This is a genomic window from Azospira sp. MPR-LB4, from assembly GCF_058809525.1.
The window spans coordinates 173,015-282,007 of record NZ_CM179521.1 but is presented as its reverse complement, the minus strand read 5'-3'; the positions used below and the strand labels follow the sequence as shown (position 1 = coordinate 282,007).

The window sequence follows — 108,993 nt, the reverse complement described above, 5'->3', positions numbered from 1 at the left end:
CAGGCGAAATAAGAAAAACCATGGAAAACAACTTCCTCACCGAAACCGGGCTGGAATTCGCCCAAGCCTTTCTCCTCAGTCTGGGGGTGGGCCTGCTCATGGGCCTGGAGCGGGAACGGCATTCCTCCTCCCGGGCCGGCCTGCGCACCTTCGCCCTGACCGCCCTGCTCGGCACCATCGCCGGCCTGCTGGGGGAAAAGAGCGGTTCCGAGTGGGTGCTGGCCGCCGGCCTCCTGATGGTGGGCCTGATGATGGTGGCCGCCTACCATTCCCGCCCCGACGCCCAGGACCCGGGCACCACCTCGGTGGTAGCCCTGCTCCTGGCCTACACCTTCGGCGCCATGATCTGGTACCAGGAGCAGACCCTGGCGGTGATGCTGGCCATCCTCACCACCGTGCTGCTCTACTTCAAGACCGAGCTGCACCTGCTGAGCGAGAAGCTGACGCGCAAGGACCTCATCTCCATGCTGCAGTTCGGCGTCCTCTCCCTGGTCATCCTGCCCATCCTGCCGGACCAGGGCTTCGGCCCCTACCTGGCCCTCAACCCCTACCAGGTGTGGTGGATGGTGGTGCTCATCTCCGGCATGAGCCTGGCCGGCTATGCCGCCCTGCGCCTCTTCGGCCAGCAGCACGGCGCCCCCCTGATCGGCCTCATGGGCGGCCTCGCCTCCTCCACCGCCATCACCCTGGTGTACTCCCGCCACGTCAAGGCCACGCCCAACCTGCTGCGCCTGTCCATGGTGGTGATCCTCACCGCCAACGTGGTGGTGCTGGTGCGTCTCTCCCTCCTGGCCGCCATGCTGCAACCCGAGCTGCTGCCGCAACTGCTGCCGGCCCTGGGCGGCGGTCTGCTGCTGGGCCTGGTGGTGATCGGCTGGCTGTGGCGCATCCTCGGCGACCAGAGCGGCCAGCCGGAAACGCCCCTCAACCTGCACAACCCGGCGGAAATCCGCACCGCCCTCACCTTCGGCTGCATCTACGCCGTGGTGCTGCTGCTGGCCGCCTGGCTCTCCGATGTGGCCGGTTCCGAGGGCCTCTACGCCATTTCCCTGATTTCCGGCTTCACCGACGTGGATGCCATCGCCCTGTCCTCCCTGCGCCTGTTCGGCATGGGCAAGCTGCCCATGCATGAGGCGGTGAACTCCATCGTCATCGCCTTCCTCGCCAACCTGGTGTTCAAGCTGGGCATCGTCTTCTCCGTCGCCGGACCCAGCCTGGGTCGCCGTATCGGCCTGGGCTTCCTGGCCCTGGCCGCGGGCACCATCGGCGGCTGGATATTCATGCACCTGTAGCGTTACCTTCCAGGGAGCGAGCCATGCCCAGCCTTCGTCCCGCCGCCGTCGCCGGCCTCTTCTACCCGGCCGACCCCGCCCAGTTGGGCGCCGACATCGACGCCTACCTGGCCCAGGCCCGGCCGCCCGCTGCCGCAGGGCCGATCAAGGCCCTCATCGTGCCCCACGCCGGCTACCTCTATTCCGCCCCCATCGCGGCGACCGCCTATGCCGCCCTGGCGCCCCAGGCCGGGCGCATCCGCCGCGTCATCCTGCTCGGTCCCACCCACCGGGTGGCGGTGCGGGGACTGGCCGTGCCCACCGTGGACAGTTTCGCCACGCCCCTGGGCCCGCTGCCCATCGACGCCGAGGCCCGGCAGCGCATCGCCGACCTGCCCCAGGTGGTGGCCGACGACGGGGCCCACGCCCTGGAGCATTCCCTGGAAGTGCAACTGCCTTTCCTGCAACGCCTGCTGGGCCCCTTCACCCTGCTGCCCCTGGCCGTGGGCGCCGCCTCCGGCGAGGCCGTGGCCCAGGTGCTGGAGCGCCTGTGGGGCGGCGAGGAAACCCTGATCCTGGTCAGTTCCGACCTTTCCCACTACCAGCCCTACGCCGAGGCCGAACGCCTGGACCAGGCCACCTGCGCCCGCATCGCCGCCGCCCGGGCCGACCTGGCGCCCCAGGAAGCCTGCGGCGCCATTCCCATCAACGGCCTGCTGCTGGCGGCAGCCCGCCACGGCCTGCGGCCCCGCCTCCTGGACCGGCGCAATTCCGGCGATACCGCCGGCGACCGGGAACGGGTGGTGGGCTACGCCGCCTTCGCCCTGGAGCCGGACCATGGTCCCCACTGAGCCCATCGCCAGCGCGCCGCCCGATGCCGCCCTGGGCCGCCTGCTGCTGGCCCTGGCCCGCCACGCCATCGCCCGGGAACTGGGCCTGGCCGACCCGCCGCCCAATCTGGGAACGCCGCCGCCCCGGGCCCTGGAAAAGCCCGCCGCCACCTTCGTCACCCTGACCCGGGACGGCCGCCTGCGGGGCTGCATCGGCACCCTGGAAGCCCGCCGCCCCCTGGGCGAGGACGTGGCCGCCAATGCCCGGGCCGCCGCCTTCCGCGATCCCCGCTTCGCCCCGGTGAGCGTCGAAGAATGGCCCCTGCTGGACCTGGAAGTGTCCCTGCTGCAGACGCCCCGCCCCCTGGCCGCCGCCAGCGAGGCCGACGCCCTGGCGGCCCTGGTGCCCGGCGAGGACGGCCTGATCCTGCGCTACGGCGCCCACTGCGCCACCTTTCTGCCCCAGGTCTGGGAAGCCCTGCCCGAGCCGTCACGCTTTCTCGCCGAACTCAAGGCCAAGGCCGGCCTGCCCCGGGATTTCTGGTCGCCCCAGGTGGAGCTGGCCACCTACCGGGTGCGCAAGTGGCACCAGAACAGAGGAGAACGGCCATGAATCCCGACCACACCCCCGCCGTGGCCGAGAGCGCCCACCCGGGCCGCTGGTGGCACGCCCTGGAAGACGGCCGCCTGCAGTGCGACCTCTGTCCCCGGGACTGCCGTCTGCACGAAGGCCAGCGCGGCGCCTGCTTCGTGCGCCAGGCCCGGGACGGGGCCATGATCCTCACCACCTACGGCCGCTCCTCCGGCTTCTGCCTGGACCCGGTGGAAAAGAAGCCCCTCAACCACTTCCACCCGGGCACCCCCATCCTTTCCTTCGGCACCGCCGGCTGCAACCTGGCCTGCAAGTTCTGCCAGAACTGGGACATCTCCAAGTCCCGGGACATGGACCGGCTGATGGACGCCGCCAGCCCGGCCGCCATCGCCGCCGCTGCCCGCCGCCTGGAGGCCCCGGCCGTGGCCTTCACCTACAACGACCCGGTGATCTTCGCCGAATACGCCATGGACACGGCCCTGGCCTGCCGCGAGGCCGGCATCCGCAGCGTCGCCGTCACCGCCGGCTACATCCACGCCGAACCGCGGAAGGAGTTCTTCGCCCTGATGGACGCCGCCAACGTGGACCTCAAGGCCTTCACCGAGGACTTCTACGTCAAGCTGTGCGGCGGCCACCTACAGCCGGTGCTCGACACCCTGGCCCACATCCACCACCTCACCGACTGCTGGCTGGAAATCACCACCCTGCTCATTCCCGGCCACAACGACAGCGACCGGGAAATCGCCCAGCTGGCCGGCTGGATCGAACGGGAACTGGGGCCCGAAGTGCCCCTGCACTTCAGCGCCTACCACCCGGACTGGAAATTCCTCGAGGCGCCGGAGACGCCGCCGGCCACCCTCAGCCGGGCCCGCCGCATCGCCCGGGACGCCGGCCTGCACTTCGTCTACACCGGCAACGTGCACGACACCGCGGGCGGCACCACCGACTGCCCCCGCTGCCACGCGCCCCTGATCGTGCGCGACTGGTACACCCTCAAGCAGTACCGCCTCACCGCCAGCGGCGCCTGCCCCGACTGCGGCCACCAGCTGGCCGGCCGCTTCGGCCCGGGGCCCGGCGACTTCGGCGCCCGCCGCCAGCCGGTGCGGCTCGGCACCTGACGAGCGGGAACACCGAAAAGCGGCATGGCCTGCAGGCCAAGAAGGACGGGAATCTTCGGCATGGCCAGGCCACAAGCCGCATCCAGCAAGGCGCTGCGGCCATGCCCCTGAATGAATCTTCCCCGGCTGCACTGCGGCGCCAGCCCGGCCCCGGCGTCGGCAAACGGCAGCGCCCCGGCCGGGCCAGCGCCCCTGGGCTATAATCCTGCCTCCCCCGCCTGCCTGATTTACCTCCTCGTGTCCGCCTCCACCTCGCCCGCCCTGCCCGAACTGCCTCCCGAAATTTCCCGCGCCCTGGCCCAGCTGCCGCGCAGCGGCGAACGCCTGCACCTACCGCCCCTGGCCGGTTCCGCCGACGCCCTGGCCCTGGCCCGGCTGGGCAGCCAGGCCCGCAGCCAGAAGCGCCTGCTGGCCGTGCTCACCGCCAGCCCGGCGGACGCCCAGCGCCTGCTGGAGGAAATTCCCTGGTTCGCGCCGGACCTGAAGGTGCGCCTGCTGCCGGACTGGGAAACCCTGCCCTACGACAATTTCTCGCCCCACCACGACCTGGTCTCCGAGCGCCTGGCCACCCTCTACGCCGTCAGCCGGGGCGAGTGCGAAGTGCTGCTGGTGCCGGCCACCACCGCCGTCTACCGCCTGACTCCACCCAGCTACCTGGCGGCCTACACCTTCTTCCTGAAAAAGGGCGAGAAGCTGGACGCCGAGCAGTTCCGCAGCCAGCTCACCCTGGCCGGCTACACCCACGTCACCCAGGTGGTGTCGCCGGGGGAATACTCCATCCGCGGCGGCCTGGTGGACCTGTTCCCCATGGGCTCGGCCCTGCCCTACCGCATCGACCTCTTCGACGAAGAGATCGAGACCCTGCGCACCTTCGACGCCGACACCCAGCGCAGCCTCTACCCGGTGCCGGAAATCCGCCTGCTGCCGGCCCGGGAATTCCCCCTGGACGACGGCGGCCGCACCCGCTTCCGCCAGCGCTTCCGCGAAGTCTTCGAAGGTGATCCGGCCAAGTCCGGCATCTACAAGGACGTCTCCAACGGCGTCCCTTCCGCCGGCATCGAATACTGGCTGCCCCTCTTCTTCGAGGAAACCGCCACCCTCTTCGACTACCTGCCCAAGGACGCCGTGCTCTGCCAGCACCGGGACGTGGCGCTTGCCCTGCAGGACTTCTGGCGCGACACCCAGTCCCGCTACAACATGCTGGCCGGCGACAAGGCCCGGCCCCTGCTGCCCCCGGCCGAGCTGTTCCTCTCCGAGGAGCAGTTCTTCGTCGCCGCCAAGGACTACGCCAAGCTGATCCTGGGCACCCCGGCGGAAGGCATGCCGCCTCTGGCCACCGCCGTCCCCACCGTGGCGGTGGAACGGCGGGCCGAGGACCCGCTGACCGCCCTCAAGCAGTTCATCGCCGGCCGCCAGGGGCGCCGCACCCTGCTCCTGGCCGAATCCGCCGGCCGCCGCGAAACCCTGCAGCAACTGCTGCTGGAACACGGCCTCAAGCCCGCCGCCAGCGCCGACTTTGCCGCCTTCCTCGGCGGCGACGCGCCCCTGGCCCTGGGCGTGGCCCCCCTGCAAAGCGGCTTCTGCCTCGACGGCCTGGCCATCATCACCGAGACCGAGCTGTACGCCGGCAGCCCCAACCGCCGCAGCCGCCAGAACGCCCAGCGCCGGGCATCCATGGACAACTGGCTGCGGGACCTGACCGAGCTCAAGGTGGGCGACCCGGTGGTGCACGAATCCCACGGCATCGGCCGCTACATGGGCCTGCTGCACCTGGACCTGGGCGAAGGCGACACCGAATTCCTGGAGCTGCACTACGCCAACGAGGCCAAGCTGTACGTGCCCGTCTCCCAGCTCCACGTCATCTCCCGCTACTCCGGCAACGAGCCCGATGCGGCGCCCCTCCACAGCCTGGGCTCGGGCCAGTGGGAAAAGGCCAAGAAGAAGGCCGCCGAACAGGCCCGGGACACCGCCGCCGAACTGCTGGCCCTCTACGCCGCCCGGGCGGCGCGCCAGGGCCATGCCTTCGCCTTCACCGAAAACGACTACGAGGCTTTCGCCGACGGCTTCGGCTTCGAGGAGACGGAAGACCAGGCCACCGCCATCGCCGCGGTGATCGAGGACATGAAGTCGGGCAAGCCCATGGACCGCCTGGTGTGCGGCGACGTGGGCTTCGGCAAGACCGAAGTGGCCCTGCGCGCCGCCTTCGTCGCCGTGGCCGGCGGCAAGCAGGTGGCGGTGCTGTGCCCCACCACCCTGCTCTGCGAACAGCACTACCAGACCTTCAAGGACCGCTTCGCCGACTGGCCGGTGCAGATCGCCGAACTGTCCCGCTTCAAGACCGCCAAGGAAACCGCCCAGGCCATGAAGGACCTGGAGGCGGGCAAGATCGACATCGTCATCGGCACCCACAAGCTGCTCTCCAAGGAGATGAAGTTCGACCGCCTGGGCCTGGTCATGATCGACGAGGAACACCGCTTCGGCGTGCGCCAGAAGGAGGCCCTGAAGGCCCTGCGGGCCGAGGTGGATGTGCTGACCCTGACCGCCACCCCCATCCCCCGCACCCTGGCCATGAGCCTGGAAGGCCTGCGGGACTTTTCGGTGATCGCCACGGCGCCCCAGAAGCGGCTGGCCATCAAGACCTTCGTCGCCAAGTTCTCCGACGGCATCATCCGCGAGGCGGTGCTGCGGGAACTGAAGCGGGGCGGCCAAGTGTACTTCCTGCACAACGAGGTGGACACCATTGACAACATGCGGGAGAAGCTCCAGTCCCTGGTGCCCGAGGCCCGCATCGTGGTCGGCCACGGCCAGATGAACGAGCGGGAGCTGGAACGGGTGATGCGGGACTTCACCCAGCAGCGGGCCAACCTGCTGCTATGCACCACCATCATCGAGACCGGCATCGACAATCCCCACGCCAACACCATCCTCATCAACCGGGCCGAAAAATTCGGCCTGGCCCAGCTGCACCAGCTGCGGGGACGGGTCGGCCGCTCCCACCACCAGGCCTACTCCTACCTCCTGGTGCAGGATGAAAAGGCCCTGACCAAGCAGGCCAAGCAGCGCCTGGAGGCCATCCAGCATATGGAAGAGCTGGGGGCCGGCTTCTACCTGGCCATGCACGACCTGGAAATCCGCGGCGCCGGCGAGGTACTGGGGGAAAACCAGTCCGGCGAAATGCAGGAGGTGGGCTTCAACCTGTACACCGAGATGCTCAACCGGGCGGTGGCCGCCCTCAAGCAGGGCAGGGAGCCGGACCTGACCCAGCCCCTGGGCGTCACCACGGAAATCAACCTGCACGCCCCGGCCCTGCTGCCCGACGCCTACGCCCCCGACGTGCACGAGCGCCTGACCCTCTACAAGCGCCTCTCCAACTGCGAAACGGAGGAGGACATCAACGCACTGCAGGAAGAGCTGATCGACCGCTTCGGAGAGCTGCCGCCCCAGGGCCAGTGTCTGCTGGCCACCCACCGCCTGCGCCTGCTGGCCAGGCCCCTGGGCATCGTCAAGCTGGACGCCACTGCCAGCCAGCTGACCGTGCAGTTCTGCCCCAATCCGCCCATCGAGCCCATCCGCATCATCGAACTGATTCAGAAAAACCGTCACTTCAAGCTGGCCGGGCAGGATAAACTGGCAGTCGTTCGTCATATGCCGACCCTCAAGGAACGGGTCGATGCAGTGAAGGATCTGTTCCGGCAACTGGGCGCCTGACCACCCCGGGCCTGCGTTGCCGGAAAACCCAATTCCGGAGGACAACGCAATGGCAAAGACTGCACTGATCATCGGGGGCGGCGCCCCCAACGCCACCCTCATGGCCGGGGCCCTGGTGGCCTTCGAGGAGGCCGGCGTCGAATTCGACGTAGTTTCCACCGCCGGGGCCGGCGCCCTCATCGGCCTGCTCTACCTGGCGCCCCAGGGCGGCGATTCCCTGAAGGCCCTGCGCAGCACCGTGGACATGGGCATCGCCGACGCCCTCTACCAGCGCTATCCGGTCAATTTCAAGGTATTCCAGAAATCCGGCTCCATCGCCGAGGCCTACCGGGCCCTGCTGCAGGCCAATCCCCTGGTCCAGGCCATGGAGCAGCAGCTGGGCGGCCACGAGGCGACGCGGCTGCAGGCCGACCTGATCAAGCTGATGTTCGCCGTGGCCTGCCCCACCGACCTCAATGCCGACAGCCTGGGTCTCTGCGCGCCGGTGCCCTTCCTCGAGCAGGTGGTGGATTTTTCCGCCCTGCAGCAGCGCCACGAGCGTTTCTACGTGAACGCCTACAACATCAACGACCGGCGCATGCAGAATTTCAGCAGCGCCAAGGGACAGATCAGCGGCGACGCCCTGCGCGCCGCCCTGGCCTTCCCCTTCCTCTACCCGCCGCACCAGATGGTGGACCCGGAGGACGGCCAGCCCAAGTACTACTACGAAGGCGCCGCCCACGACTGCCTCAACTACGAGGCCCTGGTCAGCCACGAACCGGAGGTGAAGGACATCGTGGTCTTCGACGTGCTGGGTGCCGAGAAGCTGATGCGCACGCCGCGGGACCTCTACGACGCCTGGCTGCTCTCCATCATCGTGCCCCTGGTGGAAATTGCCCGGGACGACACCAAGATCTTCGAAGCCAAGTACAACCGGGACGGCAAGTGGAACCTGCTCAAGGTGCCCTTCGACATCCCGGCGGACAAATGGGAAACCTCCCTCGACTGGTCCCGTTCCAACCTGGAGACCCTGTTCCAGGTGGGCTACGACTCCGGCCGCCAGTTCCTCGCCGGGGCCGGCAGCCACCTGCCCCGCCGCGGCCAGGCCGCCAAGCCTAGCGCGCCAGCAAAGGGCAAGCGCTCGCCGAAAGGGGGCTGAAGGCCTGCTCCCCGGGGATGGTGCGCAACACCCGCAGGTAGTCCCAGGGTTCCCGGATGTCCCCGGGCTTCTTCACTTCCAGCAGGTAGATGTCGTGCACCATGCGCCCGTCTTCCCGCAGGCGGGCGTTGCGCACGATGGGGTCACGGATGGGGATTTCCCGCATCCTGGCCACCACGGTAGTGCCCTTGTCGCTGTCGCTGGCGGCCACCGCCTTGAAGTAGTGGATGAGGGAGGAATAGACGCCGGCCTGCAGGTCGCTGGGCATGGCGCCGGTGCGCTCGAAGAAGCGCTGGGACCAGGCCCGGGCCTCCGGGTCCTGGTTCCAGTAGAAGGAATGGGAAAGCTTGAGGCCCTGGGCCAGCTGGGGCTTCATCACATGGACGTCGTTGAGGGCGGTGGCCACCGCCGCCAGCACCGTCTTGCCCTTGCTCACCCGCAGCAGGTCGAAACTCTGCCGCACCGCCCGGATCATGTCCTGGCCCGCATCCACCAGGGCGATCACCTGGGCGCCGGACTCCGCCGCCTGGCGCAGCTTGACGAACAGCTGCCGCTCCCCCAGGCCGTGGTAGGTGCGCCCCAGCACCTGGCCGCCGTTGGCCTCGATCACCGCCGCCAGCTCCTTTTCCGTATTACGGCCGAAGGCATTGTCCAGGGTGATGAAATACCAGGTCCTGGCGCCGCTCCGGGTCAGTTCCCGGCCCAGGGCGGTGGTGTAGGCCTGGCTGTCGTACATCCAGTGCACCCCGGTGGCGGCACAGCGGCTGCCGGTGATTTCCGTGCTCATGACGCCGTTGTAGAAGACCACCGCCCCCTTGGGCCGGTTGATTTCCTGCACCGCCAGGGCGATGGGGGAACTGGCCACGTCGGCGATGACGTCCACCCCCTCCTCGAACAGCCAGCGCTTGGCCACTGCCGAGCCCTGGGCGACGCTGTTGCCGTGGTCGGCGAAGAAGAGGCGGATGGGTTTGCCGTTGATCTTGCCGCCCACGTCCTCGATGGCCATGCGCGCCGCCGCCACGGAACCGCTGCCGGTGATGTGGGCATAGGTCGATTGCATATCCACGAGCAGGCCGACGCGGATTTCCCCGTCGGAAAAATCGGCCCGGGCGGCCAGGCTGAAAATTGCCAGAGACAAGGCCAGCATTGCCTTTCCGGCCCACGACCGGAGACCGGCGGAGCTGCCGGCGGCAATCTGCAAAGACCGGGGAGCGGGGAACAGCTTGTCCATTGGCGGCTTCTCAGTGGAAAATGCCAAACATCATAAAAGCGACAAGCGGCGGTCACAACCGCTGATTTCCATTCGGGGACCCAATCCGTGCCGCCACGATCCAGAGCCTCCCAGCGACTCCCCTTCGTCATCTACGGCTTTGCCATCCTGGCGGGACTCATCCTGGTGCTCGGCTTCGCCCGTTTCAACACCCTGCACGAAGTTTTCCTCGACGCCAATTTCGACAGCGTCCACGGCGCCCGCACCCTGCTCAAGGCACGCTACTTCATCGGCCAGAGCCAGGAGTTGCTGGAGCGGGCCGCCGATTCCCCCGATGCTCGGCGCAAGCACGTGGCTGCCGCCTGGGAAGCCCTGGCCCTGGCCGAGAACTACAGCGCCGAAGGCCGGGACAGCAATCCGGAAATGCGCGCCCGGCTCTCCGAGCGCATCCGCAACCTGAAGCTGAAGACCAACCAGTACCTGGAAGGCAGCGGTACGCCCGCCGCCGACCTGCCCCATCTGGTGCAGGAGTCCCGCCTCCTGGCCGACGACCTGGAAGCGGCGGAACTGGACCGCTGGGGCATGCTCTCTTCCATGAACGCGGCCCTGGCCGAGCGCATGGAGCAGATGCGCCTGTTCATCGCCGCCATCGTGGTCGGTTTCATCGCCCTCATGTCCATGCTGGGCTGGGCCCTGACCCGGGCCAGCCGGGCCGAGAGCGCCCTGCTGCGGGCCAAGGAGGAAGTGGAGGCGATCCAGCAGACCACCCTGGACGCCTCGGCCATCGGCATCGCCTACCTGGACACCAGCAACCACGAAGACCGGCACGTGGTCCTGGCCAACCGGCAGATGGCTGCCATGTTCGGCTACGGCTCCCAGGAGGTGATCGGCCTGCGGGCCGAGGAGCTGTACCCGAGCCGGGAAAGCTTCGTCAGCGCCACCCAGGACATCATGCCCATACTGGAACAGGGCCAGGTGATGCGCCAGGAGCTGATCATGCGGCGGCGCAACGGCGAGTGCTTCTGGTGCGCCGTGTCGGGCAAGGCCATCAATCCGGACGACCTCAGCCGCGGCGTGGTGTGGACCTTCGAGGACGTCACCGAACGCAAGGCGGCGGAAAGCGAACTGCGCCACGCCCGGGAAAAGGCGGAGGCGGCAAACCGGGCCAAGAGCGAATTCCTGGCCAACATGAGCCACGAAATCCGCACCCCCTTCACCGGCATCCTGGGGGTGCTGGACCTGCTCCTGCACACGCCCCTCAACGAAAAGCAGGAGCGCTACATCCGCCTGGCCTACGGCAGCACCAAGCAGCTGCTGGCCATCCTCAACGACATCCTGGACATTTCCAAGATCGAAGCCGGCAAGCTGGTGATCCATCCGGAGGAGGTGGACCTGGTGCTGCTGCTGGGCGAACTGACCGAGGTCCAGGCCGCCGCCGCGGCCCAGAAGGGGCTGGAGTTCCGCTACCACATCAAGGGCATCATCCCGCCCAAGATCCATGGCGATCCGGTACGCCTGCGCCAGATCATGGCCAACCTGCTCAACAACGCCATCAAATTCACCAACAGCGGCTGGGTCGAGCTGGACATCGAATGCACCCGCATCGCCCCCGGCCGCCAGCACCTGCGGGTCGAGGTGCGGGACTCGGGCATCGGCGTGCCGCCGGAACTGCAGGAAACCATCTTCGACAAATTCACCCAGGCCGATTCCTCCACCACCCGCCTCTTCGGCGGCACCGGACTGGGCCTGACCATCTGCAAGCAGCTGGTGGAACTGATGCACGGCAGCATCGGCGTCAGCAGCAACAGCGGCGAAGGCAGCTGCTTCTGGTTCGACATCGAACTGCCGGAAAGCGACCCCACGGTGAGCCCGGTGCCCGTGCTGCCGGCGGGCAGCCCCATCACCGCCCTGCCCCGGGACACCCGCATCCTGCTGGTGGACGACACCGAGGCCAACCGGGAAGTGCTGGCCGAATACCTGGCCCAGGCCCACTGCCAGGTGCGCCAGGCGGCCAACGGCCTAGAGGCGGTAACCCTGGCGGAAAGCTGGCAGCCGGACGCCATCCTCATGGACTGCCAGATGGCCGGCATGGACGGCTACGAGGCCACCCGTCAGATCCGCATCCAGGAAGGCCAGCGGCGGCGCACGCCGATCATCGCCCTAACCGCCTTCGTCATGCGCGGCGACCGGGAAAAATGCCTGGCCGCCGGCATGGACGACTACCTGCCCAAGCCGGTGGACGCCCAGACCCTCATCGCCACCATCGGCAAATGGCTGGAAGGCCGCGAGACCAATCCGGCCCGGACGCCCCGCTTCAGCGGCCGCATCCTGCTGGTGGACGACAACCCGGAAATCCGGGAGGCCAGCACCTGCCTGCTGGAAGCCCTGGGCTGCCAGGTACAGAGCGCGTCTTCCGGCGAAGAGGCCCTGCAACTGGGCCCCGAGGCCGACTTCGACCTGGTACTGATGGACTGCCGCATGCCCGGGCTCGACGGCTGCGCCACCACCCGGGCCTGGCGGGCCCGGGAACGGGGCACGCCGACGGCCATCATCGCCCTCACCGCCGGCGACCCGGACGAGAGCCGGGCCCAGTGCCGGGAGGCGGGCATGAACGACTTCCTCGCCAAGCCCTTCTCGGAGCAGGAACTGGTCACCCTGCTGCGCCGCTGGCTGGCTCCGCAATAAGCGCCGGCTATCGCGGCATTAGGGTGCGCAAGGGACGGCGGAAGGGTTAAACTCCCATCCTCGGCTTGGCGGCGTCCGTTCCGGTGGGCGCCGGCTCCTCCCGATTGCAACCGGAACCAGTGCTGCCCATAACGACCATGACCACCCCCGACATCGACAACATCAATATCGCCGCCTTCGACCCCATGCCGACCCCGGCGGCAATGCTGGCCAGCCAGCCCCTCTCCGAGAAGGCCGCCACTGTGGTGCGCCAGGGCCGGCAGGACCTGAAGAACATCCTGGACCGCAAGGACCACCGCCTCTTCGTGGTGGTGGGCCCCTGCTCCATCCACGACCCCGTCGCCGGCCTGGACTACGCCCGCCGCCTCAAGGCCCTGGCCGACGAGGTCTCCGACACCCTGCTGCTGGTGATGCGCGTCTACTTCGAGAAGCCCCGCACCACCGTGGGCTGGAAGGGCTATATCAACGACCCCTTCATGGACGACTCCTTCCGCGTGGACGTGGGCATGGCCAAGGCCCGGGAGTTCCTCCTGCAGGTCAATGAAATCGGCCTGCCCGCCGGCACCGAGGCCCTGGACCCGAATTCGCCCCAGTACTACGGCGACCTCATTTCCTGGACCGCCATCGGCGCCCGCACCACCGAATCCCAGACCCACCGGGAAATGTCTTCCGGCCTGTCCACCCCGGTGGGCTTCAAGAACGGCACCGACGGCAACACCGAGATCGCCATCAACGCCATTCTCTCCGCCTCCAAGCCCCACAGCTTCCTCGGTCTCAACGACCAAGGCCAGGTGGCCATCGTGCGCACCACCGGCAATGCCTACGGCCACATCGTGCTGCGCGGCGGCGGCGGCCGGCCCAACTACGACACGGTCTCCGTCTCCGTAGCCGAGCAGGCCATGGTCAAGGCCAAGCTGATCCCCAACGTGGTGGTGGACTGTTCCCACGCCAACAGCCTGAAGAAGCCCGAACTGCAGCCCCTGGTGATGTCCGACGTGGTGAACCAGATCCGTCTGGGCAACCAGTCCATGGTGGGGGTGATGATCGAATCCAACATCGAGGCCGGCAACCAGTCCATCCCCGCCGACCTGTCCCAGCTCAAGTACGGCTGCTCCGTCACCGACGGCTGCGTGGACTGGGCCACCACGGAAAAGATGATCCGCGACGCCGCCACCCTGCTGCGCGACGTGCTGCCGGAACGGCAGGCCGGTTAAGCCTTTCCCGGCCCTGCCTATGCTCCTCAGTCCCTACCTGGACACTTATCCGTCCGTCGGCGAGTCCTGCTACCTTCACCCCTCGGCCCAGCTCATCGGCGACGTGCGGCTGGGGCGGGATTCGTCGGTGTGGTGCAACGCCGTCCTGCGGGGCGACGTGAACCGCATCGAGATCGGCGCCTGCAGCAACATCCAGGATTTTTCCATGGGCCACGTCTCCCACAAGAATGCCGCCAAGCCGGAGGGCTCGCCCCTGCTGATCGGCGACTACGTCACCGTGGGCCATGGCGCCATCCTGCACGGCTGCCGCATCGGCGACGAATGCCTGATCGGCATGGGTTCCATGGTCATGGACGATGCGGTGATCCAGCCCCGGGTCATGCTCGGCGCCGGCAGCCTGGTGTCCCCGGGCAAGACCCTGGAGAGCGGCTACCTCTACGTGGGCCGCCCCGCCGTCCGGGTGCGGCCCCTCACGCCTGACGAAATCGCCTACCTGCGCTATTCCGCCGAACACTACGTGCGGGTGAAAAACAATTACCTGTCGTCGCCCCAGACGACCTGAGTTCCACCCCGATCACCGCTCACCACCATGAACCTCATCATTCAGAACGGCGCCCTGCCGACCTTTCTCCTCGACCGCATTGCCGCCGCCACCCAGGCCGCTGCCGTGGAACCCCGGCCGCCCCGGGTGGTGTGCTTCCGCAACGCCAGCCGCACAACCGAATTCGACGCCCTGCTGCCCCTGATCGAAGCCGAAAAGCTGGACTGGGCCTTCGTCCCCGCCGACCGCAAGCTGGCCGACTACGGCCTCATCTGCTTCGACATGGACTCGACCCTCATCACCATCGAGTGCATCGACGAACTGGCCGACTTCGCCGGCAAGAAGGCGGAAGTCTCCGCCGTCACCGAATCGGCCATGCGCGGCGAAATCGACTACCGGGAAAGCCTGCGCCGCCGCCTGGCCCTGCTGGCCGGGCTGGACGCCCGGGTCCTGGCCCGGGTCTATGGCGAACGCCTGCTGCTCTCCGAGGGCGCCCGGGAACTGCTGGAAGCGGCCCAGACGGCCGGCCTGCGCACCGCCATCCTCTCCGGCGGCTTCACCTATTTCACCGAACGCCTGCGCATCGAACTGGGCTTCGACTTCGCCACCTCCAACGAACTGGAAATCTCCGGCGGCAAGCTCACCGGCAAGGTGGTGGGCGACATCGTGGACGCCCAGGCCAAGGCCCACCACCTCAACCGGCTGCGGGACGAACTGGGCCTGGAACGGGAGCAGGTGATCGCCGTCGGCGACGGCGCCAACGACCTCTTGATGATGGCCGAAGCCGGCCTTTCCGTGGCCTTCCACGCCAAGCCGGCAACCCGGGCCAAGGCCTCGGTGGCCATCAGCCACGGCGGCCTGGACAGCCTGCTCAACCTGTTCGAAGCCTGAAGCGCCCCGGCTCCGACAGCAAAACAAAAGCCCCGCAGTGCGGGGCTTTGTCTTTGGGCGGAAAATGCTTTCCCGGGGCTACAAGCCGGCCAGGGATTCCTCCCGCTTGCGGCGCAGGCCTTCGGGCATGCGCAGGGTCTGGCGGTCCCAGCCCTCCAGGTCGAGCACCCGGTCCAGGCACTCTTCCAGTTCCGCATGGGCGGTGTTGGTGGAGGCGGCGATGAGCTGGTGCACCGGCCGCTCGCTGCTCGGCGCCTCCAGACAGTCCTGCTGGTAGCGATAGAGCCCGCGCAGGTCGCGGATGGCCGCCGCCACCTGGGCCGGACAGGCACACATGTAGATGGTTGCCTCGTCGATGATCCGTTCCAGTTGCTGGTCGCTGAAGCGCTGTTCCATGGTCGTGCCTTCCCTGTCCTGATTGCTTCGTTCCACCTCGGCTGCGGGCGGGGTCAATTCGCCCGCATCACCCGAATTACTCGGCCTCTTCGATCCAGGCGCCCTGGATGGCTTCCAGGATTTTCTCGCCGCAGTGCTTGGGATCGTCGTTGAATCCGGGCAGGGCCATGACCCAGTTCATCAGGTCCACGAAATTGATCTTGGTGGGATCCACGTCCGGATGGGCGTCGGCGAGTTCGATGGCAATATCGTTGATGTCGGTCCATTTCATGGCGCTCTCCTCAGTGCTTGCCTTCCTTGGCCATGTTGATGGTGTACTTGGGGATTTCCACCACCAGGGGCGTGGCCTTGACGATGGCCTGGCAGGACAGGCGGGAATTGGGCTCCAGGCCCCAGGCCTTGTCCAGCATGTCTTCTTCCAGATCCTCGGCCGGTTCCAGGGAATTGAAGCCTTCCCGGATCACCACGTGGCAGGTGGTGCAGGCACAGGACTTCTCGCAGGCATGCTCGATTTCGATATCGTGCTGCAACAGGGCATCGCAGACGCTGGTGCCCGGTTCGGCCTCGATCACGGCGCCCTCGGGGCACAGCTCCTCATGGGGCAGGACGATGATCTGGGTCATTCTTCTTCTCCGATTTTCACGTCGTCCACCCGCTTCCCGGCCAGGGCTCGCTTGATGCTCTGGTCCATGCGGCGGGCGGCAAATTCATTGGTTTCCAGGGCCAGCAGGTCCATGCCGTGGTTGATGGCATGGCGGTCCTCGCCCTGAATGACGGTGCGCAGCTTTTCCAGGGCCACATCGACCCGGGCCCGTTCGCCCGCATCCAGCAGGTGGGGGTCTTCCTTGAGAGCCGCTTCGGTGGCTTCGAGCAGGCGGTCGGCCTCTACCCGGGCTTCCTGCAGGGCGCGGCGGAAGGCGTCGTCCTTGGCGTGCTCCAGAGAGGATTGCAGCATGCCGGTGATTTCGTCGTCGGTGAGGCCGTAGGACGGCTTCACGGCCACGGAGGCCTCCACGCCGGAGGTCTGCTCCCGGGCGGTGACGGAGAGCAGGCCGTCCGCATCCACCTGGAAGGTGACGCGGATGCGCGGCGCCCCGGCCACCATGGGGGGAATGCCCCGCAACTCGAAGCGGGCCAGGGAACGGCAGTCGGACACCAACTCCCGCTCGCCCTGGACCACGTGGATGGCCATGGCGGTCTGGCCGTCCTTGAAGGTGGTGAATTCCTGGGCCCGGGCCACGGGGATGGTGGAATTGCGGGGGATGACCTTCTCGGTCAGGCCGCCCATGGTCTCCAGGCCGAGGGACAGGGGAATCACGTCCAGCAGCAGCCAGTCGTCGCCGGGATTGCGGTTGCCGGCCAGCAGGTTGGCCTGGGTGGCGGCGCCGATGGCCACCACCTTGTCCGGGTCCAGGTTGGTCAGGGGCTCCTGGCGGAAGAACTCGCCCACGGCCTTCTGGATGGCGGGAATGCGGGTGGCGCCGCCCACCATGACCACGCCCTTGACGTCGGTGGGACGCAGGCCCGCATCCCGCAGGGCCTTCTTGCAGGGCTGCAGGGTCTTGGCCACCAGGGTCTGGGTGATGTCGTTGAAGACTTCGGCGGAAAGCTTGAGGTTCACCAGTTCGCCGCTGGTGAGCTTGGCGGTAATCGGCGCCTCGTTGTGCCCGGTCAGGTATTCCTTGGCTTCCCGGGCCTTGGTCAGCAGCAGGCGGGCGTCCATGGCGGCCAGGGGTGCCAGCTTGGCGGTCTCGCTGATCCAGCAGAGGATGCGCTGGTCGAAATCGTCGCCGCCCAGGGCCGAATCGCCGCCGGTGGACATGACTTCGAAAACGCCCTTGGAGAGGCGCAGGATGGAAATGTCGAAGGTGCCGCCGCCCAGGTCGTAGACGGCGTAGATGCCCTCGGAGCCGTTGTCCAGGCCGTAGGCGATGGCGGCGGCAGTGGGTTCGTTGAGCAGGCGCAGGACGTTGAGGCCGGCCAGGCGGGCCGCATCCTTGGTGGCCTGGCGCTGGGCGTCGTCGAAGTAGGCAGGCACGGTGATGACGGCGCCCACCAGTTCGCCGCCCAGGGCGGCTTCAGCGCGGGTGCGCAGCACCTTGAGGATGTCGGCGGAGACCTCCACCGGGCTCTTCACCCCGGCCCGGGTCTTCAGCCGCACCATGCCCGGCGCCACCTGGAAATCGTAGGGGGCGGATTCCACGTGGCCGATGTCTTCCAGGCCCCGGCCCATGAAACGCTTGACGGAGACGATGGTGTTCTTCGGGTCCCGGGCCTGCTCGGCCTGGGCCTCGATGCCCACCACCACCTCCCCTTCCGGGGTGTAGCGCACCACGGAAGGCAGCAGGGCGCGGCCGTCCTCGTCGTTGAGGACCACGGCCATGCCGCTGCGCACGGTGGCGACCAGGGAATTGGTGGTACCCAGGTCGATGCCCACCGCCAGCTTGTGTTCGTGGGGCAGTTCGGACTGGCCGGGTTCGGCGATTTGCAGTAGGGCCATTATTGGTCTTCCAGGGCCACCAGGGCCTCGTCAATATCGTGTTGCAGCTTTTCCAGGAACATCAGGCGGCGGGTCAGGTCGGCCGCTGCCGGGTAGTCGGCCTGCTGGTCGAACAGGGCGCCCAGTTCCGCATAGCGTTCGGCAATCTGGTCCCGCAGGCGGAAATGCAGATCTTCCAGTTCATCCACCTGGCCGGCCTGCCGCGCCTCTTGCACGGCTTCGCGCCATTCCATCTGCTCCATGAGGAAATCCACGGGCATGGCGGTGTTGTTTTCGGCGCCCACGTCCTGGCCCGCCAGATGCAGCAGGTACTGGGCCCGCGGCAGGGGTTTCTTCAGGGCCTGGTAGGCCTCGTTGACCCGGGTCGCCCATTGCATGGACAGGCGCCGGTCCGCTTCGGAAGCGTCGGCGAACTTGTCCGGATGCACCTGGGCCTGGGCCTCGCGGAAGCGGGCATCGAGCACGCCCAGGTCCACATTGAAGACCCGGGGCAGCCCGAAAAGGGTGAAATGATCAGCGTTGAAATCCATGGCGGCCCCGATTGTATTGTTTTTTGGGCGGATCAGGCTCCACCCGCGGGCAAAGCGCAGCCAGGGCTAGGCGCGCCCCAAGAAGATGCCCCCCAGGGAACCCCTGCGGGACAGTGCAAGCAGCACGGCAAGCCCGGGCAATGACGCCAAGGCAAGCCGCCTCAGACCTTGAAGCTTTCGCCGCAGCCGCACTGATCCTTGACATTGGGGTTGTTGAACTTGAACCCCTCGTTCAGGCCTTCACGGGCATAGTCCAGCTCGGTGCCGTCCAGGTAGGGCAGGCTCTTCGGATCCACCAGCACCTTGACGCCGTGGCACTCGAAAATCTGATCGTCTTCGGCCAGTTCGTCAGCAAACTCGAGCTTGTAGGCCATGCCGGAGCAGCCGCTGGTGCGGACGCCCAGGCGCAGGCCGATGCCCTTGCCGCGTTTGGTGATGTAGTTGGCCACGTGCTTGGCCGCCTGCTCGGTCAGTGTAACCGCCATGATGTGTTCCCCTTGGAAAACTGGACAATAAAGCTCAGTTGTCTCCGTGCTTCTTCTTATAGTCGGCCACCGCCGCCTTGATGGCATCTTCCGCCAGGATGGAGCAGTGAATCTTCACCGGCGGCAGGGCCAGTTCTTCGGCGATGTCCGTGTTCTTGATCTCCAGGGCCTGATCCAGGCTCTTGCCCTTGACCCACTCGGTCACCAGGCTGGAGGAGGCAATGGCGGAACCGCAGCCGTAGGTCTTGAACTTGGCGTCCTCGATGACGCCTTCCTTGTTGACCTTGATCTGCAGCTTCATGACGTCGCCGCAGGCGGGGGCGCCCACCATGCCGGTGCCGACGCCGCCCTCTTCCTCCTTGGTGAAGGAACCGACGTTGCGGGGATTTTCGTAGTGGTCCAGGACCTTGACGCTGTATGCCATGATGATTGCTCCTTAATTCAGGTTCAGTGGGCAGCCCACTGGACGGTATTCAGATCGATGCCTTCCTTGAACATGTCCCACAGGGGGGACAGTTCGCGCAGCTTGCCCACCTTGCTGTGCAGCAGCTTGACCACGAAATCCACCTCTTCCTCGGTGGTGAAGCGGCCGATGGAGAAGCGGATGGAACTGTGGGCCAGTTCGTCTTCCCGCCCTAAGGCACGCAGAACGTAGGAAGGTTCCAGGCTGGCGGAGGTGCAGGCGGAACCGGAGGAAACGGCCACGTCCTTGATCGCCATCAGCAGGGACTCGCCTTCCACGTAGGCAAAGCTCATGTTCAGGTTGTGGGCGACGCGGTGCTCCAGATCCCCGTTTACGTAGACCGCTTCCATGTCGGAAAGTCCCTTCAGCAGCTTGTCGCGCAGGGCGGCGATGCGCTTATTTTCCTCGACCATTTCTTCCTTGGCCAGACGGAAGGCTTCGCCCATGCCGACGATCTGGTGGGTGGCCAGGGTGCCGGAGCGGAAACCGCGCTCGTGGCCGCCGCCGTGCATCTGAGCTTCCAGGCGGACGCGGGGCTTGCGGCGGATGTAGAGGGCGCCGATGCCCTTGGGGCCGTAGGTCTTGTGGGCGGAGAAGCTCATCAGGTCCACCTTGAGCTTCTCCAGGTCGATATCCACCTTGCCGGTGGCCTGGGCCGCATCGACGTGGAAGATGATGCCCTTCTCGCGGCAGATCTCGCCGATCTCGGCGATGGGCTGGACCACGCCGATTTCGTTATTCACGAACATCACCGATACCAGCACGGTGTCGGGACGGATGGCGGCCTTCAGCACTTCCAGGTCGATCAGGCCGTTTTCCTGCACGTCCAGGTAGGTGGCGGAGAAGCCCTGGCGCTCCATTTCGCGCACGGTGTCGAGCACGGCCTTGTGCTCGGTCTTGACGGTGATGATGTGCTTGCCTTTGCCGGCGTAGAAATTGGCGGCACCCTTGATGGCCAGGTTGTTGGATTCGGTGGCGCCGGAGGTCCACACGATTTCCTTGGGGTCCGCATTCACCAGGGCGGCGACCTGCTCCCGGGCCTCTTCCACGGCGGCCTCGGCTTCCCAGCCGTAGCTGTGGGAGCGGGAGGCGGGGTTGCCGAACTTCTCCACCAGGAAGGGGATCATCTTTTCCGCCACGCGCGGATCCACGGGCGTGGTGGCCGAGTAGTCGAGGTAGATGGGCAGTTTCATGTTCTCGTCGCTCCAAAAAGGTTTTGCACGTTCTTGTTGTCCGTTACGACGCCATGGCCGTGAGGCTGGTCAGGCGTTCCAGGGTGCCCTTCAGCACCCCGAGAAATTCTTCAATCTGGGCCGCCGTACTGGTGGCCCCCAGGCTCACCCGCACCGCGCCCCGGGCCAGTTCCGGCGCCACGCCCATGGCCATGAGGACCCGGGAAGGCTCCGGATTGGCCGAGGAACAGGCCGCACCGCTGGCCACCGCAAAACCGGCCCGGTCCAGGTAGCCCACCAGGGTTTCGCCATCCACACCGGGAAAGGCGAAGTAGCTGGTGTTGGGCAGGCGCTCGGCGCCGGCACCGAAAATCCTGGCACCCTGGTGATGCAGACCGGCTTCCAGTTGCTGTCGCAAATCCGCCAGCCGGCGTCGGTTTTCCTTCACGTTACGGGCCGCCAGGGCACAGGCTGCACCGAACCCGACAATGGCGGGGACGTTTTCCGTACCGGAACGCAAGTTCCGTTCCTGTCCGCCGCCGGCGATCAGGGGCTGCAGCTCGACCCGCTTGTCCAGGACCAGGGCCGCGGCACCCTTGGGGCCGCCGATCTTGTGGCTGGAAACGCTGAGGGCGTGGACGCCGGCCCCGTTGAGGGCGCGAAAATCCAGCTCCAGCTTGCCCAGCACCTGCACCGCATCGCTGTGGAACCAGGCGCCGGTGGGCCGGGCCGCCTGGGCCAGGGCGGCCACATCCTGCAGCACGCCGGTTTCGTTGTTGGCCAGCATCACCGACACCAGAGCCGGACGCCGGGCCAGAAGTTCAGCATAGGCGCCCTGCTCCACCCTGCCCTCGCCATCAACGGCCAGGGTAGCCACTTCCCAGCCCTGCCGGGCCAGCTGCTCCGCCGGACGGGCGATGCAGGGATGCTCCACGGCGGAGACCGCCAGCAGGCCGGGCCGCAGGCTGACCGCCGCGCCCTTGAGGAACAGATTGTTGCTTTCGGAACCGCCGCTGGTGAACACCACCTCGGTGGCATGGGCGCCGGTGGCCGCCGCCACCTGCTGCCGGGCCTCGTCCACCGCCCGCCGCGCCGCCCGGCCGTACTCGTGGCGGCTCGAGGCATTGCCGTACTGCTCGCGCAGATAGGGCAGCATGGCCTCCAGCACCTCGGGATGCAGCGGGGTGGTGGCGTTATGGTCCAGATAGACCGGGGCGAACATGGCGGCGATCCAGCTTTCAGGCGCGGACCAGGACTTCCTTGACCCGGGGCCGGGGACCAAGGCGCTGCCCCGTGAGCAGGGCCACCTTGTCCTGCTGCTTGCTCACCAGGTCGTGCAGGCTCACCGAGGCCAGATATTCGTACATCTTGGCATTGAGGGTGGACCACAGGTCGTGGGTCATGCAGCGGTGTTCTTCGTGGCAGTTTTCCTTGCCGCCGCACTGGGTGGCGTCCAGGGGCTCATCCACGGCACGGATGATGTCGGCCACCGTCACCTGCTCCAGGGGCCGGGCGATACAGTAGCCGCCGCCGGGGCCGCGCACGCTTTCCACCAGGTTGTGGCGGCGCAGCTTGCCGAACAGCTGTTCCAAGTAAGACAGGGAAATCTTTTGCCGTTCGCTGATGCCGGCCAGGGTCACCGGACCCTCACCGCCACGGATGGCGAGGTCGATCATGGCGGTAACGGCGAAACGTCCTTTGGTGGTCAAGCGCATTTTTAGGCCCTCCAGGAAATACCTGAGAATTTAAGTCAACTATACTGATACCCGGATTTATTAGTCAACTATTTTGCTCAGGTATTTCGGATCGAAACGGTCGGCCACCGCCAGCTCGTCCTCCACCCGCACGCCGGCCTGTTCCAGCTTGTGCAGCAGGGTTTCGATGCGCCGGTCGGTTTCCACCGCGTGATCGAGCAGGCCGTGGATGGCCTTGGCCAGGGGATCGTCCTGGTTCTGCTGGGCCACGGCGTAGGCGGAAAAGCCCATTTTCACGGCCTTCTCCTCCCGCTTCTGCTCCTGCTCGCCCTGGATGATGCGGGCCGGATTGCCGACGGCGGTGGCGCCGCCGGGCACATCCCGCACCACCACGGCGTTGGAACCCACCTTGGCCCCGGCACCCATGGTGATGGGCCCCAGCACCTTGGCCCCGGCGCCAATGACGACGCCGTTCTCCAGGGTGGGATGGCGCTTTCCCTTGTTCCAGGATGTGCCCCCTAGGGTGACGCCGTGATAGAGGGTGACGTCGTCGCCGATGACGGCCGTCTCGCCGATCACCACGCCCATGCCGTGGTCGATGAAGAATCGGCGGCCGATGGTGGCCCCCGGATGAATCTCGATGCCGGTCAGGAAGCGGGCGATGTGGGCGACGAAACGGGCCAGCCAGCGCAGGCGATGCCCCCACAGCCAATGGGCCAGCCGGTGCAGGGTGATGGCATGAATGCCCGGATAACAGGTGAGCACCTCCAGCACGGACCGGGCCGCGGGATCGCGGTCGAAAACCGAGTGGATGTCTTCACGCAGGCGGGCAAACATGGATCAATACTCCTTGGATTTGTGGGGTTATCTTAAAATATCCCACTATTTTTATCAACTATTGTCCCGATTAATCTTGGCCCCGGGCAGGGGCTTCTCCGCCGCCGCCAGGATGCCGCGCAGGATGTTGATCTCGTCCTTCTCCAGGGCCGCCCGCCCGAACAGGCGGCGCAGCTTGGGCATGAGGCGGCGCGGGCTGTTGGGATTGAGGAAGCCGGTGGCCGTCATCAGGCGCTCCAGGTGGGCGTAGAAACCTTCCACCTCCTCATGGCTGGCCGGCGGCGTGGCAAAGGGCGTGGCCAGGGAACTGACCGGGGGCGCCCCGTCAAAGGCCGCCTGGCGCACCTCGTAGCACAGCACCTGGACGGCGGCCCCCAGGTTGAGGGAGCCGTAATCCGGGTTCACCGGCACCGTCACCAGCCGCTGGCACTGTTCCACCTCCGCATTGGTGAGGCCGGAAGTCTCGCCGCCGAAGACCAGGGCAATGTCGCCCTGGGCCGTCCACTGCAGCAGCTCTGGCACGGCCTGGCGCGCCGGCCGGGGAATGGGCCCCAGGTCCCGCTGCCGGGCCGACAGGGCCGCTGCCAGGACGGTGCCCTGCAAGGCCTCTTTCAGACTGGTGCAGATGCGGGCGTGCTCCAGCACGTCGGCAGCGCCGGAGGCCCGGGCGGTGGCTTCGTCGTCGGGAAACTGTTTCGGATTGACCAGGGTCAGGCGGGACAGGCCCATGGTTTTCATGGCCCGGGCGGCGGCGCCGATGTTGCCGGGATGGCTGGTGTTGCACAGCACGACGCGGATGCGTCCGAGCATCTCAATGGGGCTAATGGGGTTCATGGTGTAAAATGCCGGTTTATCCAAATGCTTAGGGCAGTCGCCGGCCGGGTCTACAAGACCGGAAGCCCGGAAACTGCCCCTTCGAGTTCTTTACAAAAGCCATGCATCCAACCCTGAACATCGCCGTCAAGGCCGCCCGTCGCGCCGGCCAGATCATCAACCGCGCCTCCAACGACATCGACCTGCTCAAGGTCGTTGCCAAGCAGCAGAGCGACTTTGTCACCGAAGTGGATCGGGCTGCCGAAGCCGCCATTATCGAAACCCTGCGCGAGGCTTACCCGAATCACGGGATTCTAGCAGAGGAGAGCGGCGCCTCCGTCGGACGGGATGAGGAATACCAGTGGATCATCGATCCCCTGGACGGCACCACCAACTTCATCCATGGCTTTCCCCAGTACGCCATTTCCATCGCCCTGGCCCACCGCGGCCAGGTGACCCAGGCCGTGGTCTACGACCCCATCCGCAACGAGATGTTCACCGCCACCAAGGGTGCCGGCGCCTTCCTCGACGACCGCCGCATCCGCGTCGGCAAGCGGGCCAAGCTGCAGGACGCCCTGATCGGCACCGGTTTCCCCTACCGCAGCTTCGACCACGTGGATGCCTACCTCAACATCTTCAAGGAACTGACCCAGACCTGCGCCGGCATCCGCCGCCCGGGCGCCGCCGCCCTGGACCTGGCCTGGGTGGCCTGCGGCCGCCTGGACGGTTTCTGGGAATTCGGCCTTTCCCCCTGGGACATGGCTGCCGGCACCCTGCTCATCACCGAGGCCGGCGGCCTGGCTACTGACCTGGCCGGCGAACCCGGCTACCTGGACAGCGGCAACGTGGTGGCGGGCAGCCCGAAAATTTTCGCCCAGCTGCTGCAGACCGTGCAGTCCAACCGGGGCAGCAACCTGCCGCGCTGAGGCGCCAAGGCACACCTCGCCCGCTACGGGTATGAAAAAACGGCGCCTGCGGGCGCCGTTTCTCTTTTCCGCGATCGTTTTGCCTCAGCTTTCCGGCATGGGGACGCCGCCCCGTAGCGGCACCGGCACATAGGCGGCAACCCAGGCCTGGAATTCCTCCGCCGGCACCGGCCGGCAGAAGTGGTAACCCTGGGCGATGTCGCAGCCCATGGCGTTGAGGATCAGCAGTTCGGCCTCGTGCTCCACCCCTTCGGCCACCACCTTCAGCCCCAGGCTGTGGCCCAGGGAGACGACGGCGTGCACGATGGCCAGATCGGCCGAATCGTTGACGATGTCCCGGACGAAGGAGGCATCGATCTTCAGCTTGTCCAGGGGGAAGCGTTTCAGGTAGGACAGGCTGGAATAGCCGGTGCCGAAGTCGTCGATGGACAGGCGCAGGCCGGCCTGTTTCAGTTCGGCCAGGACGGCGCCCACCTGCTCCGGCTCCTCCATGACGATGCTTTCCGTCAGTTCCAGTTCGATGCGCCCGGCGGGTAGCGGATAGTCGCCGACGATGTCGAGCAGGTTTTCCTTGAAGTGCTTCTGGCGGAACTGCAGGGACGACAGATTCACCGCCACCGGCACCGGTTTCAGGCCCATGGCCGGCCACTGCTGGTCCCACTGCACCTGCTGGCGGCAGGCTTCGGCCAGGACCCAGTCGCCGATTTCCAGGATGGTGCCGGTCTCCTCGGCCAGGGGGATGAAGTCGGCCGGCGAAACGAAGCCCGAGTCGCCCCGCCGCCAGCGGATCAGGGCCTCGGCCCCCACCAGGCGGCCGCTGCGGATCTCCACCTGGGGCTGGTAGAAAAGCACGAATTCCTTGCGCTGCACCGCCCCCCGCAGGGAGTTCTCCAGGGCCAGGCGCTCCCCGGCCCGGGCGTTCATTTCCGGGCGGAAGAACTGGTAGTTGTTGCGCCCCCGTTCCTTGGCATGGAACATGGCCGTGTCCGCATTCTTGATCAGCCCCTCCTCGTCCTCGCCGTCGGCAGGGAAGACGCTGATGCCGATGGAGGCCGTCACCCGCAGCTCCTTGCCGGCGATGTTGAAGGGCGCCGTCAGCTGGGCCAGGACGGCGTCGGCCACATGGGCCGCGTCCTCGGAGCGGCGGATGCGGTGCAGGACGACGATGAACTCGTCGCCCCCCAGGCGGGACACCGTATCCGATTCCCGCACCGCATCCTGCAGGCGCTTGGTGACGCCCTTGATCAGCTCGTCGCCGACGGAATGGCCGAGGGAATCGTTGATGGTCTTGAAGCGGTCCAGGTCGATGAACAGCACCCCCACCTCGTGCCCCTCCCGGGCGGCGGCGGCAATGGCCACGGTGAGCCGGTCCTGCAGCAGCATGCGGTTGGGCAGGCCGGTGAGAGGATCATGCTGGGCCAGGAACTGGATACGGTCCTGGGCCGCCTTGTGCTCGGTAAGGTCGGAGTAGATGGCGATGTAGTTGCTGACCGTCCCGGCGGCATCAGCCACAGCGCTGATGGCGGCCCACTGGGGATGGATGCGGCCATCCTTGGCCCGGTCCCAGATTTCCCCCTGCCAGTGTCCGGTTTCCCGCAGGCTGCGCCACAGATTGACGTAGAACGCCTCATCGTGGCGGCCTGACTGGAGAAAACGGGGTGTCCGCCCTCTCACCTCTTCCAGGGTGTAGCCGGTGACGGCGACGAAGGCCCGGTTCACCAGCAGGATGCGATTTTCCGCATCGGTGACGAAGACCGCTTCCCGGCTCTGTTCCAGCACGCTGGCCCACAGGCGCAGCTGGTCCTCCCGGCTGCGGATGGTGTGGGCCATGTCCTGCAGGGAATCGAAAAGGCTGGCGAACTCGACGCTGCCCGGCGCCTGCCCGGCGATACCGTCATACTGGCCGGCCTTGACCCGCTCCACGCTGGCCAGCAGGTTCAGCACCGGCCGGGAAATACCCCGGTTGGCCAGGGCCTGGCTGAGGGGCACCACCAGGGCCCCGGCCAGCAGCAGCACCAGCAGCAACACCCCCAGGGTTTCCCGCACCTGCTTGTTTACGCCCTCCTTTTCCAGGACCAGGAGCGGATAGGCCAGTTCGTTGCCCAGCAGGGGCAGGGAAAACAGCATGAGAAAGTGCCGGGGCGTCTCCTGCCAGCCGCTCAAGGGATTGCCGGCATTTTTCAGGAGCGGCGCCGCCCGGCTCAGATCGACCTCGGAAGCCAGGGCCTGGATGTCCCCCACCACCTGCCCCTGGGCGAAGAGCAGGCCAAAGTGCAGCGGCGTGTAGCGGGTCACCTGTTCCAGGAAGCCCTGGCCCAGGGTCTGGGTCACCACCACCCGCCCGACCGTGAGAGGCTCGCCCCGGGGAAAGTGGCGGATCACCGGAGCGCTGGCCAGCAGCATCAGCCCGTCGGGCGAGCGGACCATGGCCTGGGTCGGCGGCGCATTGCGGGCCAGGCCGGCGAGGAACTCCACCTCCACCGGCGTACGTCCGGCGTGCCACTGGTTGGGCGAGAGGGAGTCCTGTTGCCAGGCCAGAGGCGCGCCCGCATTGTCGAAGGACAGAAAACCCGCCTCCTGGCCGTTTTTCTCCACCCGGCCGAAGGCCACCCATTGGCCCCGGCTGTCCACCACCACCAGGGACAGGTGATCGGTGGCGCTGGAAAGGCGAACCAGATCCCCGGCCAGGCGCTTTTTCTCCCCATCGAACACCAGGGGATCGTAGTGCAGGGGATCGGAGTAACGGGATACCAGATTGAGGCTGGCCACCAGGGCTTCATCTGCCGCCAGGCGCCCGGCCATCTGCAGCAGGAAGGCCTGGCGGGTCTGAATCTCGGCACTGAGGGCCCGCTGGGCGGTGGCAAAGACCTCCCGGGTTTCCTCCCGGTGAAAACGCTCCACCCCGACGGACAGCAGGGTGCCCACCACCGTCAGCACCAGAAAGATGCTGAGCAGGAGCAGGGCCAGCAGCTTGGCCTTGATGCTGGGGAGCCAGTTGGGGGCGGTCATCTAGAAAACCGGCTCCTGGCGGGCGCTGCCCTGCCGCGTCACCAGCTGGCTGGGCACCACCACCCGCCGCGGCACCGGGCGTCCGGCGAGGATGTCCCGCACCACCCGGGCCGTCGCTTCGGTACTCAGGGGATAGGTGAAGGAGGCCCGCTGCTCGCCGTCAGCAATGGCCTGGCGCGCCTCCCGGATGTAGTCGATGCCGACGATGACCAGCCGGCCCGGATCGATGCCGTGCTTGCGCAGGGCCAGGCGGGCGCCGCTGGCCATGCTGTCCGACTGGGCGTAGATGGCATCGAAAGGACGCCCTTCCTCCAGCGCCTCCTCCACCGCCTTGACCGCATCGGCCCGCAGGTAATTGGCCGGGCGAATGCTGTGCAGGCGCAGGCCGGGGTGGCGGCGCAAGGCTTCGACAAAGGCGGCGGTGCGCATCTGGGAGGTGCTGGCGCCGGGAATGCCCTGCAGCACCAGCACCGTGCCCCGGCCCTGCAGTTCGGCGGCGATGAAGGCGGCGGCAGCGGCACCGATCTGCCCGTCGTCGGGCCCCACCCAGGTGGTATAGGCGTCCCCCTCCACCCGGCGCATCAGCAGCACCACCGGGATACCCTGGCGGTAAGCCTTGGCCAGCACGGGCGCCAGGGCCCGGGAATCCCGGGGACTGACGATCAGCACATCGACGCCGCGGGCGACGAAATCCTCCACGTCGGCCACCTGCCGGGCCGTCTCGCCCTGGGCATCGGAAAAGACGAAATTGACGCCGGGCTGGCGATTGAATGCCTCCACCAGGGCCCGTACCTGGGCCAGGCGGTAGTCGTTGGCCAGAGTGTCCTGGGCGAAGGCCACCAGGCGGGGGCGCTCGCCCCCCTGGGCTCCCCCTGCGGCAGCCAGGCACCAAAGCAGCAGGGCCGGGAACAACCAGGCCCTCATTTTGTGATTCGGAAACATCCCACTCGCTCCCTGCCGACGGGCATTGCCGATGGTATTTTTTTCTATGACAAAAATACTAGCATGACCCGGGGCCGGCTGCGGCGGTGCACCAAAAAAAGAGCCGATGGTAGGCGCCCCCGCCTACCACCGGCTTACACAAGCACCCGGAAACCGGGCGCGGCTCAAAGGGATTCGGCTCGGCGTCAGCGACGCTTGGACAGCTCGTTGCCCACCAGGCCGCCGGCAGCGGCGCCGGCCACGGTACCCGCCGTGCTGCCGCCAGTCAGGGCGGAGCCGACGACACCGCCGACGACGGCGCCGGTGGCCACCCCGACCTGCTGCCGGGTGGGATTGCCGCTACAGGCGGACAGGGTCATGGCCAGGACGGCAGCGGCGACGAGGGCTAAGGATTTTGCGGTTTTCATGTTGTTCTCCACGGGGTTGGGATGGGTTCAGGGAATGGCGCTGACGTTGCCGTTCACCACCTTCACCTTGTCGCCGGCGGCCACGGCGGGCACGTGGGACTGGGAAATGGTGCGGTAGGCGCCGTCATCCATGCGCACGGTGATGCGGTAGGCGGTCTGGCGATTCATGTTCTTTTCGATGCTGTTGCCGGCATAGGCCCCGCCGGCAGCGCCGATCAGGGTCATGGCCGTATTGCCGCCGCCCCGGCCGAACTGGTTGCCCACCAGGGCGCCGGTGACGCCGCCGGCCACGGCCCCCAGGCCGCTGGCATTGCCTTCCAGCTGCACCATGCGCACCGTTTCCACCACGCCGCAGTTGGCGCAAGTGGACTTGGCGCTGGCGGCCCCCTTGGCGGCGGGCTTGCCGCCCTCCTCCGCCTTGGCGGCGTCCTTATCGGCCCCCTTCTCCTGCAGCTGGGAAGACGCCGAGGGAATGAGGCCGGTGATGGCACCGATGCCCAGCAGGCTGAAGACGGTGAGAGAGACAGCGGCGGCCGTCAGCAGGGGATGCAGGCGACGGGCCCGCACCGGGGCCGGGGTCGGGGAATGGCCGATTTCGAAAGTGGAATCCATGGTCGCTCCTTGGCAGGGGGAACTGGCTTACCAGTCGTGGCGGTCGTGGTGGTGACGGTGACGATGCTTGTAGTGGCCGCGGTGGTAACCCCGGTCGTGGCGGTCGTCGTAATAGCCGCGTCGGCGGCCATCGTCGTAACGGGAACGGGTATTCAGGGAAACGCCGGCAGCCGCGCCGAGGGCGCCGCCGACCATGGCCATGTCGCGGCCGCCGATGGCCGAACCGACGGCGGCGCCGGCCGCACCGCCAAGGGCGCCGCCAACCACGGCATCGCCGTCGATGCCACCGTGGGCATGGGCCGCATTGAACAGACCGGTGCTACCGATCAGCAGGGCCAGCATGACAACTTTCCTGAACTTCATTTTTATTCTCCTGGGCAAAAAGCGCCGCCTTGGGAGCGCGGCTTGCAACCGTTATTGCAACGGCCGTGCCAGGAAAAAAACTTCCTTGAAGATCAGTAGGTTAAGAGAAAACAAAAAGAACGGGCCGGCCCCGGAATTTCGGGGCGGCCCGACAGGGGCTGCCATCCTTGATTACAGCCAATTGATTTAAAAAGGATTTATTTTGTCGGGCCAGCCCGACGCCCCTCAGGCGCTGTCGCCGGCCCCGGGCTTGAACTGCTTGGCATCCAGCTGATGCCGTTCCAGCAGCTTGTAGAACTCGGTGCGGTTGCGCTGGGCCAGACGGGCCGCCTGGGTGACGCTGCCTTCGGTGAGGCGCAGCAGGCGCACCAGGTAATCCCGCTCGAACACCTTCTTCGCCTCATCCAGGGAAGTGAAGGCGCTGTCACCGGAGCGCAGCGCCCCCTGGATCAGGGCCGCCGGCACCAGGCCGCCGCTCACCGGGGAGAGGGCCACCGCCTGCTCCACCACATTCTGCAACTGCCGCACATTGCCCGGCCAGGGCGCCGTCACCAGGGCCTCCATGGCATCCGGGGCGAAGGCGGTGACGGGTTTGCCGTAGCGGCTGGCCGTGCGCTGCAGAAAATGGTTGGCCAGCAGGGGAATGTCCTCCCGCCGCTCCGCCAATAGGGGCAGAGCCAGGGAGACCACGTTGAGGCGGTAGTAGAGGTCTTCGCGGAACTGGCCGCTTTTCAGGAGTTCGTCCAGGTCCCGGTGGGTGGCCGAAACCACCCGCACATCAACCGGCACCGCCTGGGTGGCGCCCACGGGGCGCACCTGGCGCTCCTGCAGCACCCGCAGCAGCTTGGCCTGGAGGGACAGGGGCATGTCGCCGATCTCGTCGAGGAAGACCGTGCCGCCGTCCGCCTCCAGGAACAGGCCCTTGTGGTTGTAGGTGGCGCCGGTGAAGGCACCCTTGCGGTGGCCGAAGAGTTCGGACTCCAGCAGGTTTTCCGGAATGGCGGCGCAGTTGATGGCGACGAAAGGCTTATCCGCCCGGGGGCTGGCCAGGTGGATGGCCCGGGCCAGCAGTTCCTTGCCGGTGCCGCTGGCGCCGGCGATGAAGACGCTGGCATCGGAGGCCGCCACCAGGCGGGCCCGCTCCAGCAATTCCTGCATGGCCGGGCTGCCGCCCACCAGATCGGCGCGCCAGGGCTCGTTCTCGCCGCCGCCCTGGCCGGCGGGGGACGCCAGGCGCAGGGCCTGCTCCACCTGCTCCAGCAGGGCCTTGCCGTCGAAGGGTTTGGTGAGGAAGCCGAAGACGCCGCGGCGGGTGGCATCCACCGCCTCGGGAATGGTGCCGTGGGCGGTGAGCACGATCACCGGCAGGGTCGGGGCCCGGCGCTGGATCTCGTCGAACAGGGCGAGGCCGTCCATGCCGCCCATCTTCAGGTCGGTGATGACCAGCTGGGGCCGCTGGGCCTGGAACATGACCAGGGCCTGCTCGCCGCTGTCGGCGGTGCGCACCCGGTGGCCGGCGGTGGCCAGGCGCAGGGCCAGCAGTTTGAGGATGTCGGCGTCGTCATCCACCAGCAGCAGTTCGGCCATGGCTATTGCCTCCCCTTGCGGCTGCGTTCGATAAGCTGGCGCTCGATGGACTTGAGTTCGTCCAGCTGTTCCTTCAGTTGCTGGGCCCGGCGCCCTTCCTTCAGGCGCTCGTTGAGCTGGCCCTGGACCAGGGTCGCCAGCTGGCCGGCGGGACCGGCATGGCCGGCCAGGGGTTCGAGCAGGGCCAGGGCCCGGGACTTGTCCTCCAGGGCCGGCTGGGGCAAGGCCAGCAGCACTCCCAGGCGCAGGCGGTTGCCCAGGCTGCGTTCCCGGTTGTAGGCCTGCTGGGCGGATGCCAGCTCCCGCTTCTGTTCCTCGGCGTTGGCGGCGGCAGTCTTCTGGGCCAGGGCCAGGGTATCGAGCACCAGGCGGTTTTCATCCACCGGCGCCGGCGGCACATGGCTGCAGGCCCCCAGGAAGAGGCAGAGGCTCAGCAGCAGGGATGGGAATTTCATGGGTATGCGGTAAGACAAGGCAGTTCGGCTAGGGAGGGTTCAGCGCCCGGCGGCAGCGAGGGGCAGGCTGAGACGGAAACAGGCCCCGGGAGGGCCTTCGGGCAGCATTTCGAGCCGGCCCCGGTGGGCCTGGGCCAGTTCCCGGGCGATGGCGAGGCCGAGGCCGCTGCCGGGGACGCTGGCGGCGGCGGGGCGGCTGCCGCCCAGGTAGAACCAGTCGAAAATGCGTTCCCGGTCGTTGGGGGCGACGCCGGGGCCCTGGTCGCGCACGTCCAGGCAGGCAAGGCCGTCTTCGGACTTCAGGGCGACGGCGATCATACCACCCTCGGGAGAGTACTTGACCGCGTTGGAGAGCAGGTTGTCGAGGACCGTGGCCAGCTTGTCCCGGTCGCCCCACACCATCAGGGGCTGGCATTCGGCCTGGAAAAGCAGGCCCCGGGCCTGGGCTGCCAGACGGTGGTCGTCCAGCCCCCGGCCCACCAGCCGGGCCAGGTCCACCGGCACGAATTCGAGGCGTCCCAGTTCATCCAGGGCCCGCTGGGCATTGAGCAGGCGCTCGATCATGGTCTGCAGCTGGCGGCTCTTGCCCTGGAGGATGGCGACGATCTCCCGCTGGCCTTCGGAGAGGGAACCGGCGGCGCCGTCGGCCAGCAGCTCCGCCCCTTCGCGCAGGGCGGTCAGGGGCGTCTTCAGCTCGTGGGAGACATGGCGCAGGAAGCGCACCTTCTGGGCCTCCAGCTCGTTCAGCTGCTGGCGCAGCCATTCCAGGCGCTGGCCCAGGCGCTCCAGGTCGGCCGGGCCGTGCACCGCCACCGGCGCCTGCAGGTCGCCGCCGCCGAGGCGGGAGACGGCGGCCTCCAGTTCCCGCACCGGCCGGGCGATGAGGGCGGCGGCCAGGGCCGAGACCACCAGGCCCAGCACCAGCATGGCCAGCAGCTGCTTCCACAGGCGCTGTTCCGCCTCCCCGGCCAGTTCGCCGAGGCGGCTCATTTCCCGGTCGGTGAGGGCGTCGCTGATGCGCTGCACGCCCCGGGCCAGGTCGGAAAGGGCGGCATAGTCTTCGGCCAGGCGGGCCTTGCCGCCCTGGATCTTCTCCAGGCGCTCGCGCAGGGCGGCCTCGGTGTCGATGGTACGGTTCAGCTCCAGCAACTGGGCTTCATCCAGGGGCAGCAGGGACAGCTCGCTGAAGGTGGTGCGAAAGCCCGCCCGCAGGGTGTCGTAGTCCGCCAGCAGGGACGGCTCTCCCAGCACCAGGTACTGGCGGGCGGAGCGTTCCAGGGCCACGGTCTGTTCCAGCAGCTGGCGGCTGGCCCGGGCCGCCTGGGCGGTCTGGCCCACGGCCTGGCGGCTCTGCTGCACCAGCAGGTTCACCTCCATGGCCGTCTGCACCAGGGCCACCACCAGAGGCAGGGCCGCGGCGAGAAAGGCCAGGGAGAGCAGCTTGAGAAAGGACTTGGGATAGAAGCGGGGAGACACGACGGGCCGGCGCGATATCTGGGGAGGCCCATTCTAAAGGCAAAAAGGCCCGCCGATGCGCCTTGCATCGGCGGGCCCGGAGGCAGCCTCGGGGAGGCTTATTCCTTGATGGCTTCGACGGCGATGGTCAGGATGACATCGTCGCCCACATAGGGAGCGTACTTGCCGGCGTTGAATTCGCTGCGCTTGATGACGGCGGTGGCGTTGGCGCCGCAGGCGTCCTTCTTCAGCATGGGATGGGGCATGCACTGGAAGGAGGTGACGCTGAGGGTGACCGGCTTGGTGATGCCCTTGATGGTCAGGTTGCCATCCACGGACACCACCTTGTCGCCGTCAAAGTTCACCTTGGTGGACTTGTAGGTGGCGGTGGGGAACTTGGCGGTGTCGAGGAAATCCTCGCCCTGGATGTGGCCGTTGAACAGGGCGGAGCCGGTATTGACGGACTTCATGTCGATGGTCACGTCCACACTGCCGCTCTTGGCGGCCTTGTCGATGACGATCTTGCCGCTGGTCTTGTCGAAATGGGAGAGCTGGGTGGAATAGCCGAAGTGGCTGTAGGAGAAGCGGGGGAAGGTGTGGCTGCCGTCCATCACATAGGTTTCGGGAGCGGCCACGGCGGCGAAGGAGGAAGCGGCGATGGCGACGGCGACGAGTTGCTTGATCATGGTGAATCTCCTGTATGGGTTTTCTCTAGGGTTGCTCTGGGTACGGCTTGGGGTTGGGGTGATGCGGCGATACGGCTTACTTCTTGGCCGCAGCGGCAGCCGCCGCCACGACGTGGAACTTGATCTGGATTTCGTTGGCTACGGTGCCGAAGTCGGCCCACATGCCTTCGCCGATGGCGTAGTCCGCCCGCTTCAGTACAAAGGCGCCGTCGAAGACGCCGTTGGTGCCCTCCTGCTTGAAGGTGAAGGGGGCGGTGGCATCCAGGGTCTTGCCCTTGATGCTCAGCTTGCCGGTGACCTCGAAGCGGTTGTTGCCAAGAGCCTTGACGCTGCTGGAGACAAAGATGGCCTTGGGGAAGGCCTTGGTGTTGAACCACAGCTTGCTTGCCACTTCGTCATTGGCCTCCTGGGAGCCGGCATCGATGCTGGCCAGGTCGATCTCCAGGCTGGCCCTGGCGGCCTGGGGCTTGGCCGGATCGAAGGCGATGCTGGCGGCGCTCTTCCTGAACTTGCCATCCACGGGCACGTTCATCTGCTTGTAGGTGAAGGCGATCTGGGTCTTGTCGGCCTGCACGGCGTTGAACTCGACGGCCTGGGCCGGCAGGGCGAAGACGGCGGCGGCCAGGGCGGCGGCGCCGAGGGTTTGTTTGATCATGGTGTTATCTCCGTGACGTTGGGGTTGGCGTACGCTTTTCTTGGTGCAGCTCAGGAGCGGCCCGGCAGCATGCGGCGCAGGGTGGCGTCCCGGTCCAGGAAGTGGTGCTTCAGGGCGGCGCCGGCATGGGCGGCCACCAGGGCCAGCAACAGGAAGTTGAGGCTCACATGCACGGTCTTCAGCAGGTTGCCCAGGTCCGGGTCCTTGCCGATCAGGTCGGGGATGGGCAGCACGCCGAAATAGACGGTCTGGAAGCCCTTGGCCGAACTCATCAGCCAGCCCGTGAGGGGGATGGCGAACATCAGCAGGTACAGCAGGTGATGCACGCCCTCGGCGGCGAGGCGCTGCCAGGCCGGCATGGGCACGGGGGCCGGCGGCCGGTGGCCGAGGCGCCAGGCAAAGCGCAGCAGCACCAGCAGGAACAGGCTGACGCCGGCCCACTTGTGCCAGGAGTAGATCTGCAGCTTCTGCGGCGACAGGGGCAGACCGGTCATGTAGAAGCCGACGCCCAGGGCGCCGAAGAGGCCCAGGGCCATCAGCCAGTGCAGGGCCTTGGCGGTGCTGCTGTAACGGTCGGTGCTGTGGTTCATGGTAATTCCTCGCTTCAGTGGGCAGCTACCGCGGCGGACACCGGGGTAGACGCGGAATGGTCGATTTGGTTTGCGCCCCCGGCGGTGACGCCGAAGGCATAGCTGTCCATGCCGATCACGCCATAGACCAGGCCCCCTTCCAGGCGGCGGGCGGCGCTCCAGTCCTCGCCGGCGGTACCGATGGCCACCAGCAGGGGCTGCAGGTGTTCGTCGGTGGGATGGGCGCGCACCGCATGGGGTGCCCGGCGGCGCAGGTCCAGCAGGGCCTCCAGGTCGCCGGCGGCGATGGTGTCAGCCACCCACTCCATGAACTCCCGGGCATAGGCCGCTTCGCCGCCGCCCAGGCGAAAGTCCATCAGGTTGTGGGTGATGCTGCCGGAGGCCAGCAGCAGCACGCCCTGCTGCCGCAGGGGCGCCAGGGCCCGACCCAGGGCCAGCAGCACCTGGGGCGAACCGGTCATGGGCAGGGACAGCTGCACCACCGGCACGTCGGCTTCCGGGTAGAGGTGCATGAGAGGCACCCAGGCGCCGTGGTCCAGGCCCCGGTGGGGATTGCTGCGGCCGGGGAAGCCGGCCCGGGCCAAGGCCTCCAGGACCTCGGCCGCCACCTCGGGGGCGCCGGCAGCCGGGTAGCGCAGCTGGTACAGGGCCTCCGGGAAGCCGCCGAAGTCGTGGATGGTCTCGGGCCAGGGGCTGGTGGCCACTTCCAGGCCGGCGGTGATCCAGTGGGGGGACACCACCACCACCGCCCGGGGCTTGGGCAGTTGCCGCCCCAAGACCGTCAGCCGGGGGCCGATGATGCCTGGCTCCAGGGCAAAGGTCGGCGCGCCGTGGGAAATGAACAGGGTGGGCAGGGTCATGGTGCGGTCCCTCGAAAGTGGGCGGCAACAGGTGTGGCCGCGATGGAACGTACTTTATTGAACCGACGATTGAAGATAAATATACAATCCAGTGACTAACTGTTTTGATATTCGGAACAAAATGGACAGATTCCGGGAAATGGAAGCCTTCGTTGCCGTGGTGGACAGCGGCAGCTTCGTCAAGGCGGCGGACCAGCTGCACAGTTCCAAGGCCGCCGTATCGCGCCTGGTGCAGGACCTGGAAAGCCGCCTGGGCGCCCGCCTCCTGCATCGCACCACCCGCCGCCTGTCCCTCACCGAGGCCGGCCGCCTCTACCTGGAACGCAGCAAGCAGATCCTGGAAGAACTGGAGGACGCGGACAGCGCCGTGGGCCTCACCACCAACCGGGCCGTGGGCCAGCTCAAGGTCAACGCCCCCCTCTCCTTCGGCGTGCTGCACCTGGCGCCGCTGTGGGGCGCCTTTCTCGCCACCCATCCGGAAGTGAGCCTGGATGTGAGCCTCAACGACCGGGTGGTGGATCTGGTGGAGGAAGGCTACGACCTGGCGGTGCGCATCACCCGCCTGCCCGACTCCTCCCTGGTTTCCCGGCGCCTGGCCAGCACCCGCATCCTGCTCTGCGCCTCGCCCCAGTACCTGGCCGCCCACGGCACGCCCCGGACCCTGGCCGACCTGGCCCGGCACCAGTTCATCGGCTACAGCTATTCCCCCAGCGGCGACACCCTGGAACTGGAAGGCCCCCACGGCACGGAAAGCGTCAATCTCCGCCCCCGCTTCCACGCCAACAACGGCGACACCTGCCGCGCCGCCGCCCTGGACCACCAGGGCATCGTCTTCCAGCCCACCTTCCTCTGCCACCAGGACCTGGCCAGCGGCCGCCTGGTGCCCATCCTGCCCCAGTACAAGCAGCGGGAACTGGGCATCTACGCCGTCTATCCCTCGCGCAAGCACCTCTCGGGCAAGGTGCGGGCCCTGGTCAATTTCCTGGCGACGGCCTTCGAGCAGGCGCCCTGGGAGAACTAGCCCCCGTCAGCTGCGGGAAAGCAGCCCCAGGAAAGGCACCATGCGGATCAGGAACTGCAGCAGCGGTACGGCAATGACCAGTACCAGCAGCACCCGCGCCACCTTGCCCCAAACCGGCCGGGCGGTATTGTCGCTGCAACGCCAGACCAGGACCGTCACGCTCAAAAGCAGCGTCCACACTAAACCGACGGTCAATGGAACCACGAACATGGACAGCAGCACCTGGGTCTTTCCGTCCAGGTTCCCGATGAGGACATTGACGACAAGGCTGGCGAGGAAGGGCTCCGGAACATAGACAAGCCAGAAGGCCTTCCACAACGGCAGGCGCCCCTGCAGCAGGTCGGCCACGAAGCCGCTTCCTGTATCCGTCGTCTCCGGTTCCCCGGGCTGCGCTGGACGGCGCATTTCCCGGAACAGCAGCAGCAAGGACAGGCCGCTCGAGAGCATAAGCAGGGACAGGCCCCATACTGCCAGGGTGATTCCGCTCTGACGGAAATCGACCGCCGCATGCAGCAAACTGAGGGCCAGTTGCCGCAGGATGCCGACATCGTTCAATTGGCCGATATCGGCCGCCATGCCTCCGGCCATGACATCGGCCATGACCGCGGCGCCGGACAGGGACAGAAGCCAGTAGAGATAAAAGGCTGCCAGGCCGGTGAAGAAGGACCAGGTATTGAGCAACAACAAGGCGAGGCGGGCGGAAGGATACATGGGGTGGCGCGACCTTTTCCGGACCATGACATGTGCAAGACCAGGACCATAACCTGCCGCCCCTTACAACGACAAGGGGCATCCGGGACGCCCGCCCCGGGGAACATCGCCGCCGTCCCGTTCACCCGGCTTCGGCAAACACCTCCTGCGCCGCAAACAGGCCGTTGAGGGCCGCCGGAAAACCGGCATAGACGGCCATCTGCATGATGGTCTCCACCACCTCTTGACGGCTCACACCCACGTTGAGGGCGCCCTGGATGTGCACCTTGAGCTGGGGCGCCGCATTGCCCAGGGCCGTCAGGGCCGCCACCACGGCGATTTCCCGGGCGCGCAGGTCCAGGCCCGGGCGGCTGTAGATGTCGCCGAAGGGAAATTCGATCAGGTAGCGGGCGAAATCCGGGGCAATGCCGGCCAGGCTGGCCACCACCTTTTCCCCGGCCTGGCCGTCAATCTCCTGCAGCTTTGCCAGGCCTCTGGCGTAACGCTCGTTTTGCATCGCTTCGGACTTTTCCATGGGAGGCTCCTTTTGCCTTGGGTTGGATGGATGAAGCCTCCAGCTGCCGGTAATGCTCGACCTTGCCGGCCAGCACCGCCGCCGTTTCCTCCAGCTGGCGGATGTTCCGCCGCACACCCTCCAGGTGCCGCTCCAGCATTTCCCGGCGCACCCCGGCGGTGGCTTCGCCTTGCCGACGCAGCTCGGCGAATTGCTGCATCTGCCGCACCGGCATGCCGGTACTGCGCAAGCGCAACAGGAAGGCCAGCCAGGCCATGTCGTCAGGCACGTAGCGGCGCTGTCCTCCCGGCCCCCGGGGCACCGTGCCGATGAGGCCGATGCGCTCGTAGTAGCGCAGGGTGTCGGGACTCAGGCCGGTGCTGGCGGCCGCTTCCTGGATGGAGAGATAGGGCTTCATGGCAGGCATCCTAAAAGCTGGAGCGCACTCCAGGTCAAGGGATAAAAAGGCGGGGAAACAGTCCTTGCGGCGAGCCCCGCGTCATAGGCTACACTCCCCTCCTTCTCCCATCATCCCAAACCCATAACAGGAGATTTCCCCATGCAACTGCGCCGCTCACTGCTCGCCCTTTCCGCCGCCCTCCTTTTCCTCTCGCCCCTGGCCCGGGCCGAAGCGCCCCAGGTGCAGACCCAGGTGCCCGGCTACTACCGCACCCAGCTGGGCGACTTCGAGGTGACCGCCCTCTACGACGGCGCCATCGAGCTGGAGACCAAGCTGCTGAAGAACGCCCGGCCCCAGGACCTGAACGCCCTGCTGGCCCGCATGTTCGTCGGCAACCCGAAGATGCAGACGGCGGTGAACGCCTACCTGATCAACACCGGCAAGAACCTGGTGCTGGTGGATACGGGCGCCGCCAAGCTGTTCGGCCCCTCCCTCGGCAACATCGCCGCCAACCTCAAGGCGGCCGGCTACAGCCTGGAGCAGGTGGACACGGTGGTGCTGACCCACCTCCACGCCGACCACATGGGCGGCCTCAACGACGCCGGCGGCCAGCCCATCTTCCCCAAGGCCCGCATCCTGGCGGCCCAGGAAGACAATGATTTCTGGCTCTCGGAAAAGGTGGCCGCCGCCGCGCCGGAAGGCATGCAGCCCTTCTTCAAGCTGTCCCGGGACAGCGCCGCCCCCTACCTGGCCAAGGGCCAGTGGGCCACCTTCGCCGCCGGCAGCGAGCTGGTGCCGGGCATCCAGGCGGTCAAGGCCAACGGCCACACCCCCGGCCACACTGCCTTCGCCGTGGAGTCCAAAGGCCAGAAGCTGCTCATCTGGGGCGATCTGGTCCATGCCCACGCCGTGCAGTTCGCCAAACCCGGCGTCTCCATCGAGTTCGACGTGGACCAGAAGCAGGCCATCGCCACGCGCAAGGCCATCATGAAGGAAGCCGCCGCCAGCAAGGTCCTGGTGGGCGGCATGCACCTGCCCTTCCCCGGCCTCGGCCACGTCCGCGCCGAAGGCAAGGGCAGCTACGCCTGGGTGCCGGTGGAGTTTGCGCCCCTGCCGGCCCGTCCCTAACTTCCGGCCCGCCCCCACGACAACGGGAATGGAGCGATCCATTCCCGTTTTTCATGGCACCTACCCTGAAAGCGGCACCAGTCCTTTATCTTCAGCATGCCATCGCCAGGATCGGCCAGGGGCGCGGCTTGCAGCCGAGGTGCCGGGCGCAGTGTGAAAGGGCTTCGGCATTTCCGGCATTGCAGCATAGAATCAGCACGGCCCGTAACGCCGGCAAAGGCGAAAAGGCCGCGTCTCCGTCCCCGGCCGGGGACGGCGCGACAACAAACCATAATCATCAAAGGAGAACGCAACATGCAGCAAACCCTTACCCGCATCGCCATCGTCACGGCCCGCCTGGCCGGCACCGCCGCCCTCATTCTCGGCATCCTGCTCTGGCTCGGCCAGGGCGGCGCCCTGCTCCACGCCCACATGGGCACCGGCGCCCTGCTGGTGCTGTCCCTATGGCTGCTGTCCCTGCTCGGTCTCAAGGCCGCCCCGGCCCTGGCCATCCTCGGCGCCACCTGGGGCGTCGTGGTGCTGGCCCTGGGCGTGTTCCAGACCGCCCTGCTGCCCGGCGACTACCATTGGCTGGTCCAGGCCGCCCACCTGCTGATCGGCATCAGCGCCATGGTGCAGACCGAGCGCCTCGCCGCCGCCATCGGCCGCGCCAACGCCGGCTGAGGACGAACGCCCCACACCCCAGGGCGGCCCGCGGGCCGCCCTTTTTGTTGCCCGGCGTTTTGCTCCGGCGCCGGCCCTAAGGCACGGCAACGGCTGACAGACACGCCCGCGCGGGGGGCCGTAACATGCGCAGCCACATTTCAGGAACATTCGGCCGGCGGCGGACTCAGTACCCATGTCCCTCCCCTTTTCCGGAGCCGTCATGACCACCGATTCCTTTTCCACCCTGCAGCCCCTGGCCACCGCCCGGGGGCCCATCGGCCTCTTCCACTCCCTGCCCGCCCTGGAGGCCGCCGGCATCGGCCCCGTCTCCCGCCTGCCGGTCTCCCTGCGCATCGTCCTCGAAGCCCTGCTGCGCCACTGCGACGGCCGCCGGGTGACGCCCCGGCACGTGCTCCAGCTGGCCAACTGGCAGCCCCGGGCGGAACGCACCGAGGAAATTCCCTTCGTCGTCGCCCGGGTGGTGCTGCAGGACTTCACCGGCGTGCCCCTGCTCTGCGACCTGGCCGCCATGCGCGACGCGGCGGCGGCCCAGGGCACGGACCCCAAGCGCATCGAGCCCCTGGTGCCGGTGGACCTGGTGGTGGACCACTCGGTACAGGTGGACGAGTACGGCACCCCCACGGCCCTGCGCCGCAACATGGAGCTGGAGTTCCAGCGCAACGCCGAGCGCTACCAGTTCATGAAATGGGGCATGCAGGCCTTCGACACCTTCAAGGTGGTGCCGCCGGGCATCGGCATCGTGCACCAGGTGAACCTGGAATACCTGTTCCGCGGCGTGCGCCGCCAGGGCGAACTGCTGTTCCCGGACACCCTGGTGGGCACCGACTCCCACACCACCATGATCAACGGCGTCGGCGTCGTCGGCTGGGGTGTCGGCGGTATCGAAGCGGAGGCGGCCATGCTCGGCCAGCCGGTGTATTTCCTCACTCCCGACGTGGTCGGCGTGGAACTGCGCGGCCGCCTCAACGAAGGTGTTACCGCCACCGACCTGGTGCTCACCGTCACCGAACTGCTGCGCCGGGAAAAGGTGGTGGGCAAGTTCGTCGAATTCTTCGGCCCCGGCAGCACCAGCCTGTCCCTCACCGACCGGGCCACCATCGCCAACATGGCGCCCGAGTACGGCGCCACCCTGGGCTTTTTCCCGGTGGACGAAAAAACCGTGGACTACCTGCGCCAGACCGGCCGCAACGAGGCCGAGGTGGAAGCCTTCGAGGCCTACTTCCGCGCCCAGGGCCTGTTCGGCGCCCCCCGGGCAGGCGACATCGACTACAGCACCCAGCTGAGCCTGGACCTGGCCACCATCGTGCCCTCCCTGGCCGGCCCCAAGCGGCCCCAGGACCGCATCGATCTGTCCGACATGGGCCGCAGTTTCGACACCCTGTTCAGCCAGCCCACCAGCGCCAACGGCTTCGGCAAGCCGGCCGAACAACTGCCGCAGCGCCAGCCCACGGCCCGGGCGGGCGTGGACCTGGGCCACGGCGACGTGCTCATCGCCGCCATCACTTCCTGCACCAACACCTCCAATCCGGCGGTGCTGATCGCCGCCGGCCTGCTGGCGAAAAAGGCGGTGGACAAAGGTCTCTCGGTGCAGCCCCACATCAAGACCTCCCTCGCCCCCGGTTCCCGGGTGGTCACCGACTATCTGGAAAAGGCCGGCCTGCTGGCGCCCCTGGCCCGACTGGGCTTCGCCCTGGCCGGCTACGGCTGCACCACCTGCATCGGCAATGCGGGGGACCTGGCGCCCGAATTCAACCAGGCCATCGCCGAGCGGGACCTGGTGGTGGCCGCCGTGCTCTCCGGCAACCGCAATTTCGAGGCCCGCATCCATCCCGCCATCCGCGCCAACTACCTGGCCTCGCCGCCCCTGGTGGTGGCCTTCGCCATCGCCGGCCGGGTCAATGTGGATCTCACCACCACGCCCCTGGGCACGGGCCGCGACGGCCAACCGGTGTACCTGCGGGAGATCTGGCCCAGTTCGGAGGAAATCGCCACCGTGCTGCCCTTCGCCCAGGACCCGGCCACCTACCGCCGCCTCTACGCCGACTTCACCCGGGACCATGACCTGTGGAACGCGGTGCCGGCGCCGGAGGGACAAATCTACGACTGGCCGCCCTCCACCTATATCGCCCGGCCGCCCTTCTTCGACGGCTTCACTGTCGAGCCGCCGCCCCTGGCGCCCATCAACGGCGCCCGGGCCCTGCTGGTGCTGGGAGACTCGGTCACCACCGACCACATTTCCCCCGCCGGTTCCTTCAAGGCGGCCACCCCGGCGGGCCAGTGGCTCACCGCCCAGGGCGTGAAGTCCCTGGACTTCAATTCCTACGGCTCCCGCCGCGGCCACCACGAGGTCATGGTGCGCGGCACCTTCGCCAACGTGCGGGTGAAGAACCTGATGCTGCCGCCCAAGGCAGACGGCAGCCCGGTGGAAGGCGGCTACACCCTGCTCGACGGGCAGCAGGTGACGGTGTTCGAGGCCGCCAGCGCCTACCAGCAGCGGGGCATCCCCACCCTGGTCTTCGCCGGCGAGGAATACGGCACCGGTTCCTCCCGGGACTGGGCCGCCAAGGGCACCCGGCTCCTCGGCGTGCGGGCCGTGGTGGCCCGCAGCTTCGAGCGCATCCACCGGGCCAACCTGGTGGGCATGGGGGTGCTGCCCCTGCAGTTCAAGGCCGGCACCAGCGCCGCCAGCCTGGGCCTGGACGGCAGCGAGCACTTCGACCTGCCCGGCGCCGACGGTCCCCTGCAAGCCCAGCAGGACCTGATGCTGCGCATCACCCGCAGCGACGGACGGGTGGAGCAAGTGCCCCTGCTGTGTCGCATCGATACCCCCATCGAGGTGGAATACTTCCGCCACGGCGGCATCCTGCCCTACGTGCTGCGCCAGTTGCTGAGCTAGGCGGCAAGCCGGATAACAAGGTCTCCGCCTATTTTTTAGGCGGAGGCCAAAAACCCTGGCGGGTGACGCACTTAGGTGATTTGCCCACTGCTTTTCCACAGGCTTGTTCCCCTAAAAGGTGGATAAAGGCGTTTTATCCACCGGCGGAACCCCGCGCCAATGCTCGATCTGCGGCCAATCCCCCGGTTTTGCCCCGATTGCCTTTTTTTTAGGCGAAGAGCAAAAACAGCGATGAATCAGGGGGCTGGCGCGCTTATCCCCGGCCTATCCACAGACTTGCTCCGGTGAATCGGGGATAAGATTTACCTCCCCGACTGCCAACTTTTGACAGCTTTCCACCCCGGCGAGGGACGTAAAATAACGGGTTACAACAACCCACAATAAAATCCCCGACCCATGGTTTTTGGCAAACTCATCGGCCGTCTCACCGGCCAGGACGACACCCCGCTCCAGCCCCTGCCCCTTTCCGCCCTGGTGACGACGCCCGTCGTCGATCCGGCCGTGGCGGCCCAGCAACGGCAACGCGCCGCCGCCGAAGCCATGTTGCGGCGTGAAGAAATCATCGACAGCCGCAACCGTCTCTGCGGCTACCGCTTTTCCACCGCCGGCAGCGCCGCCGGACAAACGTCACCCCAGGCCGACGCGCCGGCGGAAAGCGCTTTCCTCGCCGCCCTGGCAGGGATCGACCTGCCCGCCTTCGCCACCCGCCGCCTGGCCCTGGTGCCGATCTCCCGCGCCGCCCTGGCCGCTGGCGGCCATCTGCCCCTGCGGGCCGCCCGCAGCACCTTGCTGCTGGATGTGGAAGGTTCCGACGTGGAGGCCTGGCTGCCCCTGTTGCAGCAGGCCAGGGCGGATGGCTGCCGCCTCGCCCTGCGCGGCCTCACCCTGCTGCCGGAACACGCGCCCCTGCTGGCCCTGGCGGACCTGGCCCTGCTCCGCCTGGACGACTACGACCTCACCGATTTCCAGCGCCTGGCCCGGGGCCTGAAGGCAGCCGCACCCCAGCTGGAGCTGGCCGCCGACGGCGTGCCCGGTTGGCCGGAACGCCGCATGTGCGCGGCCTGGGGCTTCGACTACTGCCTCGGCCCGTTCACCGTGCTGGCCGATTGCGAGGAACCCGAAGGCAAGCTGGACAACTCCCGGGTCGTGCTCATGGAAATGCTCAACCTGATCCGGGCCGAGGCCGACCTGGCGGACCTGGGCGCCGTGGCCAAGAAGGACCCGGGCATCGCCCTCAAGGTGCTGGCCCTGGCCAACTCCCCGGCAGCCGGCCTGTCGGCGCCGGTGGCCAGCCTGGAACAGGCCATCATGGTCCTGGGCCGGCAGCGCCTGTACCGCTGGCTCACCGTCGCCATGTTCCGCGTCGGCACGCCCCGGGACCGGGACGAGGCCCTGCTGGAAGTGGCCATGACCCGGGCCCGCTTCCTCGAAACCGTGGCCGACGGCGTGCTGGCCAAGAAGGATTGCGACGAGCTGTTCCTGGTGGGCCTGCTCTCCCTCTTCGACGTGCTGCTGGCCATGCCCCTGACCAAGGTGCTGCAGCTGATCAATCTGGCGGACGAGGTGACGGACGTCCTGTTGCGCAGCGAGGGGCCCTACGCCCGCTTCCTGCAGCTGGCCCTGGCCGTGGAGCACGGCCGCAGCGCCCAGGCGGCGGACATCGCCGGCGAACTGGGCATCGATCCGGCGAGCCTCGGCAACACCAGCCAGCTGGCCCTGGCCTGGGCCGAAGAAGCCCTGGGCATCAGCGCCCCCGACCTCTAGCCTCGGTCGATTGGTCAACTGCCAATCCGGCAGGCCGCAAGACAAAGGGCCGGCAACGCAAGTTGCCGGCCCTTTGTCTTGCTTCAGTGCTTCTTCGCCACGCGGGACTTGGCCTACGAAGTCACTAGCAACCAAAGCAGTACCAAACCAAAAGGATCGGCCCTAACTGAGCCTAACCTCCGGTCTTTTCTATATAGCTCTTTAGTTCCTTCCTCTCACGCAACTAGCCGATCAGACTATCGCCTGCTCATTGATTTCTATTTGGATTCTGCAGGTCAACTGCATAGTCAAATACCAAAGGCATCGTTTAATCTAATGGTTTCATGTAGAGGGGAAGATAGATGGAATATCGTTTTGTCGTGAATACGGCTAACGGGGTCCAAAATTTTCTAAAGATTGAGAGCCGCAGTAGTGGCGACGTAATCGTTTCTCCGCGATTGTCTTCTGAGGCCCTCGATTTGAATGGTGATCTAAAAACATCCCAGACTCCCGATCTCCAAAAAATCAGGGGAATGGCCATCACGATTCATCCCAATTTGAAATCAAAAATCGGCTCAATCAGTGTCAATTACAAAACACTGAGAGATGGGAAAGAAGAATCCCGAGAGGTTCAAAGTGCTCTAGATGTAAAACATGGGTTGAGGCTTTTTCCGATACTGCTAGACGTTGGTGAAAACGTTGGAAGTCCGAGACTAACTATTGATCCTAAGAAGCCAAAATATGGGAAAACGTTTTTTATCGATTTATGGCCTGGGCAGGTATTCGACTGGTCAATTCAATCGCTAGGGTATTGTCTTTTTGTCGCCAACCCAGAAGTTTCGGTGGTTTTCCCACAGTCGTTTCCGAGAGAGGTGCGTTGCTTCAAGTTTCCCCATCTGCAACTCATCTTTATGTATTGGGCCCTTGATGTTCCAACTAAAGGAGCAGGGACGAGGATCCAGTTATTTTCTCCGCCCGATCTAGCTCTGCCAGGTCTTGAGTTAAGCGAGGTTGTCGAACTGACAACCATGGCTATCAATGAACACTTGTCTATACATGCTAGTCTCCCAGACTTCTTGTTCGGGCAGCTTCCAGAAAATATTTTGCCGCAACCAGGAATGCTGGTTGTAAATAACAAATGGCATTTCAAAGAGTTCTCTTTCTCCGTGCAGACCATTCGTGATGAAAGCGTGTTACGACTCAATGTGCGTAACGTAGATGGAAATGTCGCCGTAATCGACTTTCGAGGTAATGACATCCTTGAATTTCAACGGCTGCTGAATGAGGCGATAGCAAGAACACCCGGGTTGGCGGCATGGAGAATCGGATAACTCTCGCTGGTGCCATACAGGTCTGTCGTTCGTAACGTTAGCTTTTCATAGCTATGCATTAAAGGAACGGGTAATTGAATCGCTCTAGGGTCGCTTAGGCCTCCTCGGCCACCAGCTGGATGGTCTCGCCGCCGAACTGCACCTTCTGCCCGGGGCGCAGCTTGGCCCGCTTGCGCGTTTCCACCTTGCCGTCCACCTTCACCTGGCCCTCGTCCACCATGATGTGGGCCTCGCCGCCGGAAGACACCAGGCTGGCCGCCTTGAGCAGTTGATCAAGCTGGATGTATTCGCCGCGCACGGGAAAAACGATGGCCATGAAAAATCCTTCAGAAAATAACGGCCGCTAAAGCCAAGGGCCGCATTGTCCCAGACTCAACCGGCAGCCACCACCGGCCCGGGCGAAATATTTTTGGTAAGCCCACCAAATTTTGGTAGAGTTACCAAACAGTATTCACCCACGGCATCCACCGACCATGAGCGTCAAGCAACGGCTCCTCGCCGCCGGCGTCACCCTGCTCCACGAACAGGGCCTGGCGGCCCTCACCCAGCCCCGCATCGCCAAGGCGGCCGGGGTCAGCCAGAGCCATCTCACCTATTACTTCCCCACCCGCAACGAACTGCTGCTGGCCATCGCCGAACAGTCGGTGAATGACGCCCTGACACGCCAGCTGGGCAGCCCGGAGGCCGACCCGGCCCAGGCCCTGTCCACCGCCATGCGCTTCCTGCCTCGGGTGCGCATGCTGCTGGGCCTGGTGGCCGCCGCCGATCAGGAACCGTCCCTGCGGGAAGCGGTGAGCCGCCTGGTGGAGCACGTGCGCCAATCCATCGCCCAATTGCTGAGCCACCTGGGCTACGCGCCGGAGGCGCCCCAGGTGCTGGTCTTCCACGCCGCCATCGTCGGCCTGGCGGTGATGAACCTGGGCCGCCAGAGCCCCCAATCCGAAGCGGAGCTGGCCGTGGGCCTGCGCCAGCTTCTGGCCCTCCTGCCCCATCCCACCGCCCCGGGGAGTCCCGCACCATGAAAAGCGCCACCCTGCCCCTGCTGCTCGCCGCCGCCCTGCCCCTGCTGGCTGCCTGCGGCCGCGATGCCGCCCCCGCCTACCCGGGTTACGTGGAAGGCGAATACCTCTACCTGGCGGCACCCCAGGCCGGCTACCTGAAGTCCCTGGAGACGCCCCGGGGCAGCCGGGTGAGCCAGGGCCAGGCCCTTTTTGCCGTGGCGGCGGACCCGGATGCCCAGGCCCTGGCCGAGGCCGAGGCCCGCATCGCCGCCGCCCGGGAAAAGGCGGAAAACCTCAAGGAACCGCGCCGGGCGCCGGAGATCGCCGGGCTGGAAGCCAATCTGCGGGCGGCCGAAGCGGGCCGCCGCCTGGCCCGCACCCGCCTCGACCAGCAGCAGGCCCTGGCGCGGCAGAACTTCGTCGCCCAGGCCAAGCTGGACGAAGCCCAGAGCGCCTTCGACCAGGCCGTGGCCCAGGAGGAGGCGGCCCGCCAGCAGCTGGCCACCTACCGCAGCACCCTGGGCCGCCAGGCCGAGGTCAAAGGCGCCGAGGCCGACCTGCAGGCCGCCGCCGCCCTGGCGGCCCAGAAGCGCTGGGTGGTGGAGCGGAAGGCCGTCAGCGCGCCTGCCGCCGGCGAGGTGACGGAGACCTACTACCGTCCCGGCGAATGGGTGCCCGCCGGCGCCGCCGTGGCCAGCCTGCTGCCGGATAACCGCCGCAAGCTGCGCTTCTACGTGCCGGAAACGGCCCTGGCCGGGCTCAAGCCGGGACAGGCGGTGGAAGCGGCCTGCGACGGCTGCACCCAGCCCATCCGCGCCAGCATCGACTTCATCGCGCCCCAGGCCGAATACACGCCGCCGGTGATCTACAGCCGGGGCAGCCGGGAAAAGCTGGTGTTCCGCATCGAGGCGGCGCCGGCCCCGGAGCAGGCCGCCAGCCTGCGTCCCGGCCTGCCGGTGGATGTGCGCCTGCTGGAGCGCTGAGATGGAAGCCGGGATGAACGCCCCCCCGCTGGTCATCGACGTCACCGGCATCAACAAGCACTTCGGCGACAAGCACGTGGTGAAGGACCTGGCGCTGCAGGTGCGGCAGGGGGAAATCTTCGGCTTCCTCGGCCCCAACGGCAGCGGCAAGACCACCTCCATCCGCATGCTGTGCGGCCTGCTGACGCCGGACAGCGGCCAGGGCACCTGCCTGGGTCTGGACGTGTTACGGGAGAGCGCCGCCATCAAGCGCCAGGTGGGCTACATGACCCAGAGGTTCTCCCTGTGGGACGACCTCACCATCGGCGAGAACCTGGATTTCGTCGCCCGCATGTTCGGCATGGAGCGGCGCCGGGAGGCGGTGGACCGGGCCCTGGAGGAACTGGGCCTGGGCGGCCGTCGCAGCCAGCTGGCCGGCACCCTTTCCGGTGGCTGGAAGCAGCGTCTGGCCCTGGCCTCCTGCCTGCTGCACCGGCCCCGGCTCTTGCTCCTGGACGAGCCCACCGCCGGGGTGGACCCCAAGGCCCGGCGCGACTTCTGGGAGGAAATCCACCGCCTCTCCGCCGCCGGCATCACGGTGCTCGTATCCACCCATTACATGGACGAGGCCGAGCGCTGCCACCGTCTCGCCTACATCGCCTACGGCACCCTGCTGGCCTCGGGCACGGCGGAGCAGGTGGTGGCAGCCCAGGGCCTGCACACCCGGGAAATCAGCGGCGCCAGCCAGCACGGCCTGGGGGAGGCACTGCGCGGCCTGCCCGGGGTGGATCTGGTGGCCAGTTTCGGCAACGTGCTCCACGTCAGCGGCCGCGACGAGGCCAGGCTGCAAGCCAGTCTGGAAGCCTTCCTCCAGGGCAAGCCCCTGGAGATGGCCGTCGTTCCTGCCTCTCTGGAGGATGCCTTCATCCACCTCATGCAGGGCAGTCCGGATCCGTTCCAGGGGTGATGCCATGAATCAACTCTCCCACTCGTTTTCCCTCTCCCGCTGGTTCGGCATCCTGCTCAAGGAGTTCATCCAGCTGAAGCGGGACCGGCTCACCTTCGGCATGATCGTCGGCATTCCCATCATCCAGCTGCTGCTGTTCGGCTTCGCCATCAACTCCGACCCCAAGCACCTGCCCACCGCCATCGTCATGGCCGACCCGGGCCCTTTCGCCCGCTCCTATGTGGCGGCGATGCAGAACAGCGACTATTTCAAGATCGTCGGCAGCGTGGACGAAAAAGAGGCCAACGCCCTGCTGGACCGCAGCCAGGTGCAGTTCGTCGTCACCTTCCCACCCGGCTTCCACCGGGACCTGGTGCGGGGCAAGGCGCCGACCCTGCTGGTGGAGGCGGACGCCACCGACCCCATGGCCGCCGGCGGCGCCATTTCGGTACTCAACAAACTGGGACTGGAAGTTTTCGCCCCCGACCTGCCGGGGCTGGAAAAGACCGCGACGCCGCCCCTGGACCTGCGGGTGCACCGCCGCTACAACCCGGAAGGGCTCACCTCCTACAACGTGGTGCCGGGCCTCCTGGGGGTGATCCTGACCATGACCATGGTGCTGATGACCGGCCTGGCCATGACCCGGGAACGGGAACGGGGCACCTTCGAGAACCTGCTGGCGACGCCGGCCACCCCGGTGGAGGTGATGACCGGCAAGATCGTGCCCTACATCCTCATCGGCCTGATCCAGGTGACCCTGATCCTGCTCGCCGCCCGCTTCATTTTCGACGTGCCCATGCACGGCAACCTGCTGCTGCTCTACGCCGTGGTGCTGCTCTTCATCTGCGCCAACCTGACCCTGGGCATCACCTTCAGTTCCATCGCCCGCAACCAGCTGCAGGCCATGCAGATGACTTTCTTTTTCTTCCTGCCCTCCATGCTGCTCTCGGGCTTCATGTTCCCCTTCCGCGGCATGCCGGAGTGGGCCCAGGTGGTGGGCAATGTCCTGCCCCTCACCCATTTCCTGGTGCTGGTGCGGGGCATCCTGCTCAAGGGCAACGGCATCGACATGGTGTGGAGCAGCGTCTGGCCGATCCTGGCCTTCATCGCCGTGGTGCTGGGTATCGGCCTGCGCACCTTCCGCCGCACCCTGGACTGAAAACCTAGCCCCGGGCGGCGATGACGTCGCCCAGTTCCTCCAGCAGTTCCGGGTACAGCTCTTCCAGTTCGCCGTCGTCGAAACCCAGGTAGGCAAAAGCCTGCTCGCCCCACAGCTGCCACTCGGACTCCTCCGCCACGCCCAGGTAGCGGGCGGCCAGGTGCTCGGCCAGCAGGGACAGGGCGATCAGGGTGCGCACCTCGGCCGGCTCCCGCTCGTCCTCCAGCAGGGTCAGATCGTGGTGGCCGCGGATGGCGCGGACGATCTTCTCCGGCAGCTGCCAATTGTGGGCCAGCATGGCGCCCACCATGACGTGGCTGGTGGCATGGCGCTCGAACTCCACCTCGGGCACCGGCAGGCTGGAATGGTTGGCGGCCATGAGGGTTTCCTTGTAGTCGGGGAAACGCTGCATGAGGATGGGAATGCCGCAGTCGTGGAAAAGGCCGAAGGTGTAGGCATCCTCCACCGAGGTGCCGGGCAGGCGCCGGGCCAGGCAGCCGCAGATGGCGGCGTGCAGGTTGGAGCGTTCCCAGAAGCGCTCCATGCTGACCCCGCCGCCCTTACCCAGACTGCGCTGCAGCTCCAGGCCGGTCACCACCTTGAGGATGTTCTTCAGGCCCAGCACGGCCACCGCCTGCTGCACCGACTGCACCTTGGAGCGCAGGGCGAAGAAGGGGGAATTGGCGGTCTTCATCATGGACGCCGCCAGGCTGACGTCGCCGCTGATGAGACGGTTGATGCGCTGGAAATCCACGTCGTCCTGGCGCGCCTCTTCCATCAGGGAGAGGACCACGCTGGGGCACGGCGGAATGGTGACGGTACTGAGGATGCCGTTGACGGTCTCCAGCTCGATGCTGGCTGCCATGGCAAGGGGAGCGGACGCCCCCGGGGAAAGCTCCGGAACTTCAGCAAACATGACCAACCTCCCAAACTCAATGGTTAGAGGGAATACACGTGGCTTGCGCCGAAGTCTCCTCGCAACCGGCCCGGGATGGCACGTTGCTTATGGCAGTCCCGCCGTCATGGAGCGCCCTTGCCGACGCCCGGTAGACCGGTGACTTTGCGCCCCCGCCTTTCGTACGGGTTTGCCTTTATCAATGGCGCCAACATTAGCACCGGGGCCGGCGGGGGGGCAATCGGGAGCGGCCCGCCAGCGCCGCGGCAAAGGTCTCAGGCAGGGTCCGCCAGGGGCGGCAAACCGTGCTTCTGCCGGGCCCGGGCGCAGGCCTCGTCGGTGATACCCAGTTCTGCCAGGGGATTGAATTCGCGGCAGGGCGAGGGCCGCTGGGCGTAACGGCTGCAGGAGACGGCCACCCCCACCTCGCCGCTCAGGGCGACGCAGCGGGGCGGGCTGGCATCGGTGCCGGTCATGCGCACCAGATGGGGCGTCACGGGCACCGTCAGGGCCAGGGGAATGCCGCCCTCCCAGGCGAAATTCCCGCCCTCCAGCTCGGCCGGATGGAAATCGACGCGGTAGGCGGCGCAGCAGGCGCCGCAGGACTGACAGACCATGACATGACTCGGATCAGAAGGACCGCAACCGGGCCCGGGGAACGCGCCGCAAGGGCTTGCGGGCGCCCATCATACCCAAGCCCGGGCCGCTTGAAAGCAGGAGCATTGGGGCAAAAAACACCGCCGGCAGCGACCGTCCTCTCCCCCTAGGAATCACCCTAGGTAGTTTTTTTTGAAAAAAACATTTAATTTCATGGCTATGCTGCCGATATCTTGAGAAACAGCTTGAAGCATGGGGTCAATTGGGAAACAATCCGCCCCCCAAAGTCTTCTCAGCCAAGCCGAAATTCGTGCCCAGCCAGGAAGCCGCACCCTGCTGAACCGCCAAGCCATCCGGGCCGCGGTTAACTGACTGATAAAACTTTTACGACCGTTCGCGACCGATGCTGCCGACCCCCACCGTCCGGATCGAAGTCCCCAAACCCCTGTGGCACCGCGTGCTGCAGAAGCTGGCCATGGCCGGCGGCGTACTGCTGGCCTTGGCCCTGGCCTTCCGCGCCGGTCAGCATTTCCCCCTGCCTCCGGCAGCGGAGCCGGTCCCGGTGGCCATGGCCGTGCCGGCACCGCCGGAGCCCGCCGTGGCGGCAGCTCCCGCACCCCTGCCCCCGGCAGCGCCGGATGCCTCCCCGGCCGAGCAGGACGGACTGGAACTGAAGGCCTTTAGCGTGGCCCAGGACCCGGCACTGCCGGGCCAGCTGCGTTACCGCCTGACCCTGGCCAATAGCGGCCGCAAATTCAACGGCACCCTGCAATTCGCAGTGGCCGGAGAACAAGAGGGCAAACCGGCGACCTGGCGCTATCCCGCCGCCGGCGATGCCCCGGACCCGAAGTTGAAAGTGGAAGTCAGCCGTTTCCTCAGAACTGCAGGTGTCATCCCCCTACCGGACGGCTTCACGCCGCGCAACGTCACGGTAGATCTTCTCGAACCCAGCGGGGTTCGCTTGAGCCAACAGACAAGGATGGGACGTACATCATGAAAAATTCCAAACCCCTGCGCTTCGGCGCCAACGGTCTGCCCGACGTCGCCATGAAGGGCGTCATCCCCACCGGTACCACGGTCCACGGCGAAGTCGATTTCTGCGGCGGCCTGTGGGTGGACGGCAACGTGCGCGGCGACCTGCGCGGCAAGGAAGGCGAGACCCCGGTCATCGTGGTTAACCAGCAGGCCTTCGTCAAAGGCCACCTGCTGGCCGACCACGTGGTGGTCTATGGCACCGTCAGCGGCAATATCGAGGCCCGGGAAACCCTCTTCCTCGGCCCCTCCGCCAAGGTCAAGGGCGGCCACGTGCGCTACGGCGAGCTGACCATCAGCGAAGGCGCCACCCTCACCGGCCACCTGGTGTGCAACAAGGTGGCCGAGGTCCAGGTCGAGCAGGACGAAGCGGCTCCCCGCCGCGTCACCAAGGTGCGCTCCACGGGCTGAGCGCCCATGGCCGACGCCGGACCTCGGCCTCAGGCCACCGGCGCGGGCAGGATGCCGGCGGCAGCCAGGCCGGCCTCCACCGCGGCGCAGTCCCGGGCGGGGCGGATGCGCTGATACAAGGCTTCGGCCTCGGGCCAGGTCCGCCGCAGCAATCCCAGCCACAGCTTGATACGCCCCGGGCAATGCCGGGGTTCCAGTTTGGCGGTGACCCGCCGCCAGAAGTCGGCCAGGGCCGGCTCCACCACCGCCCAGGCCTCGGCCCCGGCAATCGCCTCCCCCTTGATGCGCCGCGCCAGCAGCGGATCGGCCACCGCGCCGCGGCCGAGCATGACATCGGCACAGCCCGAAACCTCCCGGATTCCCTTCCAGTCGGCCACGTTCCACACCTCGCCGTTGGCCACCACCGGCACCGCCACCGCTTCGGCGATGCGGGCGATCCAGTGCCAATGGGCCGGCGGCGTATAGCCCTCCTCCTTGGTCCGGGCATGCACCACCAGTTCGGCGGCGCCGCCCGTGGCCAGGGCCCGGGCGCAGTCCAGGGTGCGGGCCGTATCCTTCACCCCCAGACGCATCTTCGCCGTCAGCGGCACTTCCGGCGGCATGGCCCGGCGCACCGTGGCGACGATGGTATGCAGCAGTTCCGGATCGTTGAGCAGGATGGCGCCGCCGCCGTGGCGATTGACCATGGGTGCCGGACAGCCGAAGTTGAGGTCCACCGCCAGGGGGCCGAACTCTGCCGCCCGGGCGGCGTTCTCGGCCAGGCAGACAGGATCGGAACCGAGCAACTGGATCGCCACCGGCGTGCCGGCGCCGGTGCGGCCGGCGTTGTCCAGTTCCGGCGCCATGCGGCGGAAGGCGCGGGCGGGCAGGAGGGCATCGGTGACGCGGATGAATTCGGTGACGCACCAGTCGTAACCGCCGATGGCCGTCAGCGCCTCCCGCATCACGTCGTCTGCCAGGCCCTGCATGGGGGCCAGCGCCAGTCTTGCCATGTCGCTGATTTACCGGAAAAAAGAGGGCGTATTCTACCCAAGGCGCAGCCGCCCGGCGCAGGAAATGTCCGGAATCTCCGCGGCGCCACGCGCCAGGGACACGCCAATGGATTATCCTTGCGCGGTTTGCCCCCGTTTTTACGAGATCACCATGGCCGTCATCGAAGTCCAGCATCCCCTGGTCCAGCACAAAATCGGTCTCATGCGCGCCGCCGACATGAGCACCAAGAAATTCCGCGAACTCACCGCCGAACTGGCCCGCCTCCTCACCTACGAAACCTGTCGCGACTTCGAAGTGGAAAGCGTCACCATCGACGGCTGGGCCGGACCGGTGGAAGTGCAGCGCCTGAAGGGCAAGAAGGTCACCGTGGTGCCCATCCTGCGGGCCGGCCTGGGCATGCTGGACGGGGTCCTGGACCTCATTCCCAGCGCCAAGGTGAGCGTGGTGGGCATCGCCCGCAATGAGGAAACCCTCATGCCGGAACCTTATTTCGAGCGCTTCGTCGGCTCCCTGGACGAGCGTCTGGCCCTCATCATCGACCCCATGCTGGCCACCGGCGGCTCCCTCATCGCCACCATCGACATGTTGAAGCGCAAGGGCTGCGCCCACGTCCGCGCCATCTGCCTGGTGGCGGCGCCGGAAGGCATCGCCAAGCTGCAGGCCGCCCACCCCGACGTGGACGTCTATGTGGCGGCCATCGACAGCCACCTCAACGAGCACGGTTACATCATCCCGGGCCTGGGAGATGCGGGCGACAAGATTTTCGGTACCAAGTAAGGCGGCGACCATGACCCAGAAACCCGATCCGACCTGGCGTACCGCCCTTTCCGGCGCCCAGATTCTCTTCGTCGCCTTCGGCGCCACCGTGCTGGTGCCCCTGCTCACCGGCCTCAACCCCAGCCTGGCCCTGCTCGGCGCCGGCGTCGGCACCCTCATCTTCCAGATCTGCACCAAGCGCCAGGTGCCCATCTACCTGGGTTCCTCCTTCGCCTTCATCGCCCCGGTGATCTATTCGGTGCAGACCTGGGGCATGCCCGCCACCCTGGGCGCCCTGGCCTCCGCCTCCTTCTTCTACTACGTCGCCGCCGCCCTGGTGAAGTGGCGCGGCGTCGGCCTCATCCACCGCCTGCTGCCGCCGGTGGTGATCGGTCCCGTGGTCATGGTGATCGGCCTGGGCCTGGCCCAGGTGGCGGTGAACATGGCTACCGGCAAGGCCGGCGAGCAGCAGGTGGTGCCCTACGACACGGCCCTGGCGGTAGCCGCCATCGCCCTGGTGGCCACCATGCTCACCGCCATCCGCGCCAGGGGCCTGCTCAAGCTGGTGCCCATCCTGGTGGGCGTGGCCGTGGGCTATGTGGCCGCCTTCTTCTTCGGCATCGTCGATTTCACCAAGGTACATGAGGCCGCCTGGCTGGCCGTGCCCCAGTTCGGCAGCCCCGAGTTCAACCTGGCCGCCATCCTCTTCATGATTCCCGTGGCCATCGCCCCCATCGTCGAGCACGTCGGCGGCATCCTGGCGGTGGGCTCGGTGGTGGGCAAGGACTACACCCAATCCCCCGGCCTGCATCGCACCCTGCTGGGGGACGGCCTGGCGGTCAATGTGGTGGGCCTCTTCGGCGGCCCTCCGGTGACCACCTACGGCGAGGTCACGGGCGCCGTCATGCTGACCCGCAACTACAACCCGGTGATCATGACCTGGGCCGCCGGCTTTGCCATCCTCATGGCCTTCGTCGGCAAGTTCGGCGCCCTGCTGCAGACCATTCCCATGCCGGTCATGGGCGGCATCATGGTGCTGCTGTTCGGCTCCATCGCCGGCATCGGCCTGAAGACCCTGATGGATGCCCGCACCGACCTGATGAATCCGCGCAACCTGTGCATCGTCTCCGTCACCCTGGTCACCGGCATCGGCGGCCTGAGCGTCACCATCGGCAGTTTCAGCCTGCAGGGCATCAGCCTGTGCGGCGTGCTGGCGGTGCTGCTCAACCTGATCCTGCCCCAGGCGCCGGAAGGCACCGATCCGGCCATCTGATCCCTTACAACCGTCCTGCCATCCGCACAAGGAAAGCCATGGGTCATCCGTCAAAACCTGCCGTCCCGACCTCCTGCCGCCCCTTTCAGCCTCTGCGCCTCGTCCTCCTGGGGCTGGGCCTGGGTTGGGGCCTCGCCGCCCAGGCGGCGCCGCCGGCCCTGCCCGCCACCTACATCGGGGAAATGCCCTGCGCCAATTGTGTCGGCGTGGATTGGCAGCTGGACCTGGAGGCGGACCACAGCTTCCAGCTGAGCCAGGCCTACCGGGGCAAGGGCGTCACCGCCGCGGTGCGCCGCAACGGCCGCTGGAGCCTGGATGCCAAGGGCGACGTCCTGACCCTGGAAGCCCCCGGTAGCGACAGCACCCGCCTTTCCGTGCAAAACCCGGAACGCCTGCGTCTGCTTGACGGCGAGAGCCGCTCCATCGCCAGCCGTCACAACTACGAACTGGTGCGCTTGCCCCAGGCCCTGCCGGCCCGGGTCTCGGGCACCCTCACCGGCCTCTACAGCCGCCAGGGCAAGGAAGGCAGCATCCGCCTCTGCGCTCCGGGCTCGCCCCAGTTCCCCGTCGCCGCCGAAGCGGCCTACGGGGTCCTGGAGTCGGCGGCCGGCAAGCTCGGCCGGGAGGTGGGAGAAGCCCAGCTGGTGCGCTTCGCCGGCCACCTGGCAAGCCGTCGCGACGGCCAGGTCAAGGTGGTGGTGGACCGCTTCTACGGCGTCTGGCCCCAGGCCGGCTGCCCCGGCAGCGACGCCGTGGCAGCAGCCCGGCCGGCCGCCTCCCCGGCGACGGCCAAGGCAGGTGCCGGCGGCACCGCCAGCCCGGCGGCAGCATCGGCGCCCCTGCCCCTGGTCGGCACCACCTGGCGCCTGGTTCAGCTGGACGGCAAGCCCCTCAGCCGCCACCGGGGCAACCTGGCGCCCCACCTGCTGCTCCAGGCCGACGGCCGGGTCAGCGGCGCCGGCGGCTGCAACAGGATTCTCGGCAGCTACGAACTGAAGGGCCAGCGCATCGGCTTTTCCCAGATGGGCGGCACCCTGATGGCCTGCATGCACCACATGGACGAGGAGCAGGCCTTCCTCAACGCCCTGGGCTGGGCGCAAAGCTGGCAGATCAGCGACCGCCACCTGCTGCTGCGGGACGGCGACGGCAAGGCCATTGCCGTGTTCCAGGCCGGCAGCGTCGGCAAGTAAAAGCGGCAGGCAAAAGAAAAGGCGGCGGGGAGTCGAACTCCCCGCCGCCTTTTTTACGACCGCAGCCCGGCTGCGCTCAGGCCATGGCGACCGCGGCTCAGTAGGTGTAGAAGCCCTTGCCGGTCTTGCGGCCCAGGTAACCGGCTTCCACCATTTCCACCAGCAGGGGGGCGGGGCGGTACTTGGGGTCCTTGGTGCCTTCGAACAGCACCTGCATCACGGCCAGTTCCACATCCAGGCCGATCATGTCGCACAGGGCCAGGGGGCCGATGGGGTGGTTGCAGCCCAGCTTCATGGCGTCGTCGATGGCGGCCGCATCGGCCAGGCCTTCGCCCAGGGCGAAGATGGCTTCGTTGATCATGGGGCAGAGCAGGCGGTTCACCACGAAGCCCGGGCTGTTCTTCACTTCCACCGGAGTCTTGCCGACGGCCTTGGACAGGGTTTCCACGGCGGCGTAGGTGGCATCGGAGGTCTGCAGACCGCGGATCACTTCCACCAGGGCCATCATGGGCACCGGGTTGAAGAAGTGCATGCCGATGACCTGGGCGGGACGCTTGGTGGTGGCGGCCAGCTTGGTGATGGAGATGGAGGAGGTGTTGGAAGCGATGATGGCTTCCGGCTTGGCCAGCTCATCCAGCTGCTTGAAGATCTTGGTCTTCAGCTCGAAGTTCTCGGTGGCGGCCTCGATGATCAGGTCCACGCTCTTCAGGGCAGCCACGTCGATGGCGGTCTGGATCTTGGCCAGGGCGGCGGCCTTCTGCTCGGCCGTCATCTTTTCCTTCTTGATCAGGCGGTCCAGGCTGCCGGAGATGGTGGCCACGCCCTTCTGCACGGCGGCCTCGGAAATGTCGGTCAGGATGACGTCAAAGCCGGAGACGGCGAATGCCTGGGCGATGCCGTTGCCCATGGTGCCGGCGCCGACGATACCGATAGTCTTCAGTTCCATGTATTTCCCTCTGAATGCGTTGTGGGTAATTTCCATACTGTGACGTATGGCGAGCCGCTACTCTACCGCAGTGCACCGCAGCAATCCAGCCCTCGGCTAGAATCCGCCGATCCAGTGACAGGAAGCGGGCGATGACGGAACGGACGGGAGCAGTGGTGATCGGCGCCGGGGTGGTGGGCCTGGCCTGCGCCCGGGAACTGGCGCGGCGCGGCATCGACACGGTGATGGTGGAAAAGAACGCCGCTTTCGGCCAGGAGACCAGCGCCCGCAACAGCGAAGTCATCCACGCCGGCCTCTACTACCCGAGCGGCTCCCATAAGGCGGCCCTGTGCCTGCGGGGGCGGGAACTGCTCTACGCTTTCTGCCGCACCCACCAGGTGGCCCACCGGGCCTGCGGCAAGCTCATCGTCGCCACCTCGGCGGCCCAGGAAGCCGGCCTCGACGCCCTGCAGCGCCAGGGCGAGGCCAATGGTGTGACGGACCTGCGCCGTCTCGACGCCGCCCAGGCCCGGGTCCTGGAACCGGCCCTGCGCTGCAGCGCCGCCCTGCTCTCCCCCGCCACCGGCATCGTGGACAGCCACGGCTTCATGCTGGCCCTGCTGGGCGAAGCCGAAAGCGCCGGCGCCGTCCTGGCCCTGCGCAGCCCCTTTCGGGGAGCCCGGCGCCACGGCGGCCTCTGGCGGATCAGCATCGGCGGCGAAGCGCCCCTGGAACTGGACACGGCCATCCTAATCAACGCCGCCGGCCTGCACGCCACCCAGGTGGCGGCCGGCATCGAAGGGCTGGCCCCGACGGCCATCCCCCCGGCCCATTACGCCAAGGGCAACTACTACTCCCTGGCCGGCCGCGCCCCCTTTTCCCGCCTGGTCTATCCCCTGCCCGAGCCCGGCGGCCTGGGCGTGCACCTGACCCTGGACCTGGGCGGCCAGGCCCGCTTCGGCCCGGATGTGGAATGGCTGGCGACCCGGGACCCGCAAGCCCTGGACTACCGGGTCGATCCCCGCCGTGCCGATGCCTTCTACGCCGAAGTACGGCGCTACTGGCCGCAGCTGGCCGACAACGCCCTGCAGCCGGCCTACAGCGGCGTGCGCCCGAAAATCAGCGGCCCCGGTGCGACGGCGGCGGACTTCTGCCTGCAGGGGCCGGAGCAGCACGGGCTGGCCGGCCTGATCAACCTGTTCGGCATCGAATCCCCGGGCCTCACCGCCTCCCTGGCCATCGCCGAAGCCGTCGCCGCCCAACTGCCCGGGCTTCACTGAAACGCCGCCGAAACGTCACAAGACCGTCATTTTCGGCCGGCACACTTGCGTCCAACCATGCCGCAAGTACGAGCCATCTTCATCTCCGACATCCACCTGGGCACCCGGGCGTGCCAGGCGGACCGCCTCCTCGATTTCCTGCGCGAACACCCCTCCGAATACCTGTACATGGTGGGCGACATCATCGACTTCTGGTCCATGAGCCGCGGCGTGTACTGGACCACGGCCCAGAACACGGTGGTGCAGAAGGTACTGCGCCGGGCCCGCCACGGCGACAAGGTGGTGCTGATCCCCGGCAACCACGACGAGGCCCTGCGGGAACACGACGGCACCGACTTCGGCGGCATCCAGGTACGCAATGAGCACATCCACACCACCGCCGCCGGCCAGCGCTTCCTGCTCATCCACGGCGACGAGTTCGACCAGGTGACCCGCTACCACCGCTGGGTCGCCGTCCTCGGCGACATGGCCTACAACACCCTGGTGCGCATCAACACCAGCCTCTCCTGGGTCCGGCGCCGGCTTGGCATGAGCGGCTACTGGTCCCTCGCCGGTTACGCCAAGCGCAAGGTCAAGACCGCCATCAACTTCATCTTCGACTTCGAGGACTCGGTGATCCGGGCGGTGCGGGAGCGGGGCCTGGACGGCGTCATCTGCGGCCACATCCACTGGGCCGCCCTGCGCCCCATGGACGGCGTCACCTACATCAACTGCGGCGACTGGGTGGATTCCTGCACCGCCATCGTCGAACACCTGGACGGCAGCCTGGAGCTGGTGGAATGGGGCAATGCCCGTCCCGCCCAGGCCCGCCAGCCGCTGCTCGACGGCTTGGAGGGCAAGCCGGAAGGCGCGCCGATAGTCGATCTCCCGGACCTGCCCCTGCCCGTGCCCGGCCTCACCCGCTCCGGCGAATAGGCAGGCTGGGACGGCCGTCGCCGGCGCCCCTCCGGTAGAATGTCGCCCTCCGCCGCTCTGGACCTGCCCCGCCGCCATGCCCGCCACCGATTCCCCGTCCGTGCCCCAACGCTGGGTGCTGGACACCAACGTGGTCCTCGACCTCTACATGTTCGAGGAACCCTCGGTGCAGCCCCTGGCCCGGGAACTGGCCGCCGGCCGGGCCGTGGCCCTGGCCAACGGCGCCACCCTGGACGAACTGGCCCGGGTGCTGGCCTATCCCCAGTTCAAGGTGGAGCCGGCGCGGCAGGCCGCCATTTACGCCGCCTACGCCGCCCTGGCCCAGCGCCAGCCGGACGACGTGACAGCGCCGCCCCTGCCCAAGTGCCGGGACCGGGACGACCAGAAGTTCATCGAACTGGCGGTTACCGCCGGCGCCCACTGGCTGCTCTCCAAGGACAAGCTGGTGCTCAAGCTGGCCCGCCGCCGCAGCGCCCTGGGCCAGTTGCAGATACTCACCCCCCAGGCCGCCCTGGCGCGCCTGGCGGCCCCGCCGGAAGCCGCCTAGGGACTGGCCTGCCGCCCGCCGGCGAAAATTCTCCTGGCCGCCGTCGCAAATAGGCCTATGATTTAAGTGTTATCTCGCAGGAGTCATCCCATGGTTCAGGCAGTCAGCAGTCAAAGCAGCTCCCTCCAGACCCAGCAGTTGCAGCAGACCCAGCAAACGGCCGAGACCCGCCAGGTCGAGCGCAAGGAGCAGGAAAGCAAGGCCGAGGATCGCCGGGAGCCGGTGGAAGAATCCACCAAGGTCAGCCTGGGGCAGCAAGGCCCGTCCGGCAGCGTCGCTCCCAGCCGGTCGCCGACCCAGATGTACGCCTCCGTCGCCGGCATGATGTAAGGCTTTGCGCCGCCGCCAGCGCTGCCGCCCATGGGCGGCAGTGTTGTTTCTGCCTTTTGCAGTTGGCACCATCAACCTTGCGCCTGACGCGGCAGCACTTGCCCTGCCGCTTTTTCATTCCGCCCACTCCGCCTTTCCCCGCCTGCTCCCCATGTCCAAGCCCGCTCCCGTTCGCACCTGTCCCTGCGGCTCCGGCCAGCCCTACGCCCGCTGTTGCGGCGTCTATCACGGCGGCCAGCCGGCAGGGACGCCGGAAGCCCTGATGCGCTCCCGCTACAGCGCCTACGCCCTGGGCCTGAGCGATTACCTGGTGGCCACCTGGGCGGCGGAAACCTGCCCGCCGGACCTGGACGCCCACACCCCGCCCCAGCCCAAGTGGCTGGAGCTGACGGTGCATGAGGCCAGCCAGGAAGGGGACCAGGACGGCTGCTGGGGCCGGGTCCGCTTCACCGCCCGGGGCAAGGACAACGGCCGTGCCTTCCGCATGGGCGAAACGAGCCGCTTCCAGCGCCGGGACGGCCGCTGGTTCTACGTGGATGGGGAAGTGACGCTCTAGGGCGGAATAAAAAGGCCCGGGAAACTGCCCCGGGCCTGGTGCGATTTCGTTGCCGTGGGAGGCTGCCGCCTCAGTAGCAAACCACCAGCTTGCCGTTGGGGCTGCGACAGTAGGTGACGCCATCGGGACCGATGACGGAAGTGCCCTTGCCGTCCTTGTGGGGCTGGTAGTAGCGGTAGCTGGGGCTGCGCGGCGCCGTGCGGGCGCCGGGAACCGTGGGCAACGGCTGTACCCCGGTGGTGGGAATGCCGGGCGTGGCGTTGCCCTGCTCGATCACCGTGCCCATCGGCGGCGCCTTCTTGTAGGGGTAGAGGGTCTGGCCGTCCCCCAGTTCGATGGATTGCTCCTTGGGCATCTGGTAGATCTGGGTGCTGTTCTGGGCCTGGGCGGCCGTGGCCAGCAGCCCCAGGACCAGGGCGGTGCAGATGCGTGTGTTCATGGCGCGCCTCCGTCGAAATAGGCTTGCGGGATGGATGAAGTTCATGCCTTCAGTCTAGTGGGTGGCGCGGGCCATGGCCAGTTCCCGAATCACCGCCAGGGTGTCCAGGTCTGCCGCATGGTAGGCCGCCCGGATGTAATCCACGTAGGCGACGGCCTCCGGGTCGTCCCCCGGCTCGGCGAAGGAAGTCTCGTAGGTGAAGCGCAGGAAGAGGCGCCCCGCCTCCGGCTCCTCGATGCGGATGGTGAGGCTGCCGCCGGCATGCTGGGCCGTGCGCCGGGTCTCGAAGCAGACCCACTCGGCCTCCACATAGCTGGCCCGGTCCCGCACCTCGGCGGCGCCGAAGACCAGCAGGCGCTCCACCGCCCCCGCTTCCCGGGAGAGGATGCGGCACTCCACCATGCCGGGCAGGAAGGGCACCGAATCCTCCACCCGGGCCATGAGGCCGGCCCACAGGTGCTCCCGTTCCAGGGTGAAGGCCAAGGGATTGTCCGGATCGTTCACTTCCACCAGATGTTCGAAACGCATGCCTTAAGCCTCCACCCGGCGCCGGAAAATATAGGTGTCCGCGTCGGAAATCTCGGGGACGAAGGCGTAGCCGTCCACATTGAAACCCTGCAGCCCTTCCGGCTGGGTCAGGCCGTGGCTGGCGGCATAGCGCACCATGAGGCCCCGCGCCCGCTTGGCGTAGAAGCTGATGATCTTGTAGCGGCCGCCCTTCCAGTCCTCGAAGACGCAATTGACGACGCGGGCCTTGAGGGCCTTGGGCCTGACCGCCTTGAAGTATTCCTCGGAAGCCAGGTTCACCAGCACTGCCGGCCCCGACTGGGGCATGGCGGCATTGAGGGCCTGGGTGATGTCCTCGCCCCAGAAGGCATAGAGGTCCTTGCCCGCGATGTTGCTCAGCTTGGTGCCCATTTCCAGGCGGTAGGGCTGGATCAGGTCCAGGGGCCGCAGCAGGCCGTAGAGGCCGGAGAGAATGCGCAGGTGCTGTTGACACCAGGCCAGGCCAGCGGGCGGCAGGGAGGCGGCATCCAGGCCCTCATAGACGTCGCCGTTGAAGGCCAGCAGGGCCTGCTTGGCATTGGTCGGGGTGAAGGGCGGCGCCCATTCGGCGTAGCGGGTGACGTTGAGCACGGCCAGGGCGTCGGAGATGTCCATCAGCCGGGACAGCTCCGCCGGCGACAGTTCCCGCAGGCGCTGCACGAGGACGGCGGAACGCTCCAGGAAGTCGGGCTGGGTATATTCCGCCGTCACCGGCGGAGTGTCGAAATCCAGGCTCTTGGCCGGGGAGATGACGAAAATCATGGCAAAATCTTCTACCGGAAAGTCAAAAGGACGAATTAGAACATTATGACACGCTCCCTTTCCCCCCAGCCCCTGGAAACCCTGCTGCAGCGCCTCTGCGACCTGGCCGCCAACCCCGACGGCGACCTCCTGTCCCCCCTCATCGAACTGGTGGACGCCCTGCGTCCCGCCGACAGCGACGACACGGCGGCCGCCACCCAGGCCCTGCACGCCCTCTGCTACCTGCTGCAGACCCGCCCCGAGCTGCGGGACGGCCTGCGCCTGGCCCTGCTGCGCCTCTTCGCCGAGAAAAAACAGGTTTCCCTCTATGTGGATGCCGGCGTCTTTCCCAACACCGGCTTCTTTTCCGAGACCGCCCGCCGCCTCTCCCGCACCCTGCTGCCCGACGTGGTGGCGCCCGAATACCTGAAAGACGTGCTCGGCCTGCTGTTCCCCGAGCCGGACGACGAGGTGTGGGTGGACGGCATCGCCGACGCCGAATGGCTGGCCCTGTTCACCCTGCTCGACCTGGGCCGCAGCAGCGTTCGCGGCGCCCCCATGGCGCCGGCCCTGGCCCAGCTGCTGGAAGGCCTGCTGGTCATTTCCTACCGCATCAGCGCCATCGGCCTGGAACCGGAACTGCTGCGGGTGGAACCAAGCATCGAGAACTTCGAGTCCCCCTTCCTGGCCCAGAACGCCGAGATGCTGCGCTTCCTCAAGCAGTTCGAACAGTGGTGGCGGGAGCCGGAATTTGCGGCGGAGGACGACCGCCAGCTGCTGGTGCTGTTCGACCAGTGCCGCGGCATCGGCGACCGCATCCGCAACCGGGCCGCCCGGGAAGGCACCAGCCTCTCCCTCACCTTCCACCTGCAGCGGCTGCGCCAGCACCTGGAGCGGGCCGAGGCCCTCCTCGCCGTCCTGCGCCAGTTGCGCCAGGAACGCTGCCTGCAGGATGCCCTGCCGGCCCTGGTGACCCTGTTCAAGCAGCTGGTGCGGGCCGAGTGCCGCAAGAACGACCTGGGCACCTACTGGCGCCAGAACATGGAACTGCTGGCCCGCCGCGTCACCGAGAATGCGGGCCGCACCGGCGAGCACTACATCACCGAGAGCCGCAGCGAATACTTCGCCCTCCTGCGCTCGGCCCTGCTCGGCGGCTTCGTCATCGCCTTCATGGCCCTCATCAAGCTGGAACTGGCCAAGCTGCACCTGCCGCCCCTGACCGAAGCCCTGGCCTTCTGCCTCAACTACGGCCTGGGTTTCGTCCTCATCCACATCCTCCATGGCACCGTCGCCACCAAGCAGCCGGCCATGACCGCCAACGCCATCGCCGCCAGCATCGACGAAGCCACCGGCCCCGGCGGCAACGCCACACCGCGCAACCTGGACAACCTGGCCGGCCTGGTGGCCCGCACCTGCCGCAGCCAGATCGCCGCCATCATCGGCAACGTGGGCCTGGCCATTCCCATGGCCATGCTCATCGCCTTCGTCCTCGGCAGCATGGGCGGCACGCCCTTCATCGGACCGGAAAAGGCCCACCACCTGCTGGCCGACGTGCATCCCTGGCACAGCGGCGCCATCCTCTACGCCGGCGTGGCCGGGGTCTGCCTGTTCCTCGCCGGCCTCATCGCCGGCTATTACGACAACCTGGCCGCCTACAACCGCATCCCCCAGCGCCTGCTGCAGCTGGAATGGCCCCAGCGCCTGTTCGGCGAAGCCCGCATGCGACGGGTCGCCGCCTACGTGGAAAACAACCTGGGCGCCCTGGCCGGCAATTTCTTCTTCGGCTTCCTCCTCGGCGGCATGACCGCCATCGGCGTGCTCTTCGGCCTGCCGGTGGACATCCGCCACATCGCCTTCTCCTCCGCCTACCTGGGCTACGCCGCCGTCGCCCTGGACTTCGCCGCACCCTGGCAGGAACTGGCCCTGGCAGGCCTGGGAGTGGCCCTGGTGGGCACGGCCAATCTCGGCGTCAGCTTTGCCCTGGCGCTGTATGTGGCCCTCAAGGCGCGCCAGGTCTCCTTCGCCCAGGGGCGTCGCCTGATCGCCAGTCTGTTCGCCCGTTTCCGGCAGGCCCCCCGGGAATTCCTCATGCCGCCTCGTCCCCAGGACACAGAAGAATCCCGGGACCAGCCCGCGGGTTGATAGAATTACGGCTTCGCCCGCTTTGTTCCGGCACCTCGAGCAGTTCATCACCATGAAACGACCCCGCTTCGGCTCCCGCTCCCGCGTCTCCCGCGATGTTTCCCAACTCTCCTGGCTAGCCACCGGCCTCGCCGAATCCGGCGGCAAGCTGGAGGATGCCTTCTGGGAAGCGCGCCTGGCGGCCCTGGTGGAGCAGCTGCTGGCCGACGGCAACGAGGAGGAACTGACCGCAGCCCTGGACCGCCTCTACGAGGCCAACGCCCAGGCCCACGACGAGTTGGCGGACATGGTGGAATCCCGGGCCGAGTCGTGCCTCGTCAGCCACCAGGGCCAGGACTATGACGTGCTGCTGGTGGCGGCGCCGGTGCTGGCCTGGTCCCGCTTCGGCATTCCCACCGCCAACATCCCCGCCGGCACCCTGGCCGCCCTCAAGGCCCAGCTGTGCGGTCACGTCCTGGCGGCCGAGGCCCGCGTCGCCGTGGTGGACTTCCTCTTCAGCCCGGACCAACTGCCCCGCAGCTACAGCGACACCTACCGCCTCACCAACGAGCTGGGCCGCTGCGCCCTGGCCGGCCAGGACATGGCCCTGGACACCCGGGAAATGCCGGAAACCAACCGTTTCCTCTCCGACACCCGCTACCTTCTGGCCGCCATCGCCGTGCCCCGCCACAGCCCCCTCTTCTACTGGCACGAGGTGGAAGGCAACCGGGAAGTGGCACGCCAGCAGTGGCGCCAGCAGGGCGGCGCCGCCCTGGAGCCCCTGCTCACCGGCTGCGCCTACGAGGCCCTGCTGCCCGACGCCTACCATGCCGCCTGCCGCCAGGCGGACAAGGATTCCCGGCCCTATTCCCTGCGCGCCTCCGTCGCCTTCCTGCAGACCGTCATGGGCGTCGAGCCGGCCTCCCTGCGGGTGGCCATCGGCCCCTTCCACGACCAGCGCCTGGAGGAATACCGCCTCGGCTTCTCCCTCCAGTCCCAGGCGGACAAGGTCATCCACGGCGTCGTCTGGGCCCTCATCGGCACCGAGGACGAAAACAGCGAATCCGTGGCGGAAATGGAAACCGTGCTGCGGGAATGCGGCGTCACCGACATCGTGGTGCACGACCACCGTTTCCCCTTCGAATTCTGCGACGACTGCGGCGCCCCCCTCTATCCCAACGGCGAGGGCGAGTTGATGCACACGGAAATTCCGGAAGAACAGGCGGAACAGCCGCCGCGCCTGCTGCACTGAGCCCCCCGGCAAGACCTCCGGATAGCTGAACGGCTGCCCCCTTCCAAACGGGGGCAGAGGCGCTCCTCAGCCCGCTCCTCAGCCCGCTTCTCAACCCCGCTTCTCAACCCCGCTTCTCAACCCATTTCGCCAGCCGACGGCGCTCCTGGGACTTACCCCGCGACGCCCGGGCGGACGAACAGCTGCTCCGTCACCGTCTCGCCCCACTGCCGGCCCTGGCGCTCCTCCCCCAGCACGAAGCCCCTGGCCTCGTAGAGATGGCGGGCCGCCTCGAGGCCGGCAAAGGTCCACAGCCGGGTCTCGGCAAAGCCGTAGCCGTCGCAATGGGCCAGCGCCGCCTGCAGCAGACGCTGGCCGACACCGCCGCCGCGCACCGCCCCGTCGACGATGAACCAGCGTAGATGGGCGAGGCCGGGCCCCAGATCCTCGCCGTCGATGGCCACCGAGCCGACGATACGCTCCCCCTGCAAGGCGACCCACAGGCCGTTGCCCGGGCGCTGCAGCCGCCCGCAGAACTCCGCCAGGCCGGTCGCCACCTGGCTTTCGAAATACTGGCCGAAACCGGCGTGGCGGGCGTAGAAAAGCCCGTGCATCTCGGTCACCCGGCCGATCACCCCAACCCGATAGCCCGGACAGATCCGCACCGGGGAAATGACCGCTCCGGCGGCGCCGCTGCGCGCCTGGGCAAGGGCCCGGGCATAGGCTTCGAGCCCGGCGTGGACCAGTCCGCGGGCCTCCGGCGCCATGTGCTGCAGCGCCTCCTCCACCTGCCGCCGGCCATAGGCCTCCACCGCCGCCAGGGTGCGGCGGCCCCGGCCCGTCAAAGACAGATTCTTGATGCGGCCATCGTGATCGCTCACCGTCTCCGTCAGTTCGCCGGCATCCACCAGCTTGCGCAGCATGCGGCTGACGCTGGACTTGTCCAGGCCGAGACAGGCGGCAATGGCCGCGGCACTCATGCTGCCGTGCTTGCCCAGTTCGATGAGGGCATGCACGGCGGAGGCCGGGTAGTCGGTGGCAGCCAGGGTCGCCTGCATGAATCCCAGTTCCCGCACCATCTGGCGCGAGGCGGCGCGGATGCCATCCACCAGGGCCTGTTCCGGATCTGCCATGTCGCCTCCCGACGGGCTGAAATATGGTTGCACTATACAACCATTGCGACGCCAAGCCCATTGCTGCCGGAGAGGACGGCAATGGCCGGGCTGCCGCCGACCGACTGCAGCAGCCCCACCGAGCAAAGAAAAAAGGCAGCCGGATGGCTGCCTTTCCTTGTGCTGCACCACGACTAGCGGGAGGCCCGGGCCTTCTTCGCCGGCGGCACTTCCGGTGCCGGCTCGGCGGGCCGTTCCGGCGCCTTCTCCGGCAACTGCACGAAGACCTCGTCGCCCTTGATCATGCCCAGTTCGAAACGGGCCCGTTCCTCGATGGCGTCGTAACCCTGCTTCAAATCCCGCACTTCCGCATCGAGGCCGCCGTTGCGCACTTCCAGCTTGCGGTTGGCGTCCTTCTGCTGCTGCAGTTGCCGGTCCACGTCCCAGACTTTCAGCCAGCCGCCCTTGCCCAGCCACAGGGGATACTGGAGCAGGGTGATGAGGGCGATGAGTCCGATGGTGAGCCAGCGCATGGAATGGGGTGATTGGTGAGATCGGGCGATAGTCGGATGCGAAAAGGGCCGGGATTGGAACTTCCCGGCCCTGTCGGCCTTACTTCAGGTTATAGAAGGTTTCGCGGCCGGGGTAGGAGGCGGTATCGCCCAGGTCCTCTTCGATGCGCAGCAGCTGGTTGTACTTGGCGATGCGGTCGGAGCGGGACAGGGAGCCGGTCTTGATCTGGCCGGCGTTGAGGCCCACGGCGATGTCGGCGATGGTGCTGTCTTCGGTCTCACCGGAGCGGTGGGAGATGACGGCGGTGTAGCCGGCGCGCTTGGCCATTTCCACGGCGGCGAAGGTTTCGGACAGGGTACCGATCTGGTTGATCTTGATCAGGATGGAATTGGCGATGCCCTTGTCGATGCCTTCCTTGAGGATCTTGGTGTTGGTGACGAAGAGGTCGTCGCCGACGATCTGCACCTTCTGGCCCAGACGCTCGGTCAGCAGCTTCCAGCCGTCCCAGTCGCCTTCGGCCATGCCGTCCTCGATGGAAACGATGGGGAACTGGTCGGCCAGGTTGGCCAGGTAGTCCACGAACTGGGCGGAGGTCAGCTGCAGACCTTCACCGGCCAGGTGGTACTTGCCGTCCTTGTAGAACTCGGAAGCGGCGCAGTCCAGGGCGATCAGCACATCCTGGCCCGGGGTGTAGCCGGCGTTCTCGATGGCCTGCATGCACAGCTGGATGGCTTCGGCGTGGCTGCCCAGGTTGGGAGCGAAACCGCCTTCGTCGCCCACGGCGGTGGAGAAGCCCTTCTTGTCCAGCAGCTTCTTCAGGGCGTGGAAGATTTCGGCGCCGCAGCGCAGGGCTTCGCGGAAGGTGGAAGCGCCCACGGGCATGACCATGAATTCCTGGATGTCCAGGCTGTTGTTGGCGTGGGCACCGCCGTTGATGATGTTCATCATCGGCACCGGCATCTGCATCGGGCCCATGCCGCCGAAGTAGCGGTACAGGGGCAGGCCGGCTTCTTCAGCAGCAGCCTTGGCCACGGCCATGGAGACGGCCAGCATGGCGTTGGCGCCAAGGCGGGACTTGTTTTCGGTGCCGTCCAGGTCGATCAGGGTCTTGTCGATGAAGGCCTGTTCCTGGGCGTCCAGGCCGATGATGGCCTCGGAGATTTCGGTGTTCACGTTCTCGACGGCCTTGAGCACGCCCTTGCCCAGATAGCGGCCGGCTTCGCCGTCGCGCAGTTCGATGGCTTCCCGGGAACCGGTGGAGGCGCCGGACGGCACGGCGGCACGGCCCATGACGCCGGATTCCAGCAGCACATCGACTTCAACGGTGGGATTGCCGCGGGAATCCAGGATTTCGCGGGCGACGACATCAACGACAGAGCTCATGTTTCTCCCTTTGCTCTTAAAAGTTGCAAACTAAAAACTTCAAACACCCTGGACGACGAGCATGTTCATGTCCGCCGCCTCTTTTCTTGCTGCACGAGCCGCCCGGTATTCCGGGGAATCGTAGAATTTCTTGGCCTGCTCCACGCTCTCGAACTCCACCACCACCAGCCGCGGCGGCTTGCTCCAGCCCCCTTCCAGCACCTCGCTGGCGCCGCCCCGCACCAGGTAGCGGCCGCCGTACTGGGCGATGGCGGTCTGGGCCAGCTGCTTGTAGGTCTCGTAGGCCACCGGATCGGTGACGCTGGCTTCGGCGAGGAGGTAAGCGGCCATGGCGGAAATCTCAGAGCTTCACGTCGGAGAAGAGCAGCATGCCGATCTCGTCCCAGCGCCGCACGATGTCGGCGTGAACCTCGTTGTCGTAGTAGCGCTGCAGCGCCCCTTCCGTCTCGAACTCGGCATAGACGGCGTAATCCCAGGCCTGGGGGTCCAGGGTCACGTTGGGGCCGTGCTTCCAGGTGACGATGCCCGGCACCGCCTTGGGCAACTGGTCCAGCTCGCCCAGCAGGGCCACCACCCGGGGATCGTTGGTGGCGATGCCGGGCTTGGTCTTGAACAGGACGACGTGGGCGATCATCAGAGGCTCAGCTCTTCCAGGGGGCCGGACTTGACCAGACGGTCGATGCCCACCAGCACCCGGAGCAGGGATTCCATGCGGTCCAGGGGCCAGGCGTTGGGGCCGTCGGACATGGCGCAGGCCGGGTTTGGATGGGTTTCCATGAACAGGCCGGCCACGCCGCTGGCCACGGCGGCCCGGGCCAGCACCGGCACGAACTCGCGCTGGCCGCCGGAAGCGGTGCCCTGCCCGCCGGGCAGCTGCACGCTATGGGTGGCGTCGAACACCACCGGGCAGGCGGTGTCGCGCATGATGGCCAGGGAGCGCATGTCCGAGACCAGGTTGTTGTAGCCGAAGGAGGCGCCGCGCTCGCAGACCATGATGGTATCGGCGCCGCCGTTGGCTTCCCGGGCCTTGTCCACCACGTTCTTCATGTCGCCGGGGGCCAGGAACTGGCCCTTCTTGATATTCACCGGCTTGCCGGAAGCGGCCACGGCGTGGATGAAATCGGTCTGGCGGCAGAGGAAGGCCGGGGTCTGTAGCACGTCCACCACGGCGGCCACGGCGGGTACCTCGGCTTCGGTGTGCACATCGGTGAGCACCGGCACGCCGATCTGGCGGCGCACGTTCTCCAGGATCTTCAGGCCGGCATCCATGCCCAGGCCGCGGAAGCTCTTGCCGGAGCTGCGGTTGGCCTTGTCGTAGGACGCCTTGAAGATGTAGGGGATGCCCAGGCGGCCGCAGACTTCCTTCATCTGGCCGGCCACGTCCACGCACAGCTGCTCGGACTCGGCGACGCAGGGGCCGGCGATGAGGAAAATCGGCTGGTCGAGGCCAACCTCGAAGTCGCACAGTTTCATTTGGCGGTCGCCTGTTGCTGCTTCAGGGCAGCCTGGACGAAGGAGGTGAACAGGGGATGGCCGTTGCGCGGGGTGGAAGTGAATTCCGGATGGAACTGGCAACCGACGAACCAGGGATGCACGTCGGCGGGCAGTTCCACCATTTCGCACAGGTCGGTGCCGGGGGCGCGGCCGGCGACGACCAGGCCCTTGGCTTCCAGCTGGGCCAGCAGGGTGTTGTTCACTTCGTAGCGGTGGCGGTGGCGTTCGACGATCTCGGGGGCGCCGTAGATCTGGCGGGCCCGGGTGCCGTCGGCCAGCTGGCACAGCTGGCCGCCCAGGCGCATGGTGCCGCCCAGGTCGGAATTTTCGTCGCGCTTTTCCACCTTGCCGGAGGCATCCTGCCATTCGGTGATCAGGCCGATCACCGGGAAGGGGCTGTTCTGCTCGAATTCGGTGGAGTGGGCACCGGCCATGCCGGCCACGTCCCGGGCGAACTCCACCACGGCCAGCTGCATGCCCAGGCAGATGCCCAGGTAGGGCACCTTGTTTTCACGGGCGTAGCGGATGGCGGCGATCTTGCCTTCGGTGCCGCGCTTGCCGAAGCCGCCGGGCACCAGAATGGCATCCATGCCCTTCAGGGCGCCGCAGCCGTTCTTCTCGATGTCCTCGGAATCCAGGTAGTGGATGTTGACCTTGGAACGGGTGTGGATGCCGGCGTGCTTCAGGGCCTCGATGAGGGACTTGTAGGACTCGGTAAGGTCCACGTACTTGCCGACGAAGGCGATTTCCACGCTGTGCTGGGGGTGCTCCAGGGCGTCCACCAGGCCGTTCCACACGGAGAGGTCGGCGGCCTTGGCCAGGATGTCCAGCTTGTGGCAGACGATCTCGTCCAGCATCTGGTCGTGCAGCATGGCCGGGATCTTGTAGATGGAATCGGCGTCCAGCACCTCGATCACGGCTTCCCGCTGGACGTTGCAGAACAGGGCGATCTTGCCCTTTTCGTCTTCCGGGATTTCCCGGTCGGCGCGGCACAGCAGCACGTCGGGCTGGATGCCGATTTCCCGCAGTTCCTTGACGGAATGCTGGGTCGGCTTGGTCTTCAGCTCGCCGGCGGTGGGAATGTAGGGCAGCAGGGTCAGGTGCAGGAAACAGGTGTTGTTGCGGCCTTCCTCGAAGCCCATCTGGCGGATGGCTTCCAGGAACGGCAGGGACTCGATGTCACCCACGGTGCCGCCCACCTCGACGATGGCCACGTCGGCCCCTTCGGCGCCACGCTTGATGTGGGCCTTGATCTCGTCGGTGATGTGGGGGATGACCTGCACGGTCTTGCCCAGGTACTCGCCGCGGCGCTCTTTCTTGAGCACCGTGTCGTAGATCTGGCCGGTGGTGAAGTTGTTGCGCTTGCCCATCTTGGCGCTGGTGAAGCGCTCGTAGTGGCCCAGGTCCAGGTCGGTCTCGGCGCCGTCTTCGGTGACGAACACCTCGCCGTGCTGGAAGGGGCTCATGGTGCCCGGGTCGACGTTGATGTAGGGATCAAGCTTGAGGTGGGTGACGGTGATTCCGCGGGATTCGAGAATCGCACCCAGAGAGGCAGCGGCAATTCCCTTACCCAGGGAAGAAACCACGCCGCCAGTGACGAAGACGTATTTGGTCATGACGATATAGCTGCGGGAAAGCCGAATTGTAGCCGATAACCCGGCCGCCTTCCAAACCTGCCGGCAACGGGCGGCCAACACCGGCGAACGCACCACCAACGCCGGAAAATCGGGGCCGGGCGCCCTGCCCTGCCCCGGCGTGCCTCAGCGGGCGGTCCAGGCCCCGTCCATGGGCAGGGCGGCGCCGGTCATGCCGGCGCCGGCGGGGGAACAGAGGAACAGCACGAACTCGGCCAGGTCGTCGGCCTCAAGGAAGCGCTTGTTGGGCTGGGCCGCCAGGATCACGTCGCGGATCACCTGATCCTCCGGCAGGTTGTGCACCTTGGCCTGGGCCGCCACCTGCTTTTCCACCAGGGGCGTGCGCACATAGCCGGGGCACACCGCGTTGCAGGTGATGCCGGTCTCCGCCACCTCCAGGGCCACCGCCTTGGAAAAGCCCACCACCGCGTGCTTGCTGGCGGTGTAGGGCGCCTTGAAGGGCGAGGCCACCAGGCCGTGGGCCGAGGCGATATTGACGATGCGGCCCCAGTTACGCGCCTTCATGCCCGGCAGCACGGCCTTGGTGGCATGGAAGACGGAGGACAGGTTGATGGCGATGAGCTGGTCCCACTTCTCTTCGGGGAATTCATCCACCGCCGCCACGTGCTGGATGCCGGCGTTGTTCACCAGGATGTCCACGACTCCCAGCTGCTTCTCGGCGGCGGCCGCCAGGGCCCGCACCGAGGCCGCATCGGCCAGGTCGGCCGAGGTGTAGGCCACCTTGACACCGAACTCGGCGGCCATGGCCGCCCGCAGACCTTCCGCCTCGGCCGCCGGACGGGAATCGTTGAGCATCACCGCGGCGCCGTTACGGGCCAGGGCCCGGGCCACGGCCAGGCCGATGCCGGAGGTGGAACCGGTGACGAGAGCGATTTTTCCGCTGAGCATGGACATCTCCTGTGGGGATGGAATCGGAATGAAGGATAAGGGATGAAAGCCGGAGCCGGCATGCCCCGGCCACCACCAGAGCGGGAAGCGCACCGGGTAACGATCTTGAAGGCACCTACCTGGAACATGGCGCCCTTGCTGCCTTGCCGGGAAGGCCGCCCGGAGAACACCGCCGGACGCGCCTGCCGGCCCTGCCCTTGGTGGAGGCTAGCGGATGAAGTCCCGGCTCACCGCCCGGAACAGGTCGGTGCCGGCCCGGTGCAGCCATTCGAAAGCCACCATCTCCCGGGAGACGATGACGCAGCCGGCCTGGCGCAGGCGCTCCAGGGCCAGGGCCTTGTCCTCGGGCCGGCGGGAGCCGACCGCCTCGGCCACCACGAACACTTCCTTGCCCCGGCCCAGCAGGTCCAGGGCCGTCTGCAGCACGCAGACATGGGTTTCGGTGCCGGTGATGACCACCTGGCGGCGGGCCAGGGCGGGCAGCTCGTCGAGGCAGCCGTCGGCCACGGCGGAAAAATGGATTTTCTCCACCACCTCCTCCGGCGCCAGCATTTCCGCCAGGGCCGGCACCGTGGCGCCCAGGCCCCGGGGATACTGGACCGTGGCCAGCACCGGCACCTCCAGGCGGCGGGCCACCTGGGTCAGCCACAGATTGTGGGCGATCACGGCCTCGCCCTCGTGGATCGCCGGAGCAAGGCGCTCCTGGATGTCGATGATCAGCAACAGGGACTGGTCGGCCTTGATCAGCATGGCACCTCCGGAAAGTCCAGGGGACGGGCCTGCCAGACTATCACGCGCCGGCGGCGGCGAGCATGCTGGCGGCCAGGGCCTCGATGCCGGCGTCGCTCAGGTCGTCGCTGACGAAAGGATCGTGACGCCGGCGGCCCTGGTAGTTCTGGCCCTGGGAGCGGCGATAGTGGGGGTCGTAATGCAGGTCGAGCAGTTCCTGCACCAGCTGGGACCAGCCGCCCTCCCGGGCTAGGGCCTGCCAGCGGGCCACGGTTTCCTTGCCCTGCAGCTCCTTCAGGTTGTCCAGGCGGCGCACCAGCCATTCCGGGTCTTGCAGGAAGTAGTCGTAATCCCGCAGCAGGAATTCCACCCGGGCCGGCAGGCTGGCCGCCACCTCGAGACACTCACCGCCCCGCACCGCCTCGAGCAGGGCGTCGGGCAGATGCAGGCGGCCGATCTTGCGACTCTCGGCCTCGACGAACACCGGCCGGGAGCTGTCGAAGCCGGCCAGGGCCTGCCACAGGGCGGTCTCGAAGCCCTTCTGGGCCGGCTGGGGCTCGCCCGGCAGCACCCCCAGCACCGAGCCCTTGTGGGCCGCCAGGGTCTCCAGGTCCAGCACCTGGGCGCCCTGCCGGGCCAGGGCCTGGAGGATGCGGGTCTTGCCGCTGCCGGTGGCGCCGCAGACCACCCGGTAGGTAAAGCGTGGCGCCAGGGCGTCGATCTGCTCCATGACGTGCTGGCGGAAGGCCTTGTAGCCGCCGTCCAGTTTGTCCGCCCGCCAGCCGATCTGGCGGAAGATGATCTGCATCGCCCCGCTGCGCTGGCCGCCGCGCCAGCAATAGATGAGGGGCCGCCACTCCTTGGGCATGTCGCGGAAACGCTCCTGCAGGTGGCGGGCGATGTTGATGGAGATCAGGGCCGCCCCCACCTTCTTCGCCTCGAAGGGCGACACCTGTTTGTACAGGGTGCCCACGGTGACGCGCTCCTCGTTGGACAGCACCGGACAGTTGATGGCCCCGGGTACGTGGTCCTCGGCGAATTCGGCCGGCGTGCGGACGTCGATGATGGCATCGTAGTCACCCAGTTGGGCGACGCTGGCGAGGGCGGGATGTTTCATGTCGGGGTGGCGTTTTTCCGGAAGAGGCGCCATTCTAACGCCCCTCCCCGACCTTCCCACGGCAAACCCCATGGACGACATCAAGCTCACCTCCTTTTCCCATGGCGGCGGCTGCGGCTGCAAGATTGCCCCGGCCGTGCTCTCCCAGATCCTCGCCGCCACCCCGGCCGCCCTCATTCCGCCCCAGCTGCTGGTGGGCACCGAGTCCTCCGACGACGCGGCGGTCTACAAGCTCAACGACAGCCAGGCCCTGGTGGCCACCACCGATTTCTTCACCCCGATCGTGGACGATCCCCACGACTTCGGCCGCATCGCCGCCACCAACGCCATTTCCGACATCTACGCCATGGGCGGCACGCCGATCCTGGCCCTGGCCCTGGTGGGCATGCCCCTGGACAAGCTGCCCCTGCCGGTGATCGAGCGCATCCTCTCCGGCGGCGCCTCGGTCTGTGCCGAGGCGGGCATCCCCATCGCCGGTGGCCACTCCATCGACGTGCTGGAACCCATCTACGGCCTGGTGGCCCTGGGCCTGGTGCATCCGGACAAGGTGAAGAAGAACAGCGGCGCCAAGGCGGGCGACGTGCTGATCCTGGGCAAGCCCCTGGGCGTGGGCATCCTCTCCGCCGCCCTGAAGAAGGGCAGGCTTTCCGCCGAGGGCTATGGCCGCATGATCGCCTACACCACCCAGCTCAACCGGGTCGGCACCCGGCTGGCCGAACTGCCGGCGGTGCACGCCATGACCGACGTCACCGGCTTCGGCCTGGCCGGCCATCTGCTGGAAATCTGCCGCGGCTCCGGGCTGGCGGCCCATGTGCGCTTCGCCGCCCTGCCCCTCATCGCCGAGGCGGTGGAACACGTGCAGGCCGGCATCGCCACCGGCGCCTCCAACCGCAACTGGGCCGGCTACGGCCATGAAGTGGCCCTGGAGGCGGGGCTGGAGGAATGGCAGCAGAAGCTCGTCACCGACCCCCAGACCTCCGGCGGCCTCCTGGTGAGCTGCGCCCCGGAAGCGGCGGCGGAAGTGCTGGCAGCCTTCCGCGACGCCGGTTTCGGCGAAGCGGCCGTAATCGGCGAACTATCCCCGGGCACCCCGGGGCTTGCAGTCAGCGCCCGCTGAGCAGGGGCGCCAGGCCCGTCCACACATTGTCGAGCAGGCGCGGCTGGGCCTCGGCCAGGGGATGCAGGTTGTCCGCCTGGAACAGCTGGGGTTTGTCCGCCATGCCGTCCAGCAGGAAATCCACGTAGGCCAGCTTCTCCTGCCGGGCCAGTTCGGCGAAGCTGCGGTGGAAGTCGTCGGCATAGGCGCCGAAATTGGGCGGCAGGCGCATGCCCACCAGCAGCACCTTGATCTGTTGCCGGCGGGCCGCCTTGATCATGGCCGCCAGGTTGTCCCGCATCACCGCCAGGGGCAGGCCCCGCAGGCCGTCGTTGGCCCCCAGGGCCAGCACCAGCACCGAAGGCTGGTGCTTGCTCAAGGCGGCCTCCAGACGGGAACGGCCACCGGCAGTGGTTTCCCCGGAGATGCTGGCATTGACGACGCTATAATCGAAACGCCTTTCCTGCAGCCGGTTCTGCAGCAGGGCCGGCCAGGCCGCCTCCTGGCGGATGCCGTAGCCGGCGGAAAGGGAATCGCCGAAGACCAGGATGGTCCTGGCCATGACTTCAGGCGCCGCCAGCAGCATCAGCCAGGGCAGCAACTTCAAAACGACGAGGATTTTTTCCCGCATGTCCGAACATTCATTGGTGGAAGTGGTGGGTCTGGGCAAGACCGTCAACAACGGCGATACGCCCCTGACCATTTTGCACGATATCGAATTCAGCGTGAGTGCGGGGGAAACCGTGGCCATCGTCGGCGCCTCCGGCTCCGGCAAATCCACCCTGCTCGGCCTCCTGGCCGGCCTGGACTCGCCCAGCAGCGGCTCCGTCCGCCTCGACGGCGAGAATCTCAACGACCTCGACGAAGACGCCCGGGCCCGCCTGCGGGGCCGCATGCTGGGCTTCGTCTTCCAGTCCTTCCAGCTGCTACCCTCCCTCACTGCAGAGGAGAACGTCATGCTGCCCATGGAACTGGCCGGCATCAGGGAGGCCGCGGCCAAGGCCCGGCAATGGCTGGAACGGGTGGGCCTGAGCCAGCGCCTGCGCCACTACCCGAAGCACCTTTCCGGCGGCGAGCAGCAGCGGGTCGCCCTGGCCCGGGCCTTCGCCCTGGAGCCCAAGCTGGTGCTGGCCGATGAGCCGACCGGCAACCTGGACGGCCAGACCGGCCACCAGATCGTGGACCTGATGTTCAAGCTCAATGCGGACCAGGGCACCACTCTGGTACTGGTCACCCACGACGAGGAAATCGCCGCCCGCTGCGGCCGGCGCCTGCGCATGCAGGAAGGGAAACTGATACGGGAGTGAAAGGACCGCCAGGCAGGCGGTCCGGCAAAGCTCAGGGAGTCGGCAGGACGATGCGGTCGGCGATCCAGTCGCGCAGGGCGCCCAGGTTGTCGTCGAAATGGTCGTAGATCATCAGGCTCTGGCCGAAGACGTAGGCGTAGAGCATGAGACTGCGGCTCTTCGCCTCCTTCTCGGAGAGACCGCAGGCGACGAACAGCTTGCGCGTGCACTCCAGCCGCGACGTATCCACCTCTTCGACGATGGCCGCCGCCTGGGGATCACGCCGGGCCCAGTCGCGCACCGCCAGCTCGATGGGGATGCCCTTGCGGTTGCGCGCCAGGCTGTACACCTGGATCACGTGGTAGATCTGTTCCCGTTCCTTGCCGGGCTGGGCCGTGGTCTGCTTGATGATGTCCTTGATGCGGCCTTCCTTCCAGGTTTCCAGGACGGCCATGAGCAGGTCCTGACGGTCCTTGAAGTGCCAGTAGAAACTGCCCTTGGTCACCCCGAAATTCTTGGCCAGGACCTCCACCCGCAGGCCGTCGGTTCCCTCGTCGGCGAGGACATTGATGGCCGCTTCGATCCAGTCGCTGCGGTCAAGCTGGGTGCGGACTTTTGTTGTTTTTTCCTGTTTCATCTCAAGCCGTTGACAAGGGTTTTTCCGTACGCTACCGTATGCTGATCCATACCAGCGAGTATGGGCCTATTCTGCGGTTCGGGCCGGGGGCTGTCAAACTCCCCGGAGCAGGCCGGGAGACGCCCCACAAAGGTGGCCGACGGAGTAGGATACTCAGATAGATTCATCAGACAAATTCGCGTAGTCCCAAGGAGGATACATTGAAAGTCCTGGTACCAGTAAAGCGGGTGGTGGATTACAACGTCAAGGTGCGCGTCAAGAGCGACGGTACCGGCGTTGATATTGCCAACGTCAAAATGTCCATGAACCCCTTCGACGAAATCGCCGTCGAAGAGGCCGTTCGCCTCAAGGAAGCCGGCATCGCCAGCGAAGTGATCGTGGTCTCCGCCGGTGTCGCCGGTTGCCAGGAAACCCTGCGCACCGCCATGGCCATCGGTGCCGACCGCGGCATCCTGATCGAATCCGACGCCGACCTGCAGCCCCTGGCCGTGGCCAAGCTGATCAAGGCCGTGGCCGACAAGGAACAGCCCCAGGTGGTGATCTTCGGCAAGCAGGCCATCGACGACGACTCCAACCAGACCGGCCAGATGTTCGCCGCCCTGCAAGGCTGGCCCCAGGCCACCTTCGCCTCCAAGGTGGTGATCGCCGACGGCAAGGCCACCGTGACCCGTGAAGTGGACGGCGGCCTGGAAACCCTGGAAATGGCCCTGCCGGCCGTGGTGACGACCGACCTGCGCCTCAACGAGCCGCGCTACGCCACCCTGCCCAACATTATGAAGGCCAAGAAGAAGCCCCTGGAAACCATCAAGCCGGAAGACCTGGGCGTGGACGTGGCCCCCCGTCTGAAGACCCTGAAGGTGGCCGAGCCCGCCAAGCGCCAGGCCGGCGTCAAGGTGGCCGACGTGGCCGATCTGGTGAGCAAGCTGAAGAACGAAGCGAAGGTGATCTAATGGCTATCCTCGTCATTGCCGAACACGACAACCAATCCCTGAAGGCGGCGACCAAGAACGCCGTCACCGCAGCCGCCAAGATCGGTGGTGAAATCCATGTGCTGGTGGCCGGTTCCGGCTGTGCCAACGCCGCTGCCGAAGCCGCCAAGCTGGCCGGTGTGGCCAAGGTGAAGGTGGCCGATGCCGCCCACTACGCCGACCAGACCGCCGAAAACATCGCTGCCCTGGTGGTGGCCAACGCGGCCGGCTACAGCCACATCGTTGCCCCCGCCACCACCAACGGCAAGAACTTTGCGCCCCGCGTCGCCGCCCTGCTGGACGTGGCCCAGATCTCCGACATCGTCGGGGTCGAGTCCGCCGACACCTTCGTGCGTCCCATCTACGCCGGCAATGCCCTGGCCACGGTGCAGTCCGCCGATGCCGTGAAGGTCATCACCGTGCGTACCACCGGCTTTGAAGCCGTGGCCGAAGGCGGTTCCGCCGCAGTCGAGGCCATCGCCGCCGGTCCCGACCTGGGCAAGTCCAAGCTGGTCTCCCGGGAACTGACCAAGAGCGAGCGCCCCGAGCTGACCGCCGCCAAGATCATCGTTTCCGGTGGTCGCGGCCTGGGTAACGGGGAGAACTACAAGACCCTGCTGGAGCCCCTGGCCGACAAGCTGGGTGCCGCCCTGGGCGCTTCCCGCGCCGCCGTGGATGCCGGCTTTGTGCCCAACGACTACCAGGTGGGCCAGACCGGCAAGATCGTCGCGCCCCAGCTGTATATCGCCATCGGCATTTCCGGCGCCATCCAGCACCTGGCCGGCATGAAGGACTCCAAGGTCATCGTCGCCATCAACAAGGACCCGGAAGCTCCCATCTTCCAGGTGGCCGATTACGGTCTGGTGGCCGACCTGTTCGAGGTCGTGCCCCAACTGGCCGCCGCCGTCTAAGGCAGTCGCAAGCACCGCAGGAGCCGGGCATGAACCTGCCGGACAACCTCCTCGACCCGGCCCTGCACTGGCTGGGCTGGGGGCTGTTCGCCGCAGTCTTCCTGCTGGCCCTGCGCCGCGCCCCCTGGGGCCGGCTCGGCGACAGTGCCCAGTCCAACGTCTGGCTGGGCACCATCGTCATCCTCACCCTGCTGTGGAGCATCAAGGCCGGCGTCCTGCCCGGGCTCGACCTGCACCTCCTCGGCGCCATGACCTTCACCCTGGAGTTCGGCCCCTGGCTGGCCTTCGTCGGCCTTTCCCTGGTGCTGGCCGGGATCACGGTCAACGGTGCCGCCGGCTGGGAGAGTTTCGGCCTCAACGCCCTGGTCATGGCCGGCCTGCCGGTGCTACTGGCCTACGGCATCTACCGTTTCAACCAGCGCCGGCTGAGCAAGAACCCCTTCGTCTTCATCTTCGCCAACGGCTTCTTCGGTTCGGCCCTGACCATCCTGGCCACCGGCGTCGCCGCCAGCGCCCTGCTCTACCTGGGCGGGGCCTACCCGCTGGAGAAGCTGCTCGACGACTACCTGCCCTATTTCCTGCTGCTGGGCTTTTCCGAAGCCTGGCTGACGGGAATGGTCGTCACCATCCTGGTGGTGTACCGCCCCCAGTGGATCAGCACCTTCGACGATTCCATCTATCTCGCCAAGAAGTAACCCAAAAGCAACAACCATTAATCAAAGGAGAAAGCGCGAATGAGTCAATACAATGCCCCCCTGCGTGACATGCACTTCGTCATGAAAGAGCTGGCCGGCCTGGAACAGGTCGTGCAACTGCCGGGCTACGAGGAAGTGGACACGGACCTGTCCGACGCCATTCTGGAGGAAGCCTCCAAGTTTGCCGGCAACGTCCTCTCCCCCATCAATTTCAGCGGCGACCAGGAAGGCTCCAAGTGGCACGACAAGGCCGTCACCGTGCCCGCCGGCTTCAAGGAAGCCTATACCCAGTTCGCCGAGAACGGCTGGACCGCGCTGGCCTGTTCCCCCGAGTTCGGCGGCCAGGGCCTGCCCAAGCTGATCTCCACCGCCGTCAATGAAATGTGGAAGTCGGCCAACATGGCCTTCTCCCTGTGCCCCATGCTCACCACCGGAGCCATCGAGGCCCTGATGACCGCCGGCTCCGACGCCCTGAAGCAGAAGTTCCTGCCGAAGATGGTCAGCGGCGAGTGGACCGGCACCATGAACCTGACCGAGCCCAGCGCCGGGTCCGACCTGGCCGCCGTGCGCACCCGCGCCGAGCCCCAGGGTGATGGCAGCTACAAGATCTTCGGCCAGAAGATCTTCATCACCTACGGCGACCACAACATGACCGAGAACATCGTGCATCTGGTGCTGGCCCGCCTGCCCAATGCACCGGAAGGCGTGAAGGGTATCTCCCTCTTCGTCGTGCCCAAGTTCATGGTCAAGGACGACGGCTCCCTGGGCGAACGCAACGACGCCTACTGCGTCTCCATCGAACACAAGCTGGGCATCCACGCCAGCCCCACCGCCGTCATGGCCTTCGGTGACCACGGCGGTGCCGTCGGCTACCTGGTGGGCGAGGAAAACCGCGGCCTGGAATACATGTTCATCATGATGAACGCCGCCCGCTTCGCCGTCGGCATGGAAGGCGTGGCCCTGGCCGAGCGTGCCTACCAGCAGGCCGTGTGGTACGCCAAGGACCGCATCCAGGGTACCGAACTGGGCGTGCGCGGCGGCCCCAAGGTCTCCATCCTCAAGCACCCGGACGTGCGCCGCCTGCTCATGAGCATGCGTTCCCAGACCGAAGCCGCCCGGGCCCTGGCCTACGTGGTGGCCGCCGCCATGGACGCCGCCAAGCACCATCCGGACGAAGCCGTCCGCGCTGCCAACCAGGCCTTCGCCGACCTGATGATCCCCGTGGTCAAGGGCCACAGCACCGAGATGTCCATCGAGGTGGCCTCCGAAGGCGTGCAGGTGCACGGCGGCATGGGCTTCATCGAGGAAACCGGCGCCGCCCAGCACCTGCGCGATGCCCGCATCACCGCCATCTACGAAGGCACCACCGCCATCCAGGCCAACGACCTGATCGGCCGCAAGATGGCCCGCGAAGGCGGCGCCACCATCAAGGCCGTGATCGCCGAGATGCGCAAGCTGGACGCCAAGCTGGCAGCCCAGAACGGCGCCGACTTCGTCGCCATCCGCAAGCGCTTCGCCGCTGGCGTGGATGCCCTGGAACAGGCCGCCAACTGGATCGTCGCCATCTTCAAGGACGACATCAAGGCAGCCCACGCCGGTTCCGTGCCCTTCCTGCGTCTGCTGGGCATCGTTGCCGGCGGCTGGCAGATGGCCCGGGCCGCCCTGGTGGCCCAGGAGAAGATCGCCGGCGGCGACAGCGACCCGTTCTACGCTGCCAAGATCGTCACCGCCCGCTTCTTCGCCGATCACCAGCTGACCAAGGCCCAGGGCCTGACCGACTCCATCGTCGATGGCGCCACCGGCACCCTGGCCCTGGCGGAAGAGCTGTTCTGATCCCCTAGCGGCAGTCGCTGCACCTCACAACGGGCCCTGCGGGGCCCGTTGTCTTTTCTGCCACCGGAACCAATCAGGCGGCCTGGGCCTCGTGGTCCAGATGGAAGCGCCGGGTCAGGCTGGCCATGGAACTGATGTTGATGTCCGCCACCAGCACCCCGTCGATGACGCTGCCTTCCCGCAGGGGCACGGCCAGGGTGATGCAGAAATCCTCGGTGGCCGAAGAGAGGTAGATTTCCGACACGTAGGGCTGGCCCCCTTCGGCCACGTGGGCGAAATAGGGTTGTTCGCTGCGGTCCACGCCGACGCCGCCGGCCTTGATGCGGCCGTACATGTCCGGGTTGATCCAGTTGGGGTAGCGCTGCACCCCGGCACCATCCAGTTCGAACACCATCTCGAAGAAGGGATAGCTGCGGAACCAGGCATCCAGGGCGTGGGGGTCCCGGCTGCGGGGCGCGCCGATGAAGTCGGCCAGGGCGGCAATGGCGTTTTCCTTCCACAGGCCCAGGCCGTGGTTGTGCTGCTGCTTGATCATGGCCGGCGGCACGCCTTCCACCACGATGACGCTGCCCTGCTCCACCTTGCCCACCTTCTTCAGGGCCGCCGCCCGTTCCGCCGCCGCCACCGCATTGGCCAGGCGGCCGGTGCTGGCATTGACCACCGCCACCGAAATGCTGGCGATGGGATGGGCCAAGCCGTCGTCGGTGAGGAAATGACCCCGGGCGATGTCCTCGTGGTCGTAGAGGTGGGAGGCCAGGGCCTGGAACTGTTCCATGATGGAAAGCAGCTCGTCGGTGAGCCCCGGCCCCATGCTTTCCATGACCAGGATGAAGTCGTCGCCGCCGATGTGGCCGAGCAGACATTCGGGACGGCCGACGAAGGTATGGCGCAGCAGTTCGGCCAGGGTGCGGATCATGGCATCGCCGCGGATGAAGCCGTAGCGGTCGTTGTAAGCCTTGAAGTGGTCCAGGTCGATATACACCAGGCACACGGTCTGGTTCTCCGCCAGACGGGATTCCAGGGTATGGCGCAGGCTGGGGCCGGTGGGCAGGTGGGAGAGCGGATGCAGGTTGCTGCCGTTTTCCCGCCGCGCCAGCATCTGGGCGATCAGGGTCATGGGATGGATCACCCCCAGATACTGCCCCTCGTTGGAGGTGACCACCCAGGGATCCGAATCCTTGCGGTCGTGGTAGAGGATGCGGGCCAGGGCCGGCGTCGTCAGGCGGTGCGGCAGATTGCGCGCCACCGGTTCGCACAGTTTGCCCAGGGTGCGGGCCGCCGCCGACAGCACCTTGCCCCGCCGCACCAGGCCGATGGGCTGGCCCTGGTCGGTGACGATGGCCAGGGGCAGGGACGGGGCTTCCTGGAAGATCTGCCGCGCCTCCGGCACCGAGGCGCGCAGGTCGATGGACTGCCAGGGGTCCATCAGGTCCGTCAGCTGGAAACGGTCCCGGGGCCGGGAGCGGCAGGAATCGTCCTGGCGCGGCAGGGGAGCCACCTCCGGCTCGGTGAGCAGCTGGGGCTGGGCGAAATAGAAGCCCTGGGCATAGCTGATGCCCATGTCGCGCACGAAATTGACGTCCTCCGGCCGTTCCAGGCCTTCGGCAATGACCGTGGCGCCGAGGCGCTGGGCCATGGAGACGATGGCCTCCAGCAGCACCGAGCGCACCCGGCTGCCCTGGGCACCGTGCACGATGCTGCGGTCCACCTTGATGAAGTCGGCCCGCACCGCCGCCAGGGTGGACAGGCCGTTGAAGCCGGCCCCCATGTCGTCCAGGGCGATGCGAAAGCCCAGGGTGCGCAGGGCTTCGCAGCTGTCGGCGAGGACATTGGGGTCCACCCGCTCCGACTCCACCACTTCGATCACCACCTCGCGCCGGTCGATGCCGAGGCGGTTGAGGTGCTCCACCATGCGCTGGGTCCACTGGCTGTGCAACATGTTCTGGGGCAGCACGTTGAGGAACAGGGGCGTGCCCGCCGGAATGCGGTTGGCCTTGGCCTCCAGGGCCATGAACTGGCACTCCAGGTCCAGGTCCGCCTCCCGCCCCAGCTGCCCGGCCAGATGGAAGGCCTCGGCGCCGCTGAGCAGACGCCCCTGGGGATGCTCCAGACGGCACAGGGCCTCCAGGGCGAACACCTGGCCGTCCTGGGTCATGTCCACCAGGGGCTGGAAGTGCATGCGCACATGGGGCCGCAGGTCCCCCAGCATCCAGGCGTGGAGCCGGCGGGCGTAGAGGGTGTTGAAAGGCAGGGCCAGTTGCAGGGTGGGCACCAGGCCCAGGCTGGCCTCGCTCTGGTCGCAGTGGACGGCCAGGGTTTCCTTCAGGGTTTCCCGGTTGGTTTCCGCCGCCAGGCTTTCCATGAGCTGGTCCAGGGCGGCGTTGTCCGCCGCGTCGAAGCGCCACACGTGGCGATCGACCTGGCGGCCACCGAGCATCGGCCAGAGGGAGGGAACGTAGGGTCCGTCGTACTTGAGAAAGAGACACATGGGGATGCAGGGCCAGGAGAGATGACAGCTTTGCTTAGCAACCCCCGGGCCACCCCCGGCTTTTGACCGGATTACGGGCTGTGCCGGACATCCACCCCGCACCGCAACCGCCATCAACGCACCAGGATGGAGCAGTCCTTCGCCGACTTTCCCGGTGGGCACCGGGATGGTGCATTTGACTCAGAAGAAGCGATCCGGCGTCAGCCGCAAGCCCACGGAAAACCACTGGCTGTCCCGGCCCCCGTCCACCTGGCGCCCCACCGTGGCATCCACCTGGACCCGCTCGGGCACCACGAAAAAGCGCAGGCCGGTCTGCCAGTAGGGCTTGACCCGGTTGTCGCCGAAGGACTCGGCAATGAGGCTGGCCCGCTCATGCACCCACCACTCGCCCCCCAGGCCCCAGGTCAGGTTGTGACGCTGGCTGGCCCGGTCCTTGAGCCAGCCCACATTGGTGTGCAGCACCACCCGGTCGTCGAGGAAGGAAAAGGAAGCCGGCAGGTAGGCGTAGGTATTGCCCAGCAGGTTGGGCCCCGCATTGACGCCCGGATGGGCGATCTTCCCCACCGCCAGACCCCAGCCCCAGCCGTTGCTTTCCAGGGGCTTGAAGAGGGTCTTGGCCTGCAGCACATAGTCGTCGCTGCGGGGAGCGTGATCGTTGTGGGCCATGCCGGCCCCGGCGGTGATCTCGAAATTGCCGCCCGGATTGCAGGCCGGCAGCATCCACAGTTCCCGGCTCTGGGGATAGATGCGGGCCCAGCTTTCCAGCTGGCAGCTGCCGGCCGTGGTCAGCCGGGCATCGTCGGTGACGAAGGGCCGGGCGGCAAAGGCCAGGGAAGGCAACAGCAGGAACAGGGCAAGGCAACGGATGAACATAAAAAAAAGCGCCGTCTCGGGGACGGCGCATTTTAGGACAAGAAGGTGACCGTACGGTTACATATTGGGGTAGTTCGGCCCTTCGCCGCCCTGGGGCACCACCCAGGTGATGTTCTGGGTCGGGTCCTTGATGTCGCAGGTCTTGCAGTGCACGCAGTTCTGGGCGTTGATCTGCAGGCGGGGATTGGAGCCGTCGGCCTCCCGCAGGATTTCGTACACCCCGGCCGGACAGTAGCGTTGCTCGGGCGCGTCGTACTGGGCCAGGTTGACCTGGATCGGCACGGCAGCATCCTTCAGCTGCAGGTGACAGGGCTCGTCTTCCTCATGATTGGTGTTGGAGAGGAAGACGGAGGACAGCCGGTCGAAGGTAAGCACGCCGTCGGGCTTGGGATAGGCGATGGGGGTACAGTCCTTGGCCTTCTTCAGCTTGAGGTGGTCCGGGCCGCTGTGGTGCAGGGTCCACGGCGCCTTGCCGCCGAACAGCTTCTGATCCACGCCGAACATGAAGCCGCCCCAGTGCAGGCCCTTGCTCATCCAGGGCTTGAAGTTGCGGGCCTTGTACAGTTCCTCGTAGAGCCAGGAGGCCTTGAACTTCTCCGGATAGGCGGTCAGTTCATCAAAGCTGCGCTCGGCGGCCAGGGCCTCGAAACAGGCTTCGGCGGCCAGGGAACCGCTCTTGATGGCGCAGTGGGAACCCTTGATGCGGGAGGCGTTGAGGAAGCCGGCATCGTCGCCGATCAGCACGCCGCCGGGGAAGGTCAGCTTGGGCAGGGACTGCAGGCCGCCGGCAGTGATGGCCCGGGCGCCGTAGGAGACGCGCTTGCCGCCTTCGAGGAATTCGCGGATCTTCGGATGGGTCTTGAAGCGCTGCATCTCCTCGTAGGGAGACAGGTGGGGATTGTCGTAACCCAGGCCGACGACGAAGCCGACGGAAACCAGGTTGTCTTCCATATGGTAGAGGAAGCCGCCGCCGTAGGTGTCGTTGTCCATGGGCCAGCCACCGGTGTGCACCACCAGGCCGGTCTGGTGCTTCTCGGGCTTGATCTCCCACAGTTCCTTGATGCCGATGCCGTACACCTGGGGATCGGCGTCGGAGGCCAGGTTGAACTTGGCCTGGATCTGCTTGCCCAGGTGGCCGCGACAGCCTTCGGCGAAGAGGGTGTACTTGGCATGCAGCTCCATGCCCAGCTGGAAGGCGGGGCCTTCGCTGCCGTCCTTCAGGCGGCCCATGTCGCCGGTGGCCACGCCCTTGACGGAGCCGTCCTCGTTATAGAGCACTTCGGCGCCGGCAAAGCCCGGGTAGATTTCCACGCCCAGGTTTTCGGCCTGCTGGCCCAGCCAGCGACAGACGTTGCCGAGGGAGATGACGTAGTTGCCTTCGTTGTGGAAACAGCCGGGCAGGAGGCCGTTGGGCACCTGCCAGCCGCCGTCCTCGGAGAGGATGAAGAAGCGGTCTTCGGAGACCGGGGCATTGAGGGGAGCGCCCTGCTCCTTCCAGTCGGGGATCAGCTCGGTCAGGGCCTTGGGGTCCATCACCGCGCCGGACAGAATGTGGGCCCCGATTTCGGAGCCCTTTTCGATCAGGCAGACACCGCATTCCTGCCCGTTGGCGGCCGCCAGCTGCTTCAGGCGGATCGCCGCCGCCAGACCGGCCGGGCCGCCGCCGACGATCAGCACATCGTATTCCATGGATTCGCGTTGCATGTCCTCGCTCCGTTCAGATTGTTGTTATGGGATTGTTACAAGCCAAAATTTGCGAATACTATACGCTAACGTATGGTAGCGTTTCAATCACCCCAAACCACACAAGAAAATACCATGGAGACAAAACGTAAACTCATCCTCACCAGCCATATCCCCATCCGCTGGGGCGACATGGATGCCTACGGGCATGTGAACAACACGGTGTACTTCCGCTATATGGAACAGGCCCGCTGCGAATGGCTGGAACAGCTGGGCTACACCGTGGGCCCGGTGGGCGAAGGCCCGGTCATCGTCAATGCCTCCTGTACCTTCCTGCTGCCCCTGACCTACCCGGGCACGGTGGAGGTCAAGCTCTTCGCCGGCCATCCCGGGCGCTCCTCCATTCCCACCCATTACGAACTGCGCCTGGTGGGGGACGACACCCTCTACGCCACCGGCGAATCCAAGGTGGTGTGGATCGACACCGGCAGCGGCAAGTCGGCCCCCATTCCGGAAAGCCTGCGGGCCTGCCTGCAAGACCTCTAGATCCCGGCAGCACCCGGAGACGGGGGCAATGTACCTCCGTCTCCCATAAAAACGATGGAGACAAGATGAACACCGCCCACGATCTGCTGTGGCGGCCCGGCCCCGAACGGGTGGCCGCCGCCAACCTCACCCGCTTCATGGGCGCCGCCAGCCAGGCGGCCGCCGCTCCCCTCAACGATTACGACGCCCTCTGGCAATGGTCCGTGGACCAGCCCGCCGCCTTCTGGTCCCTGCTGTGGGACTTCTGCGGCGTGGTGGGTGACAAGGGCGGCACCGTCCTCGAAGACGGCGACAAAATGCCCGGCGCCCGCTGGTTCCCGCAAGGCCGTCTCAACTACGCGGAAAACCTGCTGCGTTTCAGCGGCCCGGAAGACGCCCTGGTCTTCTGGGGCGAGGACAAGGTCAAGCGCCACCTCTCCCGGGATGAACTGCGAGCCCAGGTCTCCCGCTTCCAACAGTTCCTTGAGGACGCCGGCGTGCAGCCCGGGGACCGGGTGGCGGGCTACCTGCCCAACCTGCCGGAGACCCTGATCGCCATGCTGGCCGCCGCCTCGCTCGGCGCCATCTGGTCCTCCGCCTCTCCGGACTTCGGCGTTCAGGGCGTGCTGGACCGCTTCGGCCAGATCGGCCCCAAGGTCCTCGTCTGCGTGGACGGCTACTGGTACAACGGCAAGGCCGTGGATTGCCTCACCAAGAACGCCGAGGCCGCCGCCCAGCTGCCGACCCTGGAGAAGGTGGTGGTGGTGCCCTACCTGGCCGCCACACCCGATATCGGCGCCATCCCCAAGGCCGTGACCTGGGATCAGGCCCTGGCGCCCTTCTCCGCCACGGCGCCGGCCTTTGCCCGCCTGCCTTTCAGCCATCCCCTCTTCATCATGTATTCCTCGGGCACCACCGGCGTGCCCAAGTGCATCGTCCATTGCCACGGCGGCGCCGTGCTGCAGCACCTCAAGGAACACCAGCTGCAGGGCGACGTGAAGCCCGGCGACCGGGTCTTCTACTTCACCACCTGCGGCTGGATGATGTGGAACTGGCTGGTCTCGGGCCTGGCCTCCGGCGCCACCCTGCTGCTCTACGACGGCAGCCCCTTTGCTGATCAGGGCAAGGTTCTCTTTGACTACGCCGACGCCGAAGCCATGACCCACTTCGGCACCTCGGCCAAGTTCATCGATGCCGCCGCCAAGATGGGCCTCAAGCCCCGGGAGACTCACAAGCTGCAAGCCCTGCGCTCCCTCTTCTCCACCGGCAGCCCCCTGAGCCCGGAAGGCTTCGACTACGTGTACCGGGACATCAAGCCGGAACTGCAGCTGGCCTCCATTTCCGGCGGCACCGACATCATTTCCTGCTTCGTCTTAGGCGCCCCCACCCTGCCCGTCTACCGTGGCGAAATCCAGTGCCGGGGACTGGGCATGGCGGTGGACGTGTTCGACGACGACGGCCAGCCGGTGCGCCGGCAAAAGGGCGAACTGGTATGCACCAAGCCCTTCCCGGTGATGCCCGTGGGCTTCTGGAACGACCCCGACGGGGCCAAGTACCACGCCGCCTACTTCGAGCGCTTCCCCAACGTCTGGTGCCACGGCGACTTCGCCGAGCTGACCGAGCACAACGGCATGGTCATCTACGGCCGCTCCGATGCCACCCTCAACCCGGGGGGGGTGCGCATCGGCACGGCGGAAATCTACCGGCAGGTGGAACAGCTGGAGGAAGTGGTGGAATCCCTGGTCATCGGCCAGGACTGGCCCCCGGGCAAGTACGACGACGTGCGGGTGGTGCTCTTCGTGAAATTGCGCGACGGCCTTACCCTGGACGACGCCCTGAGCGTGCGCATCAAGGAGCAGATCCGCCGCAACACCACGCCGCGCCACGTGCCGGCCAAGGTGGTGCAGGTGCGGGACATTCCCCGCACCAAGAGCGGCAAGATCGTGGAACTGGCGGTGCGCAACGTGGTGCACCAGCGGCCGGTGAAGAACGTCGAGGCCCTGGCCAATCCGGAAGCCCTGGAAGAGTTCCGGGAACGGCCGGAACTGGCCAGCTGAGAGAAAGCCACCCGGGGGCAGCGGCAACGCGGCGCCAGCCCCCGGACCGGCCCGGAGGGCTCCCCTCATGGCACCTGGCCTGGAAAGCAGCAGGGACGCGGCAGACGGAGCATGATGCCGCAAAACGCCCGTCCCCCGGGCATCCCGGGGCATGGGCTTCAGAACAGCTCGATTTTCTTGCCTGCCGGCGGTACCGGCTTGGAGAGGCTGTTCGCATAGGCCTCTTCCTCCCGGCTGACCTGGGCGACGATGCTCTGGGTCACCGGCATACGCATGCAGAAGGCGTCGCCCGTGCCCGGCACGAACACCACCTTGCGCGACCAGGGGCCCAGCACGTCGGAGGCCAGCACCGGGATGTTTTCCCGCTGCAGCCACTCGGTGGCGAATTCCACATTGCGCTCGCCGATGGAGGTGAGGATGGCGGAAACGATGTTGCCGCCGCCGAACATCTTGGCCACCAGCCGCCGCTTCTGGCCGCCCTGGGCCAGCAGGGCATTGACCAGCACTTCCATGGAATAGTCGCCGGAGAGGATGGTGTCCGGGTCCAGCTCCCGGTCCTTGCCCCGGCTGGGCAGGAGAAAGTGGTTCATGCCGCCGATCTTCAGCTGGGGATCGAACAGGCACACCGCCACACAGGACCCCAGCAGGGTGGAAATGGGCCGCCCCCCGGCCACGGACCAGCCGCCAGGACGGATCACATGGGCGATGCGATCCAGTTCCTTGCCGGTCATCTTGGAATAGTCGGGGGTGGGAGTCACGGGGCCTGCACGCTGAAAAAAGAAAACAGGGCCAGAAGGTATATCAGATACGACCGCCAGCATAGGCAGAAATTCCGCATGGGGCGGCCTTCCGCCACCGGCGGCCCATCTGTCGCCCCGTATGCCACCCGGGAAAAAGGAATCGTCGCCGACCTAAAAAAGCATCGACAAATATTCCAATGCCATCTATTAATAGAAATGGGCGCTGCAGTACCGACTCCCCCGGGCGCTCCGAACAGAGCCTGCACGTAGGCTCCCCCTTGGCCGGACGGATTCCATCGTCCGGTATTTTTTTGCCCGCGTCTCAGGCCGGATCGGCCAGCAGGCCGCGGTAGAGATGGGCCTTGATCTCCGCTAGGTCCATCTCCGCCGAGCCCAGCCGGGGCAGGACGTCGCGGAAGGCCAGGATCATCGCCATGGCCCCGAAAATGCCGACGTGGAACAGCACCGGGTCGGAAGGACGCAGCAGCCCCGCCTCCATGGCCTCCAGCCAGAAGGGCACCAGGCCGTCGCAGGAGGGACGCAGCAGGCGGGCCACCAGGAAGTCGCGACGCTCCCCCGGCAGCGGCATCTCGCGCATGATCAGCATGGTCACGGCGGGCCGCTCGATGAGCTTTTCCACGAACACGTCCAGCACCCGGGTGACCCGCTCGGCGATGGGCCAATCCCCTTCCATCAGCGGCACCAGCTCATGGCTCAGGGACTGCTGGAAATCGGCCGCCATGGATTCCACCATCGCCTGCCACAGCCCCTCCTTGGAGCCGAAGTGGTGGAAGATCATGGCCACGTCGAAGCCCGCCGAGACGGCAATGGCCCGCAGGCTGGCGCCGGCGAAACCGAGTTCGGAGAAAGCCAGCAAGGCGGCGGCCAGCAGCTTTTCGCGGCTGTCCACATCGGTGCTGCGGGGGCGCCCGGGACGGCGCGGGGATGAAGGTGGCGAGCTCATATTCGGAGCGCAAAGATATCACGTTCGGCCAGGCACAGACGGTTACAAAGAGCCCCTTGTCATTATTAAACGATCGCTGAATAATGGATCGACCCGGGGCCGGCCTGCAAATGGCCGACCATCAGGCTCCGGGACGGCTTTCCATCCAATCCAAGAACAGGAGTCACTCATGTCAGAAAAGCTGAACTTCGCCTCCTTGGCCTCGCTTTCCCAGGCCAACAACGCCTTGGCCACCTCCTTCCTGGGGGCCACCCAGGTCTATTTCGACACCATCCAGAACCTGGCCGAACTCAATTTCGGCGCCGTGCGGCAAATGCTGGAAGACGAGGCGGCGGGCTACAAGCAACTGCTCGGCAGCACCAGCGTCCAACAGGCGGTGGATATCCAGACCGGCCTGGCCCATACCCTGCTGAAAAACGGCACCGCCTATGCCCAGGCCGCCTACGAGCTGACCACGACCGCCGCCGGAGAACTGGCCCCCGTCATGCAAAGTCAATATGTAGAATGGCAGGCAGCCGTGGAGGATGGCGCCCGCCAGACCGCCGCCACCCTGCCCTTCGGCAAGGACTTGGCCCTGGCCGCCATCAAGCAGGGTGGCGCCCTGACCCAGTCGCTGCAGCAGGTCGCCGCCGCCATGCCGAAAGCGGCCGCAAAAAGCAAAAAATGATGTTCTCCCCGGGGGCCGCCAGCGGCCCCCGCCCGATAGAAAGGAGACCCCATGCCCCCCGCCGTCGCCACCTCTTCCCTCCTGCCCCTGATCTCCCCGGCCGCCCAGGTGCTGACGCCCCTGCAGGCCGACAGCGCCACCCAGCGCCTGGATCAGCACGTGCACGCCACCATCGCCCAGCTCACCAACTCCCTCTCGCCCCTCACCATGGCCATGGCCATGATCGACTGGGCCGGGCATCTGGCCGTCTCCCCCGGCAAACAGCTGGAACTGCTCAAGCTGGCGGCGACGGAAGCCGCCGCCCTGCAGGCGGCCCAGCTTTCCATGCTCAACGAGGGGCCGGACTTCGTCGCCCCCTGGAGTACCGACCGCCGCTTCAAGGAAGAGGCCTGGCACCGCTGGCCCTTCAATGTCATGCAGCAGTCCTTCCTCCTCACCGAGCGCTGGTGGAAGGCGGCGACCCACGGCATCTGGGGGGTCTCCGCCCACCACGAACGCATCGTCTCCTTCGCCGCCCGGCAGATTCTTGACCTGCTCTCCCCCGGCAACAGCCCCCTCACCAATCCGGTGGTGCTCGAACACACCATCCGCGAAGGCGGCCAGAACCTGTGGCGCGGCATGGCCCATCTGCAGGAGGACCTGCAACGGGCCATGAACAACGAGCCCCCCGCCGGCAGCGAGGATTACGTGGTGGGCCGGGACGTGGCGATCACCCCGGGCAAGGTGGTGGCCCGCACCCGGCTGATGGAACTGATCCAGTACTCCCCCACCACCGCCAAGGTCCATCCCGAGCCCATCCTCATCGTGCCGGCCTGGATCATGAAGTACTACATCCTGGACCTCTCGCCCCACAACTCCCTGATCAAGTTCCTGGTGGACCAGGGCCATACCGTCTTCTGCATTTCCTGGCGCAATCCGGACGAGGAAGACCGGGACCAGGGCATGGACGATTACCTGGAAAACGGCTTCTTCGCCGCCCTGCAGGCCATCAACGACATCGTGCCCAAGCGCCGGGTGCACGCCACCGGCTACTGCCTGGGGGGCACCCTGCTGGCGATTGCCGCCGCCGCCATGGCCCGGGACGGGGACGAGCGCCTGGCCTCCATCACGCTCCTGGCCGCCCAGACCGACTTCACCGAGCCGGGGGAGCTGGCCCTCTTCATCGACGACAGCCAGATCAGCCTGCTCGAGGCCCAGATGGCGGAAAAGGGCTACCTCTCCGCCGGCCAGATGGCGGGCGCCTTCCAGCTGCTGCGCTCCTACGACCTGCTGTGGTCGCGCATGGTGAGCCAGTACCTGCTGGGCGAACGGGGCGCCATGAACGACCTGATGGCCTGGAATGCGGACACCACCCGCATGCCGGCCCGCATGCACAGCCAGTACCTGCGCCAGCTGTTCCTCAACGACGACCTCAGCGAAGGCCGCTACCAGGTCGGCGGCCGGCCCGTGTCCCTGGGCGACATCACCATCCCCGTCTTTGCCGTGGGCACGGAAAGCGACCACGTGGCGCCCTGGCGCTCGGTGCACAAGATCCACTACCTGAGCCCGGCCGAAGTCACCTTCGTCCTCACCAGCGGCGGCCACAATGCCGGCATCGTCAGCGAACCCGGCCACCCGCGCCGCCACTACCGCCTCCACACCCGGCCCGCCGGCGAGGTGTACGTGGCCCCCGAGCAATGGCTGGAGGAAACGCCCACCCGGGAAGGCTCCTGGTGGACCGCCTGGCAGGAATGGCTGGCGGCCCGTTCCGCCGCCCCCGCAGCGCCGGCCAAGACCGGCTCCAAGCGTTATCCGCCCCTGGAAGACGCCCCCGGCAGCTACGTCCTGCTGAAGTAGGCAGCCGGCTCCGGGGCTGCGCTCCCGCCGCCCCCGCCGCGCTGCGGGTAATATGCCATCAGGCCCCCGGACGACCGCCCGGCCTGGCGGCCCGCCCCGGAGCGCCGCCGGGCGCCCCTGACAAGCGCCACCCTTCCACCAGCCCCTGGACTTCCGATGAAAAAGATCATGTTCTCCGGCCTCCCCGCCGACGTCAGCGAAAGCGGACTGCGTCAGGCCCTGGCGCGCTTCGGCCCCGTCGGCGAGATCGCCATCGTCCGCGACGGCGACCCGCAACAGCCCATCGCCATCGTCGAGATGCGCATCACCGACCAGGCCGCCTTCGACCTCACCACTCGCATCACCGACATCTGGCACGACGGCCGGCGCATCAACGCCTGGGTGCTGCTGCACTGAAACGCACCCCATGCCTGCACCGCCGAGCGAGGCCGCCATGCCCGCCGCCCCCCTCACCGCCTGCCACGAGTGCGACCTGCTGCTGCAGCCGGTGGTCCTGACGCTGCCCCGCAGCCGGGCCCACTGCCCCCGCTGCGGCGCCCGCCTCTACAGCTTCCACCGGGACCGGCTGGAGAAAATCCTGGCCCTGACCCTGGCGGCCCTGGTGCTGCTGCTCACCGCCAACCTGTACCCCATCGTCGGCCTCAACATCCAGGGCAACTACACCGAAACCACCGTCATCGGCGCCGTCCGGCACCTCTGGCAGGATGGCCGGGAGGCCCTGGGCGGCCTGGTGCTGCTGACCACGGTGCTGATGCCGGCCATCGAGCTGGGCGCGGTGCTGTGGCTGGTGCTGCCCCTGTGGCAGGGACGCCGCTCACCGGCCTTCGCCCCGGTCTTTCGCGCCTTCCGCCTGGCCCATCCCTGGGCCATGGTGGAGGTGTTCATCCTCGGCGTCCTGGTCTCCCTGGTGAAGCTGGCCCACCTGGCCGACGTGCTGCCGGGGCCGGCCATCTGGTGCTTCGGCGGCCTCATGCTGCTGCTGGCCGCCCTGGCCGGCCTGCTCGACGGCCATACCCTGTGGCAGGCCTGGGACGAGGCGCGCCCGGACGACGGGGCCAAGCCGGCATGAGCCGCCGCCATACCGCCGCCAGCCAAGGGCTTGCTGTCTGCGAGGTTTGCGGCCTGCTGGCTTCCCTGGAACAGCACGAACACTGCCCCCGCTGCCAGGCGCCCCTGCACCTGCGCAAGCCGGACAGCCTGGCCCGCACCTGGGCCCTGATGCTGGCCGCCTACGTGCTCTACCTGCCGGCCAACCTGCTGCCCATCATGGAGACCCGCTCCCCCTTCGGCACCCAGCACGACACCATCATGAGCGGGGTGGTGGTGCTGTGGGACACGGGCTCCTGGGAACTGGCCCTGGTGGTCTTCTGCGCCAGCATCGTGCTGCCCATGCTCAAGCTCTTTTCCCTCACCTACCTGCTGCTCAGCGTGCACCGCGGCTCCCACCGCAACACCCGGCAGCGGGCCCGGCTCTACCGGCTGCTGGAACTGATCGGCCGCTGGTCCATGCTGGACGTCTACGTGGTCACCCTGCTGGTGGCCCTGGTCCAGGTCCAGTCCCTGGCCATCATTTCCCCCGGCCCCGGGGTGGTGGCCTTCGGCGCCGTGGTGGTGCTGAGCATGCTCGCCACCATGGCCTTCGACCCGCGCCTCATCTGGGACCGGGCCGTTCCCCAGACCGTACCCCCTGACACTTCTGCCGCCTCCGCCGAGGAACACCGCCATGCCTGACGACACGCCCCTGCCCGCCGCCGAGACGGTCCGCGTCACCCCGCCCCGCCGCCGCCCCACCCTGGTGTGGATCATTCCCCTGCTGGCGGTGGCCCTCAGCCTGGGCCTGGGCATCAAGGCCCTGCTCGAGCGGGGGCCCCAGATCACCCTGCAGTTCGCCCGGGCCGAAGGCCTGGAGGCCAACAAGACCCGCCTCAAGTACAAGGACGTGGACATCGGCACGGTGACGGACATCACCCTGAGCCCGGATCGCAGTTCGGTCCAGGTCAAGGTCCAGGTGAATAACAGCGCCAAGGGCCTGCTGGTGGAGGACAGCCGCTTCTGGGTGGTGCGCCCCCGGGTCACCGTGGGCGGCGTTTCCGGCCTCGCCACCCTGCTCTCCGGGGTGCATATCGCCATCGACCCGGGCCAGTCCGGCAGCGACGCCCGGGAATTCGTCGGCCTGGAGGAGCCGCCGGCCATCACCAGCGACACCCGGGGCAGCCAGTTCAAGCTCAGCAGCGACACCCTGGGTTCCCTCGACATCGGCGCCCCGGTCTATTACCGGCGCATTCCGGTGGGCCGGGTCATCGGCTACGCCATGCAGCCCGATGGCCGCGGCGTCGATGTGCAGATTTTCGTGGATGCCCCCTACGACCGCTTCGTCAGCCCCAATTCCCGCTTCTGGCACGCCAGCGGCGTCGATGTGGCCATGGATGCGGACGGGGTCAAGCTCAACATGCAGTCCGTGCTCAGCCTGATGCTGGGCGGCGTCGCCTTCTCCAGTCCGGAAGGGGAGCCCGGCGAAACGCCGGCAGCGGCCCCCGCCGCCAGCACCTTCGTCCTCCATCCGGACCAGGCCACGGCCCAGCGCATTCCCGACAGCAGCTACCAGAAGTACGTGCTCATCTTCCGCGAATCGGTGCGGGGCCTGACGGTGGGCGCCCCGGTGGATTTCCGCGGCATCACCGCCGGCGAAGTGTCCCGCATCGACCTGGATTTCGACCAGACCACCAAGAACTTTTCCATGGCGGTGGAGATCAAGCTCTACCCGGAACGCCTCAGCCGCCGCAGCCGCGGCATGGGCAACGCGGAACCCAGCCGCAAGGACATCCGGGAAGTGCTCAACGCCATGGTGGCCCGGGGCTTCCGCGCCCAACTGCGCACCGGCAACATCGTCAGCGGCCAGCGCTACGTGGCCCTGGACTACTTCCCCAACGCCAAGCCCGCCGCCATGCGCTGGGGCAAGGGCATTGCCGAACTGCCGACCCAGCCCGGCAGCCTGGACTCCCTGCAGGACCAGCTGGAAACCATCGCCACGACCCTGCAGCACACCCTGCAGCACACGGACAAGCTGATCACCCGCCTGGACCGGGAAGTGGTGCCGGAACTGGCCGACACCCTGCGCGATGCCCGCAAGGCCCTGGACCAGGCCAACAAGGTCCTGGCCAGCGACGCCCCGATGCAGCAGGAAGTGCGCGACACCCTGCGGGAAGTGGGCCGGGCCGCCAGCGCCGTGCGCAACCTGGCGGACCTGCTGGAACGCCAGCCCGAAGCCCTGCTCAAGGGCAAGAAGGACGATTGAGAGGATTGAGAGAAATGCCGACCATGCCCACGCGCCGCCCCATCGCCGCCCCTTCTACCCTTTCCGCCTTCGCCGCCGGCCGGCGCGGCGCCCTCGCCATCCTGGGCACTGCCCTGCTCCTGACGGCCTGCGGCACCACACCCAAGGCCAGCCTCTACACCCTGGACGACGGCCGCCCCGGCGGCCAGGGCAACGGCCCCAGCGTGCTGCTGCTCAGCGCCAGCCTGCCCGAATTGCTGGACCGGCCCCAGCTGGTGCTGCGGGGCCCGGACCAGCGCATCTTGCTCAGCGAACAGCAGCGCTGGGCCGAGTCCCTGCGCAGCGGCATCGCCCGCAGCATCGCCGCCGACCTGGGGCGCCTGCTGGCCTCTTCCCGGGTGGCGGCCCTGCCCAACGGCGCCCCCCATTTCGACGCCGACTTCCGCCTCACCCTGCACGTGCAGCGCCTGGAGGCCCAGGTGGGCCGGGGCGTCGATCTGGATCTGCTGTGGACCCTGCAGCCGCGGCAGGGCAAGGAGCTGCTCGGCCGCAGTCAGGTGCACGAGCCGCTGGCGGCGGGAAGCGAAACCATGACGGGCGACGGCGGCGCCGCCGCCCTGGTGGCGGCCCAGCGCCGGGCTCTCAGTCAGGCCGCCGCCGAGATAGCCGCGGCCATCCGGAGCCAACCCCTGCCGGCTGCAGCCCAATAGGGACGGCCACCTTCAGGCACAGCAGGCCGGGAGCAAGGCGCCATGCGCCTTCCCGGCCACCCTCACTTTGAGGCCGCCACCTTCCTGGGCGGCGGCCCCGACTGTCCCCGCCTTAACCCAGGGCCCGGGTGACGATCTCGAACACGTCCCGGGACAGGCCGGGATGGTCCCGCAGACTCTCCAGGGCCGCCCGGCTGTGGACCTGGCGGCCGGCGTCGAACTTCTTCCAGCGATCGAAGCAGCGGGCCAGGCGGGAAGCCACCTGGGGATTGCGGGCGTCCAGGGCCTTGATCTGCTCGGCGAAGAAACGATAGCCGGCGCCGTCGGCGGCGTGGAAGCGCACCAGGTTGGCGCCGAAGGTGCGCAGCAGGGCATAGACCTTGTTGGGATTGCCGAGGTCGAAAGCCGGGTGGCCGGTGAGGCGCTGCACCGTGGCCAGGGTGTCGGGCTGGCGGCTGGAGGACTGCACCGCCAGCCATTTGTCCACCACCAGGGCCTCGCCCTGCCAGCGCTGGTAGAAGGCGGCCAGGGCCGTCTCCCGCTCGGGGCAGTCGCCCAGCACGTTGGCCAGGGCGGCCAGGGCGGCGAACTGGTCGGTCATGTTGTCCGCGTCCTCGAACTGGCGCACGGCCAGCTGGCGCATGCCGGCGGTGTTGAATTCCAGCAGGTAGGAGAGGCACAGGTTGCGCAGGGCGCGGCGGCCCGCATCCTCGGCGCTGGGCTGGTAGGGACCGCTGGGGGCCAGTTCCGCATGGACGGCGGCCAGCTCGGCCCGCAGGCCCTCGGCCAGGGAGAGGCGCAGATGGTTGCGGGCGGCGTGCAGGGCGTCCGGATTCACCTCCTCCAGCATCTCGGCCAGGGTGGCCTCGCCGGGCAGGGTCAGGGCTTCGGCGACGAAGGCGGCGCCGGCCTCTTCATGGCTGCCGAGCAGGCGGCGGGCGGCGGCGATGAAGCCTTCCGGCACCACCGGCGCCTGACCGGCGGCGATGGCCGCGGTGGCTTCCAGGATCAGGCGGGAGGCCAGGCGCTGGCCCGCTTCCCAGGCGTTGAAGGGGTCGCTGTCGTGGGCCAGCAGCAGGGTCAGGTCGGCGTCGCTGTAGGCGAAATCCAGCACCACCGGGGCGGAGAAGTCCCGCAGCAGGGAAGGCACCGGAGCCTCTGCCACGTCCTCGAAATCGAAGCGTTGGGTGCTCTCGGTGAGCAGCAGGGTGCGGCTGTGGCCGGCCAGTTCCTGGCCCTGGCGGTCGAACAGGGCGACGCGGATGGGGATCAGGTAGGGTGCGTTGTCCGAAGCCTTGGGGTTGCTCTGGGTGAAGCTCAGGCTGTAGCGCTTAGCCGCGGCATCGTAGCTGGCCTCGGCCTTGACCTGGGGCGTGCCGGGCTGGCTGTACCAGCGCATGAACTGGGTGAAGTCGAAGCCCGAAGCGGCGGCCATGGCAGCGACGAAATCGTCGCAGGTGACGGCCTGGCCGTCGTGGCGGCGGAAGTATTCGTCCATGCCGGCGCGGAAGGCTTCGCGACCAATCAGGGTCTGGATCATGCGCACCACCTCGGCGCCCTTTTCATAGACCGTGGCGGTGTAGAAGTTGTTGATCTCCATGTAGGAGGCTGGCCGCACCGGATGGGCCATGGGGCCGGCATCCTCGGGGAACTGGGCGGCGCGCAGGCCGCGCACCTCGCGGATGCGGGCGGTGGTGGGGTTGTGCAGGTCGGCGCCGAATTCCTGGTCGCGGAAAACCGTCAGACCTTCCTTCAGGGAGAGCTGGAACCAGTCCCGGCAGGTGACCCGGTTGCCGGTCCAGTTGTGGAAGTACTCGTGGGCCACGACCCGGTCGATGTTCTCGAAATCCACGTCGGTGGCCACGTCGGCCCTGGCCAGCACGTATTTGGTGTTGAAGATGTTGAGGCCCTTGTTCTCCATGGCCCCCATGTTGAAGTCGCCCACGGCCACGATCATGTAGTGGTCCAGGTCGCACTCCAGGCCGAAGCGCTGCTCGTCCCAGGCCATGGATTTCTTCAGGGCCAGCATGGCGTGGGGGCACTGGTCCAGCTTGCCCGGCTCCACGTAGATGGCCAGCTGCACCGTGCGACCGCTGGCGGTGGTGAAGGTGTCGCGCAGCACGTCCAGCTTGCCGGCGACGACGGCGAAGAGGTAGCAGGGCTTCTTGAAGGGGTCCTGCCAGCGGGCCCAGTGACGCCCATCGGCCTCGTCGCCGCTGGCGACGGGATTGCCGTTGGCCAGCAGCACCGGCAGGGCCGCCTTGTCGGCGTGCAGGGTGACGCTGAAGGTGGCCATGACGTCGGGCCGGTCCGGGAACCAGGTGATGCGGCGGAAGCCCTGGGCCTCGCACTGGGTGAAGTAGCCGTCGGCGGAGCGGTAGAGGCCGGAGAGCTGGGTGTTCTTTTCCGGCACGATGCGCACCACGGTCCGCAGGGTGAACTGCTCGGGCACCCCAGGGATGGTCAGGGTTTCGGTTGACACCGTGTACTCGCCGGCTGCCAGCACCCGGCCGTCGATGGCGACCGATACGGTTTCCAGCTCTTCGCCATCCAGCACCAGGGCCTGGGCCCCGGCGCCCGCCGGATTGCGGCGACAGGCCAGGGTGGCAGTGACGGTGGTGCTGCCGGGGCGGATGTCCACATCCAGGTCCACCGTGTCCACCAGATAGGCGGGCGGGGTGTAGTCCTTCAGGTAAATGGTCTGGGGCGTTTCGGTTTTCATGGTCGGCGGGGGCCGCGAGCGCAGCCGCGAAAATGGGGAACAGGCGGCAATGATACGCCAGCCCTCCACCGCGCCCGGAGCGTCACACAGATTAAAAACAAAGGTGTTATCGTTCCGGCATAAACCATTTCCCACTCGCCGTCCCGGCTCCTCCACCATGAAACCCCGCCAGATCCACACCCTGCACCGTCCGGCCGCCAAACCCAACGGCCAGCCCCCCTGCCTCTTCGTCCACGGCGGCTACATGGACAGCCGCTGCTGGGACGTCAATTTCCTGCCCCGCTTCAACGCCGCCGGCTACGACTGCGTCGCCCTCGATCTTTCCGGCCACGGCCAGAGCGAAGGCCGGGAACGGCTCGACCGCTTCGGCCTGGATGACTACGCCGACGACGTGCTGCAGGTGATGGCCAAGCTGCCCCGGCCACCCATTCTCATCGGCCACTCCATGGGCTGCGCCGTCATCGAGCGGGTGCTCGAATGCCAGGGTGCCCCGGCCGCCGTGTTGCTGGCCCCGGTACCCACTTCCGGCACCCAGGGTTCCATCATGAGCCTGGCCCTCAAACATCCGGATTTCTTCGCCAAGATTCCCGCCATCAGCCAGGGCGAGATGGACGAAGCCAGCCTGCTCCTGATGCGGGATATCTACTTTTCCCCCGACATGCCGCCCGAAGGCCTGCTGCAGTTTGCCCATCTGATCCAGCCCGAATCCGCCGAAGCCGCCGCCGACATGGCCGGCCTCGGTTACCGCAGCTACCGCTCCCGGCCCGAACTGCCGGTGCTGGTCATGGGCGGCCAGTTCGACGCCGTCTTCCCCCCCTCCAGCATCGGCTTCACCGCCCTGCGCTGGAACGGCGACTTCAAGATCATCCCCCACTGCGGCCACATGCTCATGCTCGACCATCCCTGGCCCAAGGCGGCGGCGGAAATCCTGCAGTGGCTGGAAATGCGCTAAGGTCGCCCTCCTCCACCGTCAAAATCTCAGCACTGGGGCGCCACCGAGGGCAGCTGTTCGGCCAGGGGCTGGCCCCAGTCCCTGGCGGCCTCCAGGGCCTGCTTGTAAGGGGCCGTGGATTCGAAGCCTTCCGGCTGCTGCAAGCTGAGAATGCAGTAGAGGGCGATGTCCTTTCTCCGTACCAGGCCCCAGGCCCTGGCCTGGGCAATGCGCTGCCGTATCAGGGAAAAAGCCGCGCAGGGCGTAAAGCCGGCCAACAGATCGGGATCGACAGCATGGGACTGGACCATGACAACGCCCGGGAAAAGACTCTCCTCAAGCACCGCCATCTGTACGCCGTTCAAGCGCAGGGCCCAGGCCGTCACCCGCTTGGGAGCTGCAACCAGGCTGTGCAGGACGCTGCAGGCATCGACGACAGCCCATTTTTCAACCGGCCCCATGAAGGCCGACCGCTGCATGGGCTCCAACGACGGCATCAGGGCCGCCACCGCCTGCACTTTCTCGTAGGGAAAGAGCACCGCAGGACCTTCCGTCAGAGCCAGGTTCCGCAAGAGTCTGAGATGCCGAACCACCTCATCCGCCCCGGCAAAACTCAGCAGAAAATGCAGGCCACCCCGGGTCAGCGCCCGCTCGGCCAGTTGCGACAAAACCGACGGTCCCTTTTCCACTTCGGCAAACAAAGGCCCCGCCGCATCCGCGCCGCCGCCATCGTCGCGACTCAGGCGGATAACTGGCGCTCCATGCTGCACCAGGCCCTGCAACCAGGCCAGGCTCTGCGGGTCGGCTGGGTCATCGTCCAGCAGTACATACAGCCGCGGCATTTCCAGTTGAGCCGAAATCATCTGCCCCTCAGCCGACAGCCAGGCCCGCAGGTGAGCAGCATCGTTCAGCGGAATTGAAATCGACTTACCCATGATGCAACCATCCATCCAACGTTTGACTTTGGGGACAGCCCCTATCCACGCAAGAGGCCTGCATCGCTGGTGAGGAAAAAATCATGGCCCAATCCTGACCCGGGGCATAAAGACGAAAGGCCAAGGAGAACTTAACTAATCCCCAGACGATGAAGACGATCAGGCCGCCCCGGAAGACCCGCCGCAACAGAAGGCTGAGTGCTTTCAAATCCGCTTCGCTATGAAATCTGGTCAAGCTTTATGGCCGCTCAAAATAATGGAGCACTCCACCTAAAATGCTCCGGGACGGGGACGCAGGGTTTTGAGGATGCCGTCCCACAGGGCGAGGAATTCCTCCTTACCAACCTCGCCTTCTGCCTTGGCGGGAGGAAGTTCGCCGAAGGTGGTAGGGGGCGTTTCGGTGTCCACATCGAATTCCATGCGTACATGGATACCAAGCTCCCCTGGCAGAGGAGCCTGGATCGTTTCCTTCACGTAGTACCAATGGGCATCCATTGACGAGTTATACCGATTTTCAAATTTACTTTCGGTTGAGGTTGTAATCCATTCCTCCCCCCCCATGCTACCAATGGAAAGTTTTGCGTCTCGGACCATGCTGGCCTTGAAATCATTGGAATTGAAAAGAGCTAAATTCTGTTTGGGAGGGCGCCCGGATGGCATGTTAATGCGAAGTTCTATGGGTGGATTTGTCGGCAAGCGGAAGGCGAAATTAACCGACTCCCTTTCTTGAGGCGGTCCGGGGAAAAAGCTTCGCCCCCCACAGAAACCCTGGTGAGAAGGTATCTCGTCGTCTTGGCGAAAGCCCAAGCGTTTCATGGAGGAAACAACTTCTTCTTTGGTTGTGGCATCGCTGAACCTGTACAACACGTTGTTCCGCCACAAATAGCCTTCCGTCTCGTAAAAATGTTGTAGCCCTTTATCACCTCCGGGCCATTCATCTAGGTAATACGAAGTATGGCGAAACGTGAATACCACCCCATCCTGTACAGCTTCGATTCTCTCGGAGGGCTTCTCAAAAACTTCACGTTTATCCTGCTTTAGTTCCTTGAGCTCTGCCCAACGGGCTTGAACCCTTTCCAAAAATTGTGAGTGAGTTACGGAATGGTCTGCAAAAAAATCTGCGTCTGCCTCCCCGCCTGCCGAACTTTCCGCCCGGAACAGCACGCTGCCTTTGGGCAGGTCAATGAGATAACGGCCCACACAAAAGGTCTGCATTTCTTGAAAGGGGGGAATCATGGCGTGGTCTCGAATCGGGAAATGAATGCGAAAAAGGGCATAGGACTTGAAAATGGCCCAGGCGATGAAGAGGAACAGGCCTGCCCAGGCTACACGGCGCAAAGAGGGGGTCATGCAGGCTTCTCCGCTTTGCAGGCCAGGGAGATCAGGGAATAGAGGGTCACCGCCTGCACAGGCCCATCCTTGTAGCTTCCTTGATGCTCGAACCCCCGCATCTGGGCAAAGAAAGGCACATGGGTGCGGGGCGCCAGGCCAGAATGGGCGGGCACCGTGGCATCCCCGGCATCATCCTTGTCGCTCAACCAGGCACGGTAAAAGCTGCCCTGGGATTGGGCCGTCACGCCCACACCTCCCCGATTGACCCAGACACTGCCGGCACTCTGGGGATCGCGAATTTCGCAGCTACCTCGCATCAGGTCCGTGGAGATGACTGCATTGCGCTTGGCACACATACAGGCCATAAGCCCGTAAATTCCACGCTGACTTTGGGAAAAATCTTAGAATGGTCATCATGGCGCTTGCTGCTGCTCAAAACGCCCCGGGGCGGGGGCGCAGGGTAGGCGCCACCGTGTCCCAGAGAGTGATGGATTCCGCCTCGTTGAATGGTTTGCTGGATAGCGGTTTGCGGACGGCCACCTCTTCCAGAGTCAGCGCGGGCCCAGGAGCCTCTACTCCCGAGACAAAATCAAGGACCAACACGGGGGTTTGAGCAGAACCAGCTTTGGCGTTCGCTTCCAGGGTGAAATCCAAAAGCATCAGATCGGATTCTTCCGATTTACGTGTCAGCAACCATTCCTGGGCAGAGGGAATGGGGCCGGTGACCTTGCCCTTTCGCAGCGTTCGGCCTGAGGCTTGTTTCAGCGCCTTTTCAATGGCGGGGCCTCTGTCCAAGAGTTCAGTTTCTTGCACGAGGTCACTCAATGAATGGAATGAGAAGTAAGCATCCTTGGACTGGCTCAGGTGGTAATGCAGATCGATTTGTTCATGATCCGTCGCAGGGCCACGCAGGAAGCCATTGGGGAAACAAACGCCCGGACCGCTGGGAACTTCCGTATCTTTGCGGCCTTGAAGGCGGTTGTAGACGTCCAGCAGATGAGCAAGTTTTTGGGGGACATCATTAGGTGAGCTTTTAGCCCAAGGCTCATTTTCATAAGCAGTCCCGGTACTATCTTTCGCCCGGATTGTGGCTGACAGTAAGTAACCATCTTTCCAAGCCATTAGTTCCAGCACCCGCGCAACATCAGCGGCACCTGATTGATATGCACGATTAAAAATTTTCCCAATGTCCCCCGGTGGAAGCATTTCGTATTTTTTCAGGAAGGGATTGGACGGCTCACCATCCATATGTGTGGCTTTCAACTCATGATCCCGCCGCTCCAGAAGAAGCTGAAAATCCACTTTATGCATCGGCTTGATCTTGAGTATCTCCACGTCTTCCAGCTTCGTCGTAGAAATTTCATTGAGCACAAACGTCTCTGGCAAATCGATCAGGTAACGTCCGATGCAGCGTGTCGTCATCGTTGCGGTCAGTTGGTTCATGCGTTGGGTTTCTTCGAGCGTCATGGGGGTCATCTCGGGAGCGCAGGCGGTCGTTACGCCGAGCAGGAGCAAGAGGGGTAGAAAGGGTTTCATTGGTCGTAACGCAGGCTGGTCTGTTGTACCGCTTGGGAAATTTTGACGATGGCCCGCAGGGTGAAGCGACAGGCCCGTAGGTTGTCGGCGCCTTCCCCGTGCCGGTAGGCCGGTTCGTGTTCCACGTCAACCTGGAGACAACTTGTGCAATGGGTGCCCTCATGTCACTCTTTGCTTCTCAGAATGCCCCTGGGCGGGGACGTAGCGTTGTCGTAACCTTGTCCCACAAGGCAATGGACTCAGCTTCACCCAGGGAGGCTTTGGCAATCGCTTTTCTCACCGCAACTTCCTCCAAACTTGGAGTGGGGCGGGGGTGACGAACGCCGCTGTAGAAATCGGTAATAAACAAGGGGTTGTACGCATCACCATGCTTGCTATTCATTTCCAAGGTTAAGTCATAGTCCTTCACGCCTGGATCGGTTTCCTGCACCGATAGCCATTCTTCAAACGACAGCCCGTTGGCTTCGCGCTTCCCCTTGCGCAAGGTATGCCCGTTATATTGCTTTACCGATTTTTCGATGGCTTTCCCACGCTCAAGTAGGGTGTCTTTTTCCGGGCCAATATCGGTTAGGTAATGAAAGCCAAAATAAACATCTTCGACGGTCTTGAGGTGGTAATGCAGATCGATTTGCTCATGATCGGTTGCCGAGCCGCGCAGGAAGCCATTGGGGAAACAAACGCCCGGACCACTGGGGACTTCCGTATCTTTGCGACCTTGAAGGCGGTTGTAGACGTCCAGCAGATGAGCACGTTTTTGAGGAATGTCGTTGGGGAACTCTTTGATCCAAGGCTTATTGGCATAAGCGGTTCCTGTACTGTCCGTTGCTTCAATAGTTGCTGAAAATAAGTAACCGTCTTTCCATGCCATCAATTCCAGCGTTCGCCCAAAATCTGCGGACCCTGTTTCAGATGCACGATTGAAAATTTTCCCAATGCCACCCGGTGGAAGAATTTCGTATTTTTTCAGGAAGGGATTGGACGGCTCACCATCCATATGTGTGGCTTTCAGCTCACGGTCCCGCTGCTCCAGAAGAAGCTGAAAATCCACTTTATACATCGGCTTGATCTTGAGTATCTCGACGTCCTCCAGCTTCGTCGTGGAAATTTCATTGAGCACAAACGCATCGGGCAGGTCAATCAAGTAGCGGCCGACGCAGCGTGTCGTCATCGTTGATGTCAGTTGGTTCATGCGTTGGGTTTCTTCGGGCGTCATGGGGGGCATCTCGGGAGCGCAGGCGGTCGTTACGCCGAGCAGGAGAAAGAGAGGCAGAAAGGGTTTCATTGGTCGTAACGCAGGCTGGTCTGTTGTACCGCTTGGGTAATCTTGACGATGGCCCGTAGGGTGAAGCGGCAGGCCCGCAGGTTGTCGGCCCCTTCCCCGTGCCGGTAGGCCGGTTCATGCTCCACGTTGACCTGGAGCAGGCTTGTGCAATGGGCGCGTGGAGCAATGCCCGAGCGATGGGGCACCGCCCCCCTGTGTTCAAACACCATGACTACTCATCCGATCAGAATGCCCCAGGGCGTGGCCGGAAC

General features: G+C 66.5%; 111 protein-coding genes and 1 riboswitch (1 of these 112 running past the window's edge). Of the genes, 49 read left to right on the top strand and 62 right to left on the bottom strand.

Annotated elements, in window-relative coordinates; translation table 11 throughout:
* Window positions 1-20 precede the first annotated feature (20 nt).
* From AC3QLZ_RS01300 to AC3QLZ_RS01275, 6 genes are all read left to right on the top strand, one after another.
* Window positions 21-1,292, top strand: a complete 1,272-nt coding sequence (locus AC3QLZ_RS01300; RefSeq protein WP_014237443.1) for an MgtC/SapB family protein — start codon at window positions 21-23, stop codon at window positions 1,290-1,292.
* Window positions 1,293-1,315: 23 nt separating this feature from the next.
* A complete protein-coding gene (gene amrB / locus AC3QLZ_RS01295) occupies window positions 1,316-2,122 on the top strand; it encodes an AmmeMemoRadiSam system protein B (protein ID WP_014237442.1) in 807 nt (268 codons plus the stop codon).
* Window positions 2,109-2,714, top strand: coding sequence for an AmmeMemoRadiSam system protein A (gene amrA / locus AC3QLZ_RS01290; RefSeq protein WP_014237441.1), 606 nt, complete (start codon window positions 2,109-2,111; stop codon window positions 2,712-2,714). Before amrB ends, amrA begins: the two co-directional genes overlap by 14 nt.
* Window positions 2,711-3,811: an AmmeMemoRadiSam system radical SAM enzyme gene (gene amrS / locus AC3QLZ_RS01285; protein ID WP_014237440.1), complete on the top strand. Its 1,101-nt coding sequence runs from the start codon at window positions 2,711-2,713 to the stop codon at window positions 3,809-3,811. Before amrA ends, amrS begins: the two co-directional genes overlap by 4 nt.
* 111 nt (window positions 3,812-3,922) lie before the next feature.
* Window positions 3,923-7,519, top strand: coding sequence for a transcription-repair coupling factor (mfd, locus tag AC3QLZ_RS01280; protein ID WP_014237439.1), 3,597 nt, complete (start codon window positions 3,923-3,925; stop codon window positions 7,517-7,519).
* Window positions 7,520-7,568: 49 nt separating this feature from the next.
* Window positions 7,569-8,657: a patatin-like phospholipase family protein gene (locus AC3QLZ_RS01275; RefSeq protein WP_014237438.1), complete on the top strand. Its 1,089-nt coding sequence runs from the start codon at window positions 7,569-7,571 to the stop codon at window positions 8,655-8,657.
* Here the strand turns inward: AC3QLZ_RS01275 and AC3QLZ_RS01270 are convergent.
* Window positions 8,614-9,804 carry an ABC transporter substrate-binding protein gene (locus AC3QLZ_RS01270; protein WP_043798137.1) on the bottom strand — a complete coding sequence of 397 codons (1,191 nt, stop codon included), beginning with the start codon at window positions 9,802-9,804 and terminating at the stop codon, window positions 8,614-8,616. The genes AC3QLZ_RS01275 and AC3QLZ_RS01270 overlap by 44 nt on opposite strands.
* A 171-nt stretch (window positions 9,805-9,975) precedes the next feature.
* Here AC3QLZ_RS01270 and AC3QLZ_RS01265 point away from each other — a divergent pair, with 171 nt between their 5' ends.
* The 4 genes from AC3QLZ_RS01265 to serB all read left to right on the top strand — a co-directional run bounded on the left by AC3QLZ_RS01265 (window position 9,976) and on the right by serB (window position 15,198).
* On the top strand, window positions 9,976-12,552 hold the full coding sequence (locus tag AC3QLZ_RS01265) for a PAS domain-containing hybrid sensor histidine kinase/response regulator (RefSeq protein WP_014237436.1): 2,577 nt from the start codon (window positions 9,976-9,978) through the stop codon (window positions 12,550-12,552).
* A 137-nt stretch (window positions 12,553-12,689) separates the two neighbouring features.
* Window positions 12,690-13,766, top strand: coding sequence for a 3-deoxy-7-phosphoheptulonate synthase (locus tag AC3QLZ_RS01260; RefSeq protein ID WP_492783297.1), 1,077 nt, complete (start codon window positions 12,690-12,692; stop codon window positions 13,764-13,766).
* A 19-nt stretch (window positions 13,767-13,785) separates the two neighbouring features.
* Window positions 13,786-14,328 (top strand): gamma carbonic anhydrase family protein, encoded by a 543-nt coding sequence (locus AC3QLZ_RS01255; RefSeq protein WP_014237434.1) that lies wholly within the window; start codon window positions 13,786-13,788, stop codon window positions 14,326-14,328.
* 27 nt (window positions 14,329-14,355) lie between these two features.
* Window positions 14,356-15,198: a phosphoserine phosphatase SerB gene (serB, locus tag AC3QLZ_RS01250; RefSeq protein ID WP_014237433.1), complete on the top strand. Its 843-nt coding sequence runs from the start codon at window positions 14,356-14,358 to the stop codon at window positions 15,196-15,198.
* Window positions 15,199-15,276: 78 nt separating this feature from the next.
* Here serB and AC3QLZ_RS01245 read toward each other — a convergent pair whose 3' ends face one another.
* From AC3QLZ_RS01245 to AC3QLZ_RS01190, 12 genes are all read right to left on the bottom strand, one after another.
* Window positions 15,277-15,594, bottom strand: coding sequence for a hypothetical protein (locus AC3QLZ_RS01245; RefSeq protein WP_014237432.1), 318 nt, complete (start codon window positions 15,592-15,594; stop codon window positions 15,277-15,279).
* A gap of 76 nt (window positions 15,595-15,670) precedes the next feature.
* Complete coding sequence (gene iscX, locus AC3QLZ_RS01240) at window positions 15,671-15,865, bottom strand: Fe-S cluster assembly protein IscX (RefSeq protein ID WP_014237431.1); 195 nt, start codon at window positions 15,863-15,865, stop codon at window positions 15,671-15,673.
* 10 nt (window positions 15,866-15,875) lie between these two features.
* Window positions 15,876-16,217 (bottom strand): ISC system 2Fe-2S type ferredoxin, encoded by a 342-nt coding sequence (gene fdx, locus AC3QLZ_RS01235; RefSeq protein WP_014237430.1) that lies wholly within the window; start codon window positions 16,215-16,217, stop codon window positions 15,876-15,878.
* On the bottom strand, window positions 16,214-18,094 hold the full coding sequence (gene hscA / locus AC3QLZ_RS01230) for a Fe-S protein assembly chaperone HscA (protein ID WP_014237429.1): 1,881 nt from the start codon (window positions 18,092-18,094) through the stop codon (window positions 16,214-16,216). The genes fdx and hscA overlap by 4 nt, the downstream gene beginning before the upstream one ends.
* On the bottom strand, window positions 18,094-18,624 hold the full coding sequence (gene hscB / locus AC3QLZ_RS01225; RefSeq protein ID WP_014237428.1) for a Fe-S protein assembly co-chaperone HscB: 531 nt from the start codon (window positions 18,622-18,624) through the stop codon (window positions 18,094-18,096). The genes hscA and hscB overlap by 1 nt, the downstream gene beginning before the upstream one ends.
* A 161-nt stretch (window positions 18,625-18,785) precedes the next feature.
* The gene (gene iscA, locus AC3QLZ_RS01220; protein ID WP_014237427.1) at window positions 18,786-19,109 is read right to left on the bottom strand and encodes an iron-sulfur cluster assembly protein IscA; all 324 of its coding nucleotides are present in this window, start codon (window positions 19,107-19,109) and stop codon (window positions 18,786-18,788) included.
* 34 nt (window positions 19,110-19,143) lie between these two features.
* Window positions 19,144-19,533, bottom strand: coding sequence for a Fe-S cluster assembly scaffold IscU (iscU, locus tag AC3QLZ_RS01215; protein WP_014237426.1), 390 nt, complete (start codon window positions 19,531-19,533; stop codon window positions 19,144-19,146).
* A 23-nt stretch (window positions 19,534-19,556) separates the two neighbouring features.
* A complete protein-coding gene (locus AC3QLZ_RS01210; protein WP_014237425.1) occupies window positions 19,557-20,765 on the bottom strand; it encodes an IscS subfamily cysteine desulfurase in 1,209 nt (402 codons plus the stop codon).
* Between the two features lie 43 nt (window positions 20,766-20,808).
* Window positions 20,809-21,966: a cysteine desulfurase family protein gene (locus AC3QLZ_RS01205; protein WP_014237424.1), complete on the bottom strand. Its 1,158-nt coding sequence runs from the start codon at window positions 21,964-21,966 to the stop codon at window positions 20,809-20,811.
* Window positions 21,967-21,982: 16 nt separating this feature from the next.
* Window positions 21,983-22,459 (bottom strand): Fe-S cluster assembly transcriptional regulator IscR, encoded by a 477-nt coding sequence (iscR, locus tag AC3QLZ_RS01200; RefSeq protein WP_014237423.1) that lies wholly within the window; start codon window positions 22,457-22,459, stop codon window positions 21,983-21,985.
* 60 nt (window positions 22,460-22,519) lie between these two features.
* The gene (gene cysE / locus AC3QLZ_RS01195; protein ID WP_014237422.1) at window positions 22,520-23,275 is read right to left on the bottom strand and encodes a serine O-acetyltransferase; all 756 of its coding nucleotides are present in this window, start codon (window positions 23,273-23,275) and stop codon (window positions 22,520-22,522) included.
* Between the two features lie 54 nt (window positions 23,276-23,329).
* Window positions 23,330-24,109: an RNA methyltransferase gene (locus AC3QLZ_RS01190; RefSeq protein ID WP_014237421.1), complete on the bottom strand. Its 780-nt coding sequence runs from the start codon at window positions 24,107-24,109 to the stop codon at window positions 23,330-23,332.
* Window positions 24,110-24,210: 101 nt separating this feature from the next.
* On the opposite strand from AC3QLZ_RS01190, the gene AC3QLZ_RS01185 reads away from it, so the two are divergent.
* Window positions 24,211-25,014 carry an inositol monophosphatase family protein gene (locus AC3QLZ_RS01185; RefSeq protein ID WP_014237420.1) on the top strand — a complete coding sequence of 268 codons (804 nt, stop codon included), beginning with the start codon at window positions 24,211-24,213 and terminating at the stop codon, window positions 25,012-25,014.
* Window positions 25,015-25,098: 84 nt separating this feature from the next.
* On the opposite strand, the gene AC3QLZ_RS01180 is transcribed toward AC3QLZ_RS01185, so the two are convergent.
* The 12 genes from AC3QLZ_RS01180 to AC3QLZ_RS01125 all read right to left on the bottom strand — a co-directional run bounded on the left by AC3QLZ_RS01180 (window position 25,099) and on the right by AC3QLZ_RS01125 (window position 36,635).
* A complete protein-coding gene (locus tag AC3QLZ_RS01180; RefSeq protein WP_014237419.1) occupies window positions 25,099-28,023 on the bottom strand; it encodes a putative bifunctional diguanylate cyclase/phosphodiesterase in 2,925 nt (974 codons plus the stop codon).
* Window positions 28,024-28,947 (bottom strand): substrate-binding domain-containing protein, encoded by a 924-nt coding sequence (locus tag AC3QLZ_RS01175; RefSeq protein WP_157870622.1) that lies wholly within the window; start codon window positions 28,945-28,947, stop codon window positions 28,024-28,026.
* A 203-nt stretch (window positions 28,948-29,150) separates the two neighbouring features.
* A complete protein-coding gene (locus AC3QLZ_RS01170; RefSeq protein ID WP_014237417.1) occupies window positions 29,151-29,372 on the bottom strand; it encodes a YMGG-like glycine zipper-containing protein in 222 nt (73 codons plus the stop codon).
* Between the two features lie 27 nt (window positions 29,373-29,399).
* A complete protein-coding gene (locus AC3QLZ_RS01165) occupies window positions 29,400-29,984 on the bottom strand; it encodes an outer membrane lipoprotein (protein WP_014237416.1) in 585 nt (194 codons plus the stop codon).
* 27 nt (window positions 29,985-30,011) lie between these two features.
* On the bottom strand, window positions 30,012-30,347 hold the full coding sequence (locus tag AC3QLZ_RS01160) for a hypothetical protein (protein WP_014237415.1): 336 nt from the start codon (window positions 30,345-30,347) through the stop codon (window positions 30,012-30,014).
* Between the two features lie 225 nt (window positions 30,348-30,572).
* Window positions 30,573-31,934 carry a sigma 54-interacting transcriptional regulator gene (locus tag AC3QLZ_RS01155; RefSeq protein ID WP_014237414.1) on the bottom strand — a complete coding sequence of 454 codons (1,362 nt, stop codon included), beginning with the start codon at window positions 31,932-31,934 and terminating at the stop codon, window positions 30,573-30,575.
* Between the two features lie 2 nt (window positions 31,935-31,936).
* Window positions 31,937-32,389, bottom strand: coding sequence for a hypothetical protein (locus tag AC3QLZ_RS01150; protein ID WP_014237413.1), 453 nt, complete (start codon window positions 32,387-32,389; stop codon window positions 31,937-31,939).
* A 39-nt stretch (window positions 32,390-32,428) separates the two neighbouring features.
* The gene (locus AC3QLZ_RS01145) at window positions 32,429-33,865 is read right to left on the bottom strand and encodes a HAMP domain-containing sensor histidine kinase (RefSeq protein ID WP_014237412.1); all 1,437 of its coding nucleotides are present in this window, start codon (window positions 33,863-33,865) and stop codon (window positions 32,429-32,431) included.
* 98 nt (window positions 33,866-33,963) lie between these two features.
* Window positions 33,964-34,530 (bottom strand): YceI family protein, encoded by a 567-nt coding sequence (locus AC3QLZ_RS01140; RefSeq protein WP_014237411.1) that lies wholly within the window; start codon window positions 34,528-34,530, stop codon window positions 33,964-33,966.
* Between the two features lie 76 nt (window positions 34,531-34,606).
* Entirely contained in the window at window positions 34,607-35,185 is a 579-nt protein-coding gene (locus AC3QLZ_RS01135; RefSeq protein ID WP_014237410.1) for a YceI family protein, read from the bottom strand.
* A gap of 50 nt (window positions 35,186-35,235) precedes the next feature.
* A complete protein-coding gene (locus AC3QLZ_RS01130) occupies window positions 35,236-35,775 on the bottom strand; it encodes a cytochrome b (protein WP_014237409.1) in 540 nt (179 codons plus the stop codon).
* Window positions 35,776-35,789: 14 nt separating this feature from the next.
* Window positions 35,790-36,635 (bottom strand): DODA-type extradiol aromatic ring-opening family dioxygenase, encoded by an 846-nt coding sequence (locus tag AC3QLZ_RS01125; RefSeq protein WP_014237408.1) that lies wholly within the window; start codon window positions 36,633-36,635, stop codon window positions 35,790-35,792.
* A gap of 139 nt (window positions 36,636-36,774) precedes the next feature.
* Between AC3QLZ_RS01125 and AC3QLZ_RS01120 the strand changes: the two genes are divergently transcribed.
* Window positions 36,775-37,656: a LysR family transcriptional regulator gene (locus AC3QLZ_RS01120; RefSeq protein WP_238526301.1), complete on the top strand. Its 882-nt coding sequence runs from the start codon at window positions 36,775-36,777 to the stop codon at window positions 37,654-37,656.
* A 6-nt stretch (window positions 37,657-37,662) separates the two neighbouring features.
* On the opposite strand, the gene AC3QLZ_RS01115 is transcribed toward AC3QLZ_RS01120, so the two are convergent.
* From AC3QLZ_RS01115 to AC3QLZ_RS01105, 3 genes are all read right to left on the bottom strand, one after another.
* On the bottom strand, window positions 37,663-38,367 hold the full coding sequence (locus AC3QLZ_RS01115; protein ID WP_014237406.1) for a hypothetical protein: 705 nt from the start codon (window positions 38,365-38,367) through the stop codon (window positions 37,663-37,665).
* Window positions 38,368-38,488: 121 nt separating this feature from the next.
* The gene (locus AC3QLZ_RS01110) at window positions 38,489-38,881 is read right to left on the bottom strand and encodes a carboxymuconolactone decarboxylase family protein (protein WP_238526300.1); all 393 of its coding nucleotides are present in this window, start codon (window positions 38,879-38,881) and stop codon (window positions 38,489-38,491) included.
* Window positions 38,814-39,278, bottom strand: a complete 465-nt coding sequence (locus tag AC3QLZ_RS01105; RefSeq protein ID WP_014237404.1) for a MerR family transcriptional regulator — start codon at window positions 39,276-39,278, stop codon at window positions 38,814-38,816. The genes AC3QLZ_RS01110 and AC3QLZ_RS01105 overlap by 68 nt, the downstream gene beginning before the upstream one ends.
* Before the next feature lie 141 nt (window positions 39,279-39,419).
* Here AC3QLZ_RS01105 and AC3QLZ_RS01100 point away from each other — a divergent pair, with 141 nt between their 5' ends.
* The 5 genes from AC3QLZ_RS01100 (at window position 39,420) to AC3QLZ_RS01080 (ending at window position 47,024) form a co-directional block, all read left to right on the top strand.
* On the top strand, window positions 39,420-40,388 hold the full coding sequence (locus AC3QLZ_RS01100; protein WP_014237403.1) for an MBL fold metallo-hydrolase: 969 nt from the start codon (window positions 39,420-39,422) through the stop codon (window positions 40,386-40,388).
* Between the two features lie 294 nt (window positions 40,389-40,682).
* On the top strand, window positions 40,683-41,051 hold the full coding sequence (locus AC3QLZ_RS01095) for a hypothetical protein (RefSeq protein ID WP_014237402.1): 369 nt from the start codon (window positions 40,683-40,685) through the stop codon (window positions 41,049-41,051).
* A 202-nt stretch (window positions 41,052-41,253) separates the two neighbouring features.
* Window positions 41,254-43,950 carry an aconitate hydratase AcnA gene (gene acnA, locus AC3QLZ_RS01090; RefSeq protein ID WP_287875492.1) on the top strand — a complete coding sequence of 899 codons (2,697 nt, stop codon included), beginning with the start codon at window positions 41,254-41,256 and terminating at the stop codon, window positions 43,948-43,950.
* Between the two features lie 396 nt (window positions 43,951-44,346).
* Window positions 44,347-45,714, top strand: a complete 1,368-nt coding sequence (locus tag AC3QLZ_RS01085) for an EAL and HDOD domain-containing protein (RefSeq protein ID WP_014237400.1) — start codon at window positions 44,347-44,349, stop codon at window positions 45,712-45,714.
* Window positions 45,715-46,055: 341 nt separating this feature from the next.
* Window positions 46,056-47,024: a hypothetical protein gene (locus AC3QLZ_RS01080; RefSeq protein WP_014237399.1), complete on the top strand. Its 969-nt coding sequence runs from the start codon at window positions 46,056-46,058 to the stop codon at window positions 47,022-47,024.
* A gap of 94 nt (window positions 47,025-47,118) precedes the next feature.
* Here AC3QLZ_RS01080 and AC3QLZ_RS01075 read toward each other — a convergent pair whose 3' ends face one another.
* Complete coding sequence (locus tag AC3QLZ_RS01075; RefSeq protein WP_014237398.1) at window positions 47,119-47,340, bottom strand: RNA-binding S4 domain-containing protein; 222 nt, start codon at window positions 47,338-47,340, stop codon at window positions 47,119-47,121.
* Between the two features lie 157 nt (window positions 47,341-47,497).
* Between AC3QLZ_RS01075 and AC3QLZ_RS01070 the strand changes: the two genes are divergently transcribed.
* The 4 genes from AC3QLZ_RS01070 to AC3QLZ_RS01055 are packed head-to-tail and all read left to right on the top strand — an operon-like array spanning window position 47,498 to window position 51,092.
* The gene (locus AC3QLZ_RS01070) at window positions 47,498-48,046 is read left to right on the top strand and encodes a TetR/AcrR family transcriptional regulator (protein WP_014237397.1); all 549 of its coding nucleotides are present in this window, start codon (window positions 47,498-47,500) and stop codon (window positions 48,044-48,046) included.
* A complete protein-coding gene (locus AC3QLZ_RS01065; protein ID WP_014237396.1) occupies window positions 48,043-49,008 on the top strand; it encodes an HlyD family secretion protein in 966 nt (321 codons plus the stop codon). The genes AC3QLZ_RS01070 and AC3QLZ_RS01065 overlap by 4 nt, the downstream gene beginning before the upstream one ends.
* Window positions 49,009-49,021: 13 nt before the next feature.
* Window positions 49,022-49,954: an ABC transporter ATP-binding protein gene (locus AC3QLZ_RS01060; RefSeq protein WP_492783296.1), complete on the top strand. Its 933-nt coding sequence runs from the start codon at window positions 49,022-49,024 to the stop codon at window positions 49,952-49,954.
* Window positions 49,955-49,958: 4 nt separating this feature from the next.
* Entirely contained in the window at window positions 49,959-51,092 is a 1,134-nt protein-coding gene (locus AC3QLZ_RS01055; RefSeq protein ID WP_014237394.1) for an ABC transporter permease, read from the top strand.
* A 4-nt stretch (window positions 51,093-51,096) separates the two neighbouring features.
* Here the strand turns inward: AC3QLZ_RS01055 and AC3QLZ_RS01050 are convergent, their stop codons facing one another.
* Window positions 51,097-52,008, bottom strand: coding sequence for an HDOD domain-containing protein (locus tag AC3QLZ_RS01050; protein ID WP_014237393.1), 912 nt, complete (start codon window positions 52,006-52,008; stop codon window positions 51,097-51,099).
* 88 nt (window positions 52,009-52,096) lie between these two features.
* A riboswitch (cyclic di-GMP riboswitch) is annotated at window positions 52,097-52,192 on the bottom strand.
* Between the two features lie 70 nt (window positions 52,193-52,262).
* Window positions 52,263-52,604, bottom strand: a complete 342-nt coding sequence (locus tag AC3QLZ_RS01045; RefSeq protein ID WP_014237392.1) for a YkgJ family cysteine cluster protein — start codon at window positions 52,602-52,604, stop codon at window positions 52,263-52,265.
* Window positions 52,605-52,987: 383 nt separating this feature from the next.
* Here AC3QLZ_RS01045 and AC3QLZ_RS01040 point away from each other — a divergent pair, with 383 nt between their 5' ends.
* Window positions 52,988-53,581, top strand: coding sequence for a DUF6776 family protein (locus AC3QLZ_RS01040; protein WP_014237391.1), 594 nt, complete (start codon window positions 52,988-52,990; stop codon window positions 53,579-53,581).
* Window positions 53,578-54,027, top strand: coding sequence for a bactofilin family protein (locus AC3QLZ_RS01035; protein WP_014237390.1), 450 nt, complete (start codon window positions 53,578-53,580; stop codon window positions 54,025-54,027). Before AC3QLZ_RS01040 ends, AC3QLZ_RS01035 begins: the two co-directional genes overlap by 4 nt.
* 29 nt (window positions 54,028-54,056) lie before the next feature.
* On the opposite strand, the gene AC3QLZ_RS01030 is transcribed toward AC3QLZ_RS01035, so the two are convergent.
* Window positions 54,057-55,019, bottom strand: coding sequence for a tRNA dihydrouridine synthase (locus AC3QLZ_RS01030; RefSeq protein ID WP_014237389.1), 963 nt, complete (start codon window positions 55,017-55,019; stop codon window positions 54,057-54,059).
* 151 nt (window positions 55,020-55,170) lie between these two features.
* On the opposite strand from AC3QLZ_RS01030, the gene upp reads away from it, so the two are divergent.
* From upp to AC3QLZ_RS01015, 3 genes are read left to right on the top strand one after another with little or no spacing between them, the layout of a single operon-like run.
* Window positions 55,171-55,797: a uracil phosphoribosyltransferase gene (upp, locus tag AC3QLZ_RS01025; protein WP_014237388.1), complete on the top strand. Its 627-nt coding sequence runs from the start codon at window positions 55,171-55,173 to the stop codon at window positions 55,795-55,797.
* A gap of 10 nt (window positions 55,798-55,807) precedes the next feature.
* Complete coding sequence (locus AC3QLZ_RS01020; RefSeq protein WP_014237387.1) at window positions 55,808-57,049, top strand: uracil-xanthine permease family protein; 1,242 nt, start codon at window positions 55,808-55,810, stop codon at window positions 57,047-57,049.
* A 38-nt stretch (window positions 57,050-57,087) separates the two neighbouring features.
* The gene (locus AC3QLZ_RS01015; RefSeq protein WP_014237386.1) at window positions 57,088-58,239 is read left to right on the top strand and encodes an META domain-containing protein; all 1,152 of its coding nucleotides are present in this window, start codon (window positions 57,088-57,090) and stop codon (window positions 58,237-58,239) included.
* Window positions 58,240-58,336: 97 nt separating this feature from the next.
* Here the strand turns inward: AC3QLZ_RS01015 and AC3QLZ_RS01010 are convergent, their stop codons facing one another.
* Window positions 58,337-59,185, bottom strand: coding sequence for a 3-hydroxybutyryl-CoA dehydrogenase (locus AC3QLZ_RS01010; RefSeq protein WP_014237385.1), 849 nt, complete (start codon window positions 59,183-59,185; stop codon window positions 58,337-58,339).
* Between the two features lie 131 nt (window positions 59,186-59,316).
* On the opposite strand from AC3QLZ_RS01010, the gene AC3QLZ_RS01005 reads away from it, so the two are divergent.
* The 5 genes from AC3QLZ_RS01005 to AC3QLZ_RS00985 all read left to right on the top strand — a co-directional run bounded on the left by AC3QLZ_RS01005 (window position 59,317) and on the right by AC3QLZ_RS00985 (window position 62,792).
* Window positions 59,317-60,444, top strand: a complete 1,128-nt coding sequence (locus AC3QLZ_RS01005) for an NAD(P)/FAD-dependent oxidoreductase (protein WP_014237384.1) — start codon at window positions 59,317-59,319, stop codon at window positions 60,442-60,444.
* Between the two features lie 57 nt (window positions 60,445-60,501).
* Window positions 60,502-61,359, top strand: coding sequence for a UDP-2,3-diacylglucosamine diphosphatase (locus tag AC3QLZ_RS01000; RefSeq protein ID WP_014237383.1), 858 nt, complete (start codon window positions 60,502-60,504; stop codon window positions 61,357-61,359).
* 76 nt (window positions 61,360-61,435) lie between these two features.
* Window positions 61,436-61,906 carry a putative toxin-antitoxin system toxin component, PIN family gene (locus AC3QLZ_RS00995; RefSeq protein ID WP_014237382.1) on the top strand — a complete coding sequence of 157 codons (471 nt, stop codon included), beginning with the start codon at window positions 61,436-61,438 and terminating at the stop codon, window positions 61,904-61,906.
* A 90-nt stretch (window positions 61,907-61,996) separates the two neighbouring features.
* Entirely contained in the window at window positions 61,997-62,236 is a 240-nt protein-coding gene (locus AC3QLZ_RS00990) for a hypothetical protein (RefSeq protein ID WP_014237381.1), read from the top strand.
* 151 nt (window positions 62,237-62,387) lie between these two features.
* A complete protein-coding gene (locus AC3QLZ_RS00985) occupies window positions 62,388-62,792 on the top strand; it encodes a YchJ family protein (protein ID WP_014237380.1) in 405 nt (134 codons plus the stop codon).
* Window positions 62,793-62,862: 70 nt separating this feature from the next.
* Here the strand turns inward: AC3QLZ_RS00985 and AC3QLZ_RS00980 are convergent, their stop codons facing one another.
* From AC3QLZ_RS00980 to yaaA, 3 genes are read right to left on the bottom strand one after another with little or no spacing between them, the layout of a single operon-like run.
* Complete coding sequence (locus AC3QLZ_RS00980; protein WP_014237379.1) at window positions 62,863-63,231, bottom strand: hypothetical protein; 369 nt, start codon at window positions 63,229-63,231, stop codon at window positions 62,863-62,865.
* Between the two features lie 54 nt (window positions 63,232-63,285).
* Entirely contained in the window at window positions 63,286-63,759 is a 474-nt protein-coding gene (locus tag AC3QLZ_RS00975; protein ID WP_014237378.1) for an AtaL-like protein, read from the bottom strand.
* A gap of 3 nt (window positions 63,760-63,762) precedes the next feature.
* Window positions 63,763-64,539 carry a peroxide stress protein YaaA gene (gene yaaA / locus AC3QLZ_RS00970; protein ID WP_014237377.1) on the bottom strand — a complete coding sequence of 259 codons (777 nt, stop codon included), beginning with the start codon at window positions 64,537-64,539 and terminating at the stop codon, window positions 63,763-63,765.
* Window positions 64,540-64,584: 45 nt separating this feature from the next.
* Here yaaA and AC3QLZ_RS00965 point away from each other — a divergent pair, with 45 nt between their 5' ends.
* Window positions 64,585-66,660, top strand: a complete 2,076-nt coding sequence (locus AC3QLZ_RS00965; protein ID WP_014237376.1) for a site-specific recombinase — start codon at window positions 64,585-64,587, stop codon at window positions 66,658-66,660.
* A gap of 52 nt (window positions 66,661-66,712) precedes the next feature.
* A complete protein-coding gene (locus AC3QLZ_RS00960; RefSeq protein WP_014237375.1) occupies window positions 66,713-67,891 on the top strand; it encodes a DUF2863 family protein in 1,179 nt (392 codons plus the stop codon).
* A gap of 152 nt (window positions 67,892-68,043) precedes the next feature.
* Here AC3QLZ_RS00960 and AC3QLZ_RS00955 read toward each other — a convergent pair whose 3' ends face one another.
* The 10 genes from AC3QLZ_RS00955 to mnmH all read right to left on the bottom strand — a co-directional run bounded on the left by AC3QLZ_RS00955 (window position 68,044) and on the right by mnmH (window position 76,761).
* Entirely contained in the window at window positions 68,044-69,003 is a 960-nt protein-coding gene (locus AC3QLZ_RS00955; protein ID WP_014237374.1) for a bifunctional helix-turn-helix transcriptional regulator/GNAT family N-acetyltransferase, read from the bottom strand.
* Between the two features lie 173 nt (window positions 69,004-69,176).
* A complete protein-coding gene (ftsB, locus tag AC3QLZ_RS00950; protein ID WP_014237373.1) occupies window positions 69,177-69,515 on the bottom strand; it encodes a cell division protein FtsB in 339 nt (112 codons plus the stop codon).
* Window positions 69,516-69,594: 79 nt separating this feature from the next.
* Window positions 69,595-70,878: a phosphopyruvate hydratase gene (gene eno / locus AC3QLZ_RS00945; RefSeq protein ID WP_014237372.1), complete on the bottom strand. Its 1,284-nt coding sequence runs from the start codon at window positions 70,876-70,878 to the stop codon at window positions 69,595-69,597.
* A 39-nt stretch (window positions 70,879-70,917) separates the two neighbouring features.
* Complete coding sequence (locus tag AC3QLZ_RS00940; RefSeq protein ID WP_014237371.1) at window positions 70,918-71,208, bottom strand: DUF1330 domain-containing protein; 291 nt, start codon at window positions 71,206-71,208, stop codon at window positions 70,918-70,920.
* A gap of 10 nt (window positions 71,209-71,218) precedes the next feature.
* Window positions 71,219-71,512 (bottom strand): Dabb family protein, encoded by a 294-nt coding sequence (locus AC3QLZ_RS00935; RefSeq protein WP_014237370.1) that lies wholly within the window; start codon window positions 71,510-71,512, stop codon window positions 71,219-71,221.
* Window positions 71,512-72,351 (bottom strand): 3-deoxy-8-phosphooctulonate synthase, encoded by an 840-nt coding sequence (gene kdsA, locus AC3QLZ_RS00930; RefSeq protein WP_014237369.1) that lies wholly within the window; start codon window positions 72,349-72,351, stop codon window positions 71,512-71,514. Before kdsA ends, AC3QLZ_RS00935 begins: the two co-directional genes overlap by 1 nt.
* Window positions 72,348-73,988, bottom strand: a complete 1,641-nt coding sequence (pyrG, locus tag AC3QLZ_RS00925) for a CTP synthase (RefSeq protein WP_014237368.1) — start codon at window positions 73,986-73,988, stop codon at window positions 72,348-72,350. The genes kdsA and pyrG overlap by 4 nt, the downstream gene beginning before the upstream one ends.
* Before the next feature lie 144 nt (window positions 73,989-74,132).
* Window positions 74,133-74,915 carry a 3-hydroxybutyrate dehydrogenase gene (locus AC3QLZ_RS00920; protein WP_492783295.1) on the bottom strand — a complete coding sequence of 261 codons (783 nt, stop codon included), beginning with the start codon at window positions 74,913-74,915 and terminating at the stop codon, window positions 74,133-74,135.
* A 207-nt stretch (window positions 74,916-75,122) separates the two neighbouring features.
* Complete coding sequence (locus tag AC3QLZ_RS00915) at window positions 75,123-75,665, bottom strand: hydrolase (protein WP_014237366.1); 543 nt, start codon at window positions 75,663-75,665, stop codon at window positions 75,123-75,125.
* A 40-nt stretch (window positions 75,666-75,705) separates the two neighbouring features.
* On the bottom strand, window positions 75,706-76,761 hold the full coding sequence (mnmH, locus tag AC3QLZ_RS00910) for a tRNA 2-selenouridine(34) synthase MnmH (protein WP_043798118.1): 1,056 nt from the start codon (window positions 76,759-76,761) through the stop codon (window positions 75,706-75,708).
* A gap of 70 nt (window positions 76,762-76,831) precedes the next feature.
* Here mnmH and selD point away from each other — a divergent pair, with 70 nt between their 5' ends.
* Window positions 76,832-77,878 (top strand): selenide, water dikinase SelD, encoded by a 1,047-nt coding sequence (gene selD / locus AC3QLZ_RS00905; RefSeq protein WP_014237364.1) that lies wholly within the window; start codon window positions 76,832-76,834, stop codon window positions 77,876-77,878.
* Here the strand turns inward: selD and AC3QLZ_RS00900 are convergent.
* Window positions 77,865-78,488: an arylesterase gene (locus tag AC3QLZ_RS00900; protein WP_014237363.1), complete on the bottom strand. Its 624-nt coding sequence runs from the start codon at window positions 78,486-78,488 to the stop codon at window positions 77,865-77,867. The genes selD and AC3QLZ_RS00900 overlap by 14 nt on opposite strands.
* Here AC3QLZ_RS00900 and AC3QLZ_RS00895 point away from each other — a divergent pair.
* Window positions 78,487-79,164, top strand: coding sequence for an ABC transporter ATP-binding protein (locus AC3QLZ_RS00895; RefSeq protein WP_043798114.1), 678 nt, complete (start codon window positions 78,487-78,489; stop codon window positions 79,162-79,164). The genes AC3QLZ_RS00900 and AC3QLZ_RS00895 overlap by 2 nt on opposite strands.
* A gap of 31 nt (window positions 79,165-79,195) precedes the next feature.
* Here AC3QLZ_RS00895 and AC3QLZ_RS00890 read toward each other — a convergent pair whose 3' ends face one another.
* Window positions 79,196-79,780 carry a TetR/AcrR family transcriptional regulator gene (locus AC3QLZ_RS00890; RefSeq protein ID WP_014237361.1) on the bottom strand — a complete coding sequence of 195 codons (585 nt, stop codon included), beginning with the start codon at window positions 79,778-79,780 and terminating at the stop codon, window positions 79,196-79,198.
* A gap of 200 nt (window positions 79,781-79,980) precedes the next feature.
* Here AC3QLZ_RS00890 and AC3QLZ_RS00885 point away from each other — a divergent pair, with 200 nt between their 5' ends.
* From AC3QLZ_RS00885 to AC3QLZ_RS00870, 4 genes are read left to right on the top strand one after another with little or no spacing between them, the layout of a single operon-like run.
* Window positions 79,981-80,730, top strand: coding sequence for an electron transfer flavoprotein subunit beta/FixA family protein (locus tag AC3QLZ_RS00885; protein WP_014237360.1), 750 nt, complete (start codon window positions 79,981-79,983; stop codon window positions 80,728-80,730).
* On the top strand, window positions 80,730-81,659 hold the full coding sequence (locus AC3QLZ_RS00880) for an electron transfer flavoprotein subunit alpha/FixB family protein (RefSeq protein WP_014237359.1): 930 nt from the start codon (window positions 80,730-80,732) through the stop codon (window positions 81,657-81,659). The genes AC3QLZ_RS00885 and AC3QLZ_RS00880 overlap by 1 nt, the downstream gene beginning before the upstream one ends.
* Window positions 81,660-81,688: 29 nt before the next feature.
* On the top strand, window positions 81,689-82,354 hold the full coding sequence (locus tag AC3QLZ_RS00875) for an energy-coupling factor ABC transporter permease (protein ID WP_014237358.1): 666 nt from the start codon (window positions 81,689-81,691) through the stop codon (window positions 82,352-82,354).
* 39 nt (window positions 82,355-82,393) lie between these two features.
* Window positions 82,394-84,187: an acyl-CoA dehydrogenase gene (locus tag AC3QLZ_RS00870; protein ID WP_014237357.1), complete on the top strand. Its 1,794-nt coding sequence runs from the start codon at window positions 82,394-82,396 to the stop codon at window positions 84,185-84,187.
* Window positions 84,188-84,260: 73 nt separating this feature from the next.
* Here AC3QLZ_RS00870 and AC3QLZ_RS00865 read toward each other — a convergent pair whose 3' ends face one another.
* The 3 genes from AC3QLZ_RS00865 to AC3QLZ_RS00855 form a co-directional block, all read right to left on the bottom strand.
* Entirely contained in the window at window positions 84,261-86,675 is a 2,415-nt protein-coding gene (locus tag AC3QLZ_RS00865; RefSeq protein WP_014237356.1) for an EAL domain-containing protein, read from the bottom strand.
* A gap of 180 nt (window positions 86,676-86,855) precedes the next feature.
* Window positions 86,856-87,548, bottom strand: coding sequence for a PA4824 family protein (locus AC3QLZ_RS00860; protein ID WP_014237355.1), 693 nt, complete (start codon window positions 87,546-87,548; stop codon window positions 86,856-86,858).
* Between the two features lie 57 nt (window positions 87,549-87,605).
* On the bottom strand, window positions 87,606-89,252 hold the full coding sequence (locus AC3QLZ_RS00855; RefSeq protein WP_014237354.1) for an electron transfer flavoprotein-ubiquinone oxidoreductase: 1,647 nt from the start codon (window positions 89,250-89,252) through the stop codon (window positions 87,606-87,608).
* A 114-nt stretch (window positions 89,253-89,366) separates the two neighbouring features.
* Between AC3QLZ_RS00855 and AC3QLZ_RS00850 the strand changes: the two genes are divergently transcribed.
* Window positions 89,367-89,777: an acyl-CoA thioesterase gene (locus tag AC3QLZ_RS00850; protein ID WP_014237353.1), complete on the top strand. Its 411-nt coding sequence runs from the start codon at window positions 89,367-89,369 to the stop codon at window positions 89,775-89,777.
* Between the two features lie 65 nt (window positions 89,778-89,842).
* The gene (locus AC3QLZ_RS00845) at window positions 89,843-91,813 is read left to right on the top strand and encodes an acetoacetate--CoA ligase (RefSeq protein WP_014237352.1); all 1,971 of its coding nucleotides are present in this window, start codon (window positions 89,843-89,845) and stop codon (window positions 91,811-91,813) included.
* 158 nt (window positions 91,814-91,971) lie between these two features.
* Here AC3QLZ_RS00845 and AC3QLZ_RS00840 read toward each other — a convergent pair whose 3' ends face one another.
* Window positions 91,972-92,571: a chemotaxis protein CheD gene (locus tag AC3QLZ_RS00840; RefSeq protein WP_014237351.1), complete on the bottom strand. Its 600-nt coding sequence runs from the start codon at window positions 92,569-92,571 to the stop codon at window positions 91,972-91,974.
* A 304-nt stretch (window positions 92,572-92,875) separates the two neighbouring features.
* A complete protein-coding gene (locus tag AC3QLZ_RS00835) occupies window positions 92,876-93,463 on the bottom strand; it encodes a TetR/AcrR family transcriptional regulator (protein WP_043798111.1) in 588 nt (195 codons plus the stop codon).
* Window positions 93,464-93,686: 223 nt separating this feature from the next.
* Here AC3QLZ_RS00835 and AC3QLZ_RS00830 point away from each other — a divergent pair, with 223 nt between their 5' ends.
* The 7 genes from AC3QLZ_RS00830 (at window position 93,687) to AC3QLZ_RS00800 (ending at window position 100,004) form a co-directional block, all read left to right on the top strand.
* Window positions 93,687-94,184, top strand: coding sequence for a phasin family protein (locus tag AC3QLZ_RS00830; RefSeq protein WP_014237349.1), 498 nt, complete (start codon window positions 93,687-93,689; stop codon window positions 94,182-94,184).
* 51 nt (window positions 94,185-94,235) lie between these two features.
* The gene (locus AC3QLZ_RS00825; RefSeq protein ID WP_014237348.1) at window positions 94,236-96,020 is read left to right on the top strand and encodes a PHA/PHB synthase family protein; all 1,785 of its coding nucleotides are present in this window, start codon (window positions 94,236-94,238) and stop codon (window positions 96,018-96,020) included.
* 156 nt (window positions 96,021-96,176) lie between these two features.
* Window positions 96,177-96,416, top strand: coding sequence for an RNA recognition motif domain-containing protein (locus tag AC3QLZ_RS00820; protein WP_014237347.1), 240 nt, complete (start codon window positions 96,177-96,179; stop codon window positions 96,414-96,416).
* Window positions 96,417-96,426: 10 nt separating this feature from the next.
* On the top strand, window positions 96,427-97,089 hold the full coding sequence (locus AC3QLZ_RS00815) for a paraquat-inducible protein A (protein ID WP_202945969.1): 663 nt from the start codon (window positions 96,427-96,429) through the stop codon (window positions 97,087-97,089).
* Window positions 97,086-97,751, top strand: a complete 666-nt coding sequence (locus AC3QLZ_RS00810) for a paraquat-inducible protein A (protein ID WP_014237345.1) — start codon at window positions 97,086-97,088, stop codon at window positions 97,749-97,751. The genes AC3QLZ_RS00815 and AC3QLZ_RS00810 overlap by 4 nt, the downstream gene beginning before the upstream one ends.
* Window positions 97,744-99,315, top strand: coding sequence for a PqiB family protein (locus tag AC3QLZ_RS00805; protein WP_014237344.1), 1,572 nt, complete (start codon window positions 97,744-97,746; stop codon window positions 99,313-99,315). Before AC3QLZ_RS00810 ends, AC3QLZ_RS00805 begins: the two co-directional genes overlap by 8 nt.
* 14 nt (window positions 99,316-99,329) lie before the next feature.
* Entirely contained in the window at window positions 99,330-100,004 is a 675-nt protein-coding gene (locus tag AC3QLZ_RS00800; RefSeq protein ID WP_014237343.1) for a PqiC family protein, read from the top strand.
* A 112-nt stretch (window positions 100,005-100,116) separates the two neighbouring features.
* Here the strand turns inward: AC3QLZ_RS00800 and pepN are convergent, their stop codons facing one another.
* Window positions 100,117-102,726 carry an aminopeptidase N gene (gene pepN / locus AC3QLZ_RS00795; RefSeq protein WP_014237342.1) on the bottom strand — a complete coding sequence of 870 codons (2,610 nt, stop codon included), beginning with the start codon at window positions 102,724-102,726 and terminating at the stop codon, window positions 100,117-100,119.
* Window positions 102,727-102,883: 157 nt separating this feature from the next.
* Here pepN and AC3QLZ_RS00790 point away from each other — a divergent pair, with 157 nt between their 5' ends.
* Window positions 102,884-103,678, top strand: a complete 795-nt coding sequence (locus tag AC3QLZ_RS00790; protein WP_014237341.1) for an alpha/beta fold hydrolase — start codon at window positions 102,884-102,886, stop codon at window positions 103,676-103,678.
* 26 nt (window positions 103,679-103,704) lie between these two features.
* Here the strand turns inward: AC3QLZ_RS00790 and AC3QLZ_RS00785 are convergent, their stop codons facing one another.
* From AC3QLZ_RS00785 to AC3QLZ_RS00750, 8 genes are all read right to left on the bottom strand, one after another.
* Complete coding sequence (locus tag AC3QLZ_RS00785) at window positions 103,705-104,592, bottom strand: DUF4123 domain-containing protein (protein WP_157870620.1); 888 nt, start codon at window positions 104,590-104,592, stop codon at window positions 103,705-103,707.
* Between the two features lie 270 nt (window positions 104,593-104,862).
* A complete protein-coding gene (locus tag AC3QLZ_RS00780) occupies window positions 104,863-105,942 on the bottom strand; it encodes a T6SS immunity protein Tli4 family protein (protein WP_014237339.1) in 1,080 nt (359 codons plus the stop codon).
* Window positions 105,939-106,280: a hypothetical protein gene (locus AC3QLZ_RS00775; protein WP_492783294.1), complete on the bottom strand. Its 342-nt coding sequence runs from the start codon at window positions 106,278-106,280 to the stop codon at window positions 105,939-105,941. The genes AC3QLZ_RS00780 and AC3QLZ_RS00775 overlap by 4 nt, the downstream gene beginning before the upstream one ends.
* 76 nt (window positions 106,281-106,356) lie before the next feature.
* The gene (locus AC3QLZ_RS00770) at window positions 106,357-107,391 is read right to left on the bottom strand and encodes a T6SS immunity protein Tli4 family protein (RefSeq protein WP_232058851.1); all 1,035 of its coding nucleotides are present in this window, start codon (window positions 107,389-107,391) and stop codon (window positions 106,357-106,359) included.
* Window positions 107,392-107,456: 65 nt separating this feature from the next.
* Window positions 107,457-107,585 carry a hypothetical protein gene (locus tag AC3QLZ_RS00765; RefSeq protein ID WP_274412995.1) on the bottom strand — a complete coding sequence of 43 codons (129 nt, stop codon included), beginning with the start codon at window positions 107,583-107,585 and terminating at the stop codon, window positions 107,457-107,459.
* Between the two features lie 53 nt (window positions 107,586-107,638).
* Window positions 107,639-108,673 (bottom strand): T6SS immunity protein Tli4 family protein, encoded by a 1,035-nt coding sequence (locus AC3QLZ_RS00760; RefSeq protein ID WP_238526299.1) that lies wholly within the window; start codon window positions 108,671-108,673, stop codon window positions 107,639-107,641.
* A gap of 65 nt (window positions 108,674-108,738) precedes the next feature.
* A complete protein-coding gene (locus AC3QLZ_RS00755; RefSeq protein WP_275888317.1) occupies window positions 108,739-108,867 on the bottom strand; it encodes a hypothetical protein in 129 nt (42 codons plus the stop codon).
* Between the two features lie 98 nt (window positions 108,868-108,965).
* A protein-coding gene (locus tag AC3QLZ_RS00750; RefSeq protein WP_014237336.1) for a T6SS immunity protein Tli4 family protein crosses the window boundary here: on the bottom strand, window positions 108,966-108,993 show its 3' portion. 1,073 nt of this gene lie beyond the right edge of the window; only the last 28 of its 1,101 coding nucleotides appear in the window; the start codon falls outside the window, past its right edge; its stop codon occupies window positions 108,966-108,968.

Excerpts from the sequence above, each read along its gene's own strand:
- AC3QLZ_RS01300 (WP_014237443.1), top strand. The coding sequence starts at position 21 with ATGGAAAACAACTTCCTCACCGAAACCGGGCTGGAATTCGCCCAAGCC.
- amrB (WP_014237442.1), top strand. The coding sequence starts at position 1,316 with ATGCCCAGCCTTCGTCCCGCCGCCGTCGCCGGCCTCTTCTACCCGGCC.
- amrA (WP_014237441.1), top strand. The coding sequence starts at position 2,109 with ATGGTCCCCACTGAGCCCATCGCCAGCGCGCCGCCCGATGCCGCCCTG.
- amrS (WP_014237440.1), top strand. The coding sequence starts at position 2,711 with ATGAATCCCGACCACACCCCCGCCGTGGCCGAGAGCGCCCACCCGGGC.
- mfd (WP_014237439.1), top strand. The coding sequence starts at position 3,923 with ATGAATCTTCCCCGGCTGCACTGCGGCGCCAGCCCGGCCCCGGCGTCG.
- AC3QLZ_RS01275 (WP_014237438.1), top strand. The coding sequence starts at position 7,569 with ATGGCAAAGACTGCACTGATCATCGGGGGCGGCGCCCCCAACGCCACC.
- AC3QLZ_RS01270 (WP_043798137.1), bottom strand. The coding sequence starts at position 9,804 with ATGCTGGCCTTGTCTCTGGCAATTTTCAGCCTGGCCGCCCGGGCCGAT.
- AC3QLZ_RS01260 (WP_492783297.1), top strand. The coding sequence starts at position 12,690 with ATGACCACCCCCGACATCGACAACATCAATATCGCCGCCTTCGACCCC.
- AC3QLZ_RS01255 (WP_014237434.1), top strand. The coding sequence starts at position 13,786 with ATGCTCCTCAGTCCCTACCTGGACACTTATCCGTCCGTCGGCGAGTCC.
- serB (WP_014237433.1), top strand. The coding sequence starts at position 14,356 with ATGAACCTCATCATTCAGAACGGCGCCCTGCCGACCTTTCTCCTCGAC.
- AC3QLZ_RS01245 (WP_014237432.1), bottom strand. The coding sequence starts at position 15,594 with ATGGAACAGCGCTTCAGCGACCAGCAACTGGAACGGATCATCGACGAG.
- iscX (WP_014237431.1), bottom strand. The coding sequence starts at position 15,865 with ATGAAATGGACCGACATCAACGATATTGCCATCGAACTCGCCGACGCC.
- fdx (WP_014237430.1), bottom strand. The coding sequence starts at position 16,217 with ATGACCCAGATCATCGTCCTGCCCCATGAGGAGCTGTGCCCCGAGGGC.
- hscA (WP_014237429.1), bottom strand. The coding sequence starts at position 18,094 with ATGGCCCTACTGCAAATCGCCGAACCCGGCCAGTCCGAACTGCCCCAC.
- hscB (WP_014237428.1), bottom strand. The coding sequence starts at position 18,624 with ATGGATTTCAACGCTGATCATTTCACCCTTTTCGGGCTGCCCCGGGTC.
- iscA (WP_014237427.1), bottom strand. The coding sequence starts at position 19,109 with ATGGCGGTTACACTGACCGAGCAGGCGGCCAAGCACGTGGCCAACTAC.
- iscU (WP_014237426.1), bottom strand. The coding sequence starts at position 19,533 with ATGGCATACAGCGTCAAGGTCCTGGACCACTACGAAAATCCCCGCAAC.
- AC3QLZ_RS01210 (WP_014237425.1), bottom strand. The coding sequence starts at position 20,765 with ATGAAACTGCCCATCTACCTCGACTACTCGGCCACCACGCCCGTGGAT.
- AC3QLZ_RS01205 (WP_014237424.1), bottom strand. The coding sequence starts at position 21,966 with ATGTTCGCCCCGGTCTATCTGGACCATAACGCCACCACCCCGCTGCAT.
- iscR (WP_014237423.1), bottom strand. The coding sequence starts at position 22,459 with ATGCGCTTGACCACCAAAGGACGTTTCGCCGTTACCGCCATGATCGAC.
- cysE (WP_014237422.1), bottom strand. The coding sequence starts at position 23,275 with ATGTTTGCCCGCCTGCGTGAAGACATCCACTCGGTTTTCGACCGCGAT.
- AC3QLZ_RS01190 (WP_014237421.1), bottom strand. The coding sequence starts at position 24,109 with ATGAACCCCATTAGCCCCATTGAGATGCTCGGACGCATCCGCGTCGTG.
- AC3QLZ_RS01185 (WP_014237420.1), top strand. The coding sequence starts at position 24,211 with ATGCATCCAACCCTGAACATCGCCGTCAAGGCCGCCCGTCGCGCCGGC.
- AC3QLZ_RS01180 (WP_014237419.1), bottom strand. The coding sequence starts at position 28,023 with ATGACCGCCCCCAACTGGCTCCCCAGCATCAAGGCCAAGCTGCTGGCC.
- AC3QLZ_RS01175 (WP_157870622.1), bottom strand. The coding sequence starts at position 28,947 with ATGAGGGCCTGGTTGTTCCCGGCCCTGCTGCTTTGGTGCCTGGCTGCC.
- AC3QLZ_RS01170 (WP_014237417.1), bottom strand. The coding sequence starts at position 29,372 with ATGAAAACCGCAAAATCCTTAGCCCTCGTCGCCGCTGCCGTCCTGGCC.
- AC3QLZ_RS01165 (WP_014237416.1), bottom strand. The coding sequence starts at position 29,984 with ATGGATTCCACTTTCGAAATCGGCCATTCCCCGACCCCGGCCCCGGTG.
- AC3QLZ_RS01160 (WP_014237415.1), bottom strand. The coding sequence starts at position 30,347 with ATGAAGTTCAGGAAAGTTGTCATGCTGGCCCTGCTGATCGGTAGCACC.
- AC3QLZ_RS01155 (WP_014237414.1), bottom strand. The coding sequence starts at position 31,934 with ATGGCCGAACTGCTGCTGGTGGATGACGACGCCGACATCCTCAAACTG.
- AC3QLZ_RS01150 (WP_014237413.1), bottom strand. The coding sequence starts at position 32,389 with ATGAAATTCCCATCCCTGCTGCTGAGCCTCTGCCTCTTCCTGGGGGCC.
- AC3QLZ_RS01140 (WP_014237411.1), bottom strand. The coding sequence starts at position 34,530 with ATGATCAAGCAACTCGTCGCCGTCGCCATCGCCGCTTCCTCCTTCGCC.
- AC3QLZ_RS01135 (WP_014237410.1), bottom strand. The coding sequence starts at position 35,185 with ATGATCAAACAAACCCTCGGCGCCGCCGCCCTGGCCGCCGCCGTCTTC.
- AC3QLZ_RS01130 (WP_014237409.1), bottom strand. The coding sequence starts at position 35,775 with ATGAACCACAGCACCGACCGTTACAGCAGCACCGCCAAGGCCCTGCAC.
- AC3QLZ_RS01125 (WP_014237408.1), bottom strand. The coding sequence starts at position 36,635 with ATGACCCTGCCCACCCTGTTCATTTCCCACGGCGCGCCGACCTTTGCC.
- AC3QLZ_RS01120 (WP_238526301.1), top strand. The coding sequence starts at position 36,775 with ATGGAAGCCTTCGTTGCCGTGGTGGACAGCGGCAGCTTCGTCAAGGCG.
- AC3QLZ_RS01115 (WP_014237406.1), bottom strand. The coding sequence starts at position 38,367 with ATGTATCCTTCCGCCCGCCTCGCCTTGTTGTTGCTCAATACCTGGTCC.
- AC3QLZ_RS01110 (WP_238526300.1), bottom strand. The coding sequence starts at position 38,881 with ATGGAAAAGTCCGAAGCGATGCAAAACGAGCGTTACGCCAGAGGCCTG.
- AC3QLZ_RS01105 (WP_014237404.1), bottom strand. The coding sequence starts at position 39,278 with ATGAAGCCCTATCTCTCCATCCAGGAAGCGGCCGCCAGCACCGGCCTG.
- AC3QLZ_RS01100 (WP_014237403.1), top strand. The coding sequence starts at position 39,420 with ATGCAACTGCGCCGCTCACTGCTCGCCCTTTCCGCCGCCCTCCTTTTC.
- AC3QLZ_RS01095 (WP_014237402.1), top strand. The coding sequence starts at position 40,683 with ATGCAGCAAACCCTTACCCGCATCGCCATCGTCACGGCCCGCCTGGCC.
- acnA (WP_287875492.1), top strand. The coding sequence starts at position 41,254 with ATGACCACCGATTCCTTTTCCACCCTGCAGCCCCTGGCCACCGCCCGG.
- AC3QLZ_RS01085 (WP_014237400.1), top strand. The coding sequence starts at position 44,347 with ATGGTTTTTGGCAAACTCATCGGCCGTCTCACCGGCCAGGACGACACC.
- AC3QLZ_RS01080 (WP_014237399.1), top strand. The coding sequence starts at position 46,056 with ATGGAATATCGTTTTGTCGTGAATACGGCTAACGGGGTCCAAAATTTT.
- AC3QLZ_RS01075 (WP_014237398.1), bottom strand. The coding sequence starts at position 47,340 with ATGGCCATCGTTTTTCCCGTGCGCGGCGAATACATCCAGCTTGATCAA.
- AC3QLZ_RS01070 (WP_014237397.1), top strand. The coding sequence starts at position 47,498 with ATGAGCGTCAAGCAACGGCTCCTCGCCGCCGGCGTCACCCTGCTCCAC.
- AC3QLZ_RS01065 (WP_014237396.1), top strand. The coding sequence starts at position 48,043 with ATGAAAAGCGCCACCCTGCCCCTGCTGCTCGCCGCCGCCCTGCCCCTG.
- AC3QLZ_RS01060 (WP_492783296.1), top strand. The coding sequence starts at position 49,022 with ATGAACGCCCCCCCGCTGGTCATCGACGTCACCGGCATCAACAAGCAC.
- AC3QLZ_RS01055 (WP_014237394.1), top strand. The coding sequence starts at position 49,959 with ATGAATCAACTCTCCCACTCGTTTTCCCTCTCCCGCTGGTTCGGCATC.
- AC3QLZ_RS01050 (WP_014237393.1), bottom strand. The coding sequence starts at position 52,008 with ATGTTTGCTGAAGTTCCGGAGCTTTCCCCGGGGGCGTCCGCTCCCCTT.
- AC3QLZ_RS01045 (WP_014237392.1), bottom strand. The coding sequence starts at position 52,604 with ATGGTCTGTCAGTCCTGCGGCGCCTGCTGCGCCGCCTACCGCGTCGAT.
- AC3QLZ_RS01040 (WP_014237391.1), top strand. The coding sequence starts at position 52,988 with ATGCTGCCGACCCCCACCGTCCGGATCGAAGTCCCCAAACCCCTGTGG.
- AC3QLZ_RS01035 (WP_014237390.1), top strand. The coding sequence starts at position 53,578 with ATGAAAAATTCCAAACCCCTGCGCTTCGGCGCCAACGGTCTGCCCGAC.
- AC3QLZ_RS01030 (WP_014237389.1), bottom strand. The coding sequence starts at position 55,019 with ATGGCAAGACTGGCGCTGGCCCCCATGCAGGGCCTGGCAGACGACGTG.
- upp (WP_014237388.1), top strand. The coding sequence starts at position 55,171 with ATGGCCGTCATCGAAGTCCAGCATCCCCTGGTCCAGCACAAAATCGGT.
- AC3QLZ_RS01020 (WP_014237387.1), top strand. The coding sequence starts at position 55,808 with ATGACCCAGAAACCCGATCCGACCTGGCGTACCGCCCTTTCCGGCGCC.
- AC3QLZ_RS01015 (WP_014237386.1), top strand. The coding sequence starts at position 57,088 with ATGGGTCATCCGTCAAAACCTGCCGTCCCGACCTCCTGCCGCCCCTTT.
- AC3QLZ_RS01010 (WP_014237385.1), bottom strand. The coding sequence starts at position 59,185 with ATGGAACTGAAGACTATCGGTATCGTCGGCGCCGGCACCATGGGCAAC.
- AC3QLZ_RS01005 (WP_014237384.1), top strand. The coding sequence starts at position 59,317 with ATGACGGAACGGACGGGAGCAGTGGTGATCGGCGCCGGGGTGGTGGGC.
- AC3QLZ_RS01000 (WP_014237383.1), top strand. The coding sequence starts at position 60,502 with ATGCCGCAAGTACGAGCCATCTTCATCTCCGACATCCACCTGGGCACC.
- AC3QLZ_RS00995 (WP_014237382.1), top strand. The coding sequence starts at position 61,436 with ATGCCCGCCACCGATTCCCCGTCCGTGCCCCAACGCTGGGTGCTGGAC.
- AC3QLZ_RS00990 (WP_014237381.1), top strand. The coding sequence starts at position 61,997 with ATGGTTCAGGCAGTCAGCAGTCAAAGCAGCTCCCTCCAGACCCAGCAG.
- AC3QLZ_RS00985 (WP_014237380.1), top strand. The coding sequence starts at position 62,388 with ATGTCCAAGCCCGCTCCCGTTCGCACCTGTCCCTGCGGCTCCGGCCAG.
- AC3QLZ_RS00980 (WP_014237379.1), bottom strand. The coding sequence starts at position 63,231 with ATGAACACACGCATCTGCACCGCCCTGGTCCTGGGGCTGCTGGCCACG.
- AC3QLZ_RS00975 (WP_014237378.1), bottom strand. The coding sequence starts at position 63,759 with ATGCGTTTCGAACATCTGGTGGAAGTGAACGATCCGGACAATCCCTTG.
- yaaA (WP_014237377.1), bottom strand. The coding sequence starts at position 64,539 with ATGATTTTCGTCATCTCCCCGGCCAAGAGCCTGGATTTCGACACTCCG.
- AC3QLZ_RS00965 (WP_014237376.1), top strand. The coding sequence starts at position 64,585 with ATGACACGCTCCCTTTCCCCCCAGCCCCTGGAAACCCTGCTGCAGCGC.
- AC3QLZ_RS00960 (WP_014237375.1), top strand. The coding sequence starts at position 66,713 with ATGAAACGACCCCGCTTCGGCTCCCGCTCCCGCGTCTCCCGCGATGTT.
- AC3QLZ_RS00955 (WP_014237374.1), bottom strand. The coding sequence starts at position 69,003 with ATGGCAGATCCGGAACAGGCCCTGGTGGATGGCATCCGCGCCGCCTCG.
- ftsB (WP_014237373.1), bottom strand. The coding sequence starts at position 69,515 with ATGCGCTGGCTCACCATCGGACTCATCGCCCTCATCACCCTGCTCCAG.
- eno (WP_014237372.1), bottom strand. The coding sequence starts at position 70,878 with ATGAGCTCTGTCGTTGATGTCGTCGCCCGCGAAATCCTGGATTCCCGC.
- AC3QLZ_RS00940 (WP_014237371.1), bottom strand. The coding sequence starts at position 71,208 with ATGGCCGCTTACCTCCTCGCCGAAGCCAGCGTCACCGATCCGGTGGCC.
- AC3QLZ_RS00935 (WP_014237370.1), bottom strand. The coding sequence starts at position 71,512 with ATGATCGCCCACGTCGTCCTGTTCAAGACCAAGCCCGGCATCGCCACC.
- kdsA (WP_014237369.1), bottom strand. The coding sequence starts at position 72,351 with ATGAAACTGTGCGACTTCGAGGTTGGCCTCGACCAGCCGATTTTCCTC.
- pyrG (WP_014237368.1), bottom strand. The coding sequence starts at position 73,988 with ATGACCAAATACGTCTTCGTCACTGGCGGCGTGGTTTCTTCCCTGGGT.
- AC3QLZ_RS00920 (WP_492783295.1), bottom strand. The coding sequence starts at position 74,915 with ATGCTCAGCGGAAAAATCGCTCTCGTCACCGGTTCCACCTCCGGCATC.
- AC3QLZ_RS00915 (WP_014237366.1), bottom strand. The coding sequence starts at position 75,665 with ATGCTGATCAAGGCCGACCAGTCCCTGTTGCTGATCATCGACATCCAG.
- mnmH (WP_043798118.1), bottom strand. The coding sequence starts at position 76,761 with ATGAAACATCCCGCCCTCGCCAGCGTCGCCCAACTGGGTGACTACGAT.
- selD (WP_014237364.1), top strand. The coding sequence starts at position 76,832 with ATGGACGACATCAAGCTCACCTCCTTTTCCCATGGCGGCGGCTGCGGC.
- AC3QLZ_RS00895 (WP_043798114.1), top strand. The coding sequence starts at position 78,487 with ATGTCCGAACATTCATTGGTGGAAGTGGTGGGTCTGGGCAAGACCGTC.
- AC3QLZ_RS00900 (WP_014237363.1), bottom strand. The coding sequence starts at position 78,488 with ATGCGGGAAAAAATCCTCGTCGTTTTGAAGTTGCTGCCCTGGCTGATG.
- AC3QLZ_RS00890 (WP_014237361.1), bottom strand. The coding sequence starts at position 79,780 with ATGAAACAGGAAAAAACAACAAAAGTCCGCACCCAGCTTGACCGCAGC.
- AC3QLZ_RS00880 (WP_014237359.1), top strand. The coding sequence starts at position 80,730 with ATGGCTATCCTCGTCATTGCCGAACACGACAACCAATCCCTGAAGGCG.
- AC3QLZ_RS00875 (WP_014237358.1), top strand. The coding sequence starts at position 81,689 with ATGAACCTGCCGGACAACCTCCTCGACCCGGCCCTGCACTGGCTGGGC.
- AC3QLZ_RS00870 (WP_014237357.1), top strand. The coding sequence starts at position 82,394 with ATGAGTCAATACAATGCCCCCCTGCGTGACATGCACTTCGTCATGAAA.
- AC3QLZ_RS00865 (WP_014237356.1), bottom strand. The coding sequence starts at position 86,675 with ATGTGTCTCTTTCTCAAGTACGACGGACCCTACGTTCCCTCCCTCTGG.
- AC3QLZ_RS00860 (WP_014237355.1), bottom strand. The coding sequence starts at position 87,548 with ATGTTCATCCGTTGCCTTGCCCTGTTCCTGCTGTTGCCTTCCCTGGCC.
- AC3QLZ_RS00855 (WP_014237354.1), bottom strand. The coding sequence starts at position 89,252 with ATGCAACGCGAATCCATGGAATACGATGTGCTGATCGTCGGCGGCGGC.
- AC3QLZ_RS00850 (WP_014237353.1), top strand. The coding sequence starts at position 89,367 with ATGGAGACAAAACGTAAACTCATCCTCACCAGCCATATCCCCATCCGC.
- AC3QLZ_RS00845 (WP_014237352.1), top strand. The coding sequence starts at position 89,843 with ATGAACACCGCCCACGATCTGCTGTGGCGGCCCGGCCCCGAACGGGTG.
- AC3QLZ_RS00830 (WP_014237349.1), top strand. The coding sequence starts at position 93,687 with ATGTCAGAAAAGCTGAACTTCGCCTCCTTGGCCTCGCTTTCCCAGGCC.
- AC3QLZ_RS00825 (WP_014237348.1), top strand. The coding sequence starts at position 94,236 with ATGCCCCCCGCCGTCGCCACCTCTTCCCTCCTGCCCCTGATCTCCCCG.
- AC3QLZ_RS00820 (WP_014237347.1), top strand. The coding sequence starts at position 96,177 with ATGAAAAAGATCATGTTCTCCGGCCTCCCCGCCGACGTCAGCGAAAGC.
- AC3QLZ_RS00815 (WP_202945969.1), top strand. The coding sequence starts at position 96,427 with ATGCCTGCACCGCCGAGCGAGGCCGCCATGCCCGCCGCCCCCCTCACC.
- AC3QLZ_RS00810 (WP_014237345.1), top strand. The coding sequence starts at position 97,086 with ATGAGCCGCCGCCATACCGCCGCCAGCCAAGGGCTTGCTGTCTGCGAG.
- AC3QLZ_RS00805 (WP_014237344.1), top strand. The coding sequence starts at position 97,744 with ATGCCTGACGACACGCCCCTGCCCGCCGCCGAGACGGTCCGCGTCACC.
- AC3QLZ_RS00800 (WP_014237343.1), top strand. The coding sequence starts at position 99,330 with ATGCCGACCATGCCCACGCGCCGCCCCATCGCCGCCCCTTCTACCCTT.
- pepN (WP_014237342.1), bottom strand. The coding sequence starts at position 102,726 with ATGAAAACCGAAACGCCCCAGACCATTTACCTGAAGGACTACACCCCG.
- AC3QLZ_RS00790 (WP_014237341.1), top strand. The coding sequence starts at position 102,884 with ATGAAACCCCGCCAGATCCACACCCTGCACCGTCCGGCCGCCAAACCC.
- AC3QLZ_RS00785 (WP_157870620.1), bottom strand. The coding sequence starts at position 104,592 with ATGGGTAAGTCGATTTCAATTCCGCTGAACGATGCTGCTCACCTGCGG.
- AC3QLZ_RS00780 (WP_014237339.1), bottom strand. The coding sequence starts at position 105,942 with ATGACCCCCTCTTTGCGCCGTGTAGCCTGGGCAGGCCTGTTCCTCTTC.
- AC3QLZ_RS00775 (WP_492783294.1), bottom strand. The coding sequence starts at position 106,280 with ATGTGTGCCAAGCGCAATGCAGTCATCTCCACGGACCTGATGCGAGGT.
- AC3QLZ_RS00770 (WP_232058851.1), bottom strand. The coding sequence starts at position 107,391 with ATGACGCTCGAAGAAACCCAACGCATGAACCAACTGACCGCAACGATG.
- AC3QLZ_RS00760 (WP_238526299.1), bottom strand. The coding sequence starts at position 108,673 with ATGACGCCCGAAGAAACCCAACGCATGAACCAACTGACATCAACGATG.